The organism is Fibrobacter intestinalis, from assembly GCF_900167415.1.
Classification (GTDB): Bacteria; Fibrobacterota; Fibrobacteria; order Fibrobacterales; family Fibrobacteraceae; genus Hallerella; species Hallerella intestinalis.
This window is the reverse complement of record NZ_FUWU01000004.1, coordinates 1-101,818: the sequence shown is the minus strand read 5'-3', so window position 1 is coordinate 101,818 and position 101,818 is coordinate 1. Positions and strand designations below refer to the sequence as shown.

The 101,818-nt window shown below is 47.2% G+C and carries 96 protein-coding genes, 1 tRNA gene and 1 pseudogene; 62 read left to right on the top strand and 36 right to left on the bottom strand.

Translation table 11 applies throughout. The annotated features are described in order from the left end of the window. Positions 1-300, top strand: a pseudogene (locus B5D40_RS02230) (hypothetical protein); the annotation flags it as partial. 325 nt (positions 301-625) lie between these two features. Here B5D40_RS02230 and B5D40_RS02225 read toward each other — a convergent pair. Genes B5D40_RS02225 through B5D40_RS02200 form a run of 6 tightly spaced genes read right to left on the bottom strand, consistent with a single transcriptional unit; the run spans position 626 to position 5,015 of the window. Further along, positions 626-1,309: a hypothetical protein gene (locus tag B5D40_RS02225; RefSeq protein WP_078775591.1), complete on the bottom strand. Its 684-nt coding sequence runs from the start codon at positions 1,307-1,309 to the stop codon at positions 626-628. An 8-nt stretch (positions 1,310-1,317) separates the two neighbouring features. Next, the gene (gene nadA, locus B5D40_RS02220; RefSeq protein ID WP_078775590.1) at positions 1,318-2,334 is read right to left on the bottom strand and encodes a quinolinate synthase NadA; all 1,017 of its coding nucleotides are present in this window, start codon (positions 2,332-2,334) and stop codon (positions 1,318-1,320) included. 56 nt (positions 2,335-2,390) lie between these two features. Next, on the bottom strand, positions 2,391-3,059 hold the full coding sequence (locus B5D40_RS02215) for a metallophosphoesterase (RefSeq protein ID WP_078775589.1): 669 nt from the start codon (positions 3,057-3,059) through the stop codon (positions 2,391-2,393). Further along, positions 3,056-3,787, bottom strand: a complete 732-nt coding sequence (locus B5D40_RS02210) for a pseudouridine synthase (RefSeq protein ID WP_073302779.1) — start codon at positions 3,785-3,787, stop codon at positions 3,056-3,058. The genes B5D40_RS02215 and B5D40_RS02210 overlap by 4 nt, the downstream gene beginning before the upstream one ends. After that, on the bottom strand, positions 3,788-4,705 hold the full coding sequence (locus B5D40_RS02205; protein WP_078775588.1) for a Ppx/GppA phosphatase family protein: 918 nt from the start codon (positions 4,703-4,705) through the stop codon (positions 3,788-3,790). Next, positions 4,698-5,015 (bottom strand): hypothetical protein, encoded by a 318-nt coding sequence (locus B5D40_RS02200; protein ID WP_078775587.1) that lies wholly within the window; start codon positions 5,013-5,015, stop codon positions 4,698-4,700. Before B5D40_RS02200 ends, B5D40_RS02205 begins: the two co-directional genes overlap by 8 nt. An 885-nt stretch (positions 5,016-5,900) precedes the next feature. Between B5D40_RS02200 and B5D40_RS15835 the strand changes: the two genes are divergently transcribed. After that, entirely contained in the window at positions 5,901-6,293 is a 393-nt protein-coding gene (locus tag B5D40_RS15835) for a hypothetical protein (RefSeq protein ID WP_078775586.1), read from the top strand. Between the two features lie 68 nt (positions 6,294-6,361). Here B5D40_RS15835 and panB read toward each other — a convergent pair whose 3' ends face one another. Genes panB through B5D40_RS02180 form a run of 3 tightly spaced genes read right to left on the bottom strand, consistent with a single transcriptional unit; the run spans position 6,362 to position 8,180 of the window. Then, positions 6,362-7,108: a 3-methyl-2-oxobutanoate hydroxymethyltransferase gene (gene panB, locus B5D40_RS02190; RefSeq protein ID WP_078775585.1), complete on the bottom strand. Its 747-nt coding sequence runs from the start codon at positions 7,106-7,108 to the stop codon at positions 6,362-6,364. Beyond that, complete coding sequence (gene recO, locus B5D40_RS02185) at positions 7,083-7,829, bottom strand: DNA repair protein RecO (protein ID WP_095849599.1); 747 nt, start codon at positions 7,827-7,829, stop codon at positions 7,083-7,085. Before recO ends, panB begins: the two co-directional genes overlap by 26 nt. Then, positions 7,830-8,180 (bottom strand): histidine triad nucleotide-binding protein, encoded by a 351-nt coding sequence (locus B5D40_RS02180; protein WP_073302767.1) that lies wholly within the window; start codon positions 8,178-8,180, stop codon positions 7,830-7,832. Positions 8,181-8,779: 599 nt separating this feature from the next. On the opposite strand from B5D40_RS02180, the gene B5D40_RS02175 reads away from it, so the two are divergent. The 4 genes from B5D40_RS02175 (at position 8,780) to nrdG (ending at position 16,065) form a co-directional block, all read left to right on the top strand. After that, the gene (locus B5D40_RS02175; RefSeq protein WP_078775599.1) at positions 8,780-10,609 is read left to right on the top strand and encodes an SLC13 family permease; all 1,830 of its coding nucleotides are present in this window, start codon (positions 8,780-8,782) and stop codon (positions 10,607-10,609) included. A gap of 52 nt (positions 10,610-10,661) precedes the next feature. Continuing rightward, positions 10,662-13,007 carry a Tex family protein gene (locus B5D40_RS02170; protein WP_078775583.1) on the top strand — a complete coding sequence of 782 codons (2,346 nt, stop codon included), beginning with the start codon at positions 10,662-10,664 and terminating at the stop codon, positions 13,005-13,007. Between the two features lie 200 nt (positions 13,008-13,207). Then, positions 13,208-15,517, top strand: coding sequence for an anaerobic ribonucleoside-triphosphate reductase (gene nrdD / locus B5D40_RS02165; RefSeq protein ID WP_198951081.1), 2,310 nt, complete (start codon positions 13,208-13,210; stop codon positions 15,515-15,517). Beyond that, positions 15,517-16,065 carry an anaerobic ribonucleoside-triphosphate reductase activating protein gene (gene nrdG, locus B5D40_RS02160; RefSeq protein ID WP_078775582.1) on the top strand — a complete coding sequence of 183 codons (549 nt, stop codon included), beginning with the start codon at positions 15,517-15,519 and terminating at the stop codon, positions 16,063-16,065. The genes nrdD and nrdG overlap by 1 nt, the downstream gene beginning before the upstream one ends. Here the strand turns inward: nrdG and B5D40_RS02155 are convergent. Both B5D40_RS02155 and B5D40_RS02150 read right to left on the bottom strand, forming a co-directional pair. Then, entirely contained in the window at positions 15,983-17,272 is a 1,290-nt protein-coding gene (locus tag B5D40_RS02155) for a CotH kinase family protein (protein ID WP_078775581.1), read from the bottom strand. The two genes, nrdG and B5D40_RS02155, sit on opposite strands and share 83 nt — an antisense overlap. Before the next feature lie 11 nt (positions 17,273-17,283). Beyond that, a complete protein-coding gene (locus tag B5D40_RS02150; RefSeq protein ID WP_078775580.1) occupies positions 17,284-18,393 on the bottom strand; it encodes an acyltransferase family protein in 1,110 nt (369 codons plus the stop codon). Between the two features lie 398 nt (positions 18,394-18,791). On the opposite strand from B5D40_RS02150, the gene B5D40_RS02140 reads away from it, so the two are divergent. Further along, positions 18,792-19,424: an alpha/beta fold hydrolase gene (locus tag B5D40_RS02140; RefSeq protein ID WP_143394518.1), complete on the top strand. Its 633-nt coding sequence runs from the start codon at positions 18,792-18,794 to the stop codon at positions 19,422-19,424. Here B5D40_RS02140 and lnt read toward each other — a convergent pair. From lnt to B5D40_RS02125, 3 genes are read right to left on the bottom strand one after another with little or no spacing between them, the layout of a single operon-like run. Beyond that, positions 19,414-21,276: an apolipoprotein N-acyltransferase gene (gene lnt, locus B5D40_RS02135; protein WP_078775577.1), complete on the bottom strand. Its 1,863-nt coding sequence runs from the start codon at positions 21,274-21,276 to the stop codon at positions 19,414-19,416. The two genes, B5D40_RS02140 and lnt, sit on opposite strands and share 11 nt — an antisense overlap. Continuing rightward, positions 21,273-21,959: a 16S rRNA (cytidine(1402)-2'-O)-methyltransferase gene (gene rsmI, locus B5D40_RS02130; RefSeq protein ID WP_073302755.1), complete on the bottom strand. Its 687-nt coding sequence runs from the start codon at positions 21,957-21,959 to the stop codon at positions 21,273-21,275. Before rsmI ends, lnt begins: the two co-directional genes overlap by 4 nt. A gap of 9 nt (positions 21,960-21,968) precedes the next feature. Then, positions 21,969-22,523: a hypothetical protein gene (locus B5D40_RS02125; RefSeq protein ID WP_143394519.1), complete on the bottom strand. Its 555-nt coding sequence runs from the start codon at positions 22,521-22,523 to the stop codon at positions 21,969-21,971. A 386-nt stretch (positions 22,524-22,909) separates the two neighbouring features. On the opposite strand from B5D40_RS02125, the gene B5D40_RS02115 reads away from it, so the two are divergent. Continuing rightward, on the top strand, positions 22,910-23,638 hold the full coding sequence (locus tag B5D40_RS02115; RefSeq protein WP_078775597.1) for a UDP-2,3-diacylglucosamine diphosphatase: 729 nt from the start codon (positions 22,910-22,912) through the stop codon (positions 23,636-23,638). 6 nt (positions 23,639-23,644) lie between these two features. On the opposite strand, the gene B5D40_RS02110 is transcribed toward B5D40_RS02115, so the two are convergent. The 3 genes from B5D40_RS02110 to B5D40_RS02100 form a co-directional block, all read right to left on the bottom strand. After that, complete coding sequence (locus tag B5D40_RS02110; RefSeq protein ID WP_073302747.1) at positions 23,645-24,061, bottom strand: hypothetical protein; 417 nt, start codon at positions 24,059-24,061, stop codon at positions 23,645-23,647. 3 nt (positions 24,062-24,064) lie between these two features. After that, positions 24,065-24,706 carry a hypothetical protein gene (locus B5D40_RS02105; protein ID WP_078775574.1) on the bottom strand — a complete coding sequence of 214 codons (642 nt, stop codon included), beginning with the start codon at positions 24,704-24,706 and terminating at the stop codon, positions 24,065-24,067. A gap of 70 nt (positions 24,707-24,776) precedes the next feature. After that, positions 24,777-25,541: an alpha/beta hydrolase gene (locus B5D40_RS02100; protein ID WP_078775573.1), complete on the bottom strand. Its 765-nt coding sequence runs from the start codon at positions 25,539-25,541 to the stop codon at positions 24,777-24,779. A gap of 368 nt (positions 25,542-25,909) precedes the next feature. Here B5D40_RS02100 and B5D40_RS02090 point away from each other — a divergent pair, with 368 nt between their 5' ends. The 8 genes from B5D40_RS02090 (at position 25,910) to acpP (ending at position 32,080) form a co-directional block, all read left to right on the top strand. Further along, the gene (locus B5D40_RS02090) at positions 25,910-26,779 is read left to right on the top strand and encodes a TIGR02147 family protein (RefSeq protein WP_078775571.1); all 870 of its coding nucleotides are present in this window, start codon (positions 25,910-25,912) and stop codon (positions 26,777-26,779) included. Beyond that, a complete protein-coding gene (locus tag B5D40_RS02085) occupies positions 26,769-28,127 on the top strand; it encodes a hydroxyisourate hydrolase (RefSeq protein WP_143394520.1) in 1,359 nt (452 codons plus the stop codon). The genes B5D40_RS02090 and B5D40_RS02085 overlap by 11 nt, the downstream gene beginning before the upstream one ends. A gap of 95 nt (positions 28,128-28,222) precedes the next feature. Continuing rightward, on the top strand, positions 28,223-28,741 hold the full coding sequence (locus B5D40_RS02080) for a YceD family protein (protein ID WP_078775569.1): 519 nt from the start codon (positions 28,223-28,225) through the stop codon (positions 28,739-28,741). A 35-nt stretch (positions 28,742-28,776) separates the two neighbouring features. After that, the gene (rpmF, locus tag B5D40_RS02075; protein ID WP_073302738.1) at positions 28,777-28,959 is read left to right on the top strand and encodes a 50S ribosomal protein L32; all 183 of its coding nucleotides are present in this window, start codon (positions 28,777-28,779) and stop codon (positions 28,957-28,959) included. A gap of 26 nt (positions 28,960-28,985) precedes the next feature. Then, on the top strand, positions 28,986-29,954 hold the full coding sequence (gene plsX, locus B5D40_RS02070) for a phosphate acyltransferase PlsX (RefSeq protein ID WP_073302736.1): 969 nt from the start codon (positions 28,986-28,988) through the stop codon (positions 29,952-29,954). A 157-nt stretch (positions 29,955-30,111) separates the two neighbouring features. Beyond that, entirely contained in the window at positions 30,112-31,041 is a 930-nt protein-coding gene (gene fabD, locus B5D40_RS02065; protein ID WP_078775568.1) for an ACP S-malonyltransferase, read from the top strand. Beyond that, the gene (gene fabG, locus B5D40_RS02060; protein ID WP_095849656.1) at positions 31,041-31,778 is read left to right on the top strand and encodes a 3-oxoacyl-[acyl-carrier-protein] reductase; all 738 of its coding nucleotides are present in this window, start codon (positions 31,041-31,043) and stop codon (positions 31,776-31,778) included. The genes fabD and fabG overlap by 1 nt, the downstream gene beginning before the upstream one ends. A 56-nt stretch (positions 31,779-31,834) precedes the next feature. Next, positions 31,835-32,080 carry an acyl carrier protein gene (gene acpP, locus B5D40_RS02055; RefSeq protein ID WP_073302732.1) on the top strand — a complete coding sequence of 82 codons (246 nt, stop codon included), beginning with the start codon at positions 31,835-31,837 and terminating at the stop codon, positions 32,078-32,080. Between the two features lie 102 nt (positions 32,081-32,182). Here the strand turns inward: acpP and B5D40_RS02050 are convergent, their stop codons facing one another. Then, on the bottom strand, positions 32,183-33,073 hold the full coding sequence (locus B5D40_RS02050; protein WP_078775596.1) for a YitT family protein: 891 nt from the start codon (positions 33,071-33,073) through the stop codon (positions 32,183-32,185). 283 nt (positions 33,074-33,356) lie between these two features. Here B5D40_RS02050 and B5D40_RS02040 point away from each other — a divergent pair, with 283 nt between their 5' ends. The 8 genes from B5D40_RS02040 to B5D40_RS16025 all read left to right on the top strand — a co-directional run bounded on the left by B5D40_RS02040 (position 33,357) and on the right by B5D40_RS16025 (position 40,481). After that, positions 33,357-33,956, top strand: a complete 600-nt coding sequence (locus tag B5D40_RS02040; protein WP_078775565.1) for a superoxide dismutase — start codon at positions 33,357-33,359, stop codon at positions 33,954-33,956. Between the two features lie 161 nt (positions 33,957-34,117). After that, on the top strand, positions 34,118-35,197 hold the full coding sequence (locus tag B5D40_RS02035) for a DUF2914 domain-containing protein (RefSeq protein ID WP_078775564.1): 1,080 nt from the start codon (positions 34,118-34,120) through the stop codon (positions 35,195-35,197). Between the two features lie 60 nt (positions 35,198-35,257). Next, positions 35,258-35,653 carry a metal-dependent transcriptional regulator gene (locus B5D40_RS02030; RefSeq protein WP_073302724.1) on the top strand — a complete coding sequence of 132 codons (396 nt, stop codon included), beginning with the start codon at positions 35,258-35,260 and terminating at the stop codon, positions 35,651-35,653. A gap of 438 nt (positions 35,654-36,091) precedes the next feature. Further along, positions 36,092-37,249, top strand: a complete 1,158-nt coding sequence (locus B5D40_RS02025; RefSeq protein ID WP_143394521.1) for a hypothetical protein — start codon at positions 36,092-36,094, stop codon at positions 37,247-37,249. 12 nt (positions 37,250-37,261) lie between these two features. Further along, complete coding sequence (locus B5D40_RS02020; RefSeq protein WP_073302720.1) at positions 37,262-37,471, top strand: FeoA family protein; 210 nt, start codon at positions 37,262-37,264, stop codon at positions 37,469-37,471. A gap of 17 nt (positions 37,472-37,488) precedes the next feature. After that, the gene (locus B5D40_RS02015) at positions 37,489-37,725 is read left to right on the top strand and encodes a FeoA family protein (RefSeq protein ID WP_078775562.1); all 237 of its coding nucleotides are present in this window, start codon (positions 37,489-37,491) and stop codon (positions 37,723-37,725) included. Between the two features lie 2 nt (positions 37,726-37,727). Further along, on the top strand, positions 37,728-40,091 hold the full coding sequence (feoB, locus tag B5D40_RS02010; RefSeq protein ID WP_078775561.1) for a ferrous iron transport protein B: 2,364 nt from the start codon (positions 37,728-37,730) through the stop codon (positions 40,089-40,091). Between the two features lie 81 nt (positions 40,092-40,172). Further along, positions 40,173-40,481 carry a hypothetical protein gene (locus B5D40_RS16025; protein ID WP_143394522.1) on the top strand — a complete coding sequence of 103 codons (309 nt, stop codon included), beginning with the start codon at positions 40,173-40,175 and terminating at the stop codon, positions 40,479-40,481. On the opposite strand, the gene B5D40_RS02005 is transcribed toward B5D40_RS16025, so the two are convergent. Then, positions 40,425-41,309 carry a phosphoribosylaminoimidazolesuccinocarboxamide synthase gene (locus tag B5D40_RS02005; RefSeq protein WP_078775560.1) on the bottom strand — a complete coding sequence of 295 codons (885 nt, stop codon included), beginning with the start codon at positions 41,307-41,309 and terminating at the stop codon, positions 40,425-40,427. The genes B5D40_RS16025 and B5D40_RS02005 overlap by 57 nt on opposite strands. 256 nt (positions 41,310-41,565) lie before the next feature. On the opposite strand from B5D40_RS02005, the gene coaE reads away from it, so the two are divergent. The 3 genes from coaE to B5D40_RS01990 all read left to right on the top strand — a co-directional run bounded on the left by coaE (position 41,566) and on the right by B5D40_RS01990 (position 44,605). After that, entirely contained in the window at positions 41,566-42,162 is a 597-nt protein-coding gene (gene coaE / locus B5D40_RS02000) for a dephospho-CoA kinase (RefSeq protein ID WP_073302712.1), read from the top strand. A 112-nt stretch (positions 42,163-42,274) separates the two neighbouring features. After that, a complete protein-coding gene (locus B5D40_RS01995; RefSeq protein ID WP_073302710.1) occupies positions 42,275-43,960 on the top strand; it encodes a Na/Pi cotransporter family protein in 1,686 nt (561 codons plus the stop codon). 135 nt (positions 43,961-44,095) lie between these two features. Next, positions 44,096-44,605 carry an LptE family protein gene (locus tag B5D40_RS01990; protein WP_078775559.1) on the top strand — a complete coding sequence of 170 codons (510 nt, stop codon included), beginning with the start codon at positions 44,096-44,098 and terminating at the stop codon, positions 44,603-44,605. A gap of 15 nt (positions 44,606-44,620) precedes the next feature. Here B5D40_RS01990 and B5D40_RS01985 read toward each other — a convergent pair whose 3' ends face one another. Together B5D40_RS01985 and dnaA are read right to left on the bottom strand one after the other, a co-directional pair. Further along, on the bottom strand, positions 44,621-45,751 hold the full coding sequence (locus B5D40_RS01985; RefSeq protein WP_073302706.1) for a Rossmann-fold NAD(P)-binding domain-containing protein: 1,131 nt from the start codon (positions 45,749-45,751) through the stop codon (positions 44,621-44,623). 276 nt (positions 45,752-46,027) lie between these two features. Then, positions 46,028-47,329 carry a chromosomal replication initiator protein DnaA gene (gene dnaA, locus B5D40_RS01980; protein ID WP_073302704.1) on the bottom strand — a complete coding sequence of 434 codons (1,302 nt, stop codon included), beginning with the start codon at positions 47,327-47,329 and terminating at the stop codon, positions 46,028-46,030. Between the two features lie 36 nt (positions 47,330-47,365). Between dnaA and B5D40_RS15510 the strand changes: the two genes are divergently transcribed. From B5D40_RS15510 to B5D40_RS01955, 5 genes are all read left to right on the top strand, one after another. Next, entirely contained in the window at positions 47,366-47,758 is a 393-nt protein-coding gene (locus B5D40_RS15510; protein ID WP_143394523.1) for a hypothetical protein, read from the top strand. A 156-nt stretch (positions 47,759-47,914) separates the two neighbouring features. Beyond that, entirely contained in the window at positions 47,915-48,970 is a 1,056-nt protein-coding gene (locus tag B5D40_RS01970) for a squalene/phytoene synthase family protein (RefSeq protein WP_078775557.1), read from the top strand. After that, on the top strand, positions 48,970-49,551 hold the full coding sequence (gene lspA / locus B5D40_RS01965) for a signal peptidase II (RefSeq protein WP_078775595.1): 582 nt from the start codon (positions 48,970-48,972) through the stop codon (positions 49,549-49,551). Before B5D40_RS01970 ends, lspA begins: the two co-directional genes overlap by 1 nt. Continuing rightward, positions 49,520-50,833 carry an RluA family pseudouridine synthase gene (locus B5D40_RS01960; RefSeq protein ID WP_078775556.1) on the top strand — a complete coding sequence of 438 codons (1,314 nt, stop codon included), beginning with the start codon at positions 49,520-49,522 and terminating at the stop codon, positions 50,831-50,833. The genes lspA and B5D40_RS01960 overlap by 32 nt, the downstream gene beginning before the upstream one ends. A gap of 95 nt (positions 50,834-50,928) precedes the next feature. Continuing rightward, a tRNA-Arg gene (locus B5D40_RS01955) sits at positions 50,929-51,002 on the top strand. A gap of 119 nt (positions 51,003-51,121) precedes the next feature. On the opposite strand, the gene rimO is transcribed toward B5D40_RS01955, so the two are convergent. Both rimO and B5D40_RS01945 read right to left on the bottom strand, forming a co-directional pair. Next, on the bottom strand, positions 51,122-52,435 hold the full coding sequence (gene rimO / locus B5D40_RS01950; RefSeq protein WP_078775555.1) for a 30S ribosomal protein S12 methylthiotransferase RimO: 1,314 nt from the start codon (positions 52,433-52,435) through the stop codon (positions 51,122-51,124). 3 nt (positions 52,436-52,438) lie between these two features. Next, positions 52,439-53,257 (bottom strand): SPOR domain-containing protein, encoded by an 819-nt coding sequence (locus tag B5D40_RS01945; protein ID WP_078775554.1) that lies wholly within the window; start codon positions 53,255-53,257, stop codon positions 52,439-52,441. Between the two features lie 205 nt (positions 53,258-53,462). Here B5D40_RS01945 and rpsU point away from each other — a divergent pair, with 205 nt between their 5' ends. Beyond that, on the top strand, positions 53,463-53,672 hold the full coding sequence (rpsU, locus tag B5D40_RS01940; RefSeq protein WP_073302828.1) for a 30S ribosomal protein S21: 210 nt from the start codon (positions 53,463-53,465) through the stop codon (positions 53,670-53,672). Between the two features lie 131 nt (positions 53,673-53,803). Further along, positions 53,804-54,274: a GatB/YqeY domain-containing protein gene (locus B5D40_RS01935; protein ID WP_078775553.1), complete on the top strand. Its 471-nt coding sequence runs from the start codon at positions 53,804-53,806 to the stop codon at positions 54,272-54,274. A 251-nt stretch (positions 54,275-54,525) separates the two neighbouring features. On the opposite strand, the gene B5D40_RS01930 is transcribed toward B5D40_RS01935, so the two are convergent. The 4 genes from B5D40_RS01930 to B5D40_RS01915 form a co-directional block, all read right to left on the bottom strand. After that, positions 54,526-55,656 carry a hypothetical protein gene (locus tag B5D40_RS01930; protein ID WP_144319669.1) on the bottom strand — a complete coding sequence of 377 codons (1,131 nt, stop codon included), beginning with the start codon at positions 55,654-55,656 and terminating at the stop codon, positions 54,526-54,528. A gap of 362 nt (positions 55,657-56,018) precedes the next feature. Then, the gene (locus B5D40_RS01925) at positions 56,019-56,267 is read right to left on the bottom strand and encodes a hypothetical protein (protein ID WP_144319668.1); all 249 of its coding nucleotides are present in this window, start codon (positions 56,265-56,267) and stop codon (positions 56,019-56,021) included. Positions 56,268-56,335: 68 nt separating this feature from the next. After that, a complete protein-coding gene (rpiA, locus tag B5D40_RS01920) occupies positions 56,336-57,022 on the bottom strand; it encodes a ribose-5-phosphate isomerase RpiA (protein WP_078775550.1) in 687 nt (228 codons plus the stop codon). Next, positions 57,022-57,639: an FKBP-type peptidyl-prolyl cis-trans isomerase gene (locus B5D40_RS01915; RefSeq protein ID WP_233126526.1), complete on the bottom strand. Its 618-nt coding sequence runs from the start codon at positions 57,637-57,639 to the stop codon at positions 57,022-57,024. Before B5D40_RS01915 ends, rpiA begins: the two co-directional genes overlap by 1 nt. Before the next feature lie 31 nt (positions 57,640-57,670). On the opposite strand from B5D40_RS01915, the gene B5D40_RS01910 reads away from it, so the two are divergent. The 4 genes from B5D40_RS01910 to B5D40_RS01895 are packed head-to-tail and all read left to right on the top strand — an operon-like array spanning position 57,671 to position 61,269. After that, positions 57,671-58,399: a metallophosphoesterase family protein gene (locus B5D40_RS01910; protein WP_078775594.1), complete on the top strand. Its 729-nt coding sequence runs from the start codon at positions 57,671-57,673 to the stop codon at positions 58,397-58,399. Continuing rightward, a complete protein-coding gene (locus B5D40_RS01905) occupies positions 58,396-58,857 on the top strand; it encodes a 23S rRNA (pseudouridine(1915)-N(3))-methyltransferase RlmH (protein ID WP_078775549.1) in 462 nt (153 codons plus the stop codon). The genes B5D40_RS01910 and B5D40_RS01905 overlap by 4 nt, the downstream gene beginning before the upstream one ends. A 30-nt stretch (positions 58,858-58,887) precedes the next feature. After that, entirely contained in the window at positions 58,888-60,396 is a 1,509-nt protein-coding gene (locus tag B5D40_RS01900; protein WP_078775548.1) for a carboxypeptidase M32, read from the top strand. 3 nt (positions 60,397-60,399) lie between these two features. Next, positions 60,400-61,269: a tRNA 2-thiocytidine biosynthesis TtcA family protein gene (locus tag B5D40_RS01895; protein ID WP_078775547.1), complete on the top strand. Its 870-nt coding sequence runs from the start codon at positions 60,400-60,402 to the stop codon at positions 61,267-61,269. A gap of 161 nt (positions 61,270-61,430) precedes the next feature. On the opposite strand, the gene B5D40_RS01890 is transcribed toward B5D40_RS01895, so the two are convergent. Beyond that, a complete protein-coding gene (locus B5D40_RS01890; RefSeq protein ID WP_078775546.1) occupies positions 61,431-62,552 on the bottom strand; it encodes a mechanosensitive ion channel family protein in 1,122 nt (373 codons plus the stop codon). Between the two features lie 83 nt (positions 62,553-62,635). Between B5D40_RS01890 and lepB the strand changes: the two genes are divergently transcribed. The 9 genes from lepB to B5D40_RS01845 all read left to right on the top strand — a co-directional run bounded on the left by lepB (position 62,636) and on the right by B5D40_RS01845 (position 78,251). Beyond that, positions 62,636-63,919: a signal peptidase I gene (gene lepB / locus B5D40_RS01885; protein ID WP_078775545.1), complete on the top strand. Its 1,284-nt coding sequence runs from the start codon at positions 62,636-62,638 to the stop codon at positions 63,917-63,919. 6 nt (positions 63,920-63,925) lie between these two features. Continuing rightward, complete coding sequence (locus B5D40_RS01880) at positions 63,926-65,725, top strand: Ig-like domain-containing domain (protein WP_078775544.1); 1,800 nt, start codon at positions 63,926-63,928, stop codon at positions 65,723-65,725. 9 nt (positions 65,726-65,734) lie between these two features. Then, the gene (locus B5D40_RS01875) at positions 65,735-68,455 is read left to right on the top strand and encodes a helicase C-terminal domain-containing protein (protein WP_078775543.1); all 2,721 of its coding nucleotides are present in this window, start codon (positions 65,735-65,737) and stop codon (positions 68,453-68,455) included. 42 nt (positions 68,456-68,497) lie between these two features. Next, the gene (locus B5D40_RS01870) at positions 68,498-70,399 is read left to right on the top strand and encodes a hypothetical protein (RefSeq protein WP_078775542.1); all 1,902 of its coding nucleotides are present in this window, start codon (positions 68,498-68,500) and stop codon (positions 70,397-70,399) included. Between the two features lie 105 nt (positions 70,400-70,504). Beyond that, positions 70,505-74,314 carry a DNA polymerase III subunit alpha gene (gene dnaE, locus B5D40_RS01865; protein ID WP_078775541.1) on the top strand — a complete coding sequence of 1,270 codons (3,810 nt, stop codon included), beginning with the start codon at positions 70,505-70,507 and terminating at the stop codon, positions 74,312-74,314. A 50-nt stretch (positions 74,315-74,364) separates the two neighbouring features. Further along, positions 74,365-75,384: a glycosyltransferase family protein gene (locus B5D40_RS01860; RefSeq protein WP_078775540.1), complete on the top strand. Its 1,020-nt coding sequence runs from the start codon at positions 74,365-74,367 to the stop codon at positions 75,382-75,384. Positions 75,385-75,445: 61 nt separating this feature from the next. Next, a complete protein-coding gene (locus tag B5D40_RS01855) occupies positions 75,446-76,513 on the top strand; it encodes a hemolysin family protein (protein ID WP_078775539.1) in 1,068 nt (355 codons plus the stop codon). Continuing rightward, entirely contained in the window at positions 76,510-77,340 is an 831-nt protein-coding gene (gene nudC / locus B5D40_RS01850; RefSeq protein WP_078775538.1) for an NAD(+) diphosphatase, read from the top strand. Before B5D40_RS01855 ends, nudC begins: the two co-directional genes overlap by 4 nt. Continuing rightward, positions 77,340-78,251 carry a metallophosphoesterase gene (locus B5D40_RS01845; RefSeq protein ID WP_078775537.1) on the top strand — a complete coding sequence of 304 codons (912 nt, stop codon included), beginning with the start codon at positions 77,340-77,342 and terminating at the stop codon, positions 78,249-78,251. Before nudC ends, B5D40_RS01845 begins: the two co-directional genes overlap by 1 nt. Positions 78,252-78,915: 664 nt before the next feature. Here the strand turns inward: B5D40_RS01845 and B5D40_RS01840 are convergent. The 7 genes from B5D40_RS01840 to B5D40_RS01810 all read right to left on the bottom strand — a co-directional run bounded on the left by B5D40_RS01840 (position 78,916) and on the right by B5D40_RS01810 (position 83,182). After that, positions 78,916-79,920 (bottom strand): hypothetical protein, encoded by a 1,005-nt coding sequence (locus B5D40_RS01840; RefSeq protein WP_078775536.1) that lies wholly within the window; start codon positions 79,918-79,920, stop codon positions 78,916-78,918. Between the two features lie 217 nt (positions 79,921-80,137). Beyond that, a complete protein-coding gene (locus B5D40_RS01835) occupies positions 80,138-80,494 on the bottom strand; it encodes a hypothetical protein (RefSeq protein ID WP_078775535.1) in 357 nt (118 codons plus the stop codon). Then, a complete protein-coding gene (locus tag B5D40_RS01830; protein ID WP_078775534.1) occupies positions 80,491-80,922 on the bottom strand; it encodes a hypothetical protein in 432 nt (143 codons plus the stop codon). The genes B5D40_RS01835 and B5D40_RS01830 overlap by 4 nt, the downstream gene beginning before the upstream one ends. After that, a complete protein-coding gene (locus tag B5D40_RS01825) occupies positions 80,922-81,578 on the bottom strand; it encodes a DUF4417 domain-containing protein (protein ID WP_078775533.1) in 657 nt (218 codons plus the stop codon). Before B5D40_RS01825 ends, B5D40_RS01830 begins: the two co-directional genes overlap by 1 nt. A gap of 57 nt (positions 81,579-81,635) precedes the next feature. Beyond that, complete coding sequence (locus tag B5D40_RS01820; RefSeq protein ID WP_078775532.1) at positions 81,636-81,998, bottom strand: hypothetical protein; 363 nt, start codon at positions 81,996-81,998, stop codon at positions 81,636-81,638. Positions 81,999-82,007: 9 nt separating this feature from the next. After that, a complete protein-coding gene (locus B5D40_RS01815; protein WP_078775531.1) occupies positions 82,008-82,691 on the bottom strand; it encodes an ImmA/IrrE family metallo-endopeptidase in 684 nt (227 codons plus the stop codon). After that, positions 82,688-83,182, bottom strand: coding sequence for a helix-turn-helix domain-containing protein (locus tag B5D40_RS01810; RefSeq protein ID WP_198951082.1), 495 nt, complete (start codon positions 83,180-83,182; stop codon positions 82,688-82,690). Before B5D40_RS01810 ends, B5D40_RS01815 begins: the two co-directional genes overlap by 4 nt. 731 nt (positions 83,183-83,913) lie before the next feature. On the opposite strand from B5D40_RS01810, the gene B5D40_RS01795 reads away from it, so the two are divergent. From B5D40_RS01795 to B5D40_RS01785, 3 genes are all read left to right on the top strand, one after another. Beyond that, on the top strand, positions 83,914-84,918 hold the full coding sequence (locus B5D40_RS01795) for a DNA cytosine methyltransferase (protein ID WP_078775528.1): 1,005 nt from the start codon (positions 83,914-83,916) through the stop codon (positions 84,916-84,918). Positions 84,919-85,514: 596 nt separating this feature from the next. Next, entirely contained in the window at positions 85,515-86,855 is a 1,341-nt protein-coding gene (locus B5D40_RS01790; RefSeq protein WP_143394525.1) for a hypothetical protein, read from the top strand. A gap of 10 nt (positions 86,856-86,865) precedes the next feature. Next, positions 86,866-88,212 (top strand): LlaJI family restriction endonuclease, encoded by a 1,347-nt coding sequence (locus B5D40_RS01785; RefSeq protein WP_078775526.1) that lies wholly within the window; start codon positions 86,866-86,868, stop codon positions 88,210-88,212. Positions 88,213-88,485: 273 nt separating this feature from the next. Here the strand turns inward: B5D40_RS01785 and B5D40_RS01780 are convergent, their stop codons facing one another. Further along, positions 88,486-89,817, bottom strand: a complete 1,332-nt coding sequence (locus B5D40_RS01780) for an MATE family efflux transporter (RefSeq protein ID WP_078775525.1) — start codon at positions 89,815-89,817, stop codon at positions 88,486-88,488. 280 nt (positions 89,818-90,097) lie between these two features. Between B5D40_RS01780 and rplM the strand changes: the two genes are divergently transcribed. The 12 genes from rplM to B5D40_RS01720 all read left to right on the top strand — a co-directional run bounded on the left by rplM (position 90,098) and on the right by B5D40_RS01720 (position 101,563). After that, positions 90,098-90,532, top strand: coding sequence for a 50S ribosomal protein L13 (gene rplM / locus B5D40_RS01775; protein ID WP_073302663.1), 435 nt, complete (start codon positions 90,098-90,100; stop codon positions 90,530-90,532). Positions 90,533-90,548: 16 nt separating this feature from the next. After that, positions 90,549-90,953 (top strand): 30S ribosomal protein S9, encoded by a 405-nt coding sequence (gene rpsI, locus B5D40_RS01770; RefSeq protein WP_073302661.1) that lies wholly within the window; start codon positions 90,549-90,551, stop codon positions 90,951-90,953. Positions 90,954-91,681: 728 nt separating this feature from the next. After that, positions 91,682-92,728, top strand: coding sequence for an HD-GYP domain-containing protein (locus tag B5D40_RS01765; protein ID WP_198951083.1), 1,047 nt, complete (start codon positions 91,682-91,684; stop codon positions 92,726-92,728). A 1-nt stretch (position 92,729) separates the two neighbouring features. Beyond that, positions 92,730-93,092 carry a hypothetical protein gene (locus B5D40_RS01760; RefSeq protein ID WP_078775523.1) on the top strand — a complete coding sequence of 121 codons (363 nt, stop codon included), beginning with the start codon at positions 92,730-92,732 and terminating at the stop codon, positions 93,090-93,092. Beyond that, complete coding sequence (locus B5D40_RS01755; RefSeq protein WP_078775522.1) at positions 93,089-95,644, top strand: ATP-binding protein; 2,556 nt, start codon at positions 93,089-93,091, stop codon at positions 95,642-95,644. Before B5D40_RS01760 ends, B5D40_RS01755 begins: the two co-directional genes overlap by 4 nt. A gap of 199 nt (positions 95,645-95,843) precedes the next feature. Further along, positions 95,844-96,659: a 30S ribosomal protein S2 gene (rpsB, locus tag B5D40_RS01750; protein WP_073302823.1), complete on the top strand. Its 816-nt coding sequence runs from the start codon at positions 95,844-95,846 to the stop codon at positions 96,657-96,659. A 1-nt stretch (position 96,660) separates the two neighbouring features. Continuing rightward, positions 96,661-97,560, top strand: a complete 900-nt coding sequence (gene tsf, locus B5D40_RS01745) for a translation elongation factor Ts (protein WP_233134334.1) — start codon at positions 96,661-96,663, stop codon at positions 97,558-97,560. A 9-nt stretch (positions 97,561-97,569) separates the two neighbouring features. Then, positions 97,570-98,283, top strand: coding sequence for a UMP kinase (gene pyrH, locus B5D40_RS01740; protein WP_078775521.1), 714 nt, complete (start codon positions 97,570-97,572; stop codon positions 98,281-98,283). Positions 98,284-98,320: 37 nt separating this feature from the next. Next, positions 98,321-98,857 carry a ribosome recycling factor gene (frr, locus tag B5D40_RS01735; protein WP_073302646.1) on the top strand — a complete coding sequence of 179 codons (537 nt, stop codon included), beginning with the start codon at positions 98,321-98,323 and terminating at the stop codon, positions 98,855-98,857. 5 nt (positions 98,858-98,862) lie between these two features. Next, a complete protein-coding gene (locus B5D40_RS01730) occupies positions 98,863-99,573 on the top strand; it encodes an isoprenyl transferase (RefSeq protein ID WP_073302644.1) in 711 nt (236 codons plus the stop codon). Then, a complete protein-coding gene (locus B5D40_RS01725; protein WP_078775520.1) occupies positions 99,566-100,411 on the top strand; it encodes a phosphatidate cytidylyltransferase in 846 nt (281 codons plus the stop codon). Before B5D40_RS01730 ends, B5D40_RS01725 begins: the two co-directional genes overlap by 8 nt. 3 nt (positions 100,412-100,414) lie before the next feature. Beyond that, on the top strand, positions 100,415-101,563 hold the full coding sequence (locus tag B5D40_RS01720) for a 1-deoxy-D-xylulose-5-phosphate reductoisomerase (RefSeq protein ID WP_078775519.1): 1,149 nt from the start codon (positions 100,415-100,417) through the stop codon (positions 101,561-101,563). Positions 101,564-101,818: the final 255 nt, after the last annotated feature.

The following is a 101,818-nucleotide window of genomic DNA, read 5'->3' as shown; positions in this document are numbered from 1 at the left end:
GACGTCCCGAAGAAAAACGCGACTTACTACCAGAAGAAAAAGGCTCACAAGCTTTTTTGCAAGAGGGCTGGCATCGAGCCTATCAACGGCCACCTGAAAAGCGACCACCGCATGGGTCGCAACTTCTACAAAGGAATCTTTGGCGACATGCTCAACGCAAAGCTTGCAGCAGCGGCGTTCAACTTCAAGAGGGCTATGAGACGCTTTTTTGTTCTGTTGGAATGGCTATACTGTTTTTGCCTTCTGTGGAACGGAATGAACAAAAAATGCGAACGTCCTTATCTTACGTTCGCAAAGTGACTTTTTAAGGGCTGACTACCTAATCGTTCAACTATGGCATCGGAGATGCCAAGTTTCAGGGATGCAAAGCTCCATGAGCCTTGGAAGCTCAGCTTCCTTTAGGCGAATTGTTCCTTTCAGGGAGCTTCGTAGGAGACTGCCATTTCTCCCAACTAACCAAGCAAGATTCTTGCGTTAGCGACCGACGCCCGGATGGGTTCGGACAAATTCTTGAATTTGGCTGAACGGACGCCGCGCTTCGCGAAGGATTTTGCAAAAGAATGCGCGGCGATAACGCTAGGGAGCGCCCCGCTTGGCGGGGAACGCCCAAAGAAAAACAGAACGGTTAAAATTCGTAGAAGACGCGTCCGCCGATTTCTAGGCTATGGTGCCACAGGGTTTCGGAAAGGTCATTGTATCCACTGGAGCTTGTGCTCACGCTGCGGATGAAGTGCGGGCGGTAACGGACGGCGATGTCCATGCCGAACGGGCGAATTTTGTAGCGCATATTGGCGGAAAGGGCGAAGGCGTTGGCGGCAAAGACGGCGGATTCGCGAAATTCTCCTGAGTATTTGTCCATGCCGATGGCTGCATCGTGAACGGAGAGGCGGGAAAAGGAATAGGCCAGGCCGGGTCCGATTTGAAAATCTTCGGGCCAGAAGAAATAGTAGCGGTATTCGGCGGCAAATCGCCAGTAGTTGGCGTCGTTGCCGGTTTCGTAATCGGAGCCTTTGCCGTAATTGACGTCGATATTCCACATTCCGAAGGAAACGGCGACGGTGTGCTGGTTGAAATTGACGCCGATTTCGGCGAGCGGCAGAGGAAAGGAGCCGATGGAGGGAATGAAAATTCCCTCGTCCCCGTCCGATTTCATATAGCCTTTTCCGTCGAGGTCGCCGCCCAAGGAAAGGGACGCGTCCAGCCCGATGGAGATGAAGTAACTGCGATGCCAAATGATTTTTTCGTGGCTTTCGGCAAAGCAGAGCGAAGTCCAAACAGCGACTGCAAAAAGAAGGAAGGCCTTGCGCATCGGTTCCCCTACATGGCTGCGTATCGGAACATTTCGTCGATGCAATGCTTGGCGCGGTGCATGGTCTCTTCGGGAAGTTCCACTTTGGTTGCCGCTTCCGGGTGGCGCAATGTTTCCAGAATGTTTTCGAGCGAATTCGATTTCATGTATTTGCACATGCTGCAGCTGCCGATGAAAGTCTTGTCGGGAAATTCGTATTGCATCCGCGCGTTGAGTCCGCATTCGGTGAGGAGCAGGATCGGCGTGTCTTTGGGCTGTTCTTTGATGTAGGAAACCATTTGTCCGGTGCTGCCGACATAATCGCTGAGCAGGGCGATTCCCGGATGGCATTCTGGGTGGCTGACGACGCGTAGCCCGGGATTTTGTTCGCGGAAAAATCGGATGAGTTCCGGGTCGTATTTTTCGTGGACGTAGCAGCAGCCGGAATACAGGACGATTTCTTTTTGAATGCCATTTTTGCGGAGCATTTCTTGCAGGTTTTTGCCCATGAGGCGGTCCGGTACAAAAACGATTTTATCGTTTGGCAGGTTGGCGATGATTTTATAGACGTTGGAACTGGTGACGCAGACGTCGCATTCCGCTTTGACATCGGCGGTCGTGTTGATGTAGCAGGCGAAGGTGTGGTCCGGGTATTTTTCGCGGAGCTTGCGCACTTCTTCCCCGGTGATGCTGTCGGCGAGGCTGCAACCGGAAAGCGGGCCGGGAATATAGACGTCTTTGGTCGGGTTCAGAATTTTGGCGGTTTCTCCCATAAAGCGGACTGCGGCAAAGACAATCATGTCGGCTTGAACTTTGGTGGCATCCTGGCTGAGCTTGAAACTGTCGCCATCGTAGTCGGCAACGCCTAAAATGATTTCGGGAGCGACGTAGCTGTGGGCAAGGATAACCGCGCGGCGTTCTTTTTTCAGTTCGTTGATTTCGTTGATGAGGGGAACCAGCTTTTGGCAATGCTCCAAGGTGTAATTGCAGAGAACGGAGCCGGGCTGGACGGTTTTGAGACGGTCGAAAAGTTCTTGAGCTGTCATAGTGAAACCAATTTACAATTTTAGTGGGGCTGTGTTGGGGGAATCCACTTCGGCTTTTAAGATTTGCCGGCTTTGATGGGCGAATAGATTCTGGCGGCTGGAATTTGGTAAAGCTTGTTTTCTTCGATGCAGTAGGCGGAGAGTTTTTTGCCATAGACGCAGCCGGAATCCAGTCCGTGGAAACCGGGAATATCGACGAGTCCTTTCGCCGCCCAATGCCCAAAAACAATCGGTTTGGACCAGGTGACGCATTCAAACCAGGCAGGGTTGGCCGGGGATTTCATCTCTTCGGCGGAACCGCTCCAGGAGCGAATCGAAAGCAGCACGTTGGGATTCATGTCCTCTAGACGCTGTTTGCCGGGTTCGAGTCCCGCGTGGACAAGGAGTGCTTGAGGCGTATCATACCATAAAGGCCATTTTTTGACAGCATTGGCAATCCAGAACGGATCTTCCAAAGAATCGAAGAAGCGTTTTATTTTGTCCGTCCAAAGTTCCTGCGGAACGCTGATGTATTTCAGCAGATGCGCTTCCCAGTTTCCCAAAACGCTTTTGAAATGGTTCTGCTCTACGGTCTGGACGGTTTTTAGGGCGTTCGGTCCTTTGCCGATAAGGTCGCCTGTAAAATAGATTTCGTCGTCTTCCGGGCTAAAGCGCACCGCGTCGAGCATTTTCATCATTTCGTCGTGGCAGCCGTGCACGTCGCCGATGAAAATGGTTCGTTTCATTCTTGCGCTCCGAGGTCTTGTACGGATTTACGGAGCGATTTCTCTTCGGCTGGGGTGAGTTCGCGAAATTCGCCGGTGGGCAAATTCCCCAGGGAGATTCCGGCGTATGTGACTCGCTTCAAATCGCGGATGGTGTAGCCGACCGCTTCGAGCATCCTTCGGATTTCGCGGTTTTTCCCTTCGCATAGGACCATTTCCACAAAGCCTTCGTCAAAGAAAATTTCTTCAGCGTGACCGTGTTCCATAACGCCCCGCTCGTTTTCTCCGATTTCTACGCCATCGACAAGACGTTGGGCGTCGCTGCGGGAAAGGGGGTGCGTTGTCCATACATAGTAACTGCGGGGAATTTCAAATTTCGGATGCGTCAGTTTGTAGAGCAAATCGCCGTCGTCGGTAAACAGAAGCAGCCCGCGGCTTTGCAAATCCAGACGTCCGATGTATTTCATGGAGCGAAAGGCCGAGGGCAAATAGTCGTAAACGGTCGTGCGTCCTTGCGGATCGTGAGCCGAGCAGACGCAGCCTGCGGGTTTGTGAAAAAGGATGATTTTGGTTTTGGCCGGCAGCTGGACTTTCCGCCCGTCCACTCGCACGTCGTCGGATTCGGAAACGGAAAAGCCCGGCTGGTTTAGAACGGTTCCATTGACGGAAACCCGTCCCTGCAAAATGATTTCATCGGAAGCCCGGCGGCTGGCGACTCCGCATAAAGAGAGAAATTTGTTGATGCGCATTTAAATTCCTTGATTTGGCTCTTGTTTTTCGGGATATAGAAGCCCAAAGCGAAGTCCCGCAGTGCTGATTCGAAAACTTTCGGCGTGCAGTCGGGAGAGCAGGCTCCTGAGCCAGAAAAGCCCGCAGATAATCACGTCGCTGCGCCCTTTTTCCAGTCCGGGCATACTTCCCCGGAGTTCTTTGGAAACGTTGGAAATTTTGGTGATGACTTTTTCCAAATCTTCCAGATTCATTTCCAGCCCTTCGATTGCCTTGAAGTTGAATTCGGGCTGATTCAAAAATACCATGGCGAGAGCGGTCGCCGTTCCTCCGACAAGATAGATGGGCTTTTTGGCATAAGGTCGCAGAGGGTTGCCCTTGAGAACTTCCTTTTCCCATTTTTTGTATTCCGGGCCGGGAATGACTCCCATTTTTTTGAAGAGGAAGAGGGAACCGATGGGAACAGATACGGCTTTTTTTCCGTCTGAAACTTCGGTTGATCCGCCGCCAATATCTACGGTCACGATGTCTTTGCCGTGCCATTCTTCGACCGCTCGGAATGTGTAGGCGGCTTCTTCTTCGCCGGAGATGATTCGGGGGTTGATCCAAAGGGCTTTTTCGACTGCCGCCATCAATTCTTCGCCGTTTTCCGCTTTACGTGCGGCTTCGGTCATCGCGCAGGCTTTGATTTCTGCCCCAAGAGCGTGGGCGGTGGAACGGAAAGACGAAAGAATGCGGGAAAGTTCCTCGAGCCGGGCTTTAGAAATTTTTTGCGCATTGTAAATGTCTTCACCGAGTCGGCAGATTTCCACTTTTTGGATTTTGGGTAGCAGGATTTCTTTGCCGCTGTCGTCTTTTTCAAAGTCGGCAATCAGAAGGATTGTCGAGTTGCTGCCGATATCCACGGAAGCGGGTAGAATTTTTAGGGGATTAGGCATCTTGTTTTAAAAGTCCTTCGCGAATGCGGGCGGCAATCTGTTCCGGATTTGTAAAGAACTGTTTTGCCAAAGGAATCGCTTCTTCTACCAATTCCGCGGAATATTTTTGCATCCAAGCGGCGACGATCTTTCCCGATTCGCTGCCGAGTTCCTTGCCCGTTTTGATTTCTTGCGCCATTTTGAGTGCGAGAAAAAGGGCGAGTTCAAAGGCTTTCGGATTTTCTTTGTTTTCGAGCAAGCTGTTTACCCGGGAAATCTTTTCTTCAAGTCCCAGGGATTCTATTTCTTTCAAGTCGTTTTCGGAAATCATAGAAATAATGTAGAAAAGTGACGCGGAAAGCTAAGGAGAGTATTTGTGGAAGCATCTCGGCAGAGCAAAAAAGGGGGGGGGCGATTCTCCACCAAATAGCCGCGATGAAAAATTTGGGAATTATGGACAATCTTCCACCAAATACTCTCAATTAAAAATTTTTCAAAGTGTGAACATCTTTTTCGCAAAGTGGAACTCTTTTTTTCAATACAGGAATTTCTTTTTCACAAGGAAAATTTCTTCTCGCAGACTGCGAGGTGCTCGCCTACGCCCATGAGCCTTGGAAGCTCCGCTTCCTTTAGGCGAATTGTCCCTTTCAGGGATACTTCAACTACGGAATCAGAGATTCCGAGTTTCAGGGATGCCTTATAGGCCAGCGGGCGGAAGGGATAAGGGGGCTTCCAAGTTGACGCGTTGCGTCCGCGGCGGCGGCGGCTCAGTAATGCCTGCAAGCAAGCTTGCGGCGCAACATTCGCCTTGCACGCTTTTGCGAAGGCTCCCTTCCAGGGACAATTCGTCTAAAAGAGTAAAACTCTTAAGACTTCATGGGCGGCCCCTTTTTCCTTCACCCTATCCCCCGCCACGCTTTGTGGTAGGAAGTTTTGGTTTTGTGGGGTGGAATTGGATATTGCGCCATAGCGAGAAGGGGGAATTTTTTCAAACGGGGCTTTTTCTTTCGCAAGGGGAAACTCGGTTATCTGTTATCAGTCCCAACTCCCAACTCTTAACCGGTCCCTGAGCCTGTCGAAGGGCAGCAACCGGTTATCGAAGCGCACTACCCCCTAACCACTTCCCAATAAATCGGCTGGAAGGCTCCTCCCAAAAAAGAAAGGCTCGGATGAATCCGAACCTTTCTTTTGCACAAAGAGAGAATGGAAAAATTACTTGGCTTTTTTGGTGGCGGTCTTTTTCGGAGCCACTTTTTTCGCTACGGTCTTTTTCGCCACGGCGACTTTCTTTGTTGCCGGCTTGACTGCTTTGACAGCTTTAGTGGTCTTGGAAGCCGCTTTTACCACCGGTTTTGCCTTGGCGACGGCCTTTTTCGGGGCCGCTTTTTTCGCTACGGGCTTTTTCGCAGCGGCAGCTTTCTTTGCCGGCGCTGCTTTGGCAGCTGGAGCCTTTGCCGTTTTTGCTGCCGACTTTGCAGCCTTGGCGACTGTTTTTTTAGCTGCAGTCTTTGTTGCCGGAGCCGCTTTTTTGGTAGTCTTCGTGGTTTTAGGTGCCATATTTTTGTTCCTTTTTTTTGATGTTGATAACTATAATTACAAAATAACTTGATTTACACAAAATATCAACACTTTTTCAATTTTTTTTTCGCAGCGATGCCCGTTACTTGGAAAAAAATGCTACAGGGATTCTTTGCGCACAAAGTCGATGTAGGCTTCGATTCCTTTTTTGGCTGTCTCGTAGAGATTGCAGAACCGGGTGGCGAACGGAGGAATTTTGCCCGCATGGATGCCAAGGGCATCGTGTAGAACGGTAACGTGCCCGTCGGTATGCGAACCGCCGCCGATGCCGATAGTGATGGACTTCACGGCTTGGGTTATCTGTTTTCCCAAGGCTTCGGGAATGTGCTCCAGGACCATTTCGTAAACGCCCATTTCGGAAAGCGCTACGGCTTCTTTCAGAATCCGCCCAGCTTCTTCTTCGGTTTTGCCCACTTGTTTGAAACTGGTCGCGGTCTGCGGCAAAAGTCCCAGATGCCCGCAGACTTCAATGCCGTTCTGGAGAAGGGTTTCGATGATTTCCGGCTTGTAACCTTCAAGTTTGACAGAAGACGCTCCCACATCGATAAAGCGTTTGGCGTTTTCCAATGCTGTTTTCGGATCGCTGTCGCTTTGAAAAGGCATATCGGCGACGACGTGGGTGTTGGGAGCACCGCGGACTACTGCGGAAACAAAAATGAGCATCTCGGGCATTCCCACGGATTGCGTGCTTTTGTAGCCGAGCATGGTGTTGGCAAGGCTGTCGCCGACGAGAATCTGGTCGATTCCCGCAGCTTCGGCAATTTGAGCAAAGCCAAAGTCGTATGTGGTGATTTGGGCGATTTTCCGTTTGCCCTTGCATTCAAGAATCTGTTTTGCTGAAAGCATAATTTCTGACCTCTTGCAACCAATGGTAAGATTTGACTTCCCGGTTTTCGCCGAGATGATTTTTCAGGTATTTGAAAAATTCGCATTCGAGGAACCGCGGATTGTGCAATTGTTCCCGAGTGGAGAGCCGGGCAATGTCTGCCAGAAATTCCGGGGAATGCTCCGGCTGGAGGACGCCTAGGCAGTTTTGGCAGAGGGCTCCGCCGTTTTCAAACAGGAAATCCGCGGGGAAATTTTGAATTTCGGCTCCGCAACGGACGCATTCATGGAGGGAAAGGGCGTAGCCTTCGCAGTCGGCGACGTGCCACATCCAACGGACAAGGGTTTCTTGCGGCTTTTCTCCGCGGTCCAGAATTTGCAGGGCTTTTTCCGTGTAGCGGAAGACCAGCTCTTGAGAGGGGCCTGCCGACAAATAGCGCAAAAGGATTTCGGCGATGACTTCCGCCATGGCGTTTTTTTCCAAGTCCTTCCGCAAATGGGGAAACCAGTCGATAAGGCTCGCTTCGCGAATGAAATGCAAATCGCTTTTCCCGGAATCGTGAAAGACGATTTCGCTTTCGGCAAGGGGATCCAGGGAGCTTTTAAACGGGCAATTTTTGCTTTTGGCACTTTTGACAAGGAAGGATTGCACGCCAAAATCGGAACAGAATCCTTTGACAATCAGCGAAGAATCGCTGTAAGGCATCCTGTGCAGAATAATGACTTTTGCCCGTTTTAGCAATTATTTCGCTCCGAAACCGTCGTCGAGCCTTTTGCCGCCGAGGACGTGGCAATGAATATGCCAGACGGTTTGTCCGGCGTCGCCTTTGCAGTTGAATACGAAACGGGCTCCGCCTTCGCCAAGGCCTTCTTGTTTTGCTAAAAGCTGTGCACGGTAAAGCAAGCGTCCCATCAGCGGGGAATCGGATTCTTCGAGTTCCATCAGACTGGTGATATGCTTTTTGGGAACGACCAGAAAATGGACGGGAGCTTGCGGGTTCAAATCTTTGAAGGCGTAAAATTCGTCGTCTTCGTAGATTTTAGTGGAGGGAATTTCGCCATGGATGATTTTACAAAAAATACAATCGGACATAGAATACCTTTGTTTTGCGAAATTATAATAGCAAAAAATGGGGAATTATATACAATCTTCCTCCAAATTCTCACAAATAATTTTTTTTCAAAGCGTGGATTTCTTTTTCACAAGGGAAATTTCTTCTCGCAGACTGCGAGGTACTCGCTTACCCATGAGCCTTGGAAGCTTCGCTTCCTTTAGGCGAATTGTGCAGCGCCCCATGAGCCTTGGGAACTTGTTCCCTTAGACGAATTGTCCCTTGCAGGGACAATTTAGTTATTAGTTTTCAGTTCCAACTCCCAACTCCCAACTCCCAACTCCCAACTCCTAACTCCTAACCGGTCCCTGAGCCTGTCGAAGGGCAAGCAAATCGGGTGGAGTTTTGTATATAAGTCCCAAAAAATGCGCTTCAAAAATGCCATCGAAGAGCTTTTGAGAATGAAATGAAGCCGGAAAAAGAATGGGAAGGATAATCGTTACGCCCTTTTAGCGTTCGGAAAAGGGCCAATCGTGATGAGTGAGCCTGTTGAAGGACGGACGATCGAGGCTCGCCAAATCATTTTTCTTTTCGCTTTTTCGAGGATGAACTTTTCTATCTTTTCGCCGCTATGTTTTCGCTGGTCGTAACCCTTGTCATTTTGGCTTTTTCCATGTTCTTTTTTGTGCAGGGGAAAATCCGCTCGGATATCGTGGCGTTGGTGTCGCTCGTTCTGCTGATGGTTTTTGGGGTGGTTTCGGTAGAGGAGGCGCTGGCCGGTTTTTCCAATTCGATTGTTTTGATGATGCTCGGGCTGTTTATTGTGGGCGGAGCCGTTTTTCGCACGGGGCTTGCCCGCGTTGCGGGACAGAAAATCGTCAAGGTCGTCGGCAAAAACGAGGATGTGCTTTTTGTGGCGATCATGCTGGTGACGGGCTTTATCGGAGCTTTTGTCGGCATTACGGGAACCGCCGCTTTGATGCTTCCGATTGTGATGAGCGTTTCGGCAGGCACCCGCTCGGGCCCGAAGCGCTTTTTGATGCCGATGGCTTTTGGCTGTAGCCTTGGCGGATTGATGACGCTGATTGGAACGCCGCCGAATATGGTGGTGAGCGACGCCCTTGTCAAAGCGGGCTACCCGGCGTTGAAGCTTTTTTCATTCACGCCGATTGGCTTTTTTGTCCTTTTGCTGATGATTGCCGCCATGTTTCCGGCATCTCGCCTCCTTTGCAAAAAAAAGGACGTGCAGAAAGAAAGAGAGGCGCATTTCAAGTCCTTGAGGGAACTGACCGAAGAATACAGCCTTTCCCGCAACGTAACGCGGGTTCGTGTGCAGAACGATTCGCCGATTGTCGGCAGGTCTTTTGCCGATTTGAAATTGCCGAATACGTATAATCTGACGGTGATAGAAATCGAGCGACCGGGACGCGGCAAGTTTTTTGGAACCAACGCTCGGATGTTGGCGGGGCCGAGCAGCGTGTCGATGGGCGGGGACATCTTGTTTGTTCTGGGGGATTCGGCGGATGTGAAAAAATTTGCCGAGGAAATGCGTGCGCCTGTGATTTCGGCGGGCGAAACGGGTTCTCCGCTGCATTTTAGGAACTGGGGAATTGCTGAAGTGCTTCTTATGCCGGATTCCTCTTTGGTGAACAGGAACGTTCTTGAAACGAATTTTCGGGCGCAGTTCGGGGTGAATGTTCTGGGAATCCAGCGCAAGGGGGCCTACATTTTGCACGATTTGAAGGACGTGCACTTGGAATCTCGGGACACGCTTTTGGTGCAAGGCGCTTGGGAAAATATCCGCAAGCTGTCGGCTTCCAATTCGGAATGGGTTGTACTCGGCGAGCCGCTGGAACTGGCGGAGTCCGTTCCCCTGGATCATAAAATGCCGTTTGCAGCGGCGATTCTCCTTTTGATGGTCATTCTGATGGTTTCCAATGCGGTGCCTCCGGTGGCGGCGGTTTTTATCGCGGCGTTGCTGATGATTCTCTCCGGCTGTTTTCGCAATGTGGAGGACGCTTACAGTTCTATCAACTGGGAAAGCACGGTTCTGATTGCAGCGATGCTTCCCATGTCCACGGCTCTGGAAAAGACCGGGATTTCGGGAATGATTGCGAAGGAACTTGCCGAAAACCTTGGGGCTCTTGGACCTTATGCGCTCCTTGCGGGCATTTATTACACGACGTCCTTGGTGACGATATTCATCAGCAATACGGCGACGGCGGTGCTTTTGGCGCCGATTGCGATGAGTGCGGCAGCTGGACTCGGCGTGAGTCCGTATCCGTTCCTGTTTGCGGTGACCGTCTCTGCCAGTTGCTGTTTCATTTCGCCCTTTTCGACTCCTCCGAATGCCCTGGTGATGAACGCTGGACGTTATGTTTTCCGGGATTACCTGAAAATCGGGGGTCCTTTGCAAATCGCCATGGGTGTCGTTATGACTTTTGTTTTACCTTTGTTTTTCCCGTTTTAAGCGGGAAAGATTTTAAATTGTGTCCCACAAGACTCTATGAAGGAAAGGATATATGAATTTTTCGCAAATTATTTCCGAAGAATTGAACATTGAAGAATGGCGCATTGCCAAGGCACTGGAACTGATGGATCAGGGCGGAACCATTCCTTTTATCGCCCGTTACCGCAAAGACCAGACGGGAACTTTGAATGAAATTGAACTGCGCGATATTCAGCACCGCCGTGAATACTTGCAGGAAATCGAAGAACGGAAAACGACGATTTTAAAAAGCATCGAAGAACAGGGCAAGCTGACTCCGGAATTGAAGGGGCAGATCGAGGCTTGCAAGGACAAGACGCTTTTGGAAGACCTTTACGCTCCCTACAAACCGAAGAAGCGTACGCGGGCGACTATCGCCAAGGAATGCGGTCTGGAACCGCTGGCCCGCATCATCATGGCTCAGGAAGAAACGGACAATACGCCGGAAACCATCGGGCTTATCTATTGTTCCGAAGAAAAGGGACTCGCCGATCCGAAGGCGGCCATCAACGGAGCTTGCGACATCTTGGCGGAAGAGCTGGCGGACAACGCGACCTATCGCCAGTATTTGCGTGCGCAGATTGAAAAGCAGGGCCTTATGGTGTCCAAGGTCCGCAAGGAATTTGAAAAGCAGGAAACCAAGTTCAAGAACTACTACGACTTTTCGGAAGCGGTTTCGAAAATCCCGAGCCATCGAATGCTCGCTTTGCGCCGTGGCGAAAAAGAGAAGGTCCTCCGGCTTTCCATCGATATGCCGGATGCGGAATTTGTTTCGTATTTGCAGAGTCAGGTGATTCGGAACGAGAGCGTCTGGAAACCGTATTTGGAAGAAATGTGCAAGGACGCGTGGGAACGCTTGCTCAAGGCGAGCCTCGAAAGCGAAGTCCGCTTGCTCTTGAAGGACAAAGCCGAAGAAGAAGCGTTCAAGGTGTTCAGCAAAAACCTGCAAGACGTTCTGCTGGCACCTCCGGCTGGGCACAAGGCGGTTCTGGCTTTGGATCCGGGTTTCCGCACGGGTTGCAAAGTGGCCGTTTTGGACAAGAACGGCAAGTTTATGGATCACGGCGTAATCTTCCCTCACGAACCGCAGAAGCGTGTCGCCGAAGCGGGCGATTATATTGCCGCGCTGGTCGAAAAATACGAAGTCGATTTGATTGCTATCGGCAACGGCACGGCCAGCCGTGAAACGGACGCTTTTGTGGCGGACATGTCGCACAAGTTCAAGGGCAAGAAGCCGGCTCGTGTGATCGTTTCGGAAGCGGGCGCGTCTGTCTATTCCGCAAGTCCGCTCGCCATTCAGGAATTCCCGAACGAAGACGTGACGACCCGCGGCGCGATTTCCATCGGTCGTCGTTTGCAGGATCCGCTGGCGGAACTGGTGAAAGTCGATCCGCAGTCCATTGGCGTCGGGCAATACCAGCATGATGTGAACCAGCGCGAACTCAAGAAGCGTCTGGACGAAGTGGTGGAAAGCTGCGTGAACATGGTCGGCGTGGATTTGAATACGGCAAGTGCTCCGCTTTTGACCCATGTCGCTGGCGTTTCTTCGGCTTTGGCGGAAAACGTGGTCAAATATCGGGAAGAAAACGGGGCGTTCAACAGCCGCGAAGAGGTGCTCAAGGTCAAGGGCTTTGGTCCGAAGGCTTATGAACAGTCCGCAGGCTTTTTGCGCATTCCGGGAGCGGAAAACCCGCTGGATTGCAGTGCGGTTCACCCGGAAAACTACGGCTTGGTCGAGAAGATGGCCGCTAAAGCGGGCGTTCCGGTCAAAGATCTGGTCGGCAATGCCAGCGCCATCAAGTCGCTTTCTTTGGAAGAATTCCTTTCGGACACGGTCGGCAAGCATACTTTGGAAGACATCTTTGCCGAACTCGAAAAGCCGAGTCGCGATCCGCGTAAGGAATTCCGCTATGCCAAATTCAACGACAACATCAAGAGCATCAACGATCTTGTGACCGGCAGCTGGATGGAAGGCGTGGTCACGAATGTGGCGAATTTCGGAGCGTTTGTCGATATCGGCGTTCATCAGGATGGTCTGGTGCACGTTTCTGAAATCAGCGACAAGTTTGTGGACGACGCCAAAACGGTTCTCACCGTGGGCGATGTGGTCAAGGTGCGGATTCTCGGCGTGGATGCGGGGCAAAAACGCATTAGCCTGTCGATGAAGCAGGAACAGACGGATGGCGTTGCCGGTGCGGGTCGGAATGCGCGCAACCAGCGTGGCGGGCGTCCTCCGCGTCGTGAAGTCGGCATTCGTCCGCATGCGACCATTGCCGATTTGAAGGCGCGTCTGGGTGGAGCCAATCCCAAGAGCAAGCCGAACGTTCAGACGCAGAACAAGCTCTCGTCGATGCTGAAAAAATTCAAAAAAGGCCTGTAATTTTCAAAATAGGGTTAAATTCGGGCGAAAAGAGCTTCTTTTCGCCTGTTTTGACGTAGGCTCCTTTTTGTGAGGATAAACACATATTGTAGTGGATAACCTGTTGAAAACACAATATGTTGTGGATTTTGGAACGGACTAGCACAGCTGGTCCGTTTTTTTTGCTAATATGCAATTCAACAAATCACAAAGGATGAGATATGGTCTATGACGAGAGATTAGATGGAAATATGGATGTGGAAGCCCAGCAGCTCTACATCATGAAGCGTTCCGGTGAACGCGTGGCTTTTGACGGGGAAAAAATTGCGAATGCGATTCGGAAAGCGAATCAAGAAGAAGGAATCCTTTCGGACAAATTGACCGAGGAACAGATTGCGACGATTGTTTCCGGCATCGAAAAGGATGCGCGCAATGCGAGCCGGGATCTTTCCGTGGAAGAAATTCAGGACAAGGTGGAAAATTTCCTGATGTCCACGGGACGCTATAATGTGGCTCGCTTGTATATCACATACCGTTATAAGCACAACGAGCTCCGCAAGATGAGCAATATCGACCAGAAAATTTCGGGCATCGTCGAGCGGGACAACGAGGAAGTCAAGCAGGAAAACTCCAACAAGAATCCGACGGTGCTTTCGGTGCAGCGCGACTATATGGCGGGCGAATGGAGCCGTTACTACACCGGTCGTTACCTGCTCCCCGAAGATGTGGTTTCTGCGCATAAGAACGGCCTGATTCATTTTCACGATGCGGATTATTTTGCGCAGCACATGCACAACTGCTGTCTGGTGAATCTGGGGGATATGCTGGACAACGGTACTTGCATCAGCGGTACGCACATCGATTCGCCCAAAAGTTTTAACACCGCTTGCACGGTGGCTTCGCAGATTGTCGCACAGGTGGCTTCGAGCCAGTATGGCGGTCAGACGATTACCATGTCCCATTTGGCGCGCTATGTGGATATCAGTCGGCAGAAAATTTCCAAGCGGCTCCGTGAAGAGTTTGCCGAAGCGGGGGTTGTCGTTGCCGAAGACAAATTGAAAAAAATCGTGGAAGATGAAGTCCGCAAAGAAGTGGAATCCGGCTGCCAGACGATTCAGTATCAGCTGATTACGCTGCAATCCACAAATGGTCAGGCTCCTTTTGTTACGGTCTTCCTTTACTTGCACGAAGTTCCCGAAGGGCAAATTCGCGACGACTTGGCTCTCATCATCGAAGTCATGCTGAAACAGAGAATTTTGGGAGTCAAGGACAATCTCGGTTTTTATATCACGCCGGCTTTCCCGAAATTGATTTACGTATTGCAAGACGACAATATGGAAGAAGGAACGCCGTATTTTTACTTGACCAAACTGGCTGCCGAATGTACTGCTCGCCGGATGGTTCCGGATTACATTTCCGAAAAAGTGGCGCTTTCCTTGAAAGGGGATTGCTACCCGTGCATGGGTTGCCGTTCTTTTCTGACGCCGGATCGCTTTACGGATGCGGGCAAGGGAAATCTCAGCAATGCCCAAAATTATGTAGAGGGAAAGCATCGGTATTACGGGCGCTTCAATCAGGGAGTTGTGACCATCAATTTGGTGGATGCGGCCTGTTCTTCGGGTGGCGATGAACAAAAATTCTGGGAAATCATGAAATCCCGGTTGGAGCTTTGCCACAGGGCGTTGCGCTTGCGCCATGAACGCTTGCTGGGCACGCCTTCGGATGTCGCTCCGATTCTTTGGCAGGACGGCGCTCTTGCTCGGCTGAAGTCGGGCGAAGTCATCGATCGCCTGCTTTTCGACGGCTATTCCACCATTTCGCTCGGTTATGCGGGTCTTGCGGAATGCGTTTATTATATGAAAGGCGTTTCGCACACGAGTCCGGAGGGCGAAGCTTTCGGGTTAAAAGTGATGCAGCTTCTGAACGATTCTTGCGCGGCTTGGAAAGCGGCAGAAAATATCGACTATTCCGTCTATGGGACGCCTCTCGAAAGTACGACTTACAAGTTCGCGAAAGCCTTGCAAAAGCGTTTCGGCAAGATTCCCCATGTCACGGACAAGAACTACATCACGAACAGTTATCACATCCACGTGACCGAAGAAATCGACGCGTTCTCCAAGCTTTCCAAGGAAGCGGAATTCCAGAGGCTTTCTCCGGGCGGCGCCATCAGTTATGTGGAAGTGCCGAATATGCAGAACAATATCCCGGCGGTGCTTTCGATCATGAAGCATATTTACAATTCCATTCTGTATGCGGAATTGAATACCAAGTCGGACCTTTGCGACGTCTGCGGCTACACGGGTGAAATTCGGGTGGTCAAGGATTCGACGGGAAAGCAGGTCTGGGAATGCCCGAATTGCGGAAACCGCGATCAGATCAAGATGCACGTGGCGCGCAGGACTTGCGGCTATATCGGCACGCAATACTGGAACCAGGGTCGCACGGCCGAAATTGCGGATCGCGTTTTGCACGTCGGCATCGGAACTATCGCGGCGGATTCTTCCGAAAAAGTCAATTCGGTCGCCCGCTAATGCACGTTGGCCAGATTTACAATTCGGATTGTGCCAATGGGACGGGCATTCGCATTTCGCTGTTTGTTTCCGGCTGCACAATCCATTGTCCGGAATGCTTCAATTCGCAGACGTGGGATTTTCATTTTGGCGTCCCATACGACGAGAAAATCGAGAACCTGATTTTAAATGAATTGCGCAAGGATTTTTACGAGGGCATCACGATTCTCGGCGGGGAACCTTTTGAACCGTCCAATCAGGAAACCCTCGTCCAATTGGTGCGCCGCATTCGGAAAGAGTTGCCGCAAAAAAATATCTGGATGTTTTCCGGCTACGTCTATGACCGGGATTTGATTCCCGGCGGAAAAAGATATACGCCTTATACCGATGAGATTCTGGACTCGATTGCCGTTCTGGTCGATGGCCCGTTTATGGCTGCGAAAAGGAATATCGCTTTGCGCTTTCGCGGATCTGAAAATCAGCGAATCATTGATATGCCGCAGACTCGGAAGGCGGGGAAAGTAGTTCTGCATCCAGCCATGCAATCCGCTCTCGAATCCAGTCTTTAAGGGAATCCGCCGTATCTTCGTAGCGTTTAAAGGATTCGACGAATATCCAGAATTTTTCGCCTAGAATCGGCCAACGCTTGTATTCGTTTTTGGCGGCTGGGGTCAAGTATTTGACCGTGGAATCGACAGAATCGATAACTGCTTCAAATGCGGAATGGTGATTTTGCCAGTATTCCTGTACTTTTTGTAAAATCTCCGGATTTTGGAACAAAAGGGAAAACCATCCGTTGTTTCCTGTGGGCCAGTTTTCGGGTGAAATTTGATGCTTGAGCCCGATGCCGTAGGCCAAATCGAAATCCCAGACAGGCCCCATTTGCAAAGGGAATCCTTTTTTCCAGACAATGAAAATGCTTTTGTGAAAATAGCCGTCCTGATTTTTGGAAAATTCCTGAATGAGGTAGTAGCGGATAAGATCCTCCAAATCTATCCAATGGGAGATGGATTCCAGCGTTTTTGGGTTTTCGTTTTGCCAGAAAAACTCAAAAGAATGGATTTGATTTTTGACGAGACGGAATGCGCTGTCGGAGATGGGCGAGGGGTGTCGAATGAAAAAATGGTGGCCCGCGTCCGAAAAAAAGGCCGGATGCGATTTGCTTTCGTCATCGTCCGACGTTTTTTCCAGCAGAAATCCGTTTTCATTATCGGGAATGTTGACGCGGTGCTTTGCGACCTTGATTTTTTCCGTCAGCAGATAAATTCCACGGTAGTCCTTGTTCACGAATACTTCCACGAATTGCGAACGAGGGGAATACTCGTCTCCTAGCGATTTCGCCAACTGAAAAGAAATGCGGTTTCGCACGAGGCTCTTATCTCTGTGGTTGGAAATTAAAATCCAATCCTTGTCTTTGGGCATATCGAATAGCGGGACGGCATTTTCAAATTTCAATCGGTAGCTGTATTTAGAAAAGCTCCACGAAGAATTTCCGTGTCCCCGGATGGTTAAGTCGTAAATGCGACTTTCGGGAGAGTTCTTTCCGTAAATTTGCAATTTGGCTTTAACGGGAGTTTCTTTGTCGCGGATGCTCGTGGCGTTTTCGGTTTGAATGACAAGGCGCGGCAAGTTGGCGTAGGGATATTCGGAGTCGTCCAGCGGAAGATATTCAAATTCCTGTTCGGAAACGGAATTGAAATTCCAGAGGCATGCCGTAAGCAAAGAGGCCGCAAGAAAAGAAGCGGCGACAAGCATATTTCTGAACGGATTTTTCAACGGCGCACTCCTTAGCGAATGGACAAACTGGAAGAAACAGATATTTTTTCTTTGGCTATTAAACGGTAGAATTTACAGCGGAATAGCGGAATGGCGCAGATTACGCCGACGATGACAATGGGAATCGCAAAATAAACGGTGCCGGGCTTGTCCAAGACGCTTTTGAAGACGATTCTGAGAACCAATAGAATCCACCAGTGAACGGCCAGAATAATCATCCCGTTTCGGGAAATGTTCCGCAAAATCCCTTGGAAAAGGGAAAAGCAAAAAACTTTGGGAAAACGATTGGCAAGCAGAAAAAGCGAAAGAATGCCCCACGTTCCCGTGAGCGAGCTGAATAGGAAAGGCAGAAAATTTTTCCCCAGCGCGTTGTTCATGATGCTGAAATTCGGGTCGGGAGTTTCAAAGAATGCGTAAAGGACGGCGAATAGCAACGCCGATGCGACCAAAAGGAAAATTTTTGCATTTCCCAAAGCGAAAAGGAATCCTTTGGAAATATAGCCCATTGCAAAAAAGAAAAACGTCGTGAGAATCCGCTCGATTCCCCAAGGAAGGTGGATGGCATAGCGGTTCGACAGCCAGCCTCCGGCCATTCCCAGTGCGGCCAAAAGCAGTAACGGCATTTTTTTGCCGGACGTTATTTTATGCGCGGCAAAAAACAGCAGGCTCACACCGTAAAGATTGAAAACGAACCAGAGCGGCCCCGCTCCCACGGAAGATTTTCCCGCCACAAAAATTTTGGCCAGATTCCAGCCGATATATTGCCAGACATTTTGAATATCGGGGTGTATGCCGAGAACGCTCATTTTCGGGGACAGCGGGAAAAATTTCGCAAAGTGGTATAGCACGGGATCCATCGCGAGAAAGAGAAGGGACAGTAGAATGTAGGGAACAAGCAGAACTTTTGTTTTATGCTTTAGATATTCTAAAAAACGAGGGAAACGGCGATTGCTAAAAAGCATTCCCGAAAGGTAAAAGAATGCCGACATCCGGAAGGCCGAGCAGTGAAGCATTCCCATTTGGATATTCGCAAAAGATTGCTCCAGATGAAAAAGGCAGACAAGTAAAAGGATAAATCCTTTGCTTTCGTCAATCCAGGGAATTCGTTCTGTGAGTTGCATCACAATGAAAAATAGGTTTTCCACAATTTGCTGTGGGCGTCAAACCGTAAAAACCTTTGTTTTGGTAAACCGATTGAGAGAATTCTTATTTTTCCCATAGGCCACCTCTAAAAATGATTTTGGTTCGCCAACTGGTCCGGTCCCTGAGCCTGTCGAAGGGCTGCAATCAGCTGACCCTGAGTTTATCGAAGGGTGCTAACCTCTACCACTCGCCACGAATCACTAACCTCTGGCAGCTGACAACTCTCACGCAACAATCTTTTGAAAATGAATTTTTAGAAGTTGCCAATATTTACTGAAAAGAGGTTGTCTGTATGGACAATGATTATATTTTTTAGATAGCTCTGGAATGCAAAAGTGAAATTTCAGATGGTTGTTTTTTTGAGAGAGGATTGCTTGTGTTGAAATGGACGTGGCTTTCTGGATTGGCTTCGGATTGGAATATCTGGGAAGATGAATTGACCGTTGCCGATATGGATGCGGAACATCGCTTTGTCCCGTATGTGAAAGAAGTGCAATCTTTGCAGAACATCTATTCCCTTTCCGAAGTTAAAAATGCGGATGTCCTGGTCGGTATGGATTTTTCGGCGCTTTTAATGCTCAAATCTGTAAAGCACCGGCCCGTAAAACAAAAATGGATTCTTTTGGCCCCGATTATCGATTTTTGCCATGGGGAAGACGCGTGGCCGCAAAAGCAGGTGTTGCAAGTGGCGAAAGGCGTGCGAAAAATGCCCAAGGTCGCCTTGCAGGATGTTTTGAATTTGTTCGGACCTGCCGACGAAGAGTATTATGAAAGCTGGATGCGAACCGCCTTGCAAATGGATCCGGAGCTGATTGCTCAAGGGTTTGAATATCTGGCAAATGAAAAAGTGGATTCCCCGCTTGCGCTTTTAAATTGTGAAGTCCGTTTCGGCAAAGAAGACGAATGGATTACGGGCGCGGTCGTCGAAGCGGCAAAAAATTTATTGCAGGGCGCTCAAGTAAGTGTCCGTCCCAAGGTGGGGCATTGGCCAATGTCCCTTATCGATTAAGGCGAATCCGCGGAATGAGAATGGCCGCGAGCAAATAGGCAAAGAAAAAAGCGAGCAGGGCGTATTCGACGGCGTCTCCGATGCGGGAGTAGAGAGTGTCTCTTGTCCGTAGGGGAATGCGGCGTGTGATAACGCGTTCGGTGAAAAGCTCTGTTTTCAAATCCTCGTTGCCGTATTGATCAATAAATGCAGAAATGCCGGTATTGGTTCCGCGCACAATGGGATATCCGTTCTCGATAGCCCGGTAGCGCAACTGATTCAGATGCTGCGCGGCCGCTGTGCTTTTGCCGAACCAGCCGTCGTTTGTGATGTCCACCATCAGGCGGGATCCCTCTCGGATGGAACGTCGTCCTTCGGCTCCGTAAATGGTTTCGTAGCAGATGTATGGACTCCAGGAATAGGGCTCAAAAACGGGGCGGCTTTTTCCGGGAACAAAATTGCCCTGCCCGACATCCACATAGTTGAGAATCGGGAATACATTGTCAAAAGGCAGTCTTTCGCTGAAGGGGACCAGATGCGTTTTGATATATCGCGTGTAATCGTTTTCGTCCGGCTTAAAAAGAAATCCGCTGTTGTAAAGGTTTACGGGGCGCGGTTTTTTGCCGTTTTTGTCGTAATCGAGAGCGCCGATAAAAATGCTTGTACGGGAATTTTGAATCCGTTTGTGAATCCAGCGTTTTTCCCGATTCCGCAGCCGGAGAAAATCGGGGATGGCGGTTTCCGGGAATACGACCAGATCCACATCGTTTTTTTCCCAATCGATGCTGTCGTCGGCGATTTGCCAGGTTTTAAAGACGACGGAATCGTAGTAGGCCTTGCTCCATTTGTTCGTCTGGTGAATGTTCGGCTGAACAATGGCGATCTTGGGAGCTTCTTTCGGGTCGGCAACATAGAAGGGCGAAGCTTCCGGCTTGGAGAGAATGCAGGAACCGTAAGCCCACAACAGTCCAAAAAAGACGAAAGGAACGGCGAACAGAATTTTTTTTCGGGCGGTAAAGGCCGCCGCTACAGAAAGGTTGCTCGCAATAATCAGGGCGGTATAACCGAAAACGCCGATGAGGGAAAGCGCTTGCAAAAGCGGCAACTGATTGCCAAGAGCGTAGCCCAGGTGACTCCATGGAAAACTGAAGTCGCCGATGCTGCGGGTCATTTCGAGTCCAGCGTAAAAGAGCGGGAACAGGATTAAAAGAATCGGGAATTTCCGAATCCGGATTTCCCTCGCTTTCACAAAAAGAACCGCCGCAATCACGTTGTAAACGCTGAAATAAGAAATGAGCAGGACGAGCCCGATTAAAATCAAAAGAGCGGGCCCCACGTTCATCACGTTGTAAATCCAGTAATAGTTGATGACGTTATACAGAAATCCGGACCAGAACGAGGCGAAAATCGCCGTCTGCAAATTCGCTTTCAAAAGTACGATAAACCAAGGAACCAGAAATACAAAAGCCCCCGGACCCAAAGGCAAAGGCGGAAAGGCGAATCCGTAAAATCCCCAGCCGATAGAGCAGAGAGCCAAAGCGGTGAGGGATTCTTTTTCATGAATTCTTTTCCAGTTCCATTGAACAAAGCGGAAAAGCGCGAACAAGAGGAACGGCACAAAGACCGTGGCAAGTTGAATCAGGCCGACATGAGAATAGAGAATGTAGTCCAAGGCGAGTGCTAAAAAACCGACAAGGCAATAGGACCACAGGAATTTTGAAAAATGCCGCCGTGTTTTTTGGCGGAAGAGGAACGGCAACGCTCCAAGAAATGGCACGAGCTGGGCGTGAAACGTGTAAATGCCTTCGATATCCGGATTGGCGAGGACTAAGGCGGCGTTCAAAACAATCTGGACAAATAGGAATCCGATCATAAACCGCCCTTTCCTTGCGGATGGAACAGAAGAACGTATTCTCCTTTCGGTTCTCGGTTCTTGTAATGTTCCAGCAATTTCGTCGGCGTTTCTACCAGATGTTCTTCAAATTTTTTGGTGAGTTCGCGCATCAGGGCGATGGGAATTTCTCCAAAGACTTGCCGAATTTCATCGATAAATTTGACCAGATTGTGCGGGCTTGCATAAAAAATAAGCGTGGAGTCCGCAGAGGATTTCAATTTTTCAAGCAAGTGCAGCCGTTGAGCGCTTTTTTTCGGGGAAAAATTTTCAAAGCGGAATCGATCTGTCGGCAGCCCGCTGGATACGAGCGCATTGATCATCGCGCAGGCACCTGGAATGCTGCGCACGGCGATGCCTTCCCGGACGCATTCGCGGACAAGGTTGAATGCGGGGTCGGCGATTCCCGGCGTTCCCGCGTCGCTCACGATGGCAATATCGCCTTGGGTTTTCAAGTACTCCACGTATTTAGGAGTCACTTCTTCTTTGTTGAAGTCGTGATAGCTTTCCATGGGCGTGCGAATCTCGTAATGTTCCATCAGAAGTCGGGAATGGCGGGTGTCTTCGGCGAGGATGAGCGAAACTTCTTGAAGAATCCGCACAGCTCGATAAGTAATATCTTCTAAATTCCCAATGGGAGTGGCGACGACGTAGAGTGTGTACATAGGTTGAAATTAGTAAATGTCGGAACGGATGGATTCGTCGGCGGGGAAGTTTTGCAACAAGGACTGCTTCAAACGAGCGACGAGCTTGCGGTGCACCATGTCGGCGTGTTCCTGCATATAGCCGTTTCGATACGGCCCATACCAAAATAGTCGAGGGTGTTCCTCTTCCCAAAGGGTTGCGCTTTGTACTTTCACGCCTTCGCAGATAAGTTCCGCTGCAAGCCGAATGGAAATGTCGTCCTCTCGGGGCATGGCCGGCCATAACGGGGCCAGCAGTAAAATCCCGAAATACCAGGGGCTGGCGTAATGCTCATGGACATTGCCAATAAAGGAAAGATGCAGCGTGCAGCCAGCAGGAATGGCGTCGTTCAAATGGTGCGCATAAGCGTGTTGCAATTGTAGCGGAACGGAAACGGTGTCGCCGTCTTCTGTCGCGGAAAAATAAACGGGGGCAGCATTTTTCGTAGCCATTGGTGCCGATTCGCCGAGAGCGTCTGCTCGGTAAAGAGCGGGCGCACAGGCAGAAAATAAAATGGCGGCGAGAATGGACAGGCAAAATTTCACAGGACAAAAGTAAAATTTTCTGCGGACGAGAAATTTTCCGATAGAGGAAAGTTCCAAACCTGGCAAGCGAAAATAGCGGCGGCGAGCATCTTGTAGCCCGCGAGAAAAATTCACCTTGTGAAAAAGAACGTTCACACTTTGAAGAAGGGTTCATTTTGCGAAAGACCATGCCTCGCTTTGAAAAAGGGTTCATTTTGCGAAAGAACATGCCCCGCTTTGAAAAAGAGTTCATTTTGCGAAAAAAACATCCGTTTGAAAAAAGTTCGCTCTTTGAAAAAAAATGAATTGCGAGTATTCGAAGAAGGATTATATGTAATTCCCTTTTTTCTTTTAATTTTTCTTTGTTCGGGCAATTTTTTGGATTTCCCGTATTTAAATTGCAATATATGTGCAAGCCTTCCTATTTTTTTTCCGATGCCCATCTCGGTGTGAACCCTCCCGGAGCCATTGAAAATCGCGAAGAACGGCTTGTCGCTTTTTTACGGGACCTGAAAGGGAATGCGGAAAAGATTTTTTTTGTCGGCGATTTGTTTGAATTTTGGTACGAATACCGGCATTATATTGCTCGGGGACATTTTCCTCTGTATCGGGCTTTGGGCGATTTGGTAGATGCGGGAACGGAAGTCCATTACCTGATGGGAAATCATGATTTTGCACTGGGAGATTTTTTCCCGAAAGAGTTGGGCGTTCAGGTGCATCGTTCCTTTGTCTGCAAAAACATTCAGGGACATCATATCTATTTGATGCATGGCGACGGCATTCCCCAAAAGGATTGGGGTTATCGGGCTGCGCGCAAGCTGATCGATGCAAAATGGGCGCGCTTTTTATTTCGAAAAATCCATCCGGATTTGGGGATGGATTTAGCGCTTTTTGTAGGGCGAAACAGCCGTCGCGCCGGAGCTTCCCGGCAAATACAAATCGAAGAATATCTTCAGGCGGCGACGTTAAAAATGCAAGAAAATGCCTGCGACATTTGCGTTCACGGGCATCATCATATTCCTGGAATCTGGGAAGTCCCTGCCGGGAAAGTCGTTTCAACGGGGCAGTGGCTGTATTCTTTGCACTACGCCAAATTGGAAAACGGAAAAATCGAATTGGTGACTTTAGACCGATAGAGCCGCTTAATTGCTCAGGCGTTCTTCGGAGGCGTTCCGCAAACCTTTGGCCTTGTTCGTCCCCCAGAGCTTATCGACAAAATCGTAGCTAAGGAATTTTTCCATATAGGTTTCCACCCAGCACCAGTGCAGCTTTTCACCATTTTCGCCTTCTTCAATCCAATGGTCCGGAGCCGAAAAACGGTGAGTCGCCGGAGCTGCCGCCCATTCGTTTGATGTATCGGGAGCGTCTGTAATCGTCCAGACTTTTCCTGCGGTTCTTTGCCAAATAAACACGTTAAAGGCAATGACTATCGCCAAAAAGATGAGGCTCCACTTGAAGTTCTTTTTGGTCAGCAAGAAGATAATGAGGAGCAGAATCAAGAGTGAAAACGCTCCGAAATTATAGTGGACCGAGTAGAAAGCTTTGAAAATGTCTATCATAGATTATCCGAGTTTAAGTGTCATGACCTGACCGGAAATCTGCACGCTGTAACGGACGTGGGATTCCGGAAGTTGAACGCCAAAGGAGTGGAATGTTCCCATCATCGACATGCTGGCATGGCTTTCGATGGTGCGTACGTTCACAAGTCCTTTCTTGCCAAAAGTGAATCGGAATGTTTTTTTCTTCGCGTCGTATTCGGGAGTCATCACGGGGTTTTTGATGGTATTGATGGCGGTGATGCAACGCTTGTCCAAAATCATCGTTCCGCGCTGGTCGATGGAAATCATCGGGAGTCCCACGGAATTGCGGCAGGCGAGCAGATTCCATACGCCCGTTTTTTTCGCCCCTTTTTTCTGGAAAATGATTTTGTCGCCTTCTTTTGTCAAAATGGCGTCGCCCGAGCAAATTTTCATGCCGACGGCGTTCATGGCGCTGCGAAGGTAAAGAAGGAATGTCCCGTTGGATTGAAGAAAACGGTATGACGAGGTTTTGATCTTGCTGGTGGGGACAATGGCGATTCGGCTTCCCGCTTTATCGACCAGCACGTCCGCATACGGCGTGTTCTTCAATTTGAATTTTTCTGCGAGTTCCTTGGAAAAACGGATAAATCCGCGGATATCCAGTCTGGCTTTGTAGCTTTCCATATTTTATAACCTCATCTAAGAATTTATGTAAAATTTAGAAAAACAGCAAAAGACGGGCAAGGCAAATTCGTTACTTTGTAATCATTCCTGATAGTTCAGCTCGAAGAACTTCTAAAAAGCCTTGCCCTTTCCGTTCGACCACTTTGAATTTTCCAGCGTGATTTTCCAGCAATTTTTGCAGATTTTCTTTTTTTCGCGGGTCGTTGGCAATGATGATGGCTGGCGCGGTCGTCGCATTTTGGAAATCCATCTTGGCGCGTGTTCTGCCTAAAAAAGCAGGGAAAAATATACGATAGCGAGAGGATAATGAAGAATTGAAACTTTCAGCGGGATCCACCAGAATCGCCGCCCGTCCCAAGCCCTGCGTCAGGGAATTATAGGCTGCGATGGAGCCTGTACCGTGCCCGAGGAATAGGGGATTTTCGGCGTGGGCGCATCCGATCATCGCCCGAATGTCGCTCTCGTAGTGGGTTTCTCCGGGCTTTCCTTCGCTGCCTGCAGAACCGCGGTAATTGAATGCGACAAAACGAAATGCAAGGCTTCCTTTGGTGTTGGCGAGAAAAGTCGCCGCGTCTTCTCCGCCGTCGGCAAAATAAAGCACGGTGTTGGGCAAGCTGTCGTTCAAAATCCAGCCTTGCAAGCGTTTTCCGTCGTCTGTGATGCACATCACGGCTTCATCCCGTAAAATATCTTCGGCGGCTTTGTCGGCTTCGGCTCTGGGGAAAGCGAGTCGCCGTTCCGAAAGAAGCATATAAAAAAGAAGGCTCGCATAAATAATGGCGAAAATGCCTACAAATCGAAGAATCTTAAAGAATGATTTTTTCAAAAGTTCCATTTTGTGGGTAAAATAGCTATTTGGTGCCGTTTGTCTCGGCGAGAGTCCGCGTCGGGTGCCCTTCGACTAGTTGGAACTGGGAACTGAGAATTGAGAACTGAGAGCTGGGAACTGAAAGTTGGGAGTTGGAAGTTGGAAGATGGTCCAAAATTCCCCAAAAAAAGAATCCCGTTCTCTTTGTGAAAACGGGATTCAAGGGATGGGATTGGGTGTTCCTTGAAAATAGACAAAAAAATGTCGGTTGGAAAGAGCGTTTGCGCTAAAAGTGTTCTCCAAATGTTCTTTTGCAAAAATTGCGGCAATTTTACTCAAAATTTTGCAGAAGGGTGTTCCCAAAAAAAGAGGAAAAATTTATCTTATGTGGAGCCATGAATGTGTTTGCGTATTACAATTATCGGAAATTTTTGCAGGACTATTACGAATATCGGAAATCGGTTCAGCGCTATTTCTCTTATCGGGCGTTTGCCAAGCGGGCGGGCTATTCGTCCAGCGGATTTTATTTGGACTTGGTCAAAGGGCGGAAGTCCCTGACCCCGCAGATGGTCCCGCGGTTTATTCATGCGCTCGGACTTTCCGAAAAAGAAGGGCATTATTTTAGTCTGATGGTGGATTTCACCCATGCGGAAACGCCGGAATCCAAGCAGGCGATTTTTGACCAGATGTCGGCACTTTTGCCGAGAACGCCCAAGGCGCTTTCGCGTCAACAGGTGGATTACTACAAAGACTGGTATAATGTGGCCGTTCGGGAAGCGTTGTCCGTTTTGAATATCTCGGACAATTACCAGGACCTGGCATTCTTTATGAATCCGCGGATTACCGTTCCGCAGGCGAAGCGCGCTATCAAACTGCTTTCGGATTTGGGGCTTATCGAAAAAGAAAACGGTTTTTGGCGTTCGGTGAACAAGACGATTACCAGCGGACGGGAAATTCCGGCATTTATTGTCCACAAGTTCCAAAAGGAAATGATGGATTTGGGGAAGGCTGCGGTCGATAATTACAGCACAGAACGGCGCAATGTGTCTTGTACGACGATGAGCGTGTCGCCACAGGGACTTGAACGCATTATCCATAAAATTGACGCTTTTCGCAAAGAAGTCGTGGATATCGTCCGCTCGGATGACAGTGAATCCATGATTTACGAATTGAACATCCAGTTTTTCCCGCTCTCCAAAGAATTGGAAATCCCGGCAGGCAGGTCGGATGCGGTTCGCGCACAAGGAGGAATCGATGAAAATTGATCGGCTGATTTTCGCCTTCTTCCTCGGCGCATTGGTTTGGGCTTGTTCCGATAGCAAGGTCGCGGGAACGGCTACCGATACGGAAAATACGGTTGCGGGATTGGTTCGGCTGTCGGACGGTTCTTCGGCGGATGGCGTTGTGGTGCGGCAGGTCGCGGTTTCTCGGGTCGCTTCTTCGACGACATATCTGGAAACCCGAACGGATTTACAAGGGGCTTTCGTATTTGATTCGACGATTGCGGACACCGTGAACATGGAATTTCGTTACCATGTCAAGGATTCCGTCCTTTCGCAGGCGCAGATTTTGCGGAACGTGTCGGCGAAAGAGGCAAATGCGCTGGATGTCCAGTTGAAAAGCGTCGCCACTCTTCGCGGGTCGCTGGAATCCATAGGTGCGGCTTCGGGCTTGGCGGGTTCGCATTTTATTGTCGCTTTGGACTCGACGACATTTATGACGGACGTCTTTGCTCCGGATTCTTTTGAACTTTCCATTCCGGAGGGCGATTACCTGCTGACAGTGCTTCCTGCGGATTCGGGTGTGGTTTCCAAGTTGCGGGCGTCTGGTTATACGGATTCGACCATCGTCCGACAAATCGCCGTATCGCTTTCCGCAGGAGAAATTCTGGATGTCGGCAATCTTCGCTGGAACGCTTTGAAAGAAAATCAGGCAAAGCCGAAAATTTTGCAGGGCTCGGTGCGTTGGCAGGACAAAGCGGCAAAAGGAGTGTCCGTTCATGTGGTGACGGATCTTTACGGACTTGGAGTCGCCGACAGCTCTGCTTTTGTCACACAGGCCGTGACGGATTCCAATGGAATCTGGCGTGTGGAAGCGCCCGTTCCCGATTCCGTAGAAGGCCGCTTCCGTGTTGAATTCCGGGGAAAAGATTTGTTGGGCAATCATATTACCGGGGTGACGCCTTATATCGAAAAAACGAAATTGGAAGAACGCGCCGATACGATTCTGGTTGATGCGGTTCTTTTGTCTGCCGAGTCGAGTCTTCGGGGCTCGGTGTTCCTAGTGGTCGATATGCCGCAATCGTCTCGGCAAGACACCCTTTGTTGGGCGTATAGCATCCGGGTCGGGATTCTTGGGACGAGCAATTTTAAAACGGTCAGCTCTTGCAACAAGGTGGAACTTTTGCACTTGCCGTCGGGAATTCAGGATTTTGTATTCTATTCTGGGGACGAATTGGTTATCCGCAATTTGAGAACTGGCGAGTTCAAGCGGGAAGATTACGTAAAAAGCGTGGAAGGCGTTGTTCTGCCGGAAGGAGCTGTTCTGGATCACCAGAACTTTACCTATACGCCCCCGATGCTGGAAATGAATGCGTTGAACGGCGGAAAATAAATGTTTTTGGACGTTTTGCCGCCTTTTCTGGATGTTTTTGCTCCCCATTTATTGACTGAATCCCTTTTTTCTAGTATATTTGCGTAGCCTTGAAAATGGAAATTTCAAAGATTGCATCCTGCAATGGTAAGTTGCAGGCGAGTTTCGCAAAGGACGAATCCGATGCGGGCGTTTTTGAAGAGCTCCGGATAAAAGGAGAACTTCATGCAGATCTTTCGGTTTTCCCAGAGGATTCCAACAAGTGGATTCTTTCGGGGACGCTTTTCGGGGTACAGGTTTTGGAATGCTCTCGCTCGCTGGAACTGTTCGACCATCCTTTTGAAACGCCGATCAGTTTCTGGGTGGAATTAGTCCCGGGACTAGCGAAGCAGGAATTGGACGATTCGGATGACGAAACTTTTGGAATTCGGATTCCGGCTGTCCAAGACCACGTGGATGTGACCGAATGTATTCGGCAACTGGTGATTCTCCAGGAACCGCTCCATCCGGTCAAGGATGATCCGGACAAGGCCTTCGTTTGGGAAATCGGCGAAAAGTCGTCAAAAACCAAAGAAGATCCTCGTTGGGAAAAATTGAAAGCGCTCAAGGACAAGATGTCGCATCCGAACGGATGATTCGGGTTCTTGAGCCGAACGATTAGGAGTTCAAAATGGCCGTACCAAAAAGAAAAACCTCTACGACTCGCCGTGACAAGCGCCGTACTCATTGGAAGCTCGAAGCTCCGGCGATGTCCACTTGCGACCATTGCGGTTCTGCAAAGCGTCCGCACCGCGTGTGCCCGGTTTGCGGCTACTACAATGGCGTAGAAGTCGTTCACATTCAGGAAGCTTAATTTCCATTTATAGGAGTTTACGCACCATGATCAGCATTGCACTTGATGCTTTTGGCGGAGATTTCGCTCCGGATGTCGTTGTCCAGGGGGCAATCAATGCCGTCAATAGTTCTGAAGGAAAGTTTGCGGTAGTTTTATGCGGTCCAGAGGCCGAGGTTAAGGCGAAACTCAAACAATTCGGATATGAAGGCAAGCTGATTCAGGTGGTGGACGCTCCTGAACTTGTCGCGATGGACGATCACCCGACCGAAGTTCTCCGTAAAAAACAGAATTCCGGTTTGGTGATGTGCGTTGCGCTGCAAAAGAAAGGCCTGGTTCAGGCCAGTGTTTCTGCGGGCAACTCTGGTGCCATGATGGCGTCTTGCCTGATGATTTTGGGACGCACCAGTGAAAATTTTGCGCGTCCGCCCATCGGTTGCATTTTGCCGACCGCCGCAGGGCAGTGCATTCTGGTCGATGCCGGTGCGAATGTGGATGAAAAGCCCGTTGTCCTCAAGGATTTTGCGCTGGCCGGTTCTGTTTTTGCCGAATGCCAGCTGGGTATTCAAAACCCGAAAGTCGGACTTTTGAATATGGGCGAAGAAGAAAAGAAAGGCCCCGCGTCCGTTCAGGAAGCGTATCAGCTTTTGAAGAACGCCCCGGTGAATTTTATCGGCAATATCGAAGGTCGCGACGTGGTCATCGGCAAAGCGGATGTCGTCGTTTGTTCGGGCTATGTGGGCAATGTCCTTCTCAAGATGTACGAAGGCTTCTACGAATTGCACCAGAAAATGTTCGGCAAAATCGATTCCGAAGCCGGAAAGAAATTTAATGAAGCGTTTGATTACCGCAATGCCGGCGGGGCCCTGCTTTTGGGCTTGAAAGGCACCGGAATCATTGCTCACGGGCGCTCCGACGCCAAGGCGATTGAACAGGCTGTCAAAGTCGCTTATGCCTTTGCGGAAAATAAGGTCCCCGAAAAGGTGGGGCAAAAGCTCGCCGGTATCGAAGCATAATGAAAAATTTTTCGTTCCTGTCGGCATTGTCAATATGGAGACAGGGATTGAACAGCCTTTTTATTAAACATAGATTTAAATTTCCGTCTGAAGTAGCGTATACTCGGACGGTTTTTATTATCTTCACACTGTCTGTCTGTTTATTTTGGAGTTAACTATGGCCAAGACCATTTTTGTTTTTCCCGGTCAGGGAGCCCAATACGTGGGCATGGGCAAAGCCCTTTCTGAATCGTTCGCTCCGGCGAAAGAACTGTTGCAGAAGGCCGATGACGTTCTCGGTTTTTCCCTGTCGAAGGTGATGTTCGACGGCCCGGAAGAAGATTTGAAAATGACGGCGAATACGCAGCCGGCTCTGTTTGTCTTTTCGATGATGGTCCTGGAAATTTTGAAAGCCGAAGGCATTCCCTTTGATCTGGTCGCGGGGCATTCCCTGGGCGAATACTCGGCGATTTGTGCTGCAGGCGGCTTCTCGTTTGAAGACGGTTTGAAGCTGGTTCGTTTGCGCGGTAGCCTGATGGCGGAAGCCGGTCGGACAAATCCGGGAGCGATGGCGGCGATTATCGGCGTCGATGATGAAAAGATTCAGGCTCTTTGCGATGAAGCGAAAGATGCGGGCGTTGTCGTTCCTGCCAATTTTAATTGTCCAGGGCAGATTGTCGTATCGGGCGAAGTCGATGCGGTGAACAAGCTGGTCGCGAATTGTGCTTCCGCCGGAATCAAGGCGGTACCGCTGGCGGTGTCCGGAGCGTTCCATAGCCCGTTGATGCAGAGTGCTCAGCCTGGGCTTGCCGACGCGATTGCGCAAACGGCATTTCACGATTTGCAAAAGCCGCTCATTGCGAATGTGACGGCAAAAGAGGTGACCAGCGGAAATGAAATCAAGGATCTGCTGGTGCGCCAACTGGTGAACCCGGTTCGCTGGAGCCACTCCATGCTCTATGCGCAAAAAGAACTGGGAGTGACCGCCGGAGTGGAAGTCGGTGCTGGGCACGTGTTGGCGGGCTTGCAGCGCAAAATCGATCGCTCGGTAAAAATTTCGGCAGTGGAATCCGTGGAAGCGGTTCAGGCGCTTAAAGGAGCGTTATGATTGATTTAAAAGGCAAAGTCGCCGTGGTGACGGGAGCGTCCCGCGGTATCGGTTTGGAAATCGCCAACACCCTGGCTCTCCAAGGGGCCTGTGTCGCTGTCGTTTCGACAAAGGAACGTCCGGAACTGGCAGAACGCCTGTCTTCAGAGACGGGATCCGAAGTCAAGAGCTATGCTTGCGATGTCTCGGATTCAGAACAGGTCTCTGCAACATTCAAGTCGATTCTGGAAGCCTTTGGGCAAATCGATATTCTTGTGAATAATGCCGGCATTACTCGGGACGGTTTGATGATGCGCATGAAAGATGCGGATTTTGACGACGTGATCAATACGAATCTCCGTTCGGCCTTTCTTTGCACTCGGGCCGTTGCCCGCCACATGATGGGACGCCGTTCGGGACGCATTGTCAATATGGCGAGTATCAACGGCATCCGTGCGCAGGCGGGGCAAGCGAATTATGCGGCCTCGAAAGCGGGAATCATCGGGCTTACCAAGACCAATGCCATGGAATTTGCGGCTCGGGGCATTACGGTCAATGCGGTCGCTCCCGGTTTTATTGGAACCGATATGACTGCCAAACTGACGCCGGAAACCCTCGAAAAATTCAAGAACGCCATTCCTGAGCAGAGAATCGGCACGCCGAAAGATGTGGCGAATGCGGTGGCGTTCCTCGTTTCGGATGAAGCGGGCTACATTACGGGACAAATTCTCGGTGTGGACGGCGGCTTGGGCGCATAACTTGATATTTTGTCAAAAGTTTCTAAATTTAACCAAAACCTCAAATGGAGTTAAATATGACTGAAGAAGAACTTCTCAATAAAATTAAAGCCGTCGTTGTTGAAAAGCTCGGCGTAAAGCCGGAAGATGTGACGACCGACGCTTCGTTCGTAAACGATCTCGGTGCGGATTCTCTGGACCGCGTAGAACTGGTGATGGCTCTCGAAGAAGAATTTGATATCGAAATCCTCGATGAAGATGCTGAAAAGTTCATCAAGGTTTCCGATGTTCTCGCTTACATCCAGAATAAGCTGAACAAGTAATCCGATTCAGCTGTCGGCAACAGCTCTTTCGTCAAAGGGATCTGCTAAAGGTCTTGTGACGAAAGGGCTGTTTTCATTTTTAAAGAACCCGGCTTTGAAAGTCTAATCCTTGGGCTTATTGTAGAACCTGCCGGACAGTTGCCCCGTCTTGATCACATTGAGAAAAACGGAGGGATCGGCTTGACGGATGGCGCGCAGGACCTTGTGCTCCTCTGCGGCGGAAACGACCGAATAGAGCATTTGGCGTTCTTTGCCTTGATAGCAGCCGATGCCCCGGAAAAGAGTGGCGTCATGATTGGTCAGAGAACGAATGGCTTCATAAACTTCGTCCGGTTTATCGGTGATAATGAGGAGCGTCGCCTTCTGGTAATTTTTATACAGCACTTTTGTGGCTTGGGTCGTTGCAAATTGGAAAATAATCGAATACAGGGCTTTGTCCCAACCGAAAAGAATCCCGGCTGCGGTGAGAATGACAATGTTGAAGGCGAGAATGTAATTCCAGGCATCGGAACCGCTGCGCTCTGCAATAAAAATGGCGATGAAATCCGTTCCTCCGCTAGTCGCTCCGGCATAAAGGCAAAGGCTGATGGAAACCGCACAAATAAGGCCTCCGAAAATAGCGGAAAGAAGCAGGTCGTTGGTGACGTGGAATGTTGGCAAGGCATCTGTGAAAACGCCGGAAAGCAAAATCATCTGGCAGGAAAGGAGGGTGTATTTTTTACCGATGAAAAAGAAACTCGCGATAGCGGGAATCGCGTTCAGGACGACGAGAGTGAGGGTGAACGGCAGATGGATGTTGCCGAATTTTTCTGCACATTCCTGCAAAAGCAGAGCCAGTCCGGTAAAGCCGCCGGGGAAGAGATTCGCGGATTTGACAAAAGTATTCAAGTCGAGAGCCATCAGCAGCGCCGCAGCGACAATGCAGAGTGGACGCCAAAACAAATCGCCCACCTGAAAAGACGACCGGTTGGAGAGGAAATTTTCTTTCGTCATAAAGGGGATATAGAAAATTTTCTGCTGAAAACCCATTTTTTTGAAAGGATGCGACTAGGAAGGAATTGGAGTGGGAGAATTTTTATAGTTCTTTGTATATTAATCATTAGCCCCGTAGCTTTCAAGAAGGAAATGGACGCGCTGGGCGGGAATTGCTACGAAAAATGTGGCAGGATTAGAATGGGATTTCGTGAATTTTGCCCGGAAACATTTTGCTCGGCAACGATACCTCCCGCAAGGAATTTAGAGAAGAAACTTTTCACAAACAAAAAGGAGACTCACAATGATTCAACAAACGAACGGAAAATTTGAAATGCCCGCTTTGCCTTATGCAGCGGCGGACTTGGCTCCGGTTCTCAGCACCGAAACCATCGAGTATCATTATGGCAAACATTTGCAGACGTACCTCAACAACTTGAATGCCGCTCTTCCGGGTAGCCCTTTTGAAGGCAAATCCATTGCCGAAATTGTGACCAAAGCCGAAGGGGGAGTGTTCAATAATGCGGGCCAGTTCCTGAATCACTGCATGTATTTTATGCAGTTCAAGGTGCCGTCTGCAGAGAATCTCCCCGCAGGCAAAATTGCCGAAGCTATCGTCCGGGATTTTGGCTCTTTTGAAAAGTTCCAAGAAGAATTTCAGGCCAAGGGTGCGGGCCTTTTCGGTTCTGGCTGGGTCTGGCTTTCTGCCGACGCATCGGGGAAGCTTGTGATTACGCAGGAATCCAATGCCCAGAATCCTCTTACCAAGGGACTCAAGCCCCTCTTGACCTTTGATGTATGGGAACATGCCTACTACATCGACTACCGCAACCGCCGTCCCGATTACCTCAAGGAATTGTGGCAAATCGTCGATTGGAACATCGTCAATGAACGGCTCGGATAAATTTCGCACGGTTTAGCTGGCGTCTTAGATGCCCAAATTCTACGGAGTTTGGGCTTTTTTGTTGGAGTGAATAAAATGAACTTTTTGTCAGCGTCTGTTTGGGGCTAGATTGCTAAATTTCTGCTTGGATAAAAAATTTTAGCGGATAGGAATAAGTTTGAATGATGATGGATTTTTTGCAGAGCGAATGGGTTCAAAAATTACGGAAACTTTTCCCGGCGGCTTCGTTTTTTGGCGGCTTCGCCTGGGATTCCTTTACTCTCGGCAAATTGGTGCAGACCTCGGATTTGGCGATTCTCCTTTTGTATTATCTCGCTTCGTTGATTCTTTTGATTTTGCTCTCGGCAGAATCGGGAAAGTTTCTGAATCGTACCTGGAGCGAAAAATGGAACAACCGTTTTACCTATGCCGTGCAGTTTTGCTTTGGCAGTTTGTTCAGTGCGCTGGTCGTGTGCTATTTCAAAAGCAGCGGTTCATTTGGGGCGTTTTGTTTGGTGGCGATTCTTGTGGGGTTTTTAGTCGCCAATGAATTTTTGCAAAAGAGCTACGCGCGATTCGGATTCTCTTTGGCATTGTTCAGCCTGTTGGGAACCATGTATTTGAATTTTTTGATCCCGCATTTAGTGAGTGGCATTGGACTCCCGTGGTTTTTGCTGTCGTTGCTTTTATCGTTTGGAATTTGCTTTGCCGCTTTTAAAATTTCCAAGCGTCCCAAGCGGACATTAATCGCTCCGGTGGTTATTTCTGTCGTCATGCTCGTCGCTTACTTGGCGAATTGGATTCCTCCGGTTCCGCTTGTGCTCAAGGATCAAAATGCGTGTACGGGATTTTCCAAGGATTATTCCTGCGATGTCGATGAAAATGGTTTTGTAAAAGATGCGCTGATTCATTCGGGATTCCTTTCGCCGACGGTTACGTTGTCTGCAAATGAGGGCGTTACGTTTTTGAGTTCTGTGTTTGCACCTGCTCAAGTGGAAGCTCAATTGGAACATCGCTGGTTTTGGAAAAATCCCAAAACGGGAAATTTTGAATTGATGAATAAAATTTCGTCGAACAGAATGCGTACGCACGGCAGCCGGGAAGAAGGCTTCCGGATTTATACCAGAAAATCGAATGTGCCCGAAGGAAAATGGCGCGTGGAAACGGCAGTCAAAGACGGTCCTATTGTGGGTTCTAAAACATTTTATGTGAAAAAGAGCGAAGGCGATTTACCGAAAAAGCAACGGTGGAAAATCCGCTAAAAGGCTGAAATCTTTGGGGCAAACTGTTTAGCGCTTCTGAATTTATGTAAATTGCAAATAATGGAAAAGCTCAGTCAAAGCCTGGAAGATTATTTGGAAAAGGTGCTTATGCTGCACCAGTCAAAGGGCAATGCCCGATTAAAAAATATCGCTTCCGAATTGGGCGTCAAGGCGCCTTCCGCGGCGCGCGCTATGCGGGAATTGAAGGAGCTGGGCTTGGTAGAGCAGGAACCTTACGGATTGATTTCTCTGACGCCTCGGGGACTTTCGGCGGCAAAGTCCATTTTGGGAAGGCATACTTTACTTCGGCGTTTTTTGTCATTGCTCGGTGTTTCGGAGGCCAATGCCGATGCGGACGCCTGTTTGATTGAACACGTGCTTTCGAAAGAGTCGCTGGGCTGCATTGAAAATTTTGTAAAAAGCCACGTGGAAAATGGCAAAAGCGAAAAAAGCTGAAAGGGAAACGCTTTGGGGAAATTAGCATTCGCTGTTTACATTTAGGGAATAATGGACAATTCTCCACCAAGGGGAATTTAGTTTTCAGTTATCAGTTATTAGTTATCGGTTCCAACTCTCAACTCCCAACCGCTTGTCGAACTAGCCGAAGGATGGTCCCTGAGTTTTGGTTAGTGCACCTCGGCAAGCTCGGTAAGCGCTTGCCGAACTAATCGAAGGGCACTAATCACTAAGCAGGGGAAACGCAAAGTGATTACGAGCATAGCGCAAAATGAAAATGTTGCAGCGGTAATTTTTGAAGAATATCCGGCGTGAGAAAAAAATTTTTTTTGAATTTTAGTCTTGACTAAATTTAGAAAGTGTTTTAAATTAGCATCATAAAATTAGTTTAGACAAAACTAATTAGTCTAACCTAAAAACAAAAAGGAAATATCGACAATGAAAACAATTCTCGGCATGGTTCTGGTTTCGGCATGGGCAACATCGCTTTTTGCCGAAGAATCGACAAAAACTCCCCAATTTTCCGTTGCGGGAGAAGTTGAATTTGAAGGCAACACGCACTTTAAACAGGTGGATCCGCGGGAGGATTTGGCGAATAATGCCGAAGATAATAAATGGTTTCACGATTATTCTTCTACATTCAATTTGCTTTTCCAGGTGAAGTTCAACGATAAGTGGTCGGCGGAAGCGGCTATTTCTGCGGATGACGACAATGCTGCTCCGGGTTTTGCATACGACGGCGCATTTGTCCAGTATCAATTCAACGATAATTTGGCGATTAAATTCGGCGACTTGACTTATTCTGAAGGGGCACTGCGTTATTACGATTATGATGACCCGGGCGATGCGGCGGTGGGATTGACCGAACGGAATGTCCGCGGTTTGGAAATCAATGCCTATGGTTTTTTGGCGGGGCTTGGTTGGGGCAGGGACGATGACGACTGCATCGATTGGCTTTCGGAAGAGAATGAAGAATCCGGCTGCAAATCTTACGATGCGCATCTTGCCTATGAACTGGCGCTGAGCTCTCATACCATCCGTCCGTTTTTGAATTACCAGAGTTACCAGCAAAAGAATGCGAACCGCTTGCGCGTTGGCGTGACGGCGAATCTGGCTTTTGGCGAAGGGTTGAACGTGCAGATTGCCTATGGGCTTTTGTCCGATGCGCTCCAAGAGGACGAACCGAAAATGAGTCACGCTTTTGCGGTAGAGCCAGAGGTGAATTTGGGCAAATTGCATATCAAGGGATCGGCGTTCTATGCTTACAAAGCCGACGAAGAAGATGCGCCGACCGAAATTGAAGTTCCCGAATATATGTTTGCTTATGTAGAGCCGAGTTTTGATATGACGGAAGCATTTTCTCTGGGTGTGCAAGGGGAATTCCACACGATGTCCACGAACAAGGACGATAAATTGTCTCAAGTCTGGGTGGGGCCTCGCGCTTATTTAAATCCGATGGAAAATCTGGCTTTGGAAGGCTATTTCCGGGCTTGCATTCCTGTTGGCGACGACTATGATGCGGGCAGTGGCAGCGATTATGCCGGACAAGACGAAGTTTATTTTGGAGCCGGCGCAACGGTGGGATTCACATTTTAAGAAAGAGGGAATATGCCTTTGACTTTTTGCTCGATTGGAGAAAATTACAGGGTTCGCCACTTGCTCGGAGAAGCCGCTGTGCGCCAGCATTTAAATGAACTCGGATTTAGCGTAGGTTCGCCTGTTTCGGTCATCAGCCGTTTTGGCGGCAATTTGATTGTGAAAGTAAAAGAGTCGCGCTTGGCGATGGATCGTAAATTGGCCAGCCGGATTTTGGTTTAAACGGCAAGGGAGATTTTATGAAAACTTTACGAGACGCGAGGATTGGAGAAACGGTGAAAATTGCTCGGCTGAACGGAGCGGGCGCATTGAAACGCCGTTTGATGGATATGGGTTTGACCGGAGGCACAGAAGTGTATGTGCGCAAAGTTACGCCGCTAGGCGATCCGGTGGAAATAACGGTTCGCGGATACGAACTCAGCCTCCGCAAGGAAGACGCGGAAGGTGTTGAATTGAAAGAGACAGGAGAAGCTTGAAAATGCCGATGACGATTGCTTTAGCAGGAAATCCGAATTGCGGAAAAACGACGATGTTCAATGCGCTCACGGGGGCGAATCAGTATGTGGGAAACTGGCCTGGCGTGACGGTGGAACGCAAGGAAGGCCGCCTGAAAAAGAACAAGGAAATTCGGGTCGTGGACCTTCCGGGAATTTATTCCCTTTCGCCTTATACGCCGGAAGAAGTCGTTTCGCGCGATTATCTGGCGAGTGCTGCTCCTGATGCGATTTTGAACATTGTGGATGCGACCAATATCGAACGCAACCTCTATTTGACGACGCAGCTTTTGGAGCTGGGAAAGCCGACGGTCATCGCTTTGAATTTAATGGACGCTTTTCAAAAATCCGGCGATTGCATAGATGTGAAAAAGCTTTCGGAAAAATTGGGAGTCGCCATTGTGGAAACGTCCGCGCTTTATGGCAAGGGCGTGCTGGAAGCGGCTGAAAAGGCGGCGACATTGGACGCGAAAATCCCGACGGCACCTCGATTTGCTGACGACGTAGAGGGAGTAATTGCCGAAGTCGAGCGCATTCTTTTGGGAAAGGTGGATGCTCATTTGCAACGCTGGTTCGCTATCAAGTTCATTGAGCGCGATAAGAATGTGCAATCTCGCTTGGCGCTTGCCGACAGCGACAAGGCGAAAATCGAAGCGAGCGTTCAGGCTTTGGAAAAAAATCGCAGTGACGACAGCGAATCGATTATTACCAACGAACGCTATCATTTCATCGCAGAAATTTTGCGCGGCGTTTTTCAGAAATCCAATTGCCGATGGACCTTTTCTGATAAAGTCGATCGCATTGTGACCAACCGGATTCTGGGGATTCCCATTTTTTTGCTGACCATGTGGGCGGTATATTACATTGCGGTTTCGACGATTGGATCCATGGGAACCGACTGGGTGAACGATTCTTTGATTCCCGGCATTCAAGATGGCGTTGCGGGCTGGCTTTCCAATGCGGGGGCAAGCCCGATTCTGCTGGACGCTTTGGTGAATGGGGTCATCGGCGGCGTTGGCGCGGTCGTGGGCTTTGCTCCGCAGATGTTCATCCTTTTTATTTTGCTCTCTTTCATCGAAGATTGCGGCTATATGGCGCGTATCGCCTTTGTGATGGATCGCGTGTTCCGTCGCTTTGGACTTTCGGGAAAAAGTTTTATCCCGCTTTTGGTTTCTTCGGGCTGTGGCATTCCTGGTATTATGGCGTCGAAAACCATTGAAAACGAAAACGATCGCCGTTTGACAATCATGACGACGACTTGGGTGCCGTGCGGTGCAAAACTTCCGGTAATGGCGTGTATGACGAGCGTTATTGCGGCTTCATGCGGATTTGGTTCTTGGGTTGCTCCGTCCGTCTATTTTATCTGTATCGGGAGCGTTCTTTTGGCAGCGATCATGCTCAAGAAGACAAAATATTTTTATGGAGAATCGGCTCCTTTTGTTTTGGAACTTCCGCAGTACCATTTACCGCAGGCGAAAACGGTGCTTTTGCATGCTTGGGAACGCACCCGTGGATTTCTGATTAAAGCGGGAACGATTCTTTTTCTCGCTTGTCTTGCCATGTGGTTTTTGTCGAGTTACGGTTGGGAATCGCCAAGTGTAGAAGTCGCGCAGGAAACGCTGGTAGAGGAATCCACTGAAGACTCGGACGCAGCTAGTGAAGTGGAAAACGAAGAAGCTGCGGCTGTAGGGGAAACTCTAGAAGCGGATTCGGACAATTTGGAATTCGGGCTGGTTGAAAATTCGGCAAATTCGATTTTGGCACGCGTAGGCGACAAAATACGCTATATCTTTGTGCCGTTGGGATTTGGCGGCAAAGAAGGCGGTTGGCAGGCTGCGGCTTCGACCATTGCGGGATTTTCTGCAAAAGAGGGAATTGTCGGAACGATGGCGGTTCTTGCCGGCGGAAACGATGCCTTGGTAGAATCCGCAGAGGGTGCCGAATCGTTTGATGCTGAAGATGAAGGCTTGAATGTTTTTGGGCAAGCGTTGAAAAGGTGGTTTCCGAGCGCTTTGGCCGCTTTCTGCTTCCTTCTTTTTAATTTGCTCAATTCGCCTTGCCTTGCGGCGATTGCGACGATGGCACATGAATTGAATCATCGCAAATGGTTCTGGTTTGCCTTTACTTTTCAGAATATCTGGGCGTGGACTTTCACCTTTATCGTTTACCAGATTGGCCGATTTGTCACGGATGGACGCGGATTTACAATAGGAACAGGGGTCGCTTGTTGTCTCCTGGCGGTCATGCTGTTCCTGTTGTTCCGCCCGAATCCCTATAAAGAAAAGAATTTCAAAACGGTCCGCTCTGTCGATGCGCAGTCGGCTTTGGAAAATGAAAGGAGGGCTTGATGCTTGCGAATGTAGCGATAACCCTGTTTATTTTGGCTTGGGCTGTGGGTGCGGCTTTGTATGTGGTGCGGAGAATGCGGGATGCCGCAGCGAATCAAGCTCCCGCTTGTATCGGTTGCAGCCAAAAATGTTCCAAATGTTGCCGGTGTAAACACTGACGAGTGCATTGCCATAGAGAATCCCTCGGAGCCAAAGTTCCGGGGGATTTTTGTTGGCGGCGAATGTTTTGCACTGGTAACTGACTCTGCTGATGCTCCAAAATCCTTTTTAGAAAAGGCCCTTACAAAAAAAGCAGCCCTCGTTGTGAGTGCTGCCTTCCTTGAAAAGGATTCCTTAAAGCTCCGGTTGTTTGCCTGTCAACTTCACGAAAATTTCCACGTATTTAGCTAGCGTGTTTTTCACGACTTCGGGCGGAATTTCTGGACCCGGATAGGTTTTGCCCCAATCGAGAGTTTCGAGCCAGTCGCGCACGTACTGCTTATCGAAGCTTTCCTGATTTTTGCCGACCTGGTATTTGTCGGCGGGCCAGTAACGGCTGGAGTCCGGAGTCAGAACTTCGTCAATCAAGATGGTTTTGCCGTCGATTTCGCCGAATTCAAATTTGGTGTCCGCAAGGATGATTCCTTTGGTCGCGGCATAATCGCGCGCTTTCGTATAAATGTCAAGCGACATGTTCTTGAGATCGGTTGCCACTTTTTCGCCGACGATTTCAAAAGTCTGTTCAAAGGAGATATTTTCATCGTGGCCGACATCCGGCTTGGTGCTGGGCGTGTAGAGCGGTTTTTCCAGTTTTTGGCAGAGCTCGAATCCCTGCGGCAAAACGTGTCCGCAGATTTTTCCGGTTTTCTGGTAATCCTTCCAGCCGGAGCCGACAATGTAGCCGCGAACAATGCATTCGACGCTATGGCGCTTGGCTTTTTTGACAATCATGGAACGCCCGCGAAGATAGTCCTTGTATTTCTGGAGAACTTCGGGATATTCGTCCACGTTGGCGGTGATCAGGTGGTTGGGCATACCGAGATGTTCGAACCAGAAGAGGGAAAGCTGGTTGAGAATTTTTCCCTTGCCGGGAATCGGGGTGGGGAGAACCACATCAAATGCGGAAAGACGGTCGCTTGCGACCATGAGGAAGCTGTCGCCCAGGTCGTACATATCGCGTACTTTGCCTTGGTGGAACAGCGGGACATCGGTAATGGGGGTTTCAAATTTTAAGCTCATAGTGCCCAAAATTTAGTTAAATTCCGGCTATGGCAACCTCTAAAAAAGCATTTTCAAAAATTCCGCCACGACATATCGCGCTTTTTCGTTTTTTAAAGTGGAGATGGTGGCTGCCGTTTTTTCAAGGAACTCGGAAATGGCCAAACGAATTTGCCCGCTTCGCTCACCGGGATGGCGGAGCTGAGGTTCTTTTTGATTCTGTATTGTTCGGTTGCTCTGGATTTTTCTTTGTTAAAGCTTTTTGGAAAATTGCCTTATGAAGACAGTGGGTATTTGCGGTAAAATCGGCTCGGGTAAAAGTGCTGTTGGAGTCATTTTGGAACAGCAGGGCGCCCTAGTGCTGGATTTGGACATGGAAATGCACGCCCTCTATGCGGAATCTCGGGAATTGCGAAATAGGATCGAGGCGCGTTTTGGAAGCGGTTGTATTCAAAATGGAATGGTGAACCGGGTTGCTTTGGCTTCGCTGGTGTTTCGGGAACCCGCTGCCCTTCAGGATTTGGAATCCCTCGTTTACCCGCTTTTGCGTCGCCGAGTCGAGGAAAAACTGGAAATTGCCAAAGACCACGCCCATTTGCTCCGGATGGCGGCGGTCGAGGGGGCTCTTTTGTTCAAATGGCCGGATTTTGCCGAAAGCCTTTCCGAAATCTGGGTGGTGGAAGCTCCGGATGCTGTGCGGCTGGAACGATTGTTGAAACGCGGTTTATCAAAAGAAGATGCGGAACGCCGGATGCAAGTTCAAGCTAAAGATCCTCTGCCTCGCAACGCCGTCTATCGCTTTGTTGAAAATTCCGGAACGATTTCCGACCTTCAGAAGCGGGTGCTGGAGCTTGCCGAAAAATTAAAGCCGTAAAAAATGGAAACATATCTCGGATAGGTGCCGTTGAAATTCTAAATTATCCAACCGATGTTACGCTTGGCAGAAAACAGCTACACCAGATGTTCACGATAAGGATGAACTCAATATGTTATTCTCGCAGATAGCCCAGTCCATCGTCTTTCTTATTGGCGGTGCTGGCATTTTCCTTCTCGGTTTACGCTTTCTTTCGATGGGACTTCAAACGATAGCGGGGCCCACTCTTCAAAAATTGATCAGCAAGGTCACGAACCACCGCATTCTAGGAGTTCTAGTCGGCATGGGCGTGACCTGCCTTGTTCAGTCCAGCGCTGTGACCATGGCGATGGTTATCGGATTTGTAAATGCGGGAATCATGCAGCTGTCGCAAACCTTGGGTGTCATCATGGGGGCGAATATCGGTACGACCATTACCGGTTGGGTTCTGGTTTTGAATATCGACCAGTATGGGATGCCGATTGCGGGAGCTTGCGCATTGGTCTATTGTTTTGCAAAAAAAGAACGCCTCAAGTATTCCGCCCTCGCCCTTCTCGGCGTGGGCCTTGTTTTTGTGGGGCTTGCCGCGATGAAGGTGTCGCTTGCTCCGGTTTCGAATAATCAGGATTTTTTGAATGCGCTGGCGGTTTTCAATGCGGAAAGTTTGCCGAGTATCTGCGCTTGCATTCTGGTCGGCTTTTTGATGGCGACAATCATGCAGTCGAGTTCTGCATCTTTGGGAGTTACCATCGTGCTGGCTTCTCAAGGGCTTATCGGATTCAATACGGCGGCGGCCTTGGTGCTCGGGCAGAATATCGGTTGCACCATCTCCGCTTTGATGATTGCCGTGAACACTTCTCGACATGCTCGTCGGGCGGCGATGTTCCATCTGCTTTTCAATATCTTTGGCGCCGTCTGGGTGACTCTTTTGTTTGATCCGACAATTCATTTTATGCGCTGGTTCTTGGAATCGGCGGTGGGCATTGCCAATCCGGATGATCCGAAAAATGTCACTCTCGCTATCGCTCTTTATCACACGACTTTTAACGTGGCGAACACCCTTGTGCTTTTGCCGTTTACGGGAAAAATTCCTGCCCTTTTAGACAAGTTGTTCCCGAACAAGGTGCAGCCGAAGCACGCTGTCGTCACCAAGCTCGATCCGGCGCTTATCAAGTCGCCGTTTGCGGCGATCACGCAATCCGCGCGGGAAATGGAAATGATGAACCAGACGGTTCGCGATATGCTCACCGACTTGCGACAAGTTATCGACGGCAAAGCGGACAAAAGCATTGTGGAACGCATTTTTGAAAACGAGAACAAATTGGACACGGCGCAAACCGAGGTGATTGAATTTTTGACCGGCCTTCTTTCAACGAGCGTTTCCAAAAGCATTGCGAACGATGCGGAGCGTCAGTTGCGGATGAGCGACGATTTGGAAACGGCTTCGGATTATGTGACGCAGGTTCTGAAGTTATGGCTTCGGATGCGGGATCACAACGTGGTGTTTGACAAGTCGCACCAGGACGATATTTTGGCACTTCATGACGGCGTGACCAAGTTGGCTGCCGATGTCGCCGCAGTTCTGAACAATCAGCACAATGTGCAAAAGCTTTCCGAAATCCGTCGAGAGGGACGCGAAATTACGGAGCAGGTTCGGGAATGCCGTGCCAAGCATTGGCGTCATGTCGCTGAAATCAACGAAGACCCTCTGCTCACTACAACGTTTACCGACGTTTTGGGTTCTTATCGCAAAATCAAGGAGCACTTGGTTACGGCGACGCAGGCTCTTTGTGCAGAAATCATTCCCGAAGAAAAATAACGTCAGGGCCGCTTCTAAAAATTTCATGGGTTGCTTCAAGAATCTCGCGCGGTCGTTGTTGCCTTTATAAACGGTGAACGCCTTTGATTCTTGGAATTTCTTGGGATGGATTTTAGAATAGCTATCTTTTGAAGTATGAAGAAACTCCGCGTTAAAAGTATTTTGATTCTTTTTTTGATGGCCTCTTTGGGGGGCCTTTTCGGCTGTTATAGTTTTACGGCGAGTACTCTTCCTAGCCACATTAAAACGGTACAGATTCACGAAGTGGACAATAAAACGTTGGATCCGGTTCTGGGAAATACGCTCAAGGACAGCGTGGAAAAAATGTTCCGTAAAAACGCTGGCGGTGTGCGCCTGGTGAATTCCGATGCGGATGCCGATTTTGAATTGACGCTATTGAGCTACACGAACAAACCCGAAAATTATACGAGTTCTTCGGAAGTGGAAACTTACCGTGTGACCATGAAAGTCAATGTGCGCTTTTATGACAATGTGAAAGAAAAGATGATTTACAAGGGCGAGAACCTTTCTGCTGATGGCACTTATGATGTCTTGCAGAATGAAACCGAAGACCGGCACGGGCAATCCCGGGCGATTGCCAAATTGCAGGATTTAATCATCGCGAACGCTTTGGCGAAATGGTAAGCCGTTTGGGCGGTTTTACGAAAGTCCCAGCAGCCGGGAAATTTCGGAACTGATTTCACCATTTTGAAGGGTGACGCCCAACAATTTCTGTTCAATATCTTCGGGCGGGTTTTGGGGGCCTTGATTGTTCAGGTATTCCGATTCAAAAGCTTCGTTGTGTTCCAGGACAAGTCGTTCTCCCAAGGCGGCATGCAGGGCGAGGGACGCGTCCAGGTATTTTAAAAGGGTCGGCTCTTTTAAGCTAAAGTTGATGGCAATTTTATTGTTTAAAACCCGCTCGTCCGGAAAATCTTCGGGAAATTCGTCTTCGACGCCCATATTGGCGAGGACGGCTTTGGTTTGTAGAAGCGCTTGAAAAATCTCTTCGCCGGACAGGGCGTTTTTCTTTCCTGTTGCCGATACGACAAAATCCGCTTGGGAAATTTCCTGAAGCACGGAAGGAATGTCGTCTTTACTGACAAGGGGGACGCCGTTCTGTTCCAATGTCCGGATGAAATCCGTGGGGGAGTTCCGTTTATTCAAATCGGTTATCGTGCAAACTTCACAGCCGTTTTCAATTCCTTGCAGGGCGATTCCGCAGCCCACTTTTCCGCTGCCGAAAACCAGTAGTTTTTTCCCTTTGAATTCTGTCCATCCCGCCTGAACGAGCGCACGAAAAAAGCCGTTTCCTGTGCCAAGCGAAGTTTCGATCCGCTTGATGATGCCTCCGTCCGCATTAAATACCGGAAACTCTGAATCGTTGTAGTAGGATATGCCGGCGCGAGTCAATTCCACAAAACCGATTTTCGGGTGGCAGGACGCAAATTGCCCGGCGCAATCTAAAATCAAATCGAAAAATTCATCTTCCTGTTCCATGTCCAAGACCATTTCTGGCGATACGACAGGGATTTCGCTTTCTTGAAGAAGTTCGACGATTTCGAAATCGCAGGGAATGGCAGCGTTTTCCACCGCGCGTCCGACATAAAGTTCTGCGCCGCCAGCTAAAAGGGCTTCGTATTGCAAAAGGGTGTTGCGAAAAATAGGAGTAGCAACCAAAATTTTCAGGCCTTCAAAAGGACGTGAGTCCTGCCATTCTTCGGCAAGGCTTGCCAAAGCGGGATATTCGCTGGGTCTGTAGTGACTTTGGATGATTTCTTCAAAAAGCATATAGCAAAAATAATAGCATTTAAAATTTGGGAATTATGGAGGATTCGCCACCAAATACTCGCAATTAAATTAGTTCTCAGCTCTCAATTCTCAGTTCTCAGTTTTAACTCCCAACTTCCAACTTCCAACTCCCAACCGGACCCTGAGTTTTGGTTAGTGCACCTCGGCAAGCTCGGTAACCGCTTGCCGGACTAATCGATGGACGCTTTGCCTATAAGTCCAAAATTTTTACGGGTGACGAAAATGAATCGCGTCTTGTGGAAAGCGAAAGGAAAATCAGTGGATGTTCGATTTAATCGTTTCTACCGTGCGGGCAAAAGCCGCATCCTTTTGCATTTCTTCTTTAACGGAATTGATGGCGTGCAATACCGTGGAATGGTCGCGGTTTCCAAATCGCATTCCAATGCTTTTTAGACTGAGCGTAGTCAGAGATTTCATCAGGAACATGGCGACTTGCCGCGCGCGGGCGACTTCTTTTGTTCCCCGCCCCGCTTCTAAAAGTTTATCTTCGGGCACTTCAAAATATTGTGAAATCGCATGGATGACGGATTCGATGCCGACTCGCCGTTTGATGTTGGGAATGATTTCGGAAACGACCTGCCGCGCCATGGAAATGTTGATGTCCTGCTTGGAAAGGCTGGACTGCATGGCTAACCGAACGATAGCGGATTCCAGAGGACGAACGCTGCCTTCGATATTTTCTGCGAGATAGGCGAATACGTCGTCGGGAATATCCAAATGGCTGTTCTGCGCTTTCTTGCGGAGAATCGCTTCGCGGGTTTCAAATGCGGGCGGCTGAATATCGACCGTAAGTCCCGAAGAAAAACGGCTTACCAGACGGTCGGAAAGGCTTTTCACTTCGGCTGCTGGAGCATCGGAGGTCAAGACGATGAGCTTTCCCGCTTGGTGCAGCGTGTTGAAAATATGGAAAAACTCGTTTTGCGTTTCCGTTGAACCGCTCCAGTTCTGGATGTCGTCAATCAAAAGGACATCGACTTCATTGCGATAAAAGGATGACCACTCGTTCGTGTAGCCGTTGCGGATGCTTTCCGTGTATTCGCGCTGGAAGTCGTGCGCGGGAATGTAGCGTACTTTTTTCCCCGTGGCGTTTCCCAAAATATAAATGCCGATTGCTTGGAGCAGATGCGTTTTTCCCAGACCGGAAACGCCGTAAATAAAAAGGGGGTTGTATTTGCTGTGTTCCGGATTTTCGGCAACGGCAAAGGCCGCGTTGAAAGCGAGCTTGGATTTTTCGCCGACGACAAAATTTTCAAAGCAGAATTCTTCCCCCAGTTTAATGGGCTGACAAAACTCGTTTGATGCGACGGAAACGGATGGGGTTGTCCCAGGGTGCTGAAAGTCGAAATCCAATTGCTGGCCGTTGACTTCTTTCCAGCTCATTTCCAACAGGGCTTTGTATGGCTGGTAGGCTTTGATGTCCTTGTTGGCGGGAAATAGGACCGAGACTCGGCGATCTGTTACTCGAAGCAATTCCAGATGAGCGAACAAGTCGTTGAATACGGAGTCCGAAATCAAACTGTGCAAATGATTCAAACAATTTTCTAGCAGGGGGTTCATAGGGTATAATTTAATTATTATTGAGGGTATGATGGATTGTGTTTACTGGATTGGGGCATTCTTTTGGTTGCCCCTATTTTTGTGGCTCGCTTTATTTTTGTGGGCTCGCTTTTTGGCATACCCTTTGTTTCTGAAATACCAGATTCGGCGGGGAAAAACGTGGTGTTACATCCCCGGATGGTGGTTGAAAAACGCCGCATTGCGGATAATGGTGCGGTTTGTCCTGTTGCTTCTTTGCGTTTTGGCCGCATTGTCGTCGTCGTCGACTCTTTATTGGCTTTATCCGGTATCGGCGTATTGGTTTGTGTTTTTATTTCTAGGCGTTCTGATTTTAGCAAGGCCGGTCGTGAATTTTTCGATGCGTTTTGTCTATCGCTTGGAATTGGATGCGTATTTTTTGGAATATCGGAAGCAGAGCGAATTTTATGATAAGGCGGGGCATCCGCTGTCGGATTATGATTTGGCTGGGCATGCTGCTTGGGCTTTTCGGGATGCGATGCATAAAGCCGATGCGGAAAAACGTTTTTTTAAATATTTGAAAGAAATGTCGAACCAGGCCTTCGCCTCGGAAAAAGGATCTCTTCCATGTTGAAGTTACAGGATGCCAAAAGTCGCTTTGAGTATGCAGACAAAATGCTGCAGCTCGTATCGCGGACATTTGCTTTGAATATCAACCGCCTTTCGGGAAATCTGCGCAAATCGGTTCTGCTCTCGTATCTTTATTTGCGGATTGCCGACACCTTGGAAGACGATTCGGTATTGCCCGCAAAAGAAAAAATTCACTTGCTCGGCCTTTTTTCGGACATTTTTCAGAAAGACGCTGATGTAGAAGAAAAGACGGACATCTTTGTGAAGTCGCTTCCGGCTCATTTTCTGCATTCGGATGATCCGAATTACGATTTGTGTTGTCATGCGAAAACTGTTGTTCCTTTGCTGTGGACTTTTGACCGTTCCTATTCGGAACCCATCGCCGACACGGTTGTGGAAATGACTCAAGGCATGGCGGACTCCATTCGGCAGATGGACGCTTCGTTTGAAAAAGGCTGGTTTGTTTTGGAAACGATGTCGGATTTGTCCCGTTACTGCTACTATGTGGCGGGAATCGTCGGCAAACTTTTAACCCGTTTGTTTTCGGCGAACAATTCGGCGATCGATGAAAAACGGTTGCAAAAAATGAAAACGCTGGATGTCAGTTTTGGGCTGGCGCTGCAACTGGTGAATATCATCAAGGATGTGCGGGAAGATTCGGAACGCCGGGTCTGCTTTGTTCCCGAAATGATTTGTCATTGTCATGGTTTTGAAGATGCGCCGTCTATGTTTTTGCCCGAAGCCGACAAAAAAGCGCGGGCGTCCGTGATGAAGGAACTGGTCGCTGAAGCTTGGAAACATCTGGCCGATGCGATTGAATATACGGTGACGATTCCCCGCAGAAATCCGCAGATTCGGTTGTTCTGCCTGTGGCCGCTTTTTATGGCCGCCAAGAATCTTTCCATCATGGGCGACTGCTCGCATCTTTTTGATAAAGACCATAAAGTGAAAATTTCCCGTGATGATGTGAAGCAGATTGTGAAATCGACGACGCTTCATTTTTATTCCAATTCCTGGATTCGAAAAGAATTTGAAAAATGGAGGGACGCATAATGAACGAAAAATTTCGATGGCTTCAGTCGTGGAAATTCCATTTGGCTTTTATTTTCGTTTCGCTTTTTGTGGATCAGGCAACCAAGATTTGGGCGGTTGCCTATCTATCTCCGACTTATGAAAATCCGCTGGGTCGCACGGTCCATATCATCGGCGATCTTTTGCAATTTCGTTTGGCTTATAATTATGGGGCGGCGTTCAGCAGCAGGCCGCAGGATATTTTGCCGTTTCTTCCGCCGACGGTTTTCTTTTTGCTCATTTCCCTTGTGGCGGTTTTTGTCCTCGTCTATTTTTACCGTTCCGCCAAATCCGGCGATTTTTTGGTGCGCACGGGAATCGCTATGATTATGTCTGGCGCTTTGGGAAATTTTGCGGACAGAATGCGACTCGGAAAAGTGGTCGATTTTATCGATTGCGATTTCCCCGATTTTATCATGCCGCGCTGGCCCACATTTAATTTTGCCGATTGCTGTGTAACGGTGGGCGTGGCAATCATTATTCTTGCTCCGATTTTGTATAAATTCATCCGATATGTTCCCGAAGGTTCCCATGACGAAAAAAACGGAAAATCCCCAAACTGAATTCCCCAAATTTGTAGTTGCTGAAAAGGAAGCAGGAGAACGCCTCGATAAATTTTTGCAGGTGAAGCTCAAAGATTTTTCTAGGACGGACATTCAAAAACTGATTGTCGATGGGAAGGTCATTGCCGCGGGTTCTGTGGCCAAAAAGAATTTGCGCCTGACAGAAGGAATGCATGTCGCCCTTTCCGCTTTGCCGCAGAAAGAAGCGTCGGAGCTCAAACCCGAAAAGATGCCGCTGCATATTGTTTACGAAGACGACGATGTCGCCGTGATTTTCAAGCCGCGGGGCATTGTCGTGCATCCGGGAAATGGTGCTGCCACGGGAACTTTGGCGGCAGGACTCTTGCATTATTTCAAGGACAAATTGTCTTCGGTAAACGGGCCTTTGCGTCCAGGCATCGTGCATCGTCTGGACAAGGATACTCCGGGCTTGATGGTAGTTGCCAAAAATGACAAGGCGCATCGCAGCTTGGCGCATCAGCTGGAAACACGAACTCTGCACCGGAAATACGAAGCTCTGATTTGGGGGCATCCTCGGGATTTATCGGGGGAAATAGAATTGCCGGTTGGTCGGGATCCCAAGTCGAGAATTCGGATGGCTGTCGTTAAAAATGGAAAGTTCGCTAAAACCCGTTATAAAGCGAAGACGTTTTTTGCTATTGCAACGTTAATGGAATACGAACTCGATACGGGGCGCACACACCAGATTCGCGTGCATTCCCGCTATACGGGACATCCGATTGTTGGCGATCCGGTCTATGATGGTCGGGAAAGTTCTCTTTCCCGAGTGCCGCCGCTTTATCACAGCACCGCGGAGATCTTATTGAAAATGGCTCCAGCCCAGTTGTTGCAAGCCGTTGAAATCACATTTTCGCATCCGCGCACGCGAAAGAAGATGACCTTTTCGGTTCCTTTGGAAAAGCCTTTTGCAGAGGCTGTCCAATTTTTGGAAAAAGAGTGCTTGCAGTCGGCGCCGACTTTTGACGAAGATACGAGCTTCCGTGATTTTGCCGAAACGGAAATCAATAATCCGTATTTGGAAGAAGAGATTGTTGAAGACGAGGAAGAATATCCTTACGAGGAAGAACCCGTTAAGGAGCGTTTGACACGGGCGGAACGTCTGGAAATCAAAAAGGAACGCCGTAAAAAGCGCAAAGCGATTGAAGCGGAAAAGCGGGAAAAGAAAGAACGCCGGGATGCGGAAAAACGCGGTGAAACGTACGTTCCTAAAAGCGAAATCGTTACGGGTTACGAGCCGACCATCGATCCGTCTTTTCTTTAGGAAGTGTTTGATGGGCGTGAATCGAGTTCTTCTTTTGCCGTTTTGAAAAAATCCAAAGACAAAAATCAAAAAAAAGACTATATTCTTCTCATCCTGTCCGCGTAGCTCAATTGGATAGAGTGTCAGTTTCCGAAACTGAAGGTCACGAGTTCGACTCTCGTCGTGGGCACTGAAAAACGCACCGTTTTCGGTGCGTTTTCTGTTTCAAAAAGATTTTATCTTGAACTGCGGCCTTGAAAAGTTGCTCGCACAGTCCATTAAGTCGCAAGGAATGTTCAAACAGAATCCTTATTCTATTTTCGCTACGATTTTTCCAATGAGTTCATGCGGTTCCGCGTCCACGATTTTCACCAGATAAAATTCGCCGGGAGTTGCGTCGCCTTCCACGATTTTTACAATGTCGTCGGCATCCAAGGAATTGCCTTCGGTGCGTCCGATAAAATGGTAGTCGCTTTCTTCGGCGACTTCATCGATAAGGACGGGAACTTCCGTGCCGATGAGAGCTTCGTTTGCTTCAAGGGAGATTTCTTCCTGAATGTCGTTGATGGCGTCCAGGCGCGCTCTTGCCAGATCTTCGGGAACGAGAGCGTCTTCCAGTTTCATCGCGGGCGTTCCTTCTTCGGGGCTGAAAACAAAACCGCCCAGATGTTCAAAGCGCACGTTCTGGATTAAATCCATCAGCTCTTCAAAATCTTCTTGAGTCTCTCCGGGAAATCCGACAAGCACTGTTGTGCGTAATGTGACACCCGGAATTTTATCCCGCATTTTTTGCAGCATTTCCCGCAACGTTTTTTGCGTATAGTGGCGTCGCATCCGCTTTAAAACATTGTCGTTCGCATGCTGAATCGGCATATCGATGTATTTGCAAAGCCGCGGTTCTTTGGCCATCAGATCGAGCAGCTCGTCATCGATAAATTGCGGATACCAGTAAAGCGTCCGAATCCAGGGAATGTTCGTTTCCCGCAGAATCGCTTTCAAAAGCTTGACGAGATTGGGACCTTTGTTTCCCTGTTCGTGCCCGTAGAAAGTGGTGTCCTGGGCGATAAGGGTCAGCTCTTTGACTCCTTGTTCTTCGAGCTGCTTGGCTTCTTCGACGATGCTTTCGATGGAAAAGGAAATCTGTTTGCCGCGGATGTTGGGAATCGCGCAAAATGCGCAACGGCGATCGCAGCCTTCGGCGATTTTCAGATAGGCGTGATGCGGAAATTCGCCCAGATTCAAGCGACGGATGTTTTCTGTGCCACTGGATTTTTCGCCCAAGCCTAAAACCTGTAAAATTTTTCCCGGTTCATAAGTGCCGAGCCAGTAATCGACTTCGGGCATTTCTTTGGGCAGTTCTTCTTTATAGCGTCCAGAAAGGCAACCGGAGACAATCAGTTTTTGCGAAGTTTTTTTGATTTGGATAAAGGAGAGAATCGCATTGATGGATTCTTCTTTGGCCGCTTCGATGAATCCGCAGGTATTGATGAGAATGTAGTCCGCCTTTTCGGGGGAAGAGACCGATGCGAATCCGGCAGAGTAAAGTTCGGTCAAAAGATGTTCCGCATCGACTTGATTTTTGGCGCATCCAAGTTGGGCGGTAAAAATTCGAGGGTGTTTCAAGGGCTATTCCCAGTCGTCGTAAACGTCTTCAGAGGTCGCAGGAGCCGCCGGGGCGGGGGCCGGTTCTTCGGGGACAGCTGGTGCGGATTCCGGTTGTTCCGCCGGTTGAGAGACTTCGGCGGGTGCTTCGCTTTCCTGGACAACCGGTGCAGGTTCCGAAACGGTCGGTTCCGGTTCTGGTGTTGTGGAAACGCTTTCGCTGGCGGCGGGAGGTTCTGGTTCCATCGGGGTCGAGCTGGTGTAGGAGCCGGAGGTGTTGTAGGAATCCGAGTTGCTGTAAGAACCCGTGGATTCTCCGGACTCTGGCGAGCCGACCGTGTCGTTGGCTTTATTGTCCACCCACCAGGCAAAGCCCAGAGGTTCTAACGCCGATTTTCCATAGGCCTTGGCCTCTTCGATTTTTTTGAAATAGCCGATGCGAACCCGGAAATAGGAACCTTCGAGTTCCCCCGGATTTTCGACTTGCGCGAGATAGCCTTTAATTCCTTTTTCTTCCAATTTTTTTAAGACGTTTTTGGCGGCGCTTTTCGACGGCTGAATGCTCACCTGGATGACGACCGCCCCTTCGGTTCCCGGCTGGATGTCGCTTTTGGCGATGGAAGAATTGCCTTCGGTAGAGGAGTTCGCGGAAAGAGATTCAATGGATTGCAAAACGGGCATCTCGGATTTTTGCGCGGAATCCGTTGCAGGAGCGGGCGCTTCTGCTTTTGGGGGCATTTTGATTTCGGGAACGATTTCGTCCTCTTCGTTGCCACAAGCGATGAGCATCAGTCCCATGATAGCGGAACAAGCAAAAGAGGAAATTTTATGAAGATTTGCCATTCTCTCTCCTATAACAAGATCCCAAGATCCTGTTGAACAAAATATACATAAGTCTTTGTAATGGCGCAAGTTGTGAGCTTGTTTAACCGCGAAAAAAATGGGAAACGCCGAGGATGTGGCGCGGAAAGACCTCTTCCCCTTGACGGGGCAAGGCCTTTTAAATATATTTGGGGTGAATTTTAATTTTTTCAACTCGAGGAATCGAATGATCGGTGTTGTAGTAAAGCCCAATGAACCTTTTGAACGCGCTCTCAAGCGTTTTACCAAGTCTTGCGAAAAGAACGGAATTATTTCCGATGTCAAGAAGCGCCAGCGCTACGAAAAGCCGTCTGAAGAAAGAAAGCGCATTGAAACTTCCGCTCGTCGCAAGCGCCTCAAAGAACTTGCTGAAGCGAACCGCAAGCGTCTGTACTAATTCTTTAATATAAAGATTTTGGGAAAGCGGTTGCCGCTTTCCTTTTTGGCGTTTCCGGTGAAAATTTGATTTTTTTCATAAACTCTTTCATTTTGTGACAACAACATCCCGTTTGGGAAAAAGGAATAATTATGGCCGATTCGTTGGTTAAAGCGGAAAGTCCGCTCCTTCAGCAAATTCTCGCTGACATCAAAGCTGCGATGAAAGCGCACGACACGATGACTTTGGAGGTTTTGCGCACTCTGCATTCCGACATTAAGAATGTAGCGATCAACGCGCAAAAAGAAATCACGGATGAAACGGTTCTGGATGTGCTCTCCAAGAGCATCAAACAGAGAAACGAATCCATTGAAATGCTCCGTAAAGGCGGGCGCGAACAAAATGCGCAGGAAGAGGAAAAGACTCTTGCCGTTTATCAGAAATATCTGCCGCAGCAGCTGACGGAAGAAGAAGTCAAAACCTTGATTGCAGAAATTAAAGCGCAGGTCGGAGCGCAAGGTCCTAAAGATATGGGCAAGGTGATGAAGGAGCTTTCTCCCAAGGCGAAAGGCCGTTTTGACGGTCGCCGTTTGAGCGAACTCGTCAAAGAAGCACTTGCCTGATTAAATTTTTGTTTTGAATGGAGCAACCAGCAGCATCTGTCGATTGCTTTGCCGTTTAAAGGTTCATAGATGAAATTAGTCTGATCTCGGAATTTTGAGGCAGACGATTTCTTGTGAATTTGTTTCAGACAAACATTCGGCAGAAAAAATGCGTGGGTTTTATGCGTTTCCTACAATTTGAAGGATCAGAAATCGGACGTTTATCTTTGGCATACGATTGTTTATTTCTGAAAATTGAGTTGCTTTCTGGTTCATTGCTGAGGATTAGTGATTTTCCCATCGGAGCAAGAAAGAGATTCAAATGATTTATTCTTTTCTATAAGAGTTCCTGACCCTATAGATGATTTCCGTGCTGCGGCGAGTTTTTTAAATTGAGCCATATCTCCATTTAGAGCTTGAAAAACGCACTTGAGCTTTTCTCGGAGAATAAGTCCCTCGGAGGATGATAATTGTTTAGAAGCCGGAAACTGAGTTTCATTAAGCAAGTCGGAATTTTCGCCAAAAAGATGGAATTGATTTGCATCTCCGCTGTAGATGACTTGGATAGGAGGCAGGTAATTGCTGCGGAAATATCCTGTACCGACCAAACTCCATAGAAGTACTTTTGAATCTTTATCGAAAATTATTCTGTTAAGTCTTTCTGCGTATTCAGTTTGTGCCCTGACTAAAAGACTGTAATCTTTTCCATCTTTAAGATTAATACCTCCGTATAAAATTATCGAAGTTAAATCGTCGAGATCAATTTGTTCATTTCCGTTCTCTTTTGCAATTTTATTTCTTTTGAACGTAATTCCTGTTCCGCTGAGGTCTAGTACGTAAGATTCTGTTGCTAGGATTTTAGCTAAAGCTGTATTGATGAGTTTTAAGGGACCGTGGTTTCCTGAATTGATCTTCTCAAGATATTCGCTGAATTTCGTTTCATAATCGTTTAGTAAAAAGCCGATTTGTCGATCGGAACGGTTTGGGGATTGTCCTAACTGGTCAATTCCTCTTTGGATCGTTAGAATTGCTTTTTCTAATGTTTGCTTTGAATATTCCGCCAAATTCTCTTCGGTTTTTTTATTTTTGGTTGTCTTGAGTTTTTTCAAATAGAGTCTTGTTTCTTTTTCAAAATCTCGATAAAGAATGTGTATCGCTTCTGCGAATGTTTGTGAAGTTGGAGTCATGAATGCTTTGGTATGACTGAATTTTTCATCCATCGTTTCCAAGTATTCGTGGATGGTTTTATAAATGTCGTTGTTTTGTGAAGTCTCTTTAGAATAATCGAATTCTTCTAAAGCCTTGTTAAATTCTTCAACGTCGTCGATTAAAGAAGCTAAGTCTTGTGATTTGAGTTCATTTAAAATTTCTCTCCTTTTTTCAAAATCTTTTATTTTGGACAATTGAAGAATTGCGTCAATCCAACCCGTTAACACTTCATTGTTTTGAACAAGAGAAAGTTCAAAGCTATCAACATAGCTGTTGGGATAAATTTTGCTGATCGGATACTCGTTGTTGTAATTGAGATTTCCAGGAATAGAAATAGAAAAAGAATCGATGGCGGTTTGAACTATGAATGCATCGTCGGGTATTGCCGTGAACGCATAAAATTTTTCATTGTACGTAACGGATGTAATTCCGTCTTTTGTTTCTATTGAAGTTAGATCGTTTACGTTGGGAAATGCAAATGGAAAAAAGTCTCCGCAAAGGAAATCGTTCCAAGAACGTATAGAAAATAGGTCTAAAAGTTCTTTGGGCAGGTCGATCAGATAAAAAGAATCGTCAGGATATCCCCCCCCGCAATTTTTATGCCCGGATTATTTTTGACCTTATATTTCACAAAAGCAATTTTGGGATTTTTTGCATTGCCGTATAAAACAACTTTGTCTTTCGTTTTTTGAGCAAAATTGACAGCTCCTGTTGCAAAACATTTCTTCTCTGCGGCTGCTGGAGACAATGCGTATGACATTGTCGCTCCGATAAGACTTAGAATCAAATAGATCTTTTTGATCATTGTATTCTCCTAATTATGGCGCGAGTTTTCATCGCCAATGCAATTGATGTAAAGTTAAAATCTGCATACTAAAATTCTTCAATACCGTTTGGCGTAGCAAGGATAACTTTGTTCGCCATGCCGATAAACAGCCCGTGGCCAAGCAGCCCGGGTATTTTGTTTAATTCCGAGTCGAGTTTTTCCGGGTCGTTGATGGTTCCGAATCTGGCGTCGGCGATGAGATTGCCCGAATCGCTGATGACGGGCCCGTCTTTGCCGGGGGCTCCCATCCGAATCTGGAGATCGGCTCCTAATTTGTGGACTTTGTATGTAACGGAAGCGATGGCGTTGGGCAGAATTTCCAGAGGAACGGCAAATTTTTCGCCCAGTTGCTTGACTTTTTTCCCATCGTCGGCGATGATGATATAATTGTCCGCCATGGAAGCGACGATTTTTTCAAGTAGATGCGCCGCTCCACGGCCTTTAATCAAATTCTTTTGAGGGTCGATTTCGTCGGCACCGTCGATAGCGATGTCCAGATGTTCCGCGTCTCCCAAATCCATAAGGGGAATGCCCAACTGGCGACATTGAATGGTTGTACTCCAACTGGTGCTGACAGCCTGGATTTTTAATCCTTCCGTCTGGATGCGCTCTCCCAATCGGGCGACCATGTAGGCTGCGGTGCTGCCGGTTCCAAGTCCGACGGTCATGCCGGATTCAATTTTGTTTGCCGCAAGAATTCCCGCGTTTTTTTTGAGTTCGTTCAGGTCCGCCATTAGCGCCAATGCCTCCCAAAGTTGTTTTGTTCGTCTTCTGGAAAATCCTCGTCGCTGTCGAAATCGTCATCATCTTCTTCGTATTCGTCGGGAATGCCCGTTTCCAGTTCGGTGATGGACGGTTCGGCAATGTCAATGATGTCCACTTCAAATGTCAAATCTTTTCCTGCAAAGGGATGGTTGCCATCGAGGGTGACTGTATTTTTTTGAATCTCTCGTATGACAAAAATATCCGGTTCGTCGAAGTTGTCGTTTTTGTTGTAAATTTCGCGGGGATCCTCGGGAATGGAAAATTCGGTGGAGTCGGTGTCGCGGACCATTTCCAATTCCATGCCCAGCCAGAGTTCTCCGATGTTTTTGAGTTCTTCTTTGGGGACTTTGATGATCAGTTCTTTGCGGTAAGCGCCATAACCCTTGGTGTAGGGGACGTGGGCAATGATGTGGTCGCCGACGGAATGTCCGTCCAGCGCTTCTTCAAGTCCTTCGATAACGCTGTCGCAACCGTGCATATAAACAAAAGGAAAATTTTCGGGTACTTCTTCGATAATGGCGCCGTTTTCGTCTTTTAGGTAGTAGCTGATGCTGACCTTTTTGTTTTTCTTGATCGTTTCCATCATGATTAAATATAGAAAAGCTATATTGATTTTTATGCTATACGGGATCTATTCGGACATTCACGCCAATTTGCCTGCGCTTGAAGTGGTTTTGGAATCGATGCGGGAACATGGCGTGGAGCGTCGTGTTTGCCTGGGAGACATTGTTGGTTATGGGGCAAGTCCCAACGAATGCGTCGCTTTGGTCAAGGAAAATGCGGATGTTTGCATTTTGGGAAATCACGACAGCGTTGCTATCAAGTGGGATTCCGATGTGGGATTTAACCCGTATGCGAAGACGGCGATTGAATGGACGCAAAAAGCTCTTTCAGAAGAATCCAAACAGTATCTGCGTTCGCTGCCCTATATGTATGAAGAAAACGATATCTGCTTTGTACACGCTTCGCCGATGTCGCCTGCGGACTGGATTTATGTCACGGATTTGGAAGACGCGCTGGATGCCTTTGATCATTTTGGCGAAACGCATTGCTTTGTCGGGCATACGCACAGCCCGGTGATTGTGGCGATGAAAGAAGAAGAAATTCCGAAAGTGATTGAAACGGGTTCCTATGTTTTGGAACCGAGCGAGCGCTTGCTGATGAATGTCGGCAGCGTCGGGCAGCCTCGCGACAGGGATTCCCGGGCGAGTTATTGCCTGTTTGATTCCGAAAAGCACAGCGTACAGTTGGTGCGCTTGGATTATGATATTGGGGAAACGCAAAGAGTGATGCGCGATGCCGGATTGCCTATGTTTTTAATAGAACGCTTGGAATTGGGACGATGAAACTGACGATTGCGGTGTTTGGCAAACCTGGCTCTTCTTTTGTCAAAGACGAAGTGGAAAAATATGTCAAGCGGTTGCGAGCCTCGAATGTGCAAATCGAAATAGTGGAATTGAAGCAGAGCAAGCGCGATGATCAGGCGAAGGGGCTTTCGGAAGAAGCCGCGGAATTTTCCAAGCGTTTTCCACGGGAAAATTATCAATGGATTGTTCTGGCAGAAGAGGGAAAGCTGCTGAATACGGTTCAGCTTGCCGACTGGATAAAGCCTCGGATAACGGCGAATTGCGTTTTTCTGATCGGTTCTGCTTACGGCATTGCTCTGGAAATCAAAAAGCAGGCGAGCCTTTTGCTCTCTCTTTCTCCTTTGACTTTTACGCACGACCACGCCCGTGTGATTTTAACGGAACAGCTTTATCGATGTCTGATGGTGATGGCAGGGCACCCCTATCATCATGTCTAAAAACATTGTCTTTTTTTTGAGGGTTCACTTATGCATGAAGATATCCAAAAAGCACTACAGATCATTCGCGAAGCTTTGGAGGAAAAGCAGGTTTTACGACACGCCTGTTGCGTCCTAGAATTTGACAGTCAGACAATTTGCCCGGAAAGAGGAATGTTGGAACAGGGGAATACTTCAGCGTTCCTTTCCAATAAGGCGTTCCAGATTTCCCATTCTAAGGAATTCATTTCGTCGCTGGAACTTCTCTATGAACATCGGAAGATTCTTTCCAGGGATACTCGTATTCTTGTCGAGAGACTTTATTGGGATTATTTGCGAACAAAAAATATCACGCCGGAAATGGACAAAGAGTTTTCGTTGGTTTTTAACAAGGCTTTTGTGGATTGGCTGGATGCGAAAGAAGAGGCCGACTTTTTGCTTTTTGAAGATTCATTGGCTGCTGTGCAAGAGGTGAATTTAAAACAAATTGCGCTCGCTGAAAATGCAAAGCGAGTGCCCTATGACAATTTGCTGGACGTTTACGAACGGGGAATGACGACTCGGGATTTGAATCGCTGCTTTGACGAATGCAAGGAACGTCTGGTTCCCATGCTCAAACGTATTTTGCAAAGCCCTAAAGAAATTCGCACGGATTTCCTTTCGCGCCCGGCGCCTAAAGAATCCCAGAGGGAAATGACGGAATACTTGTTGGAACTGCTCGGGTTCAATTTTGAGCGGGGAACATGGACAACAAGCGAACACCCTTTTACTGAATGCCTTGCCAAAGACGATGTGCGCGTGACAACGCATTTTCACGAAAACATGTTCTATTCGAATATGTTCTCGATTATCCACGAATGTGGCCACGCCTTGTTTGAACAGAATCAGCCGGTGGAGGATTTTTTTTATCACATATCGTCCTATAAAACGTTGGGCCAGCACGAATCGGTTGCCCGGTTTTATGAAAATCTGATCGGGCGTTCCGAAGCGTTTATCCGACTGGTCTATCCGAAATGCAGGGAACTTTTCCCGAAAGTATTTGACGGTGTTTCGGAACAGCAATTCTACGAAGCGATGAATCTGGTACAACCCAGCCTCATTCGCACTGAAGCCGATGAATTTACATACACGTTCCACATTATTATTCGGTACGAAATAGAACAGATGCTGGTGAATAAATCGGTACAAATTAAGGATTTGCCTCAGATTTGGAATGAAAAATATGAGGAATATCTTGGAATTTGCCCCTCGAACGATCGGGAAGGGATTTTGCAGGATGTCCACTGGACCGACGGATTCGGCTGTTTTCCGACATACGCTTTGGGTAATATGTACGGGGCGATGTATTACAATAAAATGCGTGAATCGTTAGATGTAGATGCTCTGGTTTCTAGTGGAGATTTTGCACAAATTAACAATTGGATGCGGGATTATGTCTGGAAATCGGCTAACCGTCGGGATGCGAAAACTTGGATTTTAAAAATTACTGGACGTGCGTTTACGCCGAAGGATTTTTTGGATTATTTGGAAAATAAGTATTCCAAAATTTACGGCATTTAAAAGATGGCAGAAAAGAAAAAACGCGAACTGCATTTGACTCCGGCGCAACAAACGGAAAGAAGCATTTCAAAAAAGTTCCGCAGCAAATTGTGGAGTCCTTTTGTTTCGGCCTTGAAGATGTATCGGATGATTCAACCGGGAGATAAAATTGCAGTTTGCATTTCTGGCGGTAAAGATTCGATGCTGCTGGCAAAGTTGATGCAGATGCTTCACCGTTACACGGAAATTCCGTTTGAACTTGTTTTTTTGGTGATGGATCCGGGCTATAGTCAAATCAACCGCCAAAAAATAGAAAGCAATGCAGCGTTGCTCGATATTCCAATTACGATTTTTGAAACTCGCATTTTCGACGTTGCACAAAAGACCGAACATTCGCCGTGCTATCTTTGTGCCAGAATGCGTCGTGGTCATTTGTATGCAAAAGCGGCGGAGTTGGGCTGCAATAAAATCGCTCTGGGGCATCATTTTTCTGATGTGATAGAGACGACGGTGATGAGTATGTTTTACGGTTCCCAGCTACAGGCGATGATTCCGAAATTGCACAGCCAAAATTTTGCGGAGATGACCTTGATTCGCCCGATGTATTGCATTCACGAAGATGATATTGTGGCTTGGGCGAAGTGGAATCGTTTGGAATTTATCCAATGCGCTTGTCATTTTACGGAGTCAATCGCTTACAGTGAAAATGGAATCGGTGAAAGTAAGCGACAGGAAGTCAAGGAAATTATCCGAAATTTAAAACGCACGAATCCCAATATAGAACAGAGTATTTTTAACAGCATCCATGCGGTCTGTATAGAAACGTTTCCCGGTTTTAAAGCGGATGGGATTAGACATTCTTTTTTGGAGCGTTTTGAATTAGAAGGGGATTAGGGATTAGCGGTTAGCGACTAGTGATTAGAGGGAAGTTGGGAATGTAGGAGAAGCGGCTTGCTAGAATGCAAAACATCTCGCGGCCCGCGAGAAAAATTCGCTATGTGAAAATGAATTTTTAGAGGAACCCACTAATCCTCAACTGTATTTTGCCTACTGATTTAGGGCCTTTGATAAAGGGTTAATCCAAATTCGGGGAGACGTGCCATTAATCTGTCGATGAGGGTAGATGAAAAATTTTCATAGGGGATCCACTTGGATGTTGTCGTGAACAAGTAGATTTCAAGAGGAATACCATAGCTTTTAGATTCCAGTTCGCGGACGATAAGTGTTCGGGAGGTATCGATTTCGGGAATGGTTCTCAAAAAGGCGTCAACGCAAAGGCGGAAAACGGTTAGATTGAGCGGCTTTTCGTCTTTGGGAAATGTCGATGCCAGATTTTCCAGAACCGGACGATAAAGGGGATTGTTATTTAAATGTTTGATTTGTTCTTCGGAAAGCGGAGCGAGGGACCGCGCATCGATAAGGAGGGATCTTTGGATTCGGCGCCGACCGGATTCCTCCATGAGCCTCCAGTTTTTGAAGGGCGTGGAAACGAGGCTATAGGCGGGGAGAATACTGATGGTGTTGTCCCAGTTGATGATGCGAATGCTGGTGAGGGTTACGGATTGGACTGTGCCGTTGATTCCTTCTTTGGGAATTTCAATCCAATCGCCTGTGCGAACCAGGTCGAGGGAGGCGATTTGAACTCCGGCGGTGAATCCTAAGATGGAATCTCGGAAAATCAGCATGAAAACGGTGGCGAGCGCGCCTAATCCGGAAAGGAGAATGACGGGACTTTTCCCCGTTAATTGGGAAATGACAAGGATAGTGCAAAAAAGAAGTCCTACAAGAAATAGCGCTTGGCGAACGCCTTGGATGGGAAGCCCTTGCTTGTGGGATTTGGATAAAATGTGGCTAGCGCAAGCGTGCAGGAACGAATCAAAAATTAAAAAACTGATGACGATAAAATAAATGTTGTTGAAAGTGAACAGTAGCTGAAAAAGGATGGATTCTTTGGGTAGGACATGAGGAAGAAGAACGTAAAAAATAATGGCGGGAACGAGGTGGACGGCACGTTCAACGGTTCGATATTTCAAAAGCAAATCGTCGAATTTATTTTTGCTTTTCTGTGCAATTTTTTTGAAAAATGGAAATAGGAGGTGCCGCGCAACGATTAAAGCCAGAGCGGACAGGGCTATAAGAACGGCGAGTCCGCGATAGATTCCAAAAATATCTCTCATGCTGCTAAAATAGAAAATACCGAGTGCAAAGATTCTGGACTGTGGTGTGGGGAGTTTGAAAAGTTTCTATCTTGCGAAACGCTATGACTATGAAGAAATTTTCGATCCCGTCGGGGATTAAAGTTTTGCTGCGGGAACTTGTTATCCCCATCGCCTGCGCGCTGATTGTCATTCAGTATGTGGTGCAGGCGTTTCAGATTCCGAGCGGATCGATGGAAGATTCGCTTTTGACTGGCGACTTTATTTTGGGGCTCAAGTTTACCTATGGATCACCGATTCCTTTTTCCCATTCCAAACTGCCGGGGCTTGCCGACCCGAAAGCGGGAGACGTGGTGATTTTTCGCTATCCCGGAGAACCGCCTTATCCCGATTACGATTATCAACGCTATACGCATTTGGCGGATGCTTTGATGTTTGGCAATTTCTTTTGGGATTCAAAGCCGTTGCCCGGAAATCCGCATCTGGTGCATTATGCGGACGGCCCGAAGGATTTTATCAAACGTTGCGTTGCGGTTTCTGGCGATTCCATTGAAGTGCGGCGCGGCGTGCTGTATCAAAACGGCGTGGAACAGAAAATTTTGCCGGGAAAAGGAAAATATACGGCGTATTATCGTTCGGGAGTCGCTCGGGATTCCTTGGAACCTCTGCGGGTTCCCTCTCCGGGAGAATCGGTGGATTTGTCGAATCTCTCGTTGCCGAGGCTCTGGTGGATGAAATCGTTGATTGCGCAGGAAAATCCAGAAAAGAAAATAGAACTGGATCTTTCTTTGTTCCGCGATTCCGTTGAAGTGCAGGATTATTTGTTTGAAAATTTTCGAGTTCCTGTAGAAAACGATCGGGGGCTTTTGTTGAATGCCGTTCTTGCGCAAGGGCAAATCGTCGGGTTGAATTTGCGGCAGGGCGATACGGTGGAAGGGCCTGCAAAATTCTCGATGTTTAAATACTTGGCTCGGACGGGATTTCTGCCCCGCTTCGATCCAAATGAACTGTATGCGGGTTTGATGCGCCCCGTGAGCTATGATTATTTTGAAGGTCATCAGCTCGGCGATTTAGCGTACAATGTTTCGCGGGATTCTTCGCTGGAATTGCAGGCGCGAATCCTTGTGGATGGAAAACCGATCGATAGTTATGAAATTCAATATCCCGTCTATTTTATGATGGGCGATAATCGGGACAATTCGGCAGATAGCCGTTATTGGGGATTTGTTTCCAAGAGGAATGTCAAGGCGAAAGCGTTTATTGTCTATTTCTCGTTCGATAATTCCGATGACGGTTTTTCGTTTACAAATCCGTTTTCCTGGTTTAAAATCCCATTTAAAATCCGGTGGACTCGCATCGGAAAAATTATTCATCTGATTGGGGAATAGCTTCGGATGAAGTCCCGCATTCTGATTCTTGTTTTTCTGGTGCTTTTTTTGAATGAATGCGCTACTTCCATCGCTCCGAGCGGTGGCCCGGAAGACAAGTATCCTCCTCGTGTTGCTGGGGTTTATCCAGCGCCGAATGCGGTGAATGTCCCGCCGAAATTGAATATCCATTTGCAATTTGACGAATGGATAGCGGCGTCGGTTCCGCGTAGTGCAATCATGATTTCTCCGCCTTTGGAAAAGAAACTCAAGTTTGAAGTGGACGGGGACGAACTTTTCATTACTTCAAAAGCGCGCTTGGATTCAAATACGACTTATACGGTAACAGTGGCTAGCGGATTGAAAGATTTGCGAGGAAATTCCGTTGCCGATCCGTTCCGTTTGACCTTTTCGACAGGACCTGTCATCGATTCCCTTTCGGTTGCGGGACGAGTCATGATTACGCCTTCGATGATTAAAGACAAACAATATCCGACGGTGGGACTTTTTTTGTTGGGAGCTTCGGAACGGGCGACGCACCATTATTTGGAAAAATACCGGGATTCTACGCTAGCAATCGAAGCGGATTCGATCCCGAATTTGATCAAGGAACAGCCGCTTTTTGCCACGCAGACCGATAGCTTGGGACGCTTTCATTTAGCAGGATTAAAAGCGGGGCATTATCGGGTTGTCGCTTTTTGGGATAGGAATGGAAATCAGAAAATTGAACCTTCTGCTGAGTTGGCCGGTGTAAACAATGGGGATTTGCTTTTAACCCCGGAATTTCAAGATACGTTGTGGATTCCCCTTGCGGACCAGGACACGACTTCGATTTCTTTGGAGTCGGTGACGCAGTCGGGCAGAGCATCCCTAATCGCTAAATTTTCCAGAAGCATTTTTGTGGACAGCGCTTTTTTGAATTTAAAGAATTGTGCATTGCGGACGCTGGATTCTGTACAAATATATCCTTCGGCAATTTATCGGACGCCGAACGGACAAGATATGCAGTTTTATTTTGACTCGCTGGCAAATCGAGATTCTTCTTATACGTTCGTTTGCAAAACGGCGCGTGATTCGCTGGGGCGAATGTTGAATAATCGGCTGGCGAGCTTGAGCATTGAATGGACGGAGCAAAAGGACGATACGCTTCCGCCTAAACGAGTGACGATAAATCCGTCGAGTGGCGCAAAAAATGTTTTTCCGGACGATTCGATAGTCGTTGTTTACGATAAACCGATTTCCGATTCGCTTTTGAATGCGTTTTTGAACACGCTGATTTTGGTGCAGAATCAGGACACGCTTCCGGTAAAAATTTGGCGGCTGGATCCTGTACGTTTTGCCGTGCAGGGAAACGAAAAGTTTTTGACCGATGCGAAAGAGGAACTTTTGGAACGCTATGCGGATTCCACATTGTCGTCGCCGGACAGTGTGACGGGATTGCGAGATACGATTGTGACGATGAAGACCAGACAATGGGTGAAATTTGAAACGGTTCCCAAATTGCAGCTCTCGACTCTTGCGGGGAAAATTCCGGGAGGCAAGGCGGACACTCGTGTGCGTATTCGCTTGGCGGGAACGGAAAATTTCAATACTTCGCGCTGCGCCCCCGATGGCAGTTTTAAAATGGATGATTTGATAGAAGGAAAATACCTGATGGAATACTTCCGCACAAAGGATTCTTTGGACGTTCCTTTTGCGGGAAGATTGCAGAGCTTGGAATTTGGAATGCCCTGGCGAATGCTTGCGGATACGCTTGTGTTGGAACGCGGGGCGAATGTTTTGGACGAAAGTGTCATTTCTCGGATGCCGGCATTGCCGGAAAAATAAAGGAATAAAATGAAACCGAATGTATATGTAGCTTTGGACTTGGAAACGACGGGACTGGATTTCGAACATGATGAAATCATCGAAGTCGCGCTGGAACGATTTGAAAACGGCTCGCCTGTAGAAAGCCGGGACTTTCTGATAAAGCCGAATCGAAATATTCGCCCTTTTATTTCTTCTTTGACGGGCATTTCAGAAACGGATTTGGCGGACGCTCCAGACTTTGCTACGGTAGCTGGGGAAATTCGACAGTTTCTTGGAGACTATCCAATAGTCGCTCACAATGCGCAATTCGATTCCAAATTTTTGCGCGATTCCTTTGCCAAAGTTGGCATTTCGATTGAAGGCAATCCGGTGCTGGACACTCTTGTGCTTTCCCGTATCGCTTATCGCGATGTTCCAAACCACAAATTGGAAACGCTGGTTGCGCATTTGAATATCAAGCGTGAACGGGCCCATCGTGCGCTTCCTGATGCCGATGCCTGCGGAAAACTTTTTTGGCAGGCACTTTCGGAAATTGAAAAATTGGATTCTTTTGTACGGCATCATCTTGCCCGAATAGCCAAAGGAACCGCTTGGGAACAGGTATTTGAAGACTGCATTCCTTCGCATGAAGAACTCTCCCCGCTCTCGCCGGAGGCCGTTTTGCCACCGAAAACAAGCTCTGCCAATACATTGCGCGTGCGGGAATTTTTTGGCGAAAATGGAAGACTTGCCAAAGAAAGTCCAAATTTTACTGCCCGCCAGTCGCAGTTTGATTTTGCGGAAGTGGTGGAGCGTAATATGTATAAGGGCGGCATTTCGATTTTGGAAGCCGGAACGGGAATGGGGAAAACGTTGGCGTATTTGATCCCGGCGGCAATCAAAGCCGCTTCGGGCGAGCGAGTTGTTGTTAGTACAGCGACTCGTACTTTGGAAGAGCAGTTGTCTAAACACGATTTCCCGATGATAGCTTCTCTTTTTGGAAATTCGGTATCTCCGCTTGTACTCAAAGGTCGGGGAAATTATATCTGTCTGCGCAAATTTGAAGAACATTTGAACTCTCCGGATGTGCTTTTGACCTTGGACGAGCGGGAAACCTTCATGACTTTGCTTCCTTGGATTGAACAGACGAAGACCGGCGATGGTTCGGAAAATACCGGATTCAATTTGTCCCGCAATCGATTGCTCTGGAATAAATTTGCGAGTGACGCTTCGACTTGTCTTGGTGAAAAATGCCGCTTTTACGAAAAGTGTTACGGCTTGAATGCCCGGCGGCAGGCGGCAAAAGCGAATTTGCTGTTTATCAACCATTCTTTGTTCCTTTCGGATTTGGCGTTGGATTTTGCGCTCCTTCCCGCTTATGAACACATTGTTTTTGACGAAGCACATCGACTGCCCGCAATGAGCCATGCAAGCTTTGGAAAAATGGTGCGCTTTTTCCGGTTGAGAAACATCACCAAAGTTTTGGTGCATCCGAAAGCTCCGGACAAGGGTCTTGTTGCCGAAATGGAAGCTCAGCTAGGTAAGGCGAATATGGATTCGTCCATCCTTGATGCCTGTGTCAGATTGCGCGAAGCGGCGATGGAATGCGAAAAGTCGTTACATCGCTTTTTCATGAAACTCGGGAAAAAAGTATTCAAAAATAAATCGGAGGGCTTCCGTTTTTCTCGGGGAATTCTTGCGGAATATGATACAGACCCGAAGCCGGTTTTGGAATCTTGCAATGCGGTGAAAGCGATTTCGGAAGACATTTGTTCGCAGTTGCGCCGTGTTCCCGCATTTGAATTGCTGGCTCGAAATTTGGAAGGAATCGCCATGGAAATGAGCCGCTTTGCCGAAGATTTTGGATTTATCGTTTCGGCAGGGAAGGAAGATTGGGTGTTCTACATGGAAGAACCCGGCAATCCGCATACGGCGATTTTGCGTGCGATTCCGCTTTTCCCGGGAGATAATTGGACGGAAAAATTTTATCCGTGGATTCGCAGTGCGACTTTTACATCGGCGACGCTTTCGCTCCAAAATTCCTTTGAATATTTTGAAAAACGGATGGGGCTGCTTTCTCCCCGTTTGAACAAATCGAAACGTCCGTTTGTGCGTTCTTATCCGCCGGCGTTTGATGTCAATTCTAAAAGGCGCGTTATTATTGCGGACTTTTTGCCGAAACCCAATGCGCCGGAATATCAAAAAGCTTTGGAGGAAACGCTGTCCGCCATTTTGCCCGAGAACAAGAAAAATGCTTTGGTCCTTTTTACGAGCATTCTCAGCATGACCAAAACGCACGACGCTCTTGTTCCGCACTTTGCCAAGAACGACAAGCTGCTTCTTTGCCAGCAGGTAGATGGCGGCATGGACAGCTTAGTGGAAATGTTCCGCAAAAAGCGGGAAGCGTGCCTTTTGGGATGCCAGATATTCTGGGAAGGAATCGACCTTCCGGAAAATGCGCTGGAACTTTTGGTGATTCCCAAATTGCCGTTCCCCAATCCTTCGAATCCTTTGATTGCGGCTCTTGCCGACAAAATGAAAGAGCAGAATGAAAATGCGTTTAAGAACCTGTATATTCCAGAAGCTTTGCAGGAATTGCGTCAGGGCCTGGGACGCTTGATTCGCAGTGAATCCGATTCGGGAACAGTCTTGTTCTTGGATAACCGTCTTGTTACGGAAGCTTACGGAAAAAGCTTTACCCGCTTGTGGGGCTTTAAACATGAGGTTGCTCATAACATCGAGGAATTGAAAAATTTGCTCGGATTGTAGGCCTTTAATTTTCTAGTTTTGGCATTTGTTTGTGGAGAATCTATGCTCGCTGTGAGAGAGTTTTTAAATGGTCTTACGAAACCGCAGTTGAAGGATTTGCATACCAAGGCGTTTGGTGCGCAGGGTTTGCTGAACAACGCAAAAATCCTTTCGGAAACGAGTTCTTTTTTTACGGATGTTGCTCGCTTTGAAAGCTTTTATGCGTCGTTGGAACCCTGGAAACGGTTTTGCATATTTTTGATTTATCATAGCGAAATGCGCGGACTGGAAATGAACGAACTCCGGTTGGCCGCGCCGGCGGACAAACGGGATGAAGTCGAGGTTTTCCTGTTGGAATCGGCAAAGAATCTTTATATTTGGCGTTCTCGTTCCGAAAAGGGAACGTACGTCTATTTCGGATTTGAAGATTTTTTGAAGGGGATTCTTTTGACTCCAGAAAACCCTGCCGATGAAAAAACGCGTTTTTTGAGTTATGAAGATATGCTGGTCTGGCATCTTTGTCAGATGCTCGCATTTGCTCGCCTCGGAAAAATGAAAATGAACGGTGCCGGAAATTTGCATCGTCGTTCGCTCCAGTTCTGCGAAGAAGCGTTTTCATTTTCTAAACAGGTTTCACCCGATGCGATTCGTGAAGAATGTACGTTGCTGTTGGAATTTCTCTCTTCGCATAATTGGATAGAACAGCGCGGCATGGATTTGCTCGTCACGGAAAAAACTTTTGACTTTTTGAAACACAATGGTTTCCGGCTCAAGAATGAAATTCTGGAATGGTGGATCCAGCGGCGTTTCCATGGACAGGAAGATTTTTTCAGGCACGTCTTATTTTCTATCAAGCGGGATTCGTCGATTATCAAAGCGCAGCGGATTTTGTGGACTCTCGATCCGTCGAGTCGCCTTTCCCTTTCGGAAACGGATGTGTTCTGGTCTTCGCTTCCTAAACCGCTGGCGGAGCTTTGGCTTTTGGGAATGGTGGAATTTGCCGTTTCGGCTGGGAAAATTTCGGCGGTGCGTTTGAGCGATTGGGCAAAAACGTGGCTTTCCGCTTCGGCGTCCCCAATGCTCGGTGCTCAAATTTCGACCCTTCCGAATTTTGAAATGATTATTTCTGTCAAGAGCGCTCCGCGTGTTTTGTTTATGGCGGCATGCCTTGCGGATGTGCAAAACGACGAACCGTATCTGCGTTTTTCCATTTCTCGCGATTCTTTTTTGAATGGCCTTAAAACAGGATTTTCCAAAGAGATCACGGAAAGTTTTGAAGGCTGGATCAATGCGCCGGAAAATGTTCGGGATGCGATGAGCGAATGGTCTGCTTGTTATTATGATTCGGAGTTCAGCTCGGTACGTCTTTTGAAAATCAACAATGCGGAATCTCGGGAAGCGTTGGCAAATTTTCCGGAATTTATGCAGATGGTTTATGAAGCGATTCCGAATTACGGATTTATTATCAAGCCGGCGTTTGAATCGAACATTCGGGAATTGTTGAAAAATTATGGATTGGAACCGGCAAATCCGGTCAATGAAAATCCTGTGGAACCCTTCCGCAATACGGATTGGAGCAAGGAATTTTGGCTTCGTTGGACGCCGGAAGGAACTCCGGATGCGGCGTTTAAACCGGAAACGGATGGTTCTTCGGTTTCGGTCGCTTTAGGCGCGACGAAGTATGGTGGCGATTATCAGAAATTTGCAATGGTGGATTTGTTTAAAATGCTCCGTTACGCCCGATCCACAAACAGTTTTTTGGAAGCGAAAATTTCTTCGAAAAATACGGACAAGAATATGAAATTGCCCAAGTTGCCGTCAGAAATTCGCTTTAAAGTCGAAGAACTGCATTTTTCCAAGGTGCCGTTCATTGCGAAAATCACAGTGGCGCCCGAAGGGAAATCGCTGAATTTGCCTTTGGAATCCATTTCGGCGCTTCGCATTGCTCGCGAAACCCCCGTCTGATTTTTGGCGAAGAAGATTTTTGCTACATTTTGGATTCGCGATAAAAAACAAGGAGAGGGAGGGGGTTCATTTTAAGGAACCCGCTCTCAAAAAGAGAGGTTTTATATGAGTTTTGTACATTTGCAGGTTCATTCCGAATTTTCCATTCTCCAGTCTTCGGCTCGATTGGACGATATTTTGGCCGCTGCCGCAAAAGATAATGCGCCTGCCGTCGCTCTCACGGATCATGGTGCCATGTTCGGCATTTTGGAATTCCAGACCCGGGGAATGGCTCTGAATAAAGATCGCAAAGAAAAAGGCTTGCCTCCGATTAAAACGATTTACGGTTGCCATATTTATGTAGATACTTCGGGGGCAAACGCTAAGGAACCCGCCACTTACGAACGATTGACTCTTTTGGTGGAAAGCGAAAAGGGCTATTATAATCTATTGCGCATTGTCAGTTATCGGTATGAGGAATCCAAACGATGGGAGGAAATTCCGTCGGTGCCGTTAAGCGTCATTGAAGCGCACAAAGAAGGTCTGATTGCCATCGCTGGCGATTATTTTAGCCGTTATGGAATGAATGTGTCCGCCGGTCGAGAATCTTTGGCCAAAGCTTATATGGAATCTCTTTGTGAAATTTTTGACAAAGAGCATCTTTATTTGTCGCTTTGCGATAATGGCATTGCCGCGCAGAAAACGTTGAATCTTTTTACGATGGCCCTCGCCAAAGAACTGGATAGGGAATTGGTTGCTGTCGGGGATGTGCATTATATAAACAAGGCGGATTCGGATGCGCACAAAGCGCTTCGCTGTATTTCGCTGGTCGAAAAATTCAAGGAATTTAAGGATAAGCGATTCCCGACGGATCAGTTTTATTACCGCAGCGAAGAAGAAATGCGGCAGTTGTTTTCGGATTGTCCCACGGCTCTTGAAAATACGGTTAAAATCGCCGAACGCTGCAATTTCGTGGTGAAAACAGGTATCGGTGATGATTTCTGGCCCCGATTTGCGATTCCCAAGGATTTTTTGGAATCCGAAGAATGCAAAGAAATTTACAAGGCGATGGAGGACGAATACAATAAAGCTTTCCCGGCAGCTTTTGAAAATGCGGCAAAGGAATACTGCGCAAAGAATGAAGGGAAATCCATGGACGCTTTGACGGACGAAGACAAGGCGGCTATCGAAAGAATCATGGAAAAAACGAAGACGAGTCGGCATGGCGGCGATGCGGATGCCTACTTGATTTATTTGACGAACCAGCGTCTGCGCAGAAGGTATCCGGATGAGGAAATTCTGTATCCGAATCACGGGACGGAAGTCAGCGATCGCGTCTATAAGGAATTGAATTGTATTCGCAACATGAATGTGGCGGGTTACTTGCTTATCGTTTGGGATTTTATCAACTGGTCGCGAGAACACGGAATTCCTGTTGGACCGGGGCGCGGTTCTGCTGCGGGCTCCATCGTCACTTATATCATTGGCATTACGAATATCGACCCGCTGAAATTCGGGCTCCTTTTTGAACGTTTTTTAAATCCGGAACGCGTTTCGATGCCGGATATCGATACGGACATTGCGGATAGGGATCGTGGGCGAGTCATCGACTATGTGACGCAAAAATACGGTTCGGATTGCGTCGGGCAAATCATTACTTATGGAATGCTCAAGTCAAAGGCGGTCATTAAAGATGTCGCTCGAGTTCTTGGCATTGATCACCGCGAAGCCGAATCCATTATCAAATTGTTCCCGCAAAAAGTCTTGAATTTCAGCTTGAATGAAGCGTGGACGGGTAAAACGAAAAAAGACGCTCCGGTCGCTCCGGATTACGATAATGCGCCTCTTCAAGCACTTGTCAACAGTCGCGAAAGCTATCGGGAACTTTGGGATATCGCATTGAAGCTCGAAGATCTTCCAAGGCAAACGGGAGTTCACGCTTGCGGCGTCGTGATTACGCCAAGTCCGATTTACGAACTCGCTCCGCTGTATCGGGCAGCTCCTGCCGATACTCCCGTTGTCATGTATGATAAACATTACGCGGAAGACATCGGCCTTTTGAAAATGGACTTTCTTGGTCTTATCAACCTTTCCATCATTTTGGATACGGTGAATATGGTCCAGAAAATTCGCCATCTGGAAGTGGACATTGACAAGATTCCGACCGATGACAAGGAAACTTTTGAATTGTTGAGCAAAGGCATGACGACGGCGGTTTTCCAATTTGAATCGCCGGGAATGCAAAAGTATCTTCGCGAATTGAAGCCATCTCGGATTAGCGATTTGATTGCTATGAATGCGCTCTATCGCCCAGGACCGATTGATCAGATTCCGCATTTTATCGCCCGCAAATTGGGCAAAGAATCTATCGACTGCTATCATAAGGATTTGGAACCGGTTTTGGCGGAAACTTACGGCGTGATTGTTTATCAGGAACAGGTGATGCAGCTGGCGCAGATTCTGGGCGGTTACACGCTGGGCGGCGCTGACAATATCCGTCGAATCATGGCTAAAAAAATGCCGGACAAAATGGCGAAGCTGGAACCGGAATTTAAATCCCGATGCGTTAATAGGGGCTATGATCCCAAAATGGTTCAAAAAGTTTGGGATGCTGTTCTTCCTTTTTGCGGATATGCGTTCAACAAGAGTCACGCAGCGGCGTATGCTTATGTCGCTTACCAAACGGCCTATCTGAAAACGCATTTTGGCCCGGAATATATGGCGGCTTCGATGACATCCAAAATGGGCAAAACGGAAGATATCGTGACGATTGTGCAGGAGTGCAAACGGATGGGAATCGAAGTGCTTCCGCCAGATATCAATACGTCGCTCGGCGTTTTTTCTGCAAATGAAAAAGGGCAGGTCGTTTATGGGCTGGCGGGAATTCGCAACGTCGGGCTTCCTGTGATTGAAGATGTGGTGGCGGAACGGAATTTGCACGGTCCTTATAAAACGCTTTTTGATCTTTGCAAGCGGGTCTTGGATTATCAGGCGCTTCAACCGGAAAAGCGTCCTCCGCTCAGCCGTAAAACTTTGGAAAGTTTGGTTTTGGCCGGTGCGCTTGACAAAATGTCCGAGACGACGCCTAATCGTCCGACTTTGATGGCGAGCGTGGAAAAAGCGATCGAAGTGGCGAATCGGCATCGCAAGGAACAAGATGCGGGGCAAACTTCGCTTTTTGATATGTTCGGCGAGTCGGATGCGGAATCGCAAATGGATGAAACCTACGAAGACGCGCAGCCGTGGGGGTTGATGGAAGTCCTGAACAAGGAACGCGATGTTCTGGGACTTTACCTTTCGGCGCATCCGCTTGACGAATGTCGCCCGGAACTGATGGGATTTACAACGAACACGCTGGCGGAAAGCGAATTGAACGACATTATGAGCCAGAATCCAAAATCGGAAGTTTGTGTTGGCGGAATTATCACTCGCTTGCGTTCGTTTCAAGGCAAAAAAGATGAAACCAAAACAATGGGATCGGGAATTTTACAGGATTTCCATGGAGAAATTTCCATATTCTTCCCGCCGGATGCGTGGGAACGCTGTCGGAATTATGTCGGTGAAGACGACCGGGTGCTTATCCGCGGAAAATTGATGTCGCAATATCAGGATAAAGCCGCATTGCAAATTGTCGTAGAAAAAACTTTTTCGATGGACGATGTGCGTGACAAGCTGATCAATTACATTCACGTCTCTGTTTCTTCTATGGAATTGACGGAAAGTAAAATGAGCCTCATTTTGGATAGAATGGAGCAGGCGCAGGCTTTTCCCGGAGAGCATGCCGTGAATGTTGTTTTTCATGTTGAAACCAATTCCGGATATGTTCATATTTTAAAATCGCAGGTATTTAAAGTCCTCTATACTTCCGATTTTTTCGAATGGCTGCAAAAAGAATTCGGCGCGGATCATGTGTGGGTTTCTGCAAAAGTCAAGTAATGGCCTCCTCTAAAAGTTCACCAAAGCCATTTTTAGAGGTTGCATAATCGATGGATTTGTTCTGGCTTTTTTGTGCAGGAGAAGATTCGGGAGATATTCTCGGAGAAAGCGTCGTTTGCGAAATTCGGGAAAAGGGATTTTCCGCGGTTGGTGCTGGTGGCGCAAGAATGCAGCATGCCGGTTTGAAAGCTGTCGTTCCTTTTGACGAATTGCCTGTAAACGGTTTTGCCGATGTGATATTTCATGCGAAAAAACTAAAGCAACATTTGTGCAAACTTCAGAAGCTTTTGCTAAACGAAAAATGCCAAGGGCTTGTCGCCATGGATTATCCCGGATTTAACTTGAAATTGATGCAGCTTGCGCTCCGATTAGGCAAGCGGATTATTTATGTGGAACCTCCGCAGATTTGGGCGTGGAATCCTCGGCGAGTTCGATTTTTCCTTTCGCCCGAAGCAAAAAAGCGGGTAGAACTTCGTTCGTGCTATCGAATGAATGTCCTCGCCTATCAAAAATATGGATTGCCGATTCGGCAGATAGAACATCCGTTTGCTGCGTTTTCGGATTTAAAAAAAACGGAGGCTTTTTCGCCTAAAGAGATTTTGCTTTTGCCGGGAAGTCGCGTTTCGCAAGCCAAGCGAAATCTGTCGCTTTATCGCAAAGTGGCGCAAAAATTTCGGGAGAAGAAAATCGCTGTACGCTTTGTAGCTTCTCGAAAAGAAGTGCAAAAATTTTTGGAGGAAAATATCGGGGAGTTTCCGGTGGTTCTCTCGCCGGTTTCTACAGAAGAACGTTTCCTGCAGATGATGTCGGCGAAGGCGGTGGTTTGCGGACCAGGAAGTGCTGCGTCCGAAGCGAAATGGGCGGGGACTTTTTGCGTCGTCGCATCTCGAATCGAACTTTGGACATTTCTGATGGGAAAACTTTTTCTTCGCACAAGGCACATTGCCATGCCCAACATCGAAGCGGATTCCGCTGGCGAAAAACCGCCTTTTCCGGAGTTTGTGCAGAGCGTCCTTTCTAACGAAAGTGTTCAGGCACAAAAAATTTTTCAGGCGATTGAATCTCGTTGAAGATGCCTTTTGAAAAAACGCCGTTGCGTATTTTCACAGATGAAATATCTATTTTATTGCTATGGCTCTTGTTTTTATTGCAATCGCTTTTTTTCTCGGTTGTTCCGCTTTTTGTTCTTTTGCCGAAGCGGCATTTTACAGTTTTCCGACATCTGCCGTAGAAGTTCTTGTCAAAAAAGGTTCGTTTACAGGAAAATATATCGCCCATGTCAAAAATAATATCGACCGTTATATCGCATCGGTTTTGATATTCAATACTTTGGCGAATACGTTGGGCGTGTATCTGGCGACCTCTGTAGCTTTGGAACATTTTGGCGTAACGATTCAAGTTGTGCTGCCCATCGTCCTTTCGATTCTCATTCTTTTGTTTGGGGAAATAACGCCGAAAACCATTGGTGTAAAACAGGCAAAACGGGTTGCGCCGATTTGCGCAGTTCCCATGTATTACGTGACGATATTTTTTACCTATACGGGTCTTATTAAACTTTGTTTAGCCATCACGCAGCATTGGACGAAAAGCAAAAAAGAAGAGCCCGAAGTCAGTGTAGAAGACATCAATAGTTTGGTGAATTTAGGTTTAAAAGATGAAATTTTGGATCGCCAGCAGGCTTCGGTTATCAAGAATATTTTGGCATTAAAATCGATTCCTGTTCGCAAGGTGATGACCCCGCATCAGGTCGCATTCACCCTTCCTTTAAACAGCACGATTGGCAAAGAATTGGATAAGCATTCCAATTGGCCTTTTTCCCGAATACCCGTTTATGATGCAGAGGATAAAGAAAAATGGGTCGGGCTGATTATGCGCCGGGATGCCTACAATTTGTTTGCGGAAGGAAAGCGGGATGTTCCCATCAAAAAATTGATGCGCCCGATCCAGTTTGTTCCGGATAGTTTGAGCTTGGATAAATTGCTGATTCGTTTTTTGAAACAGCGCGGACATATTGTTGCTGTCGTCGATGAATATGGTTCCATTGCGGGACTAGCTTCATTGGAAGACGTGCTTGAAGAAATTTTAGGTCGAGAAATCGTCGATGAATTTGATGTTGCTGTTGATTTGCAGGAACACGCTCGCCGAAAAAGTCGCGCACTTTCTTTTTTGAAAGAACATAGAAGGGATAATCGCGTATGATGTTTGAAATCGCGCCTCGAATTTTGCATAATGAATTTCGTGTGCAGAAACCGAAACCATCGGATTATGTTGTTTGTACAAAACGGAATTTGGTTCTCGTGAAAAGGAACGCCGACTCTTTTGAAATTCCCCGGGTCGCCGATATGGAAAGCGCAAATCCAGAAATCTCATCTCATTTGCATTATCTTTTTTCTATCGATGAAATAGCATTTTTTTCTTGCGATGAAGAGCTTTCTCTGGATCCGTTTGAATTTGTCAAAGACCGGATTTTTCGAGAGATGCCGGATATGGCAATCGCTTTTGGGGGTGCTGTCGCAGCGCACATTTCTCGTTGGGAACAGTCCAATCGTTTCTGTGGGCATTGCGGAAAACCGATGTCTCGCAAATCGGATGAAAGAGCGTTTGTGTGTAAAGAATGCGGCAATCTTGTCTATGGAAAAATCTGCCCAGTCGTCATCGTTTCGGTAACGTGGGGTGATAAACTTTTGATGGCGCACAATTTGAACAATCCTGATCCTAAACCCTATTTGATTTCGGGCTTTGTGGAAATGGGCGAGTCGTTGGAACAGGCCGCCGTTCGAGAAGTGAAAGAAGAAACCGGCGTTTCGATTAAAAACCTTCGCTACATCGGCAGTGAACCCTGGCCGTTTTCCAATTCACTTATCGCCGGTTTTACTGCGGAGCTGGAAGGCTCCCCAAAAATTACCGTACAGCGCTCGGAACTTTCTTTTGCCAAGTGGATCGCGCGAAAGGACATTGGAGAATATACCGGACGGCTCAGCATTTCTGGCACGATGATCAAACGATTTAAGGAAGGCGTTCTTTGATGGATTTTATCGGGGACATTCATGGGCATCGTGAACGGCTGGAATTTCTTCTCCAAAAGATGGGGTATTCTCTTGTGGGCGGAGCGTATCGGCATCCTTGTCGGCAAGCCGTTTTTTTAGGCGATTACATTGACCGTGGACCGGATGCGCGGGGTGTGGTGAATATCGTTCGGCGAATGGTTGAAGCGGGCTCCGCTCAAGCGATTTTAGGAAACCACGAATGGAATGCTCTTTGTTTTTGGGAAAAAAATCCGCAGGGCGGTTACCTGCGGGAGCACAGCGTCAATAAAATTTTAATTCACACAAAAACGATGGAGTCGTATCGCGGTTGCCAAGAAGAATTTCAAGAGGCTTTGAATTGGTTTTTAACTCTTCCGCTCTTTTTGGAAACGCCTGCATTTCGCGCTCAACACGCTTGTTTCGATTTGGAAAACGTCCGTATTCTCCGGCGGGAAAATTTGACAACCCTTCAGAATCGGGAAAATCTTTTCCGCATTTTGAATGACGCCGAAATTCGTCGTGCGGTATTGGATACTGTCCAAGGCCCGGAAATGGAACTTTCTCACGGAAATTTTTATTACGACAGCGAAGACGTTTTAAGAACTCGGGCGAGAATCAAGTGGTGGCTGGATCCGCAAGGAAAAACGCTTCGGGATTTGGCGTTTCAGCCGGGGGTAAAAATTCCGCCGGAGCCGCTTGCTGCAGAAATTCGGAATCGCCTGTTTTATGGCGAAAACGAGCGTCCCGATTTTTTTGGACACTACTGGCTGGAGGGAACTCCGACTTTATTTCGTTCCAACATTTGCTGCTTGGATTACAGCGTCGCTTCGTACAAGGGCACGGGAATTTTGACCGCTTACCGCTTTGATGGGGAAGCGGTTCTCGATTCCCAGAATTTTGTTTGGGTCTGAAAATTTTTTTAGAACGCCCTTCTTGAAAATATCTTGAACGGACTATTTTTCCCATTTAGGGATTATTTGCTTGTCGTTTGATACTCGGCAAAATTTTGGGGATGTTCTACAAGAATCGCCTATTGTCATAAGGGTGGCTGCATATTTCTAGGCGGGAATGGAGTTTTTCTTCGAAAAAGAATTTCTTACAATCAAGGGCAAAGTTTCATAAAATAGGGAAATGGAATTTTAATTTTTTTCTTTGGCAGCGAGCGTCTCTGTGAGTGACTGCACAGCGTCATTGCGAACGTCCTGCCTGTCGGCAGACAGGAGGCTCTTATGAAACATAGCAATTTATTGCCCTAGTTGAGTAATCCACTATGTGGACGAGCAATCTTGATGCGCACAGAGATTGTTCCGTCGTTTCACTCCTCGCAATGATGAATCCGCCATCCATTCCTCAGCATGATGAACGGGGCATTACTTTCCCGAGGGGGGAACGGACTGTCGGATTTTTTTGAACAGATAATTTTTGCGCACTCCTCCAGATTTTTGTCCTGTCGGGAAGCCTTCCTTCCTTGAATTTCACACGGCAAAATTAAAAGTGACTAAAAGCCGCTTCTCCTGAATCAAACGGGCAAGGCGTTTCGTTTCAACGCCTTGCCAATCCGGTTCGGTATAAAAATTAGAATCTGACACGCAGGACGACGCCTTCTTTGTCGAAACCGCCTTTGTACAGATTGGTGCCTAGCCGCATCAAAGAAGCCTTGTAAGCAAGTTTTCTGGGGAATGCCTTGCGAAGAATAGCTGCCCCAGAGGCGCGTATATATCCCGCTTTGGATTTTCCGCTGTTCCCGCGCAATTTTTCCATGACGTCTTCAATAGAAACACCTATGGCGTTTGGGTCGTGGGGATTGTAGGGCTCTGCTTGCATGGAAACCTGAAGCTCCGAAATGAATTTCGCTTTTTTCTCGCGAATTCGGGATAGGTCATTTTCAAAATCCCTGACAAAAGCATCTTTCAGAAAATAGTCCAATTCGGTAATGTCACTATTCCAGGAATGATGTTGGGAACCTACGGTGCCAATGGTAAAGGAGCCCTGTTCTTGTTTTTGCGAATAGCGGACGAACATTTCTGTATCGTTTTCTTTTTCTGGATGAGGATCCAATTCATCAAAGGCGGCTGCAAAGAGAATTTCCGCGGCATCGGCTTTGGTGGGGAATTTCAAATTCTCCTTGTACATTTTCAAAAATCCCTCCGCATCCGAGAATCGCCCATACAGCCAGGCGAAAAGGGCCAGAGGCGCTACCGGCTTGATGATGTAGAGGGTCAGCGGCAAAAATTTAAAAAAGATTTCTGTCCGGCGTTCCAGCAATTCGGCGACCAGAAGATTGTCTTTGTTTTCTACAGCGAGAAGAAGGGCTCCGACATGCGTCAGGAAAGCACACAGGTCGGCGTTTTGCAAATCGACGGAATTCTGAAACAAAATATGGATTTCGCCCTGGAACTCCTTCGGCAAAAAAGCGTACCAGCTCGGCGAAAAATAATGGCTGCTCTCGATTTCCTGGTAATCGGAAATGTCCGGAGCATTCTCTTTTCCGTTATAGTCCAAAGTTCCGGTAACACTTTGGGTGAAGGAATAATAGAGGGCATCCTGCGGAGTGTGGATGCGAATCAGAATATTTCCCATAAGATCTCCTTTGAAGTTTTGGCTTCTTTGGTTTGGGATCTTTCTAAAGATGGATTCGGATGATGACAGATTTTGACAAAAATTAACGCATTTGGTAAAAAATTCAGGCCTTACGAAAACTCCACATCGTAGCCGCTTTCTATCGCCGCTTCAAACTGTATAATCAGCTTGTCACAGACTGCTTTTGCTTCGGGGTGTTGTTGCATTTACAAAAAAATCATTGTGCAATATAACACTTAATCCCAGCGTTTAAGAAATGCCAAAGAAAGGCTTTCTTTGTTGCCAAAGCATGTCTTTGAACAAAAGGACTTTCTATTTTTTTCCTATCATCAACGAGATAGAGTTTATCTACGTATTTTAATTTCTCGGCAATGGCATCAAAATCTCGCTGCGTATCAATTTGCCTATCCAATACTGACAACGGAATTTTTCTTCTATACACAGGATAGTCGAATAAATTGTAATCCTGCAAATATAACGGTGTATCGATGGGCATTTTCTGAAAAAATCGTCCCATCTCCAGTTTTTCATAGTCGCATTGAAGAAGAAATTTTTGATGTTGGTATTGCTTCATTCTTTTCCCATTTCTTCTAGTTTCATAATTCTGAAGTGAGTCGCCAATTCGTATTCCTCTTTTGTTCTGCCTCTTGTTTTTCCGTTAACGGTAATATTATTTCGAAGAGTTCCATCCAGATCTAGGTATTTTCTGTGACTAGAGATTTTTAAACTTTCTATTCGGACGCTTCCAATTGTCGCTTCTGCAACCAATTGCACATCGCTACCTGGTGTATGGAAAATGATTTTCCCATTGTTATTGATTTCTGGAACAGAGCCTGGTGCAAATCTTTCAACAAGTTTATCCAAATTCACCTTTTGCCAAAGTTGTTTATTTTTTGCCTGATGTCGATTACGATTTTCGAGGCATTTTTTTAGAACTTTGTCTTTGTCAATGTTCTCCTTGACGGTTTGAACTAATCTTGTGTATTTTCCCTTTGCATCCATTATATTTTTCCTCCTCTAGAACGTCTAGCGTAGTCCTCAAAAACAGTATATGGAATTCCGTTTGATTCTAGAATTTTTTTGTATTCTTCTTTTATTACACCATAAACAAGCAAATGACTTGGCCGTGCGAAGATTAACTTATAACGGAGCAGAGTTTCATTTTCTGCTATATGACCTTTCGCACATCCTAAGGTTCCGACAGCGTACCAGGTTTTAGGGGGATAAATGTGAAACACCTGTAAAGATGACAATTTCCCAGAAATTCTAAAATTTGGAAGGACTTTTATGCCGTTCAGAGCAAAATAGGCATCTAACAATTTGTTCAAGTAGAGATAAAAGTCCTGATTTGTCTCGTCATCGCCTTCTCTGGCGCTAAAATCAAAACCGCATATTCCTATGAAACCTTTTGCTATGCTTACACGATCCTCAAGACGGGCCAAAGATTCGTATAAGATTTCATCGTTTGAAAAATTACAAAGCAACGTCTTTGCTGGATTTTTTGCTTTAAGATGATTCGGAAATGGGAGTATTTCATTGGGGATTTCCCGAATGAGCATATCTTGGGGAATGGCTGGAAAATCTTCTATAAAGGAGACTCCTTTCTCCTTTACGAATTTCTCTAACTCGGCCGCTATGGTGTATTTGTCAATCTTCATCTTTATACTGTTTGTTGTTCGCTTTTTTCTGACAATTTCAATAAAAAATTTTTCTTCTTACGTAAATTCCACATCATTGCCGCTTTCTATCGCTACATCAAACTGCATAATCAGCTTGTCACAGACAGCTTTTGCTTCGGGATGTTGTTGTGCGTAGGCTTTGGTCAATGCCTTTGCTTTCGGAACATTTTTATTAGGTAGTGTCGAAAATTCACCCCTATCGACAAAGACGTTGAATTCTTCCACAAAGGTTAAAAGAAATGCATTGATTAAATCAAATTCCTGATGAGTCAACACCAGGCTTTTGAAATGCGATTTGTATTCTTCGACTTGATAATAGCCGTATTCAAGAGCTTCTCGCCCCTTTTCATCTAGTGCCACATCAACAAACAAAGGCGTTTCGTCTTCTTTGTATTCCATGTCTTTCTCCTACTGAATAAGCTTTAGTTCCCGTAACCGATATTTCATCGGATTAAAGTTCACGCCAAACTGTTTTGCCAGCAATGCAATATGAGCATTTATCCAACGTTTCATTTCCAGCGGTTTATGTGGAAAATTCTTTAATCGCAGGCGTTTTATAAAAGCTCGCGTTACCTCTTCTTGCGGCATCAAGAAACAGGCTGCGGCATAGTTTGCCTGCCATTCAATAATGTTTGCCGCAGAATCGTTCTCGCAACAACCAAAAATTGAAAATGCATTATGACCACAAGTATGGACAACATCAGAATCATCGCTAGAAAAATAATATTGATGAAGTAACCAATGAAAACATTCATGTACCACGGTATAATTCTCTTTTCCTCGATCATTACCTTCGTTCAAGGCTTGGTCAATGACAATTGTACCACGGGGAAAATAATTAAATTCTGGAATCTTTGATTGTTTATTAACGTAATCTTCCCAAGTTGGCAATGTGGTGTTGCCAAAACATACACACCCCAAAATACTTTGATCGGGTGTTATATATTTCCAATCGGGTTCGCAACCCACAAAATCAACAAAATCATAAACATCGACCGCAGAATTTTTGTGTGGCCTCCAAAGAAGAAACGCTTTGCGCTTTATATTCGCAAATTCTTCCAATTGAACCGATGCATAGATTTTTACATTCATTTATTATTTTGCCCTTGTTTTTCTATATCCCTTAAAATCAGCATCCATTCCTTTTCGCCAAGATTTAAGTCCCTCGCTTTACGAAGTGCTACACGAGCAGCACTTTGACTGGTTACATAATCAGAAATATCCGGGGCAATAGTACCCACTCTGGCCTCGCCTGCCAAATCGAACATTTGGTTTCTTTCTTCTTCCGTCAATTTCAAAACTTCGGCAATCTTAAAGATTTTTTCCTTTTCAGGCGGATAACGATGATTTTTTTCGATATCACTCATATAGGCAGGGACTATGCCCAATTCCTTGGCTAAAGCCCTAAGGTTTACGCCGACATTGAGGCGCTTTTCCCTTACAAAATCTCCAAAAGTCATCGAGTCCTCACTAATGGTATTATGTTCGCTGATTTCTAACAATGTATATTTTTTTTCGCTTGAAAAGCAAGAGCTTTTTGAAGAAAATGAAAAAACTATGAATGATGATTGCAACCGCAACATGGACATTCTGCGGGGTTCGGGTGCGGATTAGATTGTTTTAAAAACAAGATTCTCGGAAAATTCTTGAGATTTTGAGGGCTCTTACAGCCAATGCTCAAATGTGCCGACGCGAAATAGACGAGCAGATTAAAAGAGGCGATAGGGCAAAAAATTTTTCATTGACACCTGCTGACATTTGGGATTATTTATATTTACTATGTACATAAAGAGATTTGCTCTTGTCCTCTCTTGAAACTTCGACACTTTCTTGATTCATGGATAAGGCAACGCTCACGCTAGCTACCGGAGTTTTTCTGGCGGCATCGTTGCTATATGCATATTTAATAGATCTGCCTATATGCAAACGACCCTTTATGGGGCGTGGGTTGTTTTGCGTTTATTTGGATCGGGCAGTCGAAGGCCTCAAGAGAGTAGATGCATTCAACCTCACGCCTTTTTTTATGTGAATTGGATGGGAAGAATGACGGCAAGAACAGCTCTTGGTGGGTTTGCTCTCATTCTCTCTTGAAACTTCGACACTTTCAGATACAAGAATAAGGCAAACGTTCGCAGGCCTATGACAGCATAGGTCGTGTTGATCCCTAGGCGAACTGCACCCAGCCGTTCCTGGGGATTCGTGCGTGTTTCTACATGCGCGCTTTCGGGCGTTTTCTTGGCTTGTTTTGATATCGCGGTTTCTTGCTCCCGACTGAGGGTGGACTCGTTCACTTTCAACTTGAGGAACGAGAAATATGGCTGGAAAAGACGATGCCGATGAAAACTCTATAAAAGAATTTCATTTGTTCGCAGGTATAGGCGGAGGTATCTATGGAGGAATACTCCTTGGTCATAGATGTTGTGCGGGAGTTGAAATCAACGAGTTTTGTCAGAAAGTTCTAAAACAGCGTCAAAAAGACGGATGGATGAACGAGTTTGCCATTTATGGAGATCTTCGCACTTTAAATGGTAATGATTATAAGGGGAAATTTGATGTCCTTTGTGGAGGTTTTCCTTGTCAAGCTTTTAGCACTGCGGCACACGGAAAGAATATTGCCGAGAAAAATCTCTGGGATGAAATGTTTAGATTCGTTAAAGAATCTAACGCCCCGATTGTTTTTGGAGAAAATGTTGTTTTGCTGGCAATCAGCAAAGCCAAGCAGGATTTGGAATCTATAGGCTATAACGTAAAATTTTGCCGATTAAGTTGTTCTGATTTAGGAGCTGATCATCAGAGAAATCGTTTTTGGCTTTTAGCGGTGAAGGACAAGAGTATTTTTGAACACTTGAAAAAACACATTTTATCATTGCCTGTTTTTAAGGGGGGATATTGGAGCAAAAATCCGGATGTTTTGGCTCAAGAAGTTGAGGTTATTGACCGCAGAGAACAATTAAAAGGTATAGGAAACGCGCAATCTCCTTTTGTCGCGGCATCTGCGTTTAGAATTTTAGTGAATCGTCATATTGAAAACGGCGATTATACAGAAGTTGTGTCAAATGAAGAAATTGCCAAGGTTTTTGAAATCCAAAAAACATGGATTAAGAAAACTTTCGGTGAAGAGATGGGATTGGTTCATACTCCCACGACAATGGCGAATTATTCTGCTCCATCCATGATGAAACATCAGGGCTGCCGTAATTTCAAAAAGGTGTTTGAAAAGCCGTCTCCAAAGAATGCCGAATATCTTATGGGCTTTCCCCTTGGCGCAAGCTCTCCAGAACCACAAAGCAAGAATAATTTAAAAAAGTGGGGGGTATGATGTTTGACAAACAGAATGCTGAACATCTTTTTGAAATGTATGGTTTTAATCAAACCCTTAAAAATGACGAAACGATAAAAAGAACTGCCAAAGCTTTTAATTCAAATGAATATACTGTTGCAAATGGTCCCAAAGGTCGTAATAGACTTAATAGTGGTATATTGCGAAATCAGTTTATCCTATTGTTAGATTCCTTAAATGGAAAATCTTTGACCGACTATCAATTTACTGGAGTGTCCTTGTTGCATAATGATCAGTATGTTTTAGTACATCAAAATCCCGAAAAAGAACTATGGGAAGTTTATCAAGGAAATTCTCCAAATAATCCTCAAAAAATCTATGATAATATTACACTGCAAAGTTTTTTTGATAGTTTGAAAGATAAAGATGTGGCTCAAAATAAAGAATTAGAATCAAGCGAAAAGCGAAGCCTAATCTTCCCCTTAAGGGATGAAAACGAATTTACAGCAGGTTTAAGCGAAGATCAAATTATCCAAAAAATTGCCGAATGTCTTAAAGAAGAATATGACCTTTATAAAAATACAAGGCTTTCTTTTTTCGGTTTTAAATATGGAAATATCATAGGCAAACTGAACATGGCTGTTTCTAAAATTGTAATGGAAGCTCAAAAATTAGATGAGTCCATCAATAAATCGGCAATAGAAAATGTGCGTTATGGTTTAAGAATCTTCAAGAATGCTTTACATGAAGGTTGCATTGGCAAAGCGAGTGTCTCTGAAAAACAAGAACAAACTCCGTTTTTTTCTGATTTAGATGATTTTCAGTTGGGGGAAGAAATGAATTATCGCCAGTTCAATTTCTCCCCCATCCAAAAAATCTACTACGGAGTTCCGGGTTGCGGCAAAAGCCGTAAAATCAAGGAAAAATTAACGGAAGAAAATGCGGATGAGGAAATGCAGGTCATCCGTTGCGTATTCCACCCGGAGTACACCAATGCTGATTTTGTGGGGCAGATTTTTCCTGTGGCAAAAGAAGGCAAGGGCGTTGAATACAAATTCAAGGCGGGGCCGTTTGCGGAAATTTTGCGTCGTGCCTACTTGAATCCAGACAAAAAATTTTTCCTCGTTATCGAAGAAATCAATCGTGGAAACGCTGCCGCTATTTTCGGCGAAATGTTCCAGCTTTTGGATCGCATCAAGCCCGGCGAAAAAGACCAAAACGGATTTACAGCCGGCTGGAGTTCCTATTCCATTTTAAACGATGACGTCAATGATTACATCCGTAACATCGAGGCTTTTCAAAAGTTTGCCCATAGCGGTTGCCAAAAGGCGAATCATCCTAAGGAGATGATGGACGGTGACGGCAATCCTGTGGACTCCGCGGAACCGAATGGTGAAAAATTTTTGGACTTGGCAAGCGCGACCTCTTACAGCTCTTTGGAATTGAGCCTTCAAGGATTTTCAAATCCGCAGGCATTCAGGGAATCCACCGGCATTCGCCTTCCGCCCAATCTTTCCATTTACGCCACCATGAATGCCAGCGACCAGAACGTGTTTACATTGGACAATGCCTTTCGCCGCCGCTTTGATTCCGAACTGGTTAAAAATTCATTGGATGGCGATGAACACAAGGCGCAGCGGGAAACAAAAATCGAAGGTGCAAATATCACTTGGGGCACCTTTTGGAAACGCATCAACGAGCTGATTTTAGAAAAACATTCTTCCATGACCAGCTCCGAAGACAAACGCCTTGGCGCCTATTTTATCATGGGCGAAGAAAAAAAGGACGGAGACAATACCTGTCGCGAAATTCCAAAGAAACTTTTTGGCGAAAAGGTGCTGGAATATCTTTGGAACGATGCCTTCAAGTATAAGCGAAAGGAGGTCTTTCAAGAAGATTGCAAGTCCGTCGAGTCCTTAATTGAAAAGTTTGAGAAGGATGGTTTCTCTGGGGTTTTCAAAAACCTGAATTTCTAGGAAAACTGAAATGGACGATGGCGAATTCAAAAAATTTTGCATGGCGCAGAATGAAGGGCAAGAGGCGAGTGAACAATTCGTCGGGATAAAATTTTCAGGTGGAAAACCGCAAGTCTATTTCCCTTACGGATGTTTTCGGGATTTTGAAAATGTTTCCGACGAAGAGCTTCGCGGCGTTTTTTCATGTTTGATGAATGTTCTTTCGGACCATTGTTTGATGGACGCTGTGGAAAATTCCCATTACGCCTCTTCTTTGGAATTTGAAACGAAGTTGGATTTTCCGTTGCAGGAATTTTTCGTTGTCCTTGAGTATTATCTGAACTTCGGTTTGTTCAAGGAAACAGAAAAAATTTACAAGCAGGGAGTCCATGGTAAAATCAATTGGAGCCGAACCATAAAGCACACTCGCCCTCAGGTTCTTGAAAGCGGACGGGGCGCAGAATTTGTCTATTTGGACATGGTTTCCAGTTGCCCAGCGCAAAATGAAAATCAGCTGGTTACGTTGATTCATGAGTTCTGCGTGGCCCAGGCACAAAGGCTTGTGGGTCCTCTTTATGGTGTTGAAACGGATGTGGAATCCTCACTCGATTTTGATTACGAACTTTTTTCGTCGGTGCTTCAAGAAAAACTTTCTAGAACTTTCAACGACAGAAAATGCCGCTTTTTTGGTGCCATGAAAGGGATTGTAGAATACTTGCAAGGAAATCTGGTTGACGGGACTCTTATGGATTGTTGTTATGGCGTATCCAGCTTTGCTCCTGTCTGGGAAAAAATGCTGGACCGCATTTTCGGAAATCTTTCCGAGGGGGAAAGCAAGGATTTGTTCAACCCCCATTGCGAATGGCGTCTTGCAGGCGGTTTGACCAAAAATGCGGATGACAAAAAATTCGCTATGCGGCCAGATACTATCATGCGCCGGGGAGAGGAGCTTTTTATAGTGGATGCGAAATTTTATACGAGGAACAATCTTCCCTCGTCAAGTTCCATCAGCAAGCAGATTGTCTATGCCGAATATGCGGAAAAAAAGAAACTGGCGGAGGGCGAGCAAATTTTCAATGTGTTCCTGCTTCCGTTTTGCAGCGAGGGCGAAGGTTCTGCCCCTTACGAAATGAATTATTTGGGAACGGCTGTCGCCGACTGGGTGGACGGAACAAAACCCTATCACCAAATCGTCGGCATCCGGCTGGACGTGAAATCCGTTTTGAAAAATTGCCGCCGAGACGAAATTGCGCAATATAAATTGGCGGAACTGGTGAAAAATGTTTTAGTTTACAATGAGAAACAAGGACTTGACGTTTTTGCAAACAACAATGTTGCGCTATGTCTGCCGATAGGCAGGACGCTCGCAATGAACTAAATCTGCTCTTGTCCACCTACCCTGCTGTTTTCTTTGAAGTTTAATACAGAATGATTCAGCAGTCTATCGCTATAGCGAGTGCAATTTCGCTGCTACGTGATGGTAATAAAAAGCACCTCTCTTAAAAAGAGAAAATCGGATACCTTCTACAGGTAAATCCTTTTGGGTGGGGACCCAAAATTTGTAACAGAGAAATTGTCAAAGCGTTGGATTGCAGAAGGCTTTCTCCGCTTTTGTGCTCGTTTCTAGTGATTCGCCGGTGAAAAAAGCTTGTTACGGCTGGGCGAAATTTTGCCTGTAAATGCGGTAAAACACAAGGCAAAAGACGACAGAAAAAAGCGACCCCGCTGGCGCGGCCATTCCCATGGGGAGCAGCGTATCGGGAAAGAATTTAGCGGCGAGAGCCGTTCCCGGAATGCGGACGAGCGCAATGGAAAATGCATTGTGGACAAACGAAATGATGGAAAGTCCGCGGGCGCAAAAATAGCCGCTAAAACAAAAATGGACGGACGCAAAAATGCAGTCAAAAACGTACATTCGCAGATACTCCGTTCCGAATCGTACAATGGCCGGGTCTTCCGTAAAAAGGGCGACGGCATTTTCCGAAATGAATTGAAAGGCGATGGCAAAAATAAAAGCGACGCTTGCTGTGATGCCCATTCCCGTCCAAAGTGTTTTTTGGGCGCGTTGAAAATCTTTTGCGCCGAAACTTTGAGAAGCGATGGCCGAAATGGTGGAAAGCATTGCCGACGGAACGAGGAATAGGAACGAAATGATTTTTTCAACAATGCCGACCGCTGCAGCGATTTCCATTCCGCGACTATTGGCGATCATCGTGATGAAAAGAAACGAAACCTGGATGAATCCGTCTTGGATGGCAATGGGAAATCCAACGCTACAGATGCCGCGAAGAATGGTTTTGTGCGGGCGAAAATCTTTTAAAGAAAGCGAAAAACCGACAGATTTGCGAACGGATTTAAGAGCCATCAAGAAACTTGCCGTTTGAGCGAGAATGGTCGCTGCCGCTGCTCCTGCGGCGCTCCAGTGAAATCCTCCGATAAAGATGTAATCGAGCGCGATATTTAATAGGCAAGCGAACGCAATAAAGTACATCGGGCGTTTGGATTCTCCCATGCCGCGGAAAATGGCCGCCATGAAATTGTATGCGATAATGCCCGGAATACCGGCGAAGCAAATGCGCAAATAGCGCGTGGTATTATCGATGGCTTCGGGCGGAGTTTTTAACAGGGAAACGATTGGCGAACAGAAAAATAAAAGGCTCGCTGTTAAAAGTATAGAAGCCGTTCCCAAAAGGAGGATGCTGTTTCCGGCGATTCGAGAGATGCTCAAAAAATTTTTTGCTCCAAAAGCTCTGCCGATAAGAACCGTCGTCCCCATGGCGAAACCCACAATAATCACCGTTAAAAAGTGCATTACCTGACTTCCGACCGCAACAGCTGTAATCGCCTCTGCACTTTCAAATTGCCCGATGATGAATAAGTCGGCAAGCCCATAAAGGGTCTGTAAAAAGTAGGCCAAAAGATAGGGAAGCGAAAAAATGGCGATGTTCTTAAAAATGCTTCCGTGTGCCAGATTCTGCGGCATACGGGGCAAGGTAGAAATCGGGAAGGCGAAGCGTTTTCTTTTCGTGTGAATTTGTTTTTGTTTGGGCGTACCAAGCTGCTCGGGTTTTGTGGAAGTCTTGAAGCCTGTTTCGTTATTATAATTGATTTGATTCTATCAATTAGTAGAATCAAAAAGGCGATATTTCCGCTAAAAATGGCAAAAATCACTTCTTTTTGCCCTTGCTTTTATCTTTTGGATTTCTACTTTTGGGTGGCACTGCGGCGCGTTTCTGTGCCCGCAGGAACTTTAGAGGAATAACATGAAAACCATTATGGTGAACCCCAAGACGGTCACTCGTCAGTGGAAGCTCATCGACGCCGAAGGCAAGCCGCTCGGTCGCGTCGCCAGTGCCGCTGCCCGCCTTTTGATGGGTAAGCACAAGGCTATCTATTCCCCGAACGTCGATACCGGCGATTTCGTGGTTATCATCAATGCTGGCAAAGTCGGCATTACAGGTAAAAAAGCCCAGCAGAAGCAGTATTTCCATCACACCGGTCACATCGGTGGAGAACGCTGGATTTCTTACGAAGCTTTGATGGCGAAGCACCCGACAGAACCGCTGATGGAAGCGATTTGGGGAATGCTCCCGCACAGCTCTTTGGGTAAGAAGATGCTGAAGAAACTCAAAATCTACGCTGGTGCGGAACAGCCGCACGCGGCCCAACACCTCGAAACCGTGACAATCGATTTCTAGGACGGAGGATAACGCTATTACTACCGCAAAATCTAAAAAGATCTACCGTGGCACCGGTCGTCGCAAAAACGCCATCGCTGCTGTTATCTTGAAACCGGGTTCCGGCAAGCGCACCATCAATGGTCGCGATTTTAAGGATTATTTCCACTCCGATGTGCAGAATATGATTGCGAATCTTCCGTTCGCCGTTCTGGAAAATGCGGAACAGTGGGATGTCGAAGTGAACGCTCATGGTGGCGGAATCGCCGGCCAGATGGGCGCCGTTCGTCTGGGCATTGCCCGCGCTCTCGTGGCAAACAACGCCGAGGACAAGTCCGCTCTGAAGAAAGAAGGATTGATGACTCGCGATTCTCGCGCCGTGGAACGTAAAAAGTTCGGTCGCAAGAAGGCTCGTAAGCGCTTCCAGTTCAGCAAGCGTTAATCGCCTGCGAACGAAAAGTTCAAGAAAAGCTTCCGGAAACGGAAGCCTTTCTGTTTTAAAATAGGGTCTGTGAAAAATGAATGCCGCAGCCATTCGTCGTGGTGAAGGATGTTTCGAACTAGGCTCCCTTCAATTAGTTCGGCTAGTTCGATAAGATCACTAACCAGCGGCTGCTGCCCTTCGATAAACTCAGGGACCGCCGGTTAGTGTGTTTCGTCAATCGGCTGCTGAGCTTGTCGAAGCACTCACCAAGTGCCTTTATATGTAAGTGGAGACTTTGCATTCTGCGGGAAAATTCATGCTGTGAAAAAATCATCTTGTGGAAAAATATTCGCTTCGCTCGCTATGGCGATTATCGGGCATAGTTAGGGTGGATTTTGCTTTAAAACGTTCTTTTGTACAAAATGAATTTTCTTTCAAAAACGAGAGTGTTTCAAAGAATTTGTCTGAAATGGCATTGCGGATGTGATACACATCAATTTCGATAAATTTAGAATTTACGAAATAATTTTATATAGTTTTTTTTTGCTTATTTCAAAAGACGCGGGAATCGGCATAGTTATATTTTAACCCGTTAAAATTCGCTGGCGGTTTTGTTCCTTTATTATAAAAAGGCAAAGGCGATTCAGGCGAATTCGGCTTTTTATCAAAAGCCATTAAAAAATAAGGGAAGAGATTTCACCGCAAAGTAACTTTGCGAAGTCGCTTTGAGCAAGGAGAAGGATTTGATGGAAGAAAGAAAAACCATTTTGATTGTGGACGACGACGAAATGAATCGGGAAATTTTGTCGGGCATTTTTTCTTCGCATTTTGAAATTGAAGTGGCGCAAGATGGCAAACAGGGCTTGGAACGTGCGCTGAAACTTCGCGATAAACTGTGTGCGGTTCTATTGGATATTATGATGCCCATAATGGATGGCATTGAAGTTTTGGGAGAATTGAATCGAGAAAAGTTTACCGAAAAAATTCCCGTTTTTATGATCACGGCTGAAGCAAGCGGTGACGTGATGAAAGAGGCGTATCGCCTCGGCACGATGGATGTGATAACCAAACCGGTGATTCCGTATGTGGTTCTTCGCCGGGTGCAGTCGGTCGTGGAACTTTTCCTTGCCCGGCAGCGGCTTAGCAATGTGGTGAACGTCCAGGCGAAAAAAATCGACGATTTGAATTACGGAATGATAGAAGCCCTCTCCACGGCGATTGAATTTCGCAGCGCGGAATCGGGAAATCACGTTCGGCGCATCCACGATATTACTCGGTATTTGCTTTTGCATACGGAACTTGGCGCAGGGCTTTCCGCCGAAGAAATCGAACAGATTGCATTGGCTTCGATTATGCACGACATAGGAAAGATTGCCGTTCCGGATGCCATTTTGAATAAACCGGGAAAACTGACTGCCGAAGAATATGACGTGATGAAATCGCACACGGTTCAGGGCGCAAAACTTTTGGAAAAAATTCCGCAGCTGCGGGAAAATGGCGCATACCATTACGCTAGAGATATTGCGCTGCATCACCATGAACGCTATGACGGTAGAGGATATCCGGAAGGTCTCCAAGGCGATGAAATTTCCATTTGGGCGCAAATCGTTTCCCTTGCCGATGTTTATGATGCCTTGAGTTGCAAGCGGGTTTACAAAGATGCGTTCCCGCGCGAAAAAGTTCTTGAAATGATTCGGACGGGACAATGCGGCATCTTCAACCCGAAAATGCTCGAATGCTTTTTTGCGGTGGAACCGGAATTGAGTAAACTTTACAAGGCGGGAGAACTCTGAAATGGAACAGGAAAAATGGGATAGGCTCTCTCGCGAGGGCGTTGATGTGGAAAGTGCTTTGGAGCGTTTGATGGGTAATTGCTCCCTCTTGGAACGCTTTTTGAATAAATTCGCTGCCGACCGTTCGATTTACGAGCAACTTGTAAAATCTCTTGCCGAAAAGGATGTCAAGGGAGCTCTTGCCGCGTCGCACAGTTTAAAAGGAATGACGGCGAATCTCTCGATGCTGAAGCTCTCGGAACTTTTTGCGCGCCAGGTGGCGTTTTTTCGGGCGGATCGTTTTGAAGAGGCTTTGGCGATGATGCCGGAAATCGATGCCGAGTACCGCAGGATTCTTACTCTTATTGAGGAATTACAGGGATGATTGGTTGGTTGAAACTTATCAGGAAAATGATGAAGCAGTATATCTTCATCTTATTTCTTTTAGTACTGCTGGCGAGTTTGTTTACTATTTTTATGCGGAGCATTCTTCTAGACCAATATTTGAAATTGGGAAATAGCATTGCTTTGCGCTATTCGCAGGAAATGGCCGGAGAATTGGAACTCGTTTCTACTCTGCTTGATTACGGCTCCTATCTGGCGGTAAGCGAAATGGAAAAGGGAGCCGATAAAAACGAATTGTCTGAATGGGTTGCGCTTTTCCGCAAACGTATGTCGTTGCTGCTGGGAGAGGAAATTTTAGAACCGTTTATTGTTTATGATAGCGTTGTTGTTGTTAGCGATGCCGGAATCCAAAAGGTTCAGGCCGAATTGTCTAACAAATGGTACAAGAAAGTGCTTGCTGCAGACGGGAAAAAGTTTTTTTCCAAAGTTTATATGGATTCTGTTTCCCAGAAATTGTGCTTGGTCATCGCACGAAAATGCGATAAAAAGAACGCTGTCATCGTATTTAAAGTTTTTGTGCAAAATTTGACAATTTATACATTCAGGCCAAATTTACCAGAAGGCACTTCCGTTTACATTTGCGACATAGCCGGGAATCTTATTTACAGCAATTCTATTCTCAAAATCTCGCAGGATAAAATCATTGATTATGTACGGCTAATTGACAAAGGTTTTAAGGATAGTTCGCTTGTTGCTTATGATGCTTTTGTTTTCGATCCGACAGGAGCGCAGAGAGGCGTTTACGCTTCTCCGATTTTGGTTGGCTCCTATGATATCGGTTGGAATGTCTATGTCACGATTCCTTACACGACAATTACCGAACCGTTGCGTGAATTTTATTTTCTGCTCGCTATATTTATTGTTCCGATTTTTGGCGTAATTGTGTTTTTGAGCATTCGGACGATTAAATTGCGTTGGGACAAGGTAATTGTCGATGATACGCTAGCCTGTTTGAGTAATCAATATTATGCTATTTATCGGGTGGATTACGTAAAAGATATTTACCTCATGATAAAAGGCTCCGAATATATGAAAAGCCGGTTGCCTAGGCGGGGTTCTTATGCTGAACTGATGCGGCTTTGCGAAGAAATTATTGATCCGGCTGCTTTTGAAGATTTTTCCAAAAATTTTTCACGGGAAAGCATTGGTAATCTTGTGGCCAAGGGGATAACTGAATTTGGCGGGGATTTTTTGCGTCGGTTTGGAGAGGAATACCGCTGGGTAAACGTGCGAGTTTTGTTTGACAAACGCTTGCTGACTCATGAGGCCGTGCTCTGTTTCCGAGAAGTGGAAAAAGAAAAACGGCAGCGATTTCAGGAACGCAAATTGTTAAAAGAAGCGCTGGAAATAGCGAAGCGCGGTGAAAAGTCGAAACAGGCGTTCTTTAGCAATATGTCGCATGACATGAGGACGCCTCTCAATGCGATTTTAAGCCTTTCGGAGCTCACTCTCAACGAAGATTCGATTTCGGAAAAAGTGCGTGGCTATCAGGAAAAACTTGTTTATTCGGGACGTCAGCTCTTGAATCTGGTAAACGATATTCTAGACGTGTCTCGCATGGAGCAGGGAAAAATTGTATTGAACAATCAAAGCATCGATCTTGAAGATTGCATTTCGGAGTGCGTGGCTCCGTTCTATATGCAGGCGGAAGTCGAAAAGAAAAAATTCGAGGTGAAGTTCAACATTCGCAATCGCAATATCATGGGCGACCCGGCGAGAATTGTTCAGGTGCTAAATAATTTATTGTCCAATGCATTTAAATTTACTTCTGAAAAGGATTCGATTTCGGTGCATATTCACCAAATCGATGCTGTGGGAAGAGCGCAATATCAGTTTATAGTTTCGGATTCCGGTATTGGAATTTCAAAAGAGTTCTTGACGCAGCTGTTCGAACCGTATTCTCGAGAAACTCGTTTTTCGAATCGCCGGATTGCGGGGACGGGTTTGGGAATGGCGATTGTAAAAAATCTTGTCACGGAAATGAGCGGTCAGATTTATGTGGATTCGACTCTTGGCAAGGGAACAACGTTTACCTTTACGATTCCTTTTGCATTGGCTGAAGGGGAATCGGACGAGAAGAAACCGAAAATGGATCGCAATAAGAAATCCTTGCAGCTGGTATCTTTAAAAGGTCAAAAAATTCTGCTTGCCGAAGATAACGTCATCAATATGGAAATTTCCGCGGAGATTCTGACGATGAATGGCGTTAAAATTGTGAAGGCGTGGAATGGCGAAGAAGCGGTGAAGGCTTTTGAAGAGAGTTCGCCGTTTGAATTCGATGCCATTTTAATGGATATGCAGATGCCGATTATGGATGGGTGTGAAGCTTCGCAGCGCATTCGGGCATTGAATAGGCCAGATGCCGAAAAAATCCCGATTATCGCGGTGACGGCGAACGCTTTTGCAGAAGATATTGCGGCGACATTTGCTGCGGGAATGAACGCCCATATTTCCAAACCGATAGATTTTAATGTTCTGTGTCGCACTCTTGGAAGTTTGATGGGCGAAAAGCAGAAACCGGCTGATAGCTGAAAATTTCTTTACTAAAGCCATTTTGTTCCGCGCCGGTTTACGGGAAAAGAAAAAATTCGGCGCTTTTTCTATATTTTCCCCCGCTCAAGCAATAGCGCTTGGGTATAACAAGCACCATTCAGGAAAAGAATCGCTTTCGGTGGCTACAAGCTTTGCGATTTGATGAATGGGAAGAATAACCGAAAAAAGGAAAAATACCATGGCAAATCTGCCTTCCGTTGAAGAACTGCTTTCCGCAGGCGCTCACTTTGGACACCAGGCTCAGCGCTGGAATCCGAAAATGAAACCGTACATCCTTGCCAAGAAGAATGACATTTACGTCATCAATCTGGACAAGACGATCAAGATGCTCGAAGAAGCCGGTAAAGTTGCCGCTCGTATTTCGGGCGAAGGCAAGAGCGTTCTCTTCGTCGGTACCAAGCCCACAGCTCGCGCGATCGTTGAAGAAGCGGCCAAGAAGACCAATCACTTCTTCGTCTCCAACCGCTGGCTCGGCGGCATGCTCACCAATTTCCAGACTGTCCGCAAGTCCATCAAGCAGATTGATAAAATCGACCAGATGGAAGCCGACGGCCTCTTTAAAGAACTTTCCAAGAAGGAAGTTCTGGACAAGACTCGTCTTCGTGAAAAGATGCTCGGCGTTTTTGGCGGCATCCGCGAAATGACCACTCTTCCGGGACTCGTTGTGGTGACGGATCTTCATCACGAACACATCGCTGTGGCGGAAGCTCGCCGTCTGCACATTCCCATTATCGGCATTTGCGATACGAACGTCGATCCGACCCTCGTAGATTATCCGGTTCCGGCGAATGACGACGCTGTGAAGTCCATCAAGCTCGTTGTGGACTATATTGCTAACAACGTAACGGCTCGCACCGAAGTGGCAAAGAATGCCGATGCGGAAGCTGCTGTCAAGAAGTATGACGACGCTCCGGCTCCGCGTAAGCGTTTCAACAAGCCGCGTAAACCCGCTGCTAAGGCCGAAGAAAAGTCTGAAACCGCAGAGGAAAAGTAAGATGGCTATTGAAATTACTGCCGCTATGGTCAATGAACTCCGCAAAGCTACCGGAGTTGGCATGATGCAGTGCAAAAAAGCTTTGATTGAAGCCGAAGGCAATCAGGAAAAAGCGGTTGAATTGCTCCGTAAGCAGGGAGCCGCTGTTGCTGCAAAGCGTGCTGACAAGGCCGCGAAGGAAGGTCGCATCTATTTGGTCGAAACGGCGGACAAGGCTGCTGCTTTTGAACTTTCTTGCGAAACCGAACCCGTTTCCAACAACGAAGATTTCAAGGCTCTTGCGGCTCTGGCCGTGAAGGCTGTCGAAACCCAGAACATTTCTTCTGTGGAAGATTTGAAGAACGCTGTGGTGGACGGCAAAAAGGTGAACGACGTTCTCCAGGATGTGCTGGTCAAAATCCAGGAAAATATCGACTTCCGCAAGTTCGGCGTTCTCCCGAAGGCTTCGAATTCCGTGTTCGGCGTGTACAGCCACATGATGGGCAAAATCGGCGTGATTACGGAACTTTCTTACGAAGGTTCTGCAGACGAAGCCGCCCTCAAGGCTGCAGCGAAGGACATTGCGATGCAGGCCGCTGCTTTCGCTCCGGTTGCACTGAAGGATTCCGACGTTCCTGCGGAAACGATCGAAAAGGAACGCGAAATCGCTCGCGCCCAGATCGAACTCGCTGCTCAGCAGTCCGGCAAGCAGACAAAGCCGGAATTTGTGGAACGCCAGCTCGAAGGTCGCGTCGCCAAGGTTCTCAAGGAACTCGTTCTCGAAGACCAGGAATTCTTCATGTCCGAAAAGAACCCCAAGAAGCTTTCTGTCAAGAACTACCTCCAAGAGGTGGTGGCCAAGCAGCTCGGGCTCTCTTCCTTGAAGGTCGTAAACTTCATCCGCTTCGAACGCGGTAATTAAGGAGTTCTTATGGCAAACGCCAAGTTCAACCGTATTCTTTTAAAACTGTCCGGCGAGGCTCTTGCTGGGCAAAAAGGTTTCGGCATCGACTCCGAAATTCTGACGACGATGGCTTCTGAAATCGCTTCCGTGGTGAAGTCGGGAGTTCAGGTGGCGCTGGTTATCGGAGGCGGGAACTTGGTGCGGGGCATTTCTGCATCGGCTGGCGGCATGAATCGTGCTCAAGGCGATGCGATGGGAATGCTCGGAACTGTAATGAATGGACTTGCCATGCAGGACGCTCTCGATAAACAGGGCGTTCCTTGTGTGGTGATGTCCGCTATTCGGATGGAACCCGTTTGCGAATTTTTTGATCGCCGGCGGGCTCTTTCCCTTCTTTCTTCTGGAACCGTCGTGATTTTTTCCGCGGGAACCGGAAACCCTTATTTTACAACAGATAGTGCTGCTGCGCTCCGGGCAATAGAATCGGAATGCGACGTGATTATGAAAGCGACGAAGGTCGATGGCATTTACGATGACGACCCCGTCAAGAATCCCGCAGCAAAACGTTTTGACGATATTACTTATACCGAGGTGATTCGCCGCGGACTCAAAGTAATGGATACCGCCGCTGTCGCCCTTTGTTTGGAACAGAAAATGCCGATTTTGGTGTTCAAAATGGAACAGGGGAACTTGACCAAGGCAACTGTGGAAGGTAGTTTAGGGACACTCGTGCATTGCTGATGGCGTGTGCCGGACAATTAAATGGAATGAGGATTTTATGGCCGAAGAATATGAATTGAAAATGCAAAAAGCGATTGAAGCGACAGAACGCGAATTTTCGAAAATCCGCACCAGTGTTGCGACTCCTGCAATTTTGAATAACATCCGCGTGGACTACTATGGTACGCCGACGCCGATTCCGCAGGTGGCCAAAGTCACTGTGCCGGAACCTCGGATGCTTTTGGTGACGCCTTGGGAAAAAACGATGGTGGAACCGATTAACCGCGCTATTCAGATGGCGAATATCGGAGTCTCGCCGATTATGGATGGAAACGGAATCCGCGTTGCGATTCCCATTCTCACTGCGGAACGCCGCGCGGAACTGGTGAAAATCGCTCGCAAGCATGCGGAAGAGGGCAAAGTCGCCATTCGCAATATCCGCCGTGATGCCAACGATGCCATCAAGAAGAATAAAGAACTCGGCGAGGACGAATCCAAAAAACGCCAGGACCAGATTCAAAAAGTGACCGATGGCTATATCGCCAAAGTCGATGAAATCCTGAAAGTCAAAGAAGCCGATTTGCTCGAGGTCTAATCGTCATGGCGAATGGGCTGAGACATGTGGCAATCATCATGGACGGCAATGGCCGCTGGGCAAAGAGCCGCGGGCTTGAACGTTTTCTGGGGCACCGTAAAGGCACCCAGGCGACAATTGACGCCGTCAAATTCGGTTGCGATTTGCACTTGGAACATTTGACTCTTTACGTTTTCAGTTCCGAAAATTGGCAGCGCCCTTCTAAAGAAGTGGATTATCTGATGAAGCTTCTTGTCGAAATGGTGCACAAGGAACTCCCCGATTTGATGGAAAAAAACGTGAAGCTGGTGGTTATCGGAAACATCGACCGTTTACCCGAAGCTCCACGAAAGCAATTGCAGCATGCGATCGACACGACGGCGAGCAATACCGGGATGCAGCTGAATCTTGCGATTTCGTATGGCGGTCGTTTGGAAATTGTTGATGCTTGCAAGGCGATTGCCAAAGAGGTTTTGGAAGGCTCGCTTTCTTTGGATGCTATTGACGAATCGGCTTTTGCGAAACGCCTTTATTTAAAAGGAGCGCCCGACCCGGATTTGGTGATTCGGACAGGTGGTGAATTTCGCCTTTCGAATTATCTGCTGTGGCAAGCCGCTTACAGCGAATTTTATGTGACGCCAACGCTTTGGCCTGAATTTACGAACGATGAATTTCAAAAAGCGATTGATTTTTTTAATTCGCGGGAACGTCGTTTTGGAAAGGTTCTAGATGAGTAATTTAACAGTTCGAGTTCTTTTTGCTCTGATCGCAATTCCCGCTACTTTTTTATTGTTGTGGCTGAACGATATTTCTCGTTTGGCACTCATGTGCTTTTTAAGCGGCGCAGGTGCCTGGGAATGGGCACGGATGGCCTCTAAAATGTATAAGGGGCCTTCGATGCAGGTGGTGGCTCCGATAGCTTCGGCGGTGTTGGTTGCTGCCTGGGCGTTCCAGTCTGGGCATTTTTTGGGTATGGCTCCTGTTCCGCATTTGGTCGGGTTGGTTTTTGTCGCCGTTTTTGTGGCTTACATCATTATCGCTTTTGCGAAAGTTTCCATAGAACACTTGTTCCCGTGGCTTGTTATGCAGCTCGGCGCTCCGCTGTATTTGGGGCTTTGGGGCGGTCTCGAAGTTTTTTTGCTCGGTTCGGGCAATTTTTCCATTGAACATTCCTACAAGTTCATCATTGTGATGTCGGCGATGTGGGTGTGCGATACGATGGCTTATTTTGGCGGTCGCTTTCTGGGAAAGCATAAGCTGGCTACGGAAATCAGTCCTAAAAAAACTTGGGAAGGGGCTATTTGCGGGACGCTCTTTGCCGTCGCTTGGGTGATGCTTTTTGCGCCGTCCGTATTTGGATTGAATTATGCCCTTTCCGCCGTTCTGGGATTGGTTCTTGCGGTCGCTGGACAGGTGGGCGATTTGCTGGAATCCACTCTGAAACGCTGGTCGGGCACGAAGGATGCAAGCCAGATTTTCCCGGGACATGGAGGCGTTCTCGATCGGGCGGATTCGTTCTTTCTTTCGGCACCGGCTGTGGTGCTGATGATGTTTTTCATCAACGGAGCGGTTTAGTTTATGAAACAGGTCTGCCTTTTGGGAGCCACGGGTTCGATCGGCTCATCGACGATAGGTGTTTTAAAGCAACATCCAGAAAGATTTCGACTGTATGCGATTGCCGCCAACAAAAATTGGAAAAAAATGGCGCAGATTGCCCGCGAAATGAACGTGGAACGTCTGTGCATGTTTGACGAGGCTGCCGCCAGGGAACTTTCCAAAGAACTCGGCAAACCGGTTCTTTCTGGAATGGATGGACTTTGCGAATTGGCGAGCGATCCGAAAACGGATATCGTGTTGAACTCGCTGATGGGATCCGTCGGTTGCTTGCCTACTCTTTCTGCAATTCGTTCTTCCAAGCATGTCGCGCTGGCAAATAAAGAAACCCTTGTGATGGCAGGCGAAGTGATTCAAGATGCGCTTGCCGCAAATCCCAAAGCGTATCTCACTCCGGTCGATTCGGAACACAATGCGATTTTCCAGTGTCTGGCGGATAGGCCAAAAGAGGAAGTGGAAAATTTACAGATAACCGCTTCGGGCGGACCTTTCCGGGAATGGCCTTTGGAAAAATTTAAGGACATTCGAGTGGAAGACGCCTTGAATCATCCGGTGTGGAGCATGGGCAAAAAAATTACCATCGATTCCGCCAGCATGATGAATAAGGGGCTCGAAGTCATCGAAGCGCATTTCCTTTTTCACATTCCTTATGAACAGATTCAGGTTGTCGTGCACCCGCAAAGCCGTGTGCATTCGTTGGTGCAATTTCGCGACGGCAGTCTGATGGCGCAACTCGGTGCTCCGGAGATGAAAATCCCCATTCAAGTGGCGCTGACGTGGCCGGAACGAATTCCTCTTCAAACCGAACGTTTGAATCTCGCCGAAGTCGGCACGTTCACTTTCTTTAAACCGGATTTGCAAAAATTCCGCTGTTTGGCTCTGGCGATGGAATGCGGGAAAAAAGCGGGGCTTTACACGGCGGTCATGAATGCGGCGAATGAAGTTTTGGTCAATGCTTTCCTCGAAAAGAAAATCGGTTTTATGGACATTCCGAACGGAGTCGAACGCATTGTCGAAAAGACTCCGTCTGTGTCGGGCAAGCTGGACTTGAATACGATTTTGGAAGCCGATGCGGAAGCGCGCCGTCAGGCGATGGCTCTTATCAAATTATGATGGCTTGGACATAGGTTGTTTTTGGACATAGGTTGTTTTTATATAAACGTTTGCTCTTAATTTTTTTGTAGGAATCCAATTACAGCCTGGTCTAAAAGGTGTGTTTATTGTTATCTAGTCCTCCCTTAAAATCTCGTCCAACCCGCATAACTATTGGGGAAAATTGATTTCTACCCTGTGAAAATATTGCAAGGATTTCTAAAATATGATTGAAAACCTTGCATTTTTTATGTACAGACCGCCAAAATCCCACGC

Coding starts and splice junctions, on each gene's coding strand:
- B5D40_RS02020 (WP_073302720.1), top strand. CDS start 37,262: ATGCCTTTGACTTTTTGCTCGATTGGAGAAAATTACAGGGTTCGCCAC.
- rpsU (WP_073302828.1), top strand. CDS start 53,463: ATGATCGGTGTTGTAGTAAAGCCCAATGAACCTTTTGAACGCGCTCTC.
- B5D40_RS01755 (WP_078775522.1), top strand. CDS start 93,089: ATGATTGGTTGGTTGAAACTTATCAGGAAAATGATGAAGCAGTATATC.
- B5D40_RS01895 (WP_078775547.1), top strand. CDS start 60,400: ATGGCAGAAAAGAAAAAACGCGAACTGCATTTGACTCCGGCGCAACAA.
- lepB (WP_078775545.1), top strand. CDS start 62,636: ATGACTATGAAGAAATTTTCGATCCCGTCGGGGATTAAAGTTTTGCTG.
- B5D40_RS16025 (WP_143394522.1), top strand. CDS start 40,173: ATGCCGCAGCGAATCAAGCTCCCGCTTGTATCGGTTGCAGCCAAAAAT.
- B5D40_RS01995 (WP_073302710.1), top strand. CDS start 42,275: ATGTTATTCTCGCAGATAGCCCAGTCCATCGTCTTTCTTATTGGCGGT.
- B5D40_RS01835 (WP_078775535.1), bottom strand. CDS start 80,494: ATGAAGCAATACCAACATCAAAAATTTCTTCTTCAATGCGACTATGAA.
- B5D40_RS02015 (WP_078775562.1), top strand. CDS start 37,489: ATGAAAACTTTACGAGACGCGAGGATTGGAGAAACGGTGAAAATTGCT.
- B5D40_RS01785 (WP_078775526.1), top strand. CDS start 86,866: ATGGACGATGGCGAATTCAAAAAATTTTGCATGGCGCAGAATGAAGGG.
- nadA (WP_078775590.1), bottom strand. CDS start 2,334: ATGACAGCTCAAGAACTTTTCGACCGTCTCAAAACCGTCCAGCCCGGC.
- B5D40_RS01985 (WP_073302706.1), bottom strand. CDS start 45,751: ATGCTTTTTGAAGAAATCATCCAAAGTCACTACAGACCCAGCGAATAT.
- B5D40_RS01855 (WP_078775539.1), top strand. CDS start 75,446: ATGGCTCTTGTTTTTATTGCAATCGCTTTTTTTCTCGGTTGTTCCGCT.
- B5D40_RS02215 (WP_078775589.1), bottom strand. CDS start 3,059: ATGAAACGAACCATTTTCATCGGCGACGTGCACGGCTGCCACGACGAA.
- nrdD (WP_198951081.1), top strand. CDS start 13,208: ATGGTCTATGACGAGAGATTAGATGGAAATATGGATGTGGAAGCCCAG.
- B5D40_RS01900 (WP_078775548.1), top strand. CDS start 58,888: ATGCATGAAGATATCCAAAAAGCACTACAGATCATTCGCGAAGCTTTG.
- B5D40_RS02210 (WP_073302779.1), bottom strand. CDS start 3,787: ATGCGCATCAACAAATTTCTCTCTTTATGCGGAGTCGCCAGCCGCCGG.
- B5D40_RS01730 (WP_073302644.1), top strand. CDS start 98,863: ATGGCGAATGGGCTGAGACATGTGGCAATCATCATGGACGGCAATGGC.
- B5D40_RS02090 (WP_078775571.1), top strand. CDS start 25,910: ATGAATGTGTTTGCGTATTACAATTATCGGAAATTTTTGCAGGACTAT.
- feoB (WP_078775561.1), top strand. CDS start 37,728: ATGCCGATGACGATTGCTTTAGCAGGAAATCCGAATTGCGGAAAAACG.
- B5D40_RS01960 (WP_078775556.1), top strand. CDS start 49,520: ATGACGAAAAAAACGGAAAATCCCCAAACTGAATTCCCCAAATTTGTA.
- dnaE (WP_078775541.1), top strand. CDS start 70,505: ATGAGTTTTGTACATTTGCAGGTTCATTCCGAATTTTCCATTCTCCAG.
- B5D40_RS02050 (WP_078775596.1), bottom strand. CDS start 33,073: ATGACGAAAGAAAATTTCCTCTCCAACCGGTCGTCTTTTCAGGTGGGC.
- B5D40_RS02200 (WP_078775587.1), bottom strand. CDS start 5,015: ATGATTTCCGAAAACGACTTGAAAGAAATAGAATCCCTGGGACTTGAA.
- frr (WP_073302646.1), top strand. CDS start 98,321: ATGGCCGAAGAATATGAATTGAAAATGCAAAAAGCGATTGAAGCGACA.
- B5D40_RS01875 (WP_078775543.1), top strand. CDS start 65,735: ATGAAACCGAATGTATATGTAGCTTTGGACTTGGAAACGACGGGACTG.
- B5D40_RS02100 (WP_078775573.1), bottom strand. CDS start 25,541: ATGGAACTTTTGAAAAAATCATTCTTTAAGATTCTTCGATTTGTAGGC.
- B5D40_RS01720 (WP_078775519.1), top strand. CDS start 100,415: ATGAAACAGGTCTGCCTTTTGGGAGCCACGGGTTCGATCGGCTCATCG.
- B5D40_RS02105 (WP_078775574.1), bottom strand. CDS start 24,706: ATGGAAAGCTACAAAGCCAGACTGGATATCCGCGGATTTATCCGTTTT.
- B5D40_RS01915 (WP_233126526.1), bottom strand. CDS start 57,639: ATGATGGAAACGATCAAGAAAAACAAAAAGGTCAGCATCAGCTACTAC.
- fabD (WP_078775568.1), top strand. CDS start 30,112: ATGGCCAAGACCATTTTTGTTTTTCCCGGTCAGGGAGCCCAATACGTG.
- acpP (WP_073302732.1), top strand. CDS start 31,835: ATGACTGAAGAAGAACTTCTCAATAAAATTAAAGCCGTCGTTGTTGAA.
- B5D40_RS01820 (WP_078775532.1), bottom strand. CDS start 81,998: ATGGAATACAAAGAAGACGAAACGCCTTTGTTTGTTGATGTGGCACTA.
- B5D40_RS01890 (WP_078775546.1), bottom strand. CDS start 62,552: ATGAGAGATATTTTTGGAATCTATCGCGGACTCGCCGTTCTTATAGCC.
- B5D40_RS01945 (WP_078775554.1), bottom strand. CDS start 53,257: ATGGCAAATCTTCATAAAATTTCCTCTTTTGCTTGTTCCGCTATCATG.
- B5D40_RS01725 (WP_078775520.1), top strand. CDS start 99,566: ATGAGTAATTTAACAGTTCGAGTTCTTTTTGCTCTGATCGCAATTCCC.
- rsmI (WP_073302755.1), bottom strand. CDS start 21,959: ATGTACACACTCTACGTCGTCGCCACTCCCATTGGGAATTTAGAAGAT.
- B5D40_RS01830 (WP_078775534.1), bottom strand. CDS start 80,922: ATGGATGCAAAGGGAAAATACACAAGATTAGTTCAAACCGTCAAGGAG.
- B5D40_RS01790 (WP_143394525.1), top strand. CDS start 85,515: ATGGCTGTTTCTAAAATTGTAATGGAAGCTCAAAAATTAGATGAGTCC.
- rpmF (WP_073302738.1), top strand. CDS start 28,777: ATGGCCGTACCAAAAAGAAAAACCTCTACGACTCGCCGTGACAAGCGC.
- lspA (WP_078775595.1), top strand. CDS start 48,970: ATGAACGAAAAATTTCGATGGCTTCAGTCGTGGAAATTCCATTTGGCT.
- B5D40_RS02030 (WP_073302724.1), top strand. CDS start 35,258: ATGGAAAAGCTCAGTCAAAGCCTGGAAGATTATTTGGAAAAGGTGCTT.
- B5D40_RS01815 (WP_078775531.1), bottom strand. CDS start 82,691: ATGAATGTAAAAATCTATGCATCGGTTCAATTGGAAGAATTTGCGAAT.
- B5D40_RS02150 (WP_078775580.1), bottom strand. CDS start 18,393: ATGCAACTCACAGAACGAATTCCCTGGATTGACGAAAGCAAAGGATTT.
- pyrH (WP_078775521.1), top strand. CDS start 97,570: ATGGCAAACGCCAAGTTCAACCGTATTCTTTTAAAACTGTCCGGCGAG.
- B5D40_RS01840 (WP_078775536.1), bottom strand. CDS start 79,920: ATGGGAAATATTCTGATTCGCATCCACACTCCGCAGGATGCCCTCTAT.
- B5D40_RS02170 (WP_078775583.1), top strand. CDS start 10,662: ATGAATTTTTCGCAAATTATTTCCGAAGAATTGAACATTGAAGAATGG.
- B5D40_RS02085 (WP_143394520.1), top strand. CDS start 26,769: ATGAAAATTGATCGGCTGATTTTCGCCTTCTTCCTCGGCGCATTGGTT.
- B5D40_RS02005 (WP_078775560.1), bottom strand. CDS start 41,309: ATGAGCTTAAAATTTGAAACCCCCATTACCGATGTCCCGCTGTTCCAC.
- B5D40_RS01795 (WP_078775528.1), top strand. CDS start 83,914: ATGGCTGGAAAAGACGATGCCGATGAAAACTCTATAAAAGAATTTCAT.
- B5D40_RS01860 (WP_078775540.1), top strand. CDS start 74,365: ATGGATTTGTTCTGGCTTTTTTGTGCAGGAGAAGATTCGGGAGATATT.
- B5D40_RS01760 (WP_078775523.1), top strand. CDS start 92,730: ATGGAACAGGAAAAATGGGATAGGCTCTCTCGCGAGGGCGTTGATGTG.
- rplM (WP_073302663.1), top strand. CDS start 90,098: ATGAAAACCATTATGGTGAACCCCAAGACGGTCACTCGTCAGTGGAAG.
- B5D40_RS01880 (WP_078775544.1), top strand. CDS start 63,926: ATGAAGTCCCGCATTCTGATTCTTGTTTTTCTGGTGCTTTTTTTGAAT.
- B5D40_RS01970 (WP_078775557.1), top strand. CDS start 47,915: ATGTTGAAGTTACAGGATGCCAAAAGTCGCTTTGAGTATGCAGACAAA.
- lnt (WP_078775577.1), bottom strand. CDS start 21,276: ATGATCGGATTCCTATTTGTCCAGATTGTTTTGAACGCCGCCTTAGTC.
- rpsB (WP_073302823.1), top strand. CDS start 95,844: ATGGCAAATCTGCCTTCCGTTGAAGAACTGCTTTCCGCAGGCGCTCAC.
- coaE (WP_073302712.1), top strand. CDS start 41,566: ATGAAGACAGTGGGTATTTGCGGTAAAATCGGCTCGGGTAAAAGTGCT.
- B5D40_RS02035 (WP_078775564.1), top strand. CDS start 34,118: ATGATGATGGATTTTTTGCAGAGCGAATGGGTTCAAAAATTACGGAAA.
- nrdG (WP_078775582.1), top strand. CDS start 15,517: ATGCACGTTGGCCAGATTTACAATTCGGATTGTGCCAATGGGACGGGC.
- B5D40_RS02040 (WP_078775565.1), top strand. CDS start 33,357: ATGATTCAACAAACGAACGGAAAATTTGAAATGCCCGCTTTGCCTTAT.
- B5D40_RS02110 (WP_073302747.1), bottom strand. CDS start 24,061: ATGATAGACATTTTCAAAGCTTTCTACTCGGTCCACTATAATTTCGGA.
- B5D40_RS02225 (WP_078775591.1), bottom strand. CDS start 1,309: ATGCGCAAGGCCTTCCTTCTTTTTGCAGTCGCTGTTTGGACTTCGCTC.
- dnaA (WP_073302704.1), bottom strand. CDS start 47,329: ATGAACCCCCTGCTAGAAAATTGTTTGAATCATTTGCACAGTTTGATT.
- B5D40_RS01990 (WP_078775559.1), top strand. CDS start 44,096: ATGAAGAAACTCCGCGTTAAAAGTATTTTGATTCTTTTTTTGATGGCC.
- B5D40_RS02115 (WP_078775597.1), top strand. CDS start 22,910: ATGTGCAAGCCTTCCTATTTTTTTTCCGATGCCCATCTCGGTGTGAAC.
- B5D40_RS02205 (WP_078775588.1), bottom strand. CDS start 4,705: ATGCCTAATCCCCTAAAAATTCTACCCGCTTCCGTGGATATCGGCAGC.
- B5D40_RS01870 (WP_078775542.1), top strand. CDS start 68,498: ATGCTCGCTGTGAGAGAGTTTTTAAATGGTCTTACGAAACCGCAGTTG.
- B5D40_RS01905 (WP_078775549.1), top strand. CDS start 58,396: ATGAAACTGACGATTGCGGTGTTTGGCAAACCTGGCTCTTCTTTTGTC.
- B5D40_RS02080 (WP_078775569.1), top strand. CDS start 28,223: ATGGAAATTTCAAAGATTGCATCCTGCAATGGTAAGTTGCAGGCGAGT.
- B5D40_RS02025 (WP_143394521.1), top strand. CDS start 36,092: ATGAAAACAATTCTCGGCATGGTTCTGGTTTCGGCATGGGCAACATCG.
- B5D40_RS01845 (WP_078775537.1), top strand. CDS start 77,340: ATGGATTTTATCGGGGACATTCATGGGCATCGTGAACGGCTGGAATTT.
- B5D40_RS01765 (WP_198951083.1), top strand. CDS start 91,682: ATGGAAGAAAGAAAAACCATTTTGATTGTGGACGACGACGAAATGAAT.
- B5D40_RS01780 (WP_078775525.1), bottom strand. CDS start 89,817: ATGCCGCAGAATCTGGCACACGGAAGCATTTTTAAGAACATCGCCATT.
- nudC (WP_078775538.1), top strand. CDS start 76,510: ATGATGTTTGAAATCGCGCCTCGAATTTTGCATAATGAATTTCGTGTG.
- B5D40_RS01925 (WP_144319668.1), bottom strand. CDS start 56,267: ATGATCAAAAAGATCTATTTGATTCTAAGTCTTATCGGAGCGACAATG.
- B5D40_RS01910 (WP_078775594.1), top strand. CDS start 57,671: ATGCTATACGGGATCTATTCGGACATTCACGCCAATTTGCCTGCGCTT.
- plsX (WP_073302736.1), top strand. CDS start 28,986: ATGATCAGCATTGCACTTGATGCTTTTGGCGGAGATTTCGCTCCGGAT.
- B5D40_RS01825 (WP_078775533.1), bottom strand. CDS start 81,578: ATGAAGATTGACAAATACACCATAGCGGCCGAGTTAGAGAAATTCGTA.
- B5D40_RS01810 (WP_198951082.1), bottom strand. CDS start 83,182: ATGTTGCGGTTGCAATCATCATTCATAGTTTTTTCATTTTCTTCAAAA.
- rpiA (WP_078775550.1), bottom strand. CDS start 57,022: ATGGCGGACCTGAACGAACTCAAAAAAAACGCGGGAATTCTTGCGGCA.
- B5D40_RS01935 (WP_078775553.1), top strand. CDS start 53,804: ATGGCCGATTCGTTGGTTAAAGCGGAAAGTCCGCTCCTTCAGCAAATT.
- B5D40_RS02180 (WP_073302767.1), bottom strand. CDS start 8,180: ATGTCCGATTGTATTTTTTGTAAAATCATCCATGGCGAAATTCCCTCC.
- tsf (WP_233134334.1), top strand. CDS start 96,661: ATGGCTATTGAAATTACTGCCGCTATGGTCAATGAACTCCGCAAAGCT.
- panB (WP_078775585.1), bottom strand. CDS start 7,108: ATGCTTTCAGCAAAACAGATTCTTGAATGCAAGGGCAAACGGAAAATC.